A 114,158-nucleotide genomic window follows, 5' to 3' on the forward strand; every position below is an offset into this window, starting at 1 on the left:
ATCCAGTTCATCCTTGGCGAGGGTTCTGCCGCGCAACAGCAGCGGCTGCTGAGCGCGGTGGTGCAGGGCAAACGTCTGGGCAACGGCGGACCGGAGAAAAACACCAAACATACGCGAGACGTACAGGCACAGCTAGTGACAACGTCACAGGGCGTGCAGCTCACCGGCGAGAAGTTTTACTCTACCGGCGCGCTGTTCGCCGACATTCTGGTCACCACGGTGATGCACGATCAGCAGCCGAAAATGGCCTTTATTCCGCTGCCGACGCCGGGCGTGGAAATTGTGGATGACTGGTCCGGTATTGGCCAGCGCACTACCGCTAGCGGTACGGTGAAGTTGCATCAGGTTGTGGTTGATCCCGCGTTATTGATGTCGTTGCCTCCCGCTGAAAAGCCGACGCTGCGCGGCGCAGTTTCCCAGCTGATTCAGGCGGCGATTGATGCGGGCATTGCGCAAGGTGCGCTGGATGAGGCGCTGGAGTTTGTGCGCAGCAGCTCGCGACCCTGGGTGGATGCCAATGTCAGCCGCAATGCCGACGATCCCTACATCCTCGCCGATGTGGGTCGCATCAGCACCGAACTGAGCGCCGCCAACGCGCTGCTGACGCGTGCTGCCCGCGTACTCGACAGCATCGATCAACAGGCGCTGACCGCCGAAAACTGCGCACGCGCATCGATTGCGGTAGCGGAAGCCAAAGTGCTGACCACCGAAGTGGCGCTGCGGGCCAGCGAGAAACTGCTGGAATGGGGCGGCAGTCGCGGCACCTTGCTGCGCCACGGTCTCGATCGTCACTGGCGCAATGCGCGCACCCACACGCTGCACGATCCGGTGCGCTGGAAAACTCATGCCATCGGCAACTATTACCTCAATGATGCGCTGCCTGCGCGTCATGCGTGGATTTAAGGAGCGACCATGACGCAGGTATCGCCTAAACAGCGCGCGACGCGCATTGAGAATGCCCAGCAGGCGTTGCAGGTCGCGCAGGAGCTGGCGGAGCGTTTTCGTGCCGGTTCTGCCCAGCGCGACCGCGAACGTGAACTGCCGCACACCGAGTTACAGCAGCTGTTCCAATCCGGGCTCGGTGCCATCACCGTGCCGCGTGACTTTGGCGGCATTGAGATTTCTACCGCCGAACTGGCCGCGATTTTCGTGCTTTTGAGCGCCGCCGACGGTTCGATTGGTCAGGTGCCGCAGAACCATTTTTATGCGCTGGAAGTGTTGCGCATCAACGGCAGCGAGGCGCAGAAACAGCGGCTCTATGCTGAAGTGGTGGCAGGCGTGCATCACGGCAACGCGCTGGCGGAATTCACTTCGCCCGCCGCGCATCAGCGTTCTACGGCAGTTTCGCAGCAGGCGGAAGGATTGCGCCTCAACGGCAATAAATTTTACTGCACCGGCGCGCTGTATGCCGATCGCATTCCGACGCTGGCGATAGCCGATGATGGCAAGGAGCAGCTGGTGTTTGTGCCGCGTCATCAGCATGGCGTCAACGTGATTGATGACTGGAGCGGCTTCGGTCAGCGCACCACCGGCAGCGGCAGCGTGCAGTTCCGCGACGTAGCCATTGCGCCGGAAGATGTGGTGCCGTTCCAGACGGCGTTTGAGCGTCCGAGCACCGTTGGGCCCTTTGCGCAGATTATGCATGCGGCTATCGATCAGGGCATCGCGCGGGCGGCGTTTGACGACATGCTCGATTTCCTGCGTCAACGCGCGCGGCCGTGGCCGGACAGCGGCGTCGATCGTGCGAGCGACGATCCACTGACGCTTGATCGCACCGGTCGTCTGGCCGCACGTTTGAGCGCCGGCGATGCGCTGTTGGCGATTGCGGGTGATGCGGTTGACGTGGCGCAGCGCGATCCCAGCGCCGAAAACGTGGCGCTGGCATCGGTAGACGTCGCCAAAGCCCGCGCCTGGACCACGGACGTGTCGCTGGAGGCCAGCAATTTGCTGTTTGAACTTGGCGGATCGCGTTCCAGCCTGCGCGAGCATAACTTTGACCGTCACTGGCGCAATGCGCGTACCCATACTTTGCACGATCCGGTGCGCTGGAAATATCCGGCCATCGGCAACTACCTGCTGAATGGCGTGTTGCCGCCGCGTCGGGGGACGATATGAGTCAAAAACAGATTCTGCTCAACGCCTTCAATATGAACTGCGTTGGGCACATTCATCACGGTATGTGGACGCATCCACAGGATCGTTCGGTGGATTTCAACTCACTGGATTACTGGCTGGATCTGGCGCGCTTGCTGGAGCGCGGGCTGTTTGATGGGCTGTTTATCGCCGATATTCTCGGCGTGTATGACGTCTATCAGCAAGGCATTGGCCTGACCGCCAAAGAGTCGATTCAGCTGCCGGTGAACGATCCGCTGATGCTGATTTCCGGCATGGCCAGCGTTACGCAGCATCTGGGTTTTGGCGTCACCGCCAACCTGAGTTATGAAGCGCCGTATCCGTTCGCGCGCCGCCTTTCCACGCTCGACCACCTGACCAAAGGGCGCCTCGGCTGGAACATCGTCACTGGTTATCTTGATAGCGCCGCGCGTGCCATGGGCCAGCAACAGCTGCTGGCGCACGATCGCCGCTATGATCAGGCCGATGAGTTTCTCGATGTCACCTACAAGCTGTGGGAAGGCAGCTGGCAGGATGATGCGTTGGTGCAGGATAAAGCCAATCGTCGCTACGCCGATGCCAATAAAATCCACCAAATCAATCATCAGGGCGAGTTCTATCAGGTGCAGGGTTATCACCTGAGCAGCCCGTCGCCGCAGCGCACGCCGCTGCTGTTCCAGGCCGGTTCCTCGGCGCGCGGCGTGCAGTTTGCCGGACGTCACGCCGAGTGCAGCTTTGTGAATGCCGCGTCACCGGCAGCGATGCGCGAGCAATCGACGCGCTTGCGCCAGGCGGCGGTGGAGGCCGGACGCCATCCTAACGATCTGCGCATCTTTATGGGCGTCAGCGTGATTGTCGCGCCCACCGAACGTGAAGCGCAGGAGAAGCATCAAAGCTACCTCGCCTACGCCAGCCCAGAAGCCGGCATCGCGCACTTCTCCAGCTCGATTGGTCTGGATTTGGCGGCGTTCGAACTCGATGAGCCGATTCAGACCGGCGACACGCGCGCCATAGAATCGGTGAGCAAAGCCTTCAGCGGCTGGACGCGGCGTCGTTTGCTGGAGCAGCACGCGATGGGCAGCCGCTATCCGCTGATCGTTGGCAATCCGAGCCAGGTCGCGGATGCGCTGATTAAGTGGATCGACGAAGGCGATATCGACGGCTTTAACCTGACGCGCATCCTTAATCCGCAGAGCTACCGCGATTTTATCGATCTGGTGGTGCCGGAATTACAGCAGCGCGGCCGCTTCAAGACCGCGTATCAGCCCGGTTCATTGCGGCAGAAAATTTTTCAACAGCAGGACCGCTTGCCCGATCGCCATCCGGCGGCGCGCTGGCGCGACGGCGTTAACCTTCGTTAATTTAACCTCAGGGATCTGATATGAACATTGCACGTCATTTTGCGCTGGCTGCCAGCGTCGCACTGCTGGCGTTTAGCGCCGTCGCCGCCGAAAACTACAGCGGGCCGCTGAAAGTCGGTACTACAGCAGCCTTTGCGCCGCCGCTGGAAACCGCGGTGGCTGAGGCGAAAAAACAGGGTTTGAACGTTGAGCTGGTGGAGTTCACCGACTGGACCGCGCCGAACGTCAGCGTGGAAAACGGCGATATCAATGTGAACCTGTTCCAGCACAAACCGTTCCTGGAAAACGCCAACCAGCAGGGCGGATTCCATCTGGTGCCGTTCGCGCCGGCGATCATCAACAACATCGGGCTCTATTCGAAGAAACATACCGCGATTGACCAGATTCCCGATGGCGGCACGGTGGCGATTGCCAACGATCCGATTAACGGCGCGCGCGGCCTGCTGCTGCTGCAAAAAGCCAGGCTGATTAGCTTAAAACCGGGCGCGGGCCTCAAATCTACCGTGGATGACATTGTCAGTAATCCAAAGCATCTGAAGATTATCGAAGTGGAAGCGGTGCAGCTGTCGCGTTCGCTGGATGAAGTCGATTTAGCGCAGGGTTATCCGCACTATCTGCGCCTGTCGAAGACCATCGATCCGAACAATGCGCTGCTGTTCGATGGCCTGGAGCATCCGGAATATGTGATTCAGTTCGTGATCCGCGACGGTCATCAGAACGATCCGCGCCTGGCGAAGTTCGTTGATATCTACCAGCATTCGCCGGTGGTGCGCGCCAAACTCGATGACTTTTACGGCAAGCTGTATCAGCCGGGCTGGAGCCAGTAAGCATGGTGAGCCTGACGCTACCCGGCGAGCGCGATGCGTTGCTGTCACCGACGGCCGAGACGGCAGGGAAAATCCACGTGCAGATTCGTGGCTTGAGTAAACGCTATCCCGGCCAAACTCAGGATGCGCTGAAAGAGGTCGATCTGCAGGTTAAGCGCGGCGAGATTTTCGGCATCATTGGCCGTAGCGGGGCCGGTAAATCGACGCTGATCCGCTGCCTTAATCGGCTGGAAAAGCCTACTCGCGGTCAGGTGGTGATTGACGGGATTGACCTAAGCACGCTGAGCGATCGTCAACTGGTGGATTGGCGACGCGGTACCGGCATGATTTTCCAGCACTTCAATTTGCTGTCGGCGAAAACGGTGCGTGAAAACATCGAGCTGCCGATGAAAGTGGCGGGCGTGCCTGCGGCGCAGCGGCGGCGCAAAGTGGATGAACTGCTGGCGCTGGTGGGCCTTGAGCAGCGCCAGCACGCGTGGCCAGCGCAATTGTCCGGCGGGCAGAAGCAGCGCGTTGGCATTGCGCGCGCGCTGGTGCACGATCCCGAATTGCTGCTGTGTGATGAAGCCACCTCGGCACTCGATCCAGAAACCACGCGCTCGATTCTGGCGCTGCTGAAGAAGATCAATCAACAGCGTCACATCACCATTGTGCTGATTACCCATGAAATGGACGTGGTGCACGATCTCTGCCATCAGGTGGCGGTAATCGATCAGGGCGAAATCATCGAGCGCGGGCCGGTGTGGCAGGTGTACAGCGATCCGCAGCAAGAGACTACGCGACAGCTGCTCAATCCGCAGTTCAGCGCGCTGCCGGAAACGATTCAACCGCTGCTGACGCCGACGCGCGAGCGTGGCGATTCACGTCTGCTGGTGCGGTTGCGCTACACCGGACAGGGCGCACAGCCGGATTTGGCGGCGCTAAGCGCACGGGTTGGCGGGGAACTGACGTTAATGTATAGCGCGGTGGAGTGGGTGGACAGCAAACCGACCGGGCAAATGTTGCTGCTGCTTGATGCGCAGCATGACGCTGACACCGCGCGGACGCGTTTAACCCCGATTGCGGATCAACTGGAGATACCGGGCTATGTCACTGGCTATTGATCGTTTATGGATTGGGCTGCTGGATACGCTGCTGATGGTGGGCGTGTCGTCGCTGCTGGCGCTGGCGCTGGGTTTGCCGATGGCGGTGATTCTGGTGGTAACCGGACGCGGCGATCTGTTTCCCAGCCCGCTGCTGAATCGCGTGCTGGGCTGGGTGGTGAACCTGTTCCGCTCGATCCCGTTTTTGATTCTGATGGTGGCGCTGATTCCTTTTACCCGCTGGATCGTCGGCACCACCTACGGCGTGTGGGCGGCGGTGGTGCCGCTGACGCTGGCGGCGACGCCGTTCTTTGCGCGTATCGCCGAAGTGAGCCTGCGCGAAGTGGATAAAGGGCTGACCGAAGCGGCGCAGGCGATGGGTTTTCATCGCTGGCATATTATCTGGCATGTCTTATTGCCCGAAGCGCGGCCCGGCATTGTGAGCGGGTTTACCATTACGCTGGTGACGATGATTAACGCCTCGGCGATGGCCGGCGCGATTGGTGCGGGCGGCTTGGGCGATTTGGCGTATCGTTATGGTTATCAGCGTTTTGATATGCAGGTGATGCTGACGGTGATTGTGGTGCTGGTGGCGTTGGTGACGGTGCTGCAGTTCTTTGGCGACAGGTTGTCGCGCCGGTTGAATCACCGTTGATATCAAGAAAAGCGCAATAAATTGCGCCGCTACGCCAGGTGTGCAGAGGGATAGCGGCGCGATTCATCGCGCGCTTTTGACCTTATGTTTCTATCTGATCTGCAATCCCTCTAACGCCGCCAGCAACGCATCCACTTTGGGTAACAGCTGCTTGCGGCGCGGCCAAATCAGGGTTAAGGCCAAACCATCCGGCTGCTGCTCGGGCAGAATGATCTCCAGCTCGCCGCGCGCCAGCGGCTCCCGCACCAGCCATGATGGCATCTGTGCCACGCCTAATCCGGCACACAGCGCCTGCATCTGCGCATCCACATCACCCAGCGCCATGCGGTGCGGCAGGTTACGCCAGTGCGGATAGCCATCTTCCGTGGTGAACAGCCACGGCTTGGTGCTGCCATCGACGCGTTCATACATGATCGCCTGATGCTGCAACAATTCGGCTTCGCTGGTGGGCCGACCCACGCGCGCCAGATAATCGGGTGATGCGCAAAACACCATGCGTTCGCGGCCCATCTGGCGACAGCCCAGCGAGGCGGGCAGATCCGGCGATCCACCAATGCGCACCGCAACATCAATCCCTTCATCAAACAGATCGATAAAGCGATCGGAAAAAGTCAGATTGAGCTCCACATCCGGATGCTGGTGGCAAAACGGAATCAGCAGCGGCATCACGCCGAGGCGTCCATAGGTGTTCGGCACCGCTAATCGCAAGCGCCCGGAAGGAATGGTGCGCTGCGCCGCCAGCACCGCTTCGGCTTCTGCCAGCTCCTCCATGATGCGTAAACAGGTTTGGTAATAGGCGTTTCCGGCGTCGGTGAGTTTCAGGCTGCGGGTGGTGCGCTCCAGCAGGCGCGAACCCAGGCGGGTTTCCAGCCGCGTCACGCTTTTGCTCACCGCCGAACCCGTGAGATGCAGGCGCTCAGCGGCGGCGGCAAAGCTGCCGCCCTCGACGCTGGCAACAAAAGGAACGATATCTTTCAGGCGCTGATCGTGCATGGATTCGTGAACTCAGGTTGTGAATGCCGTGAATTAATGCCAATGATAGGAATTAAATTCTCTATTAAACTTATCATTACTGAAACCAAGGAGAATTGAAATGCAAAAGCAGGCATTGATTGTAGGCATTAGCGGTGTGATTGGACGTGCGCTGGCGGAAAAATTGCAGCGCGAAGGTTGGCAGGTCAGCGGTTTATCGCGCGGACGTGGCGCAGTGCCGGAAGGTTGCCGCAGCCTGACCGCCGATCTAACGGATGGTGATGCGGTGCGTGCTGCGCTGGCAGAAGAGCAGCCGGATGCGCTGTTCTTTAGCGTCTGGTCGCGCCAGGAAAATGAGAAAGAGAACATCCGCGTCAATGGCGGCATGGTGCGTAACGTCATTGAAGCACTGGGCGAGCGTCTGAAGGGATCGCATGTGGCGCTGGTGACCGGCCTGAAGCATTACCTCGGCCCGTTCGAAGCCTACGGTAAAGGCGCAGTGCCGGTGACGCCATTCCGCGAAGAGCAGGGCCGCCAGCCGGTCGATAACTTCTATTACGCGCAGGAAGACGAGGTGTTTGCCGGTGCGGACAAATATGGCTATCGCTGGAGCGTACATCGTCCGCACTCGATTGTGGGCTTTGCGCTGGGTAACGCGATGAATATGGGCCAGACGCTGGCGGTGTATGCCACGCTGTGCCGCGAGCAAGGTTTGCCGTTTATCTTCCCGGGTTCGCCAGAGCAGTGGAACGGTGTGTCCGACGTGACCGACGCGGGTTTGCTGGCAGAACAGCTGCTGTGGGCCGCAACTGCGGCAGAAGCGGCCAATCAGGATTTCAACGCGGTGAACGGCGATGTGTTCCGCTGGAACTGGTTGTGGCCACGTCTGGCGGCTTACTTTGGCGTGGAAGCGGCGGAGTATCCGGCGCAGATGATGCCACTAGAAGGACGCATGCAGGATGCGGCTGAAACGTGGCGCGAGGTGGCGGCACGTTATCAATTGCGTGAAGCGGACATCACTAAACTGGCATCATGGTGGCATACCGACGCGGATTTGGGACGCCCAATGGAAGCGTTTACCGACATGAGCAAGAGCCGCAAAGCGGGCTTCACCGGTTATCGTTCAACGCTGGATTCATTTACGCAGTTATTTGATCGACTGAAAGCGGAGAAAGTGATTCCGCAGTAAATTTTGATTGAAAAGGGCGGCTCATAGGGGCCGCTTTTGCATCATTAAAATATAGCGACACACCATCCGCTTTATTGTCAGGCAACCGGATCGATAATTTAATTTAATGAAAATAATGCCCCAGCATAAGCCAGGTTTTTAAGCTTATACTGAGGCAAAATGGAAACTTACTTTTTCTTATAAACGATGGCGGTACCATGTATTTTGTTATTGGTATTCGCGGAGGTTACGACAAAGATATCGCCGCCTTTTTCTTCAGCCAATTTAGACAGTTCCTCTCTGGCGCTGGCGGGATCCGTTTCACCTGAGGTGGAAATGTTCCCTACCTCTACATATTGATCTTTTACCTTTTCAAACTCAACTTTGCTCATCAGGTCTGCGGCGAGTGAGCTGAAAGATACCGAGCTTGCTAATAATACGAAAATTAACTTTTTCATACGTATCCTTGGATGAGGTAATTGATGGGAATGTAATTATATTGCTATTATTCTATAGTTTAGAAATAACGTATTTACAATATGGGTGAGCCGATTTTTAATCTTTTGCATGGAAATATCACACCAAAGAATTAACTTAACCATTGCACTCTTTCACTCGACTCACTTCAACGTCACCCAACGTTTCCCCACCAGCACCGTCATCGCCACAATCGTCGCTATCGCCGCCAGATGCATGGCAAAATCCAGCGGATGCAGATGCACCGGATGGCAAAATGCCAGCAGCGTGACCGCCATGCAGGAGACGCCCAAACCGGCCATCGCCAGGCTGCGCACCGGATGCAATGCGCGGGTGCGGCGTAGGCTGGCGATCATCAGCACCATCATCGGTGTGCTGACCACCAGCAGAAAGGTGAAGCAGCGCGCGCTGTCATTGTCATGTTCGATCGGCACTTCACCGGGAATCTGGCTGATGCTCATGCCGAGCCACAGCAGGCCAATCGGCAGCAGCGCTTTCCAGCTGATACTGCGGCGTCCGGCGATGCTCATGTTGAAGGCGCTGCGGATTGCCAGCGTGCCGAGTACAAAGGCCAGCACCAGCTGCAGGATGGCCTGCAGTGCGCCCGGCTGCGCCCAGTCGGTGAAACTGCGCTGCACCAGGAAGCTGGCGGCAATGCCGCAGGGCAATGCCATCAGTAGCCAGGTGATAACGCGCCAGCTAGTGGATCGCAGCGGTTTAACCGGTCGCATCTCGCGCCCGAGTTTTTCAATTAACAGGTCATGATCGGTCATGATTGGCTCCAAAGCGGCGCAGATTGGTCAGCGCGCGATGCAGCAGCGATTTCACCGCGGCCACACTCAGATTGTTATGCGCGGCCGCTTCCGTCAGGCTCATTTCGCGCAGATGCACATGTTCGACAATTTCGCGCTGACGCGAAGGGAGCTGGCGCAGATATCCGGCCAGCTCTTCCTGCGAGTCATGCTGTGGTGCGTCTGGCGCACTGGCGGCTTCCGGCACGATATCGTTGTTAACTTCCCACTGCTGATGGCGGCCACGTCGCCGCAGCGCATCAATCGCGCGCGCCGAGATAATCGCCATCAGCCAGGGTAAAAAAGGGTAGGCAGGATCATAGGTGTGACGCACCCGATGCACCGTTAGCAGCACATCCTGAATCACATCTTCTACCAGTGCATCATCGGCGATCTGTTTGCGTGTTTGCGAACGAATCACCGGCACCAGCGCTTTCAGCAGTCGGGTATAGGCGAGCTGATCGCCCGCCTGCGCCTGTTCCATTAGCGCGGGCCAACCTTCACGCGCGCTATCGCTTGTTTGCATAATCCGCCTTGTTGTTCTTACGCCTTCTTGCTCGCCTGGTTGAGTGCGTTCACCACAATACTCGGTGTCAGCACCTGCGGCAGCACTTTGGGCGGTCCGCCGTCGGCAGGATAGACCAGATACATCGGTAATCCGCCCTGACCAAACTCACTCATGGTGTCATCCACGTCCGGGTTAAATTTAGTGGAATCTGCCACCATGTACAGCGTACCGGTTTTGGCAATGGCCTCTTTAACCGCCAGGGTTGAGAGCGAGGTTTTCTCATTCACCTGACAGGTGATGCACCAGGATGCGGTGAAATCGACAAAGATCGCTTTCCCGTGACCGCGCTGCGCTTCAACCGCCTGCGGCGTCCATTTGGCTTTGGTCACTTCCGCCGTCAACTGATCGCCCGCCAGGCCTGCACCGGGTTTGATCAGCGTTGGCAGCGGGGCGATCACCGCGATAATCAGCAGCGCCGTAACGGCAAACAGCACCTTGTGACTTTTACCGGCAAAGTGGCGATGTTGCGCCATGCCGTACAACCAGCCGGCGAAGGCGACCACCACGGAAGCGGCCAGCAAGGTGGCCAGCGCCGCGCTTCCCGCTTGCTGCGCCAGCACCCACACCAGCCAGGCATACGCGCCAAACATCGGGAACGCCAGACCGCGTTTCAATACATCCATCCATGCGCCGGGACGCGGCAGGAATTTCGCCAGCGCCGGGAACAGTGAAACTAGCGTGAACGGTGCGGCGAAGCCGATGGCCAGCGCAAAGAAGATCACTAAGGCGACGGCAGGCGGCTGCACCAACGCATAACCAATGGCGCTCGCCATAAAGGGTGCGGCGCACGGCGTGGCGACGACGATTGCCAGCGCACCGGTTAATGCCGAACGCGTAAAGGCACCGCGACCAACATCAACCGAGCCGACGCGCTGCACGGATAAGCCCACTTCAAACACGCCGAGCAAGTTGAGCGCGGCGGCGAGGATCACCAGCGACAGCAAGGCGATCACCAGCGGCGATTGCAGCTGGAAACCCCAGCCAACCGCCGCACCACCGGCGCGTGCCGCCAGCAGGATGCCCGCCAGCGCCATCATGGTCACCACAACGCCGAGTAAAAAGCCCAAGCCTTCGCGACGCGCGCTGGCGGCGTTATCGGTATGGCGCAACAGGCCGAGCGCTTTCAGCGAGATCACCGGAAACACGCAGGGCATTAAGTTCAGAATGATGCCGCCGATGAAGGCGGCCAGCATGGCGGTTAACATCGCTGGCCTCTTTACTTAATGAGTTTGCGGGTGAGAAGCGTCGTACTGCTTAACGGCGGCAAGCGCTTTCTCGATATGTGTGTCCGGGTTTCTGTCAGTGTAACTCAGCAGAATGTCGCCATCGGGCGCAATCACGTAAGAGGTGCGATCGGAAAGGGTTTTGCCTTTCATCTGCATGGTGGTTTGATACTGCGCCGCCACTTTCGCACCGGGATCGGCGGCAACGGTGAATTTATCGCGGCACTCGAGTTTAGAGAAATCGCTGACCTGATCGGTATTGCCCGCGGTCACGCCAATTACCGTGGCACCCATTTTGCTGAAGCTGTCTGTAGCTTCAGCAAAATCGTGCGCTTCAATGGTACAGCCCGCGCTAAACGCCGCCGGGAAGAAATAGAGCACCACCGGACCTTTTTGCAGCGCCTTTTCCAGCGAGAAGGTCAACGGCTTACCGGCCAACGCGCCCTGCAGTTCGAAGTTCGGCGCTTCCGCGCCCACCGGCAATGCGGCACCGGCGTTAAAGGCGGAAAGACCCAGCGCTGCTGTCATGGTCAGGGTACAAACGAGGGATTTGATGCGTTTCATTTTCTGCTCCTGCGATGTATGGGAGTTCCGATTTGGATGTCTCACTAGTTCAGTTCGCTGGGGCAGGGAGGAAAGTTTCGGTGCTGGGAAGAATAATTTAAAAAGGTGCAGTAATGCATTTGCATTGCACAATGCAAATGCATTACTGTGGGTCATCTTGGCGGATAGGCGGCTTTATAAGCGATGTTGCTTTGTGAGCGGCTGAGGAGGAAGAAGTGTTTAAATTTGATCTAGTGGATGTATCACTCCGTGCAGAGTCGAGGCTGACAGAACGGAGTCAAACAACTATTCCAGCGGCAATTCGCGATGCTCTACAGCTTAAACCGGGTGAAATTATCGAATATTCCCTGTTATCGGGCGGCAAAGTCATCATTTCTAAGCAAAATGATGAGCAGGATGATCCTGCTGTACTGCATTTTCTGACTTTTCTCGAACGAGATATGGTGAATAACCCGCAGCATATTCACTCAGTTCCTGTCGAATTTTGGTCAGGTCTGGAAAATTTGGTCGCTGGAATTGATGTTGATTTAGATGCTCCGCTCACGGATGACTAAACTGCGGGAGAAAGGGTGTGGATTACATGGAAATCAACGGATGGAAATTTTATTTCCACGCTTGTTTTACTGCTCAGGTAACGTCTTTAGCGCAGGAAGTGTTGCAGCTTAAAGTTGAAAAACCGCATGAATACCATAAAAAGAAACAGACGAAATTACTGGCAGCAATTTATAAGGTCGTTACAGAAGTTATTGCGCGAGATCCGCTGAATCCCCAGTTTCGACAAGGGGGAACTTTAGGGGATGAAAATCGATATTGGTATCGCGCGAAATTTTTGCAGCAGTTTCGATTGTTTTTCCGCTGTAGCGAACAGAGTAAAACCATCATTCTTGGCTGGGTGAATGATTTTGGCACATTACGCGCTTACGAAAGTAAGAACGATGCATACAAAACATTTAAGAGGATGTTGGATGCCGGACATCCACCGAGTGATTGGGGACAGCTACTGCGTGAATCGACAGGCGAATCGGGTTTTCTTTTCCGGGCACCATTCTCATAATTTATCCCTTTAATGGAATAAATTTGCTTAACTCCAGGTCGCCATGAATGGCGACTCTACAGTGGTTTGACAAAGTTTTCGTAGGGTGCGCATTCATGCGCACCTGCATACATAGGCAATTTATTGTTTAAGTGAGCGGTATTACGCCATGATAAGCAACCCTACGAAGTTGGCTGGATCCCCTGACAAAACAGACTCAACGTGTGCTGGACAATGATTTCACGCGAGTACGCGGGATCGCTGGCAAAGCGGGTAAAAGGCACCAGCACCAGGCTGAGAATCGAAGTCATCAGCAGTTGTGGCTCCAGATGGGGGTTGAGTAATCCTTGCTGCTGCCAGCCTTCAATCAGTTTTTTCACTTCATCACGTTCACCGTGACCAAAGCGCTTTTTAATGTGCTGACCTAAACCGCCTTCACCTTGCATTACTTCCTGCATCCACAGCGGCGCGAACCAGTTGTGTGTGGTGACGATGTCCGCGACTTCACGGATAAAGGCGCTGAAGGTGGTGACAGGATCGCGCGGGTCATCCATAAAGTGCGCCACCAGGCGCTGGCGTAACGGCAAAAAACGCTCCTCAACCACAATATCCAGCAGCGATTCGCGCGACTGAAAATAGTAATTCAGCATCGCTGGACTCACGCCCGCTTTGCGCGCTATCGCATTGAGAGAGGTTTCGCCGATACCGTTTTCGGCATACAGCGCTAAGGTGATGTCGAGCAGATGTTCGCGCTGCTGCACGTTGATCGCGCCGCCGCGCGGACGGCCGGGACGGCGGGGTTTGACTGCGTTGGCCATATCGTCAGCAGGGACTTTTCGTGCGGTCATCTTTACTCGCTCACTTGATTCATGCCAGACTGCAGGCAATATTAATTGTATATTTAATTAATTTCAATTGGTGTCTGTTATGAAACCCCAAACACTCGCGCCGCAGTCGGGCAGCGGGCAGGAGAATCCTCCTTCTGTTCGCTTACTGATGAGCGCTTTATTACTGGTGATGCTGTTGGCGGCGCTGGATCAAACCATCGTCTCCACCGCGTTGCCGACTATCGTCGGCGAACTGGGTGGGCTCGATCGCCTGTCGTGGATCGTCACCGCTTATATGCTGGCTTCGACGATTGTGGTGCCGCTGTACGGCAAATTCGGCGACCTGTTTGGTCGTAAATCGGTACTGCAGATCTCGGTGGTGCTGTTTTTAATTGGCTCGGCACTGTGCGGTCTGGCGCAGAATATGGAGCAGCTGATTTTCACTCGTGCGCTGCAAGGCTTAGGCGGCGGTGGTTTGATGGTGGTGAGTATGGCGGCGGTCGCCGATGTGATTCCCCCGCAAGAGCGCGGTAAATATCAGGGCCTGTTTGGCGGCGTTTTCGGTCTGGCAACGGTGATTGGGCCGCTACTGGGCGGTTTTATCGTGCAGCACGCTTCATGGCGCTGGATTTTCTACATCAATTTGCCGCTAGGTTTGTTTGCGCTGGTGATCATCAACGCGGTGTTTAAGACCGACAACAAACGCAAGCCGCATGAGATTGACTATCCTGGCGCGGTGTTTCTCAGCCTGGCGTTGGTGGGTATCACGCTGTTTACCAGCGAAGGCGGCACGTTACGTGAATGGTCCGATCCGCTGCTGTGGTGCATTCTGGCGTTTGGTGTAATTGGTGTGCTCGGTTTTATTTATGAGGAGCGCCGCGCCTGGGAACCGATTATTCCGCTGTCACTGTTCCGCAATCGCAGCTTCTCGCTCGCCAGTTTGATGGCGTTTATCGTTGGCATGTCGCTGTTTGGCAGCGTGACGTTTTTACCGCTCTATCTGCAGGTGGTGAAGGGCTCGACGCCGACCGAAGCCGGTTTACAGCTGCTGCCGCTGATGGGCGGATTGCTGATCACTTCCATCGTCAGCGGACGCATTATTAGCCGTACCGGCAAATATCGCCTGTTCCCGATTGGCGGTACCTTGCTGGCGACTATCGGCATGGCGCTGCTGACCACGCTGACCATTGATGCGCCGCTGTGGCATATCTACCTGTTTGCCTGCGTGTTGGGGATGGGAATGGGCATGGTGATGCAGGTGCTGGTGCTGGCGGTACAGAACACCGTAACGCCCGATCGCATCGGTGTCGCTACCTCATCAGTCACGTTGTTCCGCTCGGTTGGCGGTTCGATTGGCGTGGCGCTGTTTGGCGCGGTGTTTAGCCAGGTGCTGAAATCGGGTTTGACCACGCTGGTGGAGCAGGGCAAAGCATTGCCGCGTACGCTCGATCCTGATGCGGTGCACCGTTTGCCGCATGATGTCCAGCAAGCCTATTTGCAGGTGTTTGGCGATGCGGTGCATTCAGCCTTTCAAATGGCGGCGGGTGTGATGCTGCTGGCCTTTGTGCTGTCGCTGTTTCTGCCAGAATCACCGCTGCGCAAGAAAGACGCAGCGGCGTAACGCGGTTAAACCGCCGCGCGTTGCTGCAAGGTTTTTACCGCTTGTGCAGCGTCGCGGCCCAGTTCCGCTAAATCCACTCCGGCCATCACATCATCCTGCACCAGCAGTTTTCCGGCACAAATCAGCGCCTTTAAACTGGCGCGTCCGCCGCTGGCCACCGGGCCAATGGCGGGATCGTGCAAACCAAAATAGCGCGGGTCGTCGAGCCGATAGATGGCGATATCGGCGGCCATGCCAGGTGCAAGGCGGCCGGTGTTTAAGCCCAAAACCTGCGCGCCACCGGATGTGCCCCAGCGCACCACATCTTCAATGCGGGCGGCGTCGCCACCGCCTTCAAAGGTTCCACCGGCATAACGCGGCTGCGCCAGCATGCCTTTGCGTGCGCGCTGGAGCTGCCAGGCGGCGTGGGCTTCGCTTTGCATATCCGCCGCTTCATTTGAGGCCGCGCCATCAACGCCAATTGAGATCTTCACGCCTGCGTGTTCCATTGCCACCAAATCGGCAATGCCGCTGCCGAGGCGCGCGTTACTTTGCGGGCAGTGCGCGATACCGCTGCCCGCCGCGCCCAGCATGGCGATCTCTTCCGGCAGCAGTTTCACCAGATGCGCAAACCACACGTCATTGCCAATCCAGTCGTGTTCGGCGCAAAACTGCAGCGGCGTCATACCGAACTTCGCGCGTGCGGCATCGAGATAATCAACGGTTTCCGACAGATGGCTGTGCAGGCGAATATCGAGCTGACGCGCCAGGCGCGCGCTCTCGCGCAGCTCCTGCGGCGTGGTGGAGTGCAGCGTGGTGGTCGGCGCCATCACGATGCGGCGCATCGCGCTATTCTGCGGTTGGTGATAGCGCGCCACCAGACGATCAACATCTGCCATCATGCTGTCAAAGCTTTCCGGGCGCAGCGCGGTGGGCAAGTCGCTCTCTAAGCCACGGCTTTGCGTCGCACCGCCGCGACACAGCACGAAGCGCACGCCTAGCTTGTCGGCTTCATCGAACAGGATTTCTGCGCCATCAAACGGCATATCAGGCCAATAAAGATAGTGATGGTCAGCGATGGTGGTGCAGCCGGAACGCACCAGCTCGACCAGACCCACCCGCGCGGCGATGCGAAATGTCTGTTCGTCGAAGGCACCACGAAAGCGATACGGCGTCGCCGCCAGCCAGCCGCCCAGACTTAGATTCAGACCTTGGGGTTCGCCTTTCAGCAGCGATTGAAACAGATGATGATGCGTATTAACCCAGCCGGGATAAACCACGCAATCGCGGGCGTCGATCACGGTTTCATCGGCGACAGCCTCAAGTTCGCCCATCTCCACAATCAGGCCATCGCGCAGTCGAATATCGCGCGCGCTGCTACGCGGTTGCTGTTTATCGCCGGTCAGGATCGCGGCGCAGTGTTGAATTAGCAGTTGGCTCATGAGCACCTCACTCCACTTTCGCCGCGACAAACTGCGTGCTAAACGCGCTCTGCCAGTCGGTGGACGCTTTGAGTAAACCGGCGTTGACCATAAAGTCACGCGTTGCCTGCCAGCGTTTATCCGTCATCACGCCTAAACCTTGCTGCGCGGCATCGCCGCCGTCAATCAGGTGCAGGGCTTTCATCTGCGATACGCCAAAGGCCAAAACCGCGTCGGTCATCTGCGGGTTCTCTTTTTTGATCAGCGCATTACCGGCAGCCGGATTGGCAAGGTAGGATTTCCAGCCTTCCATCGATGCCGCCACAAAACGCTTCATGACATCCGGCTCTTTTTGCAGCAAATCGTCGCGCGTCACCAGAATGCCGCCGTATGCCGGATAGCCATAATCGGCAAACAGATAGAATTTGCTGTCCGGCTGCACCTCTTTAATTTGCTGCACTTCGGAGGTGGCGTAGGCTTGCTGCGCAGTGTTTTTGTCGGCGAGAAACGGTTGCATGTTGAAGGTGTAAGGGCGCGCCTGACCATCCTGCAGCTGATATTTGCCTTTCAGCCACGGCCACCAGCTGGCTTGTCCGCTGGCAGAAACCAGCACGGTTTTACCTTTCAGCTGATCCAGCGACTTCACATCGCCATGGGTGACAATGCCTTGCGGGTCAAACTGAAACGGCGCGGCGATGGCTTTCAGTGGGAAGTTGCGCTCAACGCCCTGCAGCACTTGCAGATCGTAGCTGACGATGACATCAGCACGATTCGCCAGCAGCAGCGTCATGTTATTCAGCTGTGGCCCGCCGGAGCGCACCTCAACATCCAGCCCATATTTTTTATAGATGCCGGTGGCGAGCGCCTGGTAATAACCGCCTTGTTCAGCCTGCGCGACCCAGGTGGTTTGCAATATCAGTTTGTCGGCGGCGTGCGACAGTGCAGAGCTGCTCAGCAGAGCAGCGAATAAGGAGAAACGGAAACGCGACATTGTCATAAAACCCCCAATAAACGTTGAGTTTGTTGTCGTCATCAGGGGCGTAGCGGCGCATGGCGTGCTCACGATGCGTAATGCGCATCGTCCCCTGACGAGGTACAGCTAATGCTGTAGAGCAATGTCCTGCGTGCATCTGGTGTCACGCTGACCGCTTATACTCAGTGGGGATTTAGCAAAGCGCATGCCATTCGTGCAACCCACTGAAAGCAATAAAGTTGATATTGATGGTGCCGGGCTTTTGCTTCATTCACTGATCCGTGATGAGGCGGAACAGCGCGTTTTGCACCGCCATTGTGCAGACCGGATGTGGCAGATTCCCTAACGTATTGATTTTAAGCGGCGCAGCGTGCTGGCACAGCCTTTGCTTGGCTGAAACTGAGTAGAAGCTGTCAACCGTGGTTTCACCCGGTGGGTCATTGCTCGATCGCCTGCGGCATTCAGCAGGCGCGGGGATGACTGCCACGCTGCGGGCGGGTCATCCGTTATCGCTCAATAACGAGGTACACCAATGGAAAAGACCACTTATGACATGCATGAACTGGCGAAAGAATCGCGTATGGGCGCGCGCGGCGTAGAAGCTGCACGTGATGTGCGCATCATCGATCTCTCCGATTTCGACCAACGTAAAGCGGAAATAGCCGATCAGCTGTGGCAAGCCGCCACCGAGATTGGTTTTTTCCAGGTTTCCGGCCACGGTATTCCGCTCGACGACATCAATGCGGCTTTTGCTAACGCAGAGCGCTTTTTCTCGCTGCCGCAAAGTGACAAAGCGCGTCATCCACTTAGCCGCAATGCCGGCTGGGAATACCGCGCGCAAATCCGTCCATCTACTGGCAAACCGGACCAAAAAGAGTCGTATCAGGTGACGCGTCCGCGCATGGCAGGCTTGTGGCCGGATGAGGCCACCTTGCCGGGTTTTCAGCATGATGTACTGAAGTTCGAGCGTCAGTGCTGGGAAGTCGGCATGCGCTTGCTCTCCTGTTTTGCCCTGAAGCTGGGATTCCCCGACGATTTCTTTGCCAAAGCGCATGAGCCTTCGCGCGAAACCTACCAAAGCACGCTGCGGATGCTGCACTACTTTGCCATCAGCGGCGAGCCAGATGGTCCATGGCGCGCCGGGGCGCACACCGATTTCGATTGTCTGACCTTGCTGTTCCAGCGTGATGGGCAGGGCGGTTTGCAGGTGTGTCCGGGCAAAGAGATGGAAGAGCAAATCTGGACGCCGATCCCGCCGCTGGAAGGCTTAATTACCTGTAATATCGGCGATATGTTGATGCGCTGGAGTGATGACAAGTTACCGTCGAACTTCCATCGCGTCAGCAATCCGCTGCCGGGTGAATCGGTGCCGGCACGCTACAGCCTGGCGTTTTTCTGCCAGGCGAATGAAGATGTGATTATTGAAGGACCGGAGAAAAAATACCCGCCTATTTCCGCGAAGGATTATCTGGCGCAGCGTATTAGCGCCAATTTCTCCGGCAAGTATTAAACTTACAGCTGTAAGCCGAAATTGTTGTCGTTCTGTGCAGGAGCGCAAATATTCTCCTGCACAGAAAAAGCCCAGCGTGGAAAATAGATTTTTAACTCAAATACAAGATGTTACCGCTGCGTAAACTTAGGTAAAATCAACCGACAAATAAAAGATTTCACTGCACGCCTATTTATTTCTGCAACTTTTTTACGGTATAAATCTCAGACCACTGTCTCCCTCAGCGAAATCACCAACACATGATCAATTCTGCCGCCAGCAAAGTTATCGCCTGCCTGTTTGTTTTCACTCTGGCAGGTTGTTCTTCGAAGTCTTCGCATGCGCCTGCTGAGGAAAGCGTTGATACCTCGGCAGACAACGGCAAACAGCCCGATTTAATCCCGGTGATTGCCGCGCTGCACGATCAAATGCATTCGTGGGAAGGGACCAAATATCAGTGGGGCGGCACACAATTAACCGGCGTCGATTGCTCGGGATTTGTCTGGCGCACGCTGAAAGATCGTTTCAATATTCCGATGGATCGCGTCACCACCAAAGAGTTAATTGCCATGGGCAAACCGGTGGATCAGGCGCATTTGCAACCCGGTGATTTAGTGTTCTTCCGCATTAAGCGTGAGCTGCACGTCGGGTTTTATGACACCGATCATCAGTTCCTGCACGCATCGGTGAGTCAGGGCGTGATGCGCTCTTCGCTAAATAATCCGTACTGGAAATCGGTTTATTTAGAGGCGCGCCGCTTGCCGAAAGAACAGAATTCGCAGATTAGTTTCAATTATAAAAACAAGGTTTGATGAGAGGCGCGCATAAATGCGCACCTTTAGCCTTTATTTAAAATTGATACGAAACGCTCATCGAAACACTGCGCGGTGCGCCATAAACGTAGCTGTTCATGTAGCTGTAATATTCGCGATCAAACAGATTATCGACGTTCGCCTGCACCGCCACCTGCTTAGTCACCTGATAGCGCGCAAACAGCGAAACCAGCGGAATGCTGCCCTGATAAACACGCACGCTATCGCCGCTGGCATTGGTGGCATCTTCAAACACGCGGTTCTGCCAGTTGATGCCGCCGCCAACCGTGAGATCCGGCAACATCGGCAGCTGATAACGGGTAAACAGCTTAAAGGAAGTTTGCGGCTGATAGCTGTTGAAACGTCCCTCTTTATCCCGCGCCACGTAGCGTGTGGCACCGAACGTCAGCTGCAGATTATCCGTTAGCGCGCCATTCAGCTCAAACTCCGCACCTTTACTGACCGCACCTTTGGCGGGCGCATAAGCCTGTTCGTTGCCGCTCAGATAGACGCCATTAATCGCCTGACCGACGTTGTCCTGCTCAATACGGAATACCGCCACCGTCGCGGTTAATCGACCATCATACCAGGCGGACTTCAGACCGGTTTCATAGCTTTTGCCGGTTACCGGCGACAGGTATTTACCGTTGATGTCGCGATCGGTTTGCGGCAGGAAGATCGAGGTATAGCTGCCGTACGCCGACCAGGTATCGTTGATGTCGTACACCAAACCAGCGTACGGCGTGGTGTTATTGTTCGTCATATCACCGCTGCTGCCGTTGGTGCTCCACTGCGTGTAACGCGCACCAATAATCAGCGATAGCGGATCGGCCAGCGAGAAGCGCGCGGCGGTATAAGCCGATTTCTGGCGAATGGTATCGTCGGCATTCTGATACCAACCTTGCCACTGCGGCTCGGCAATGTTGCCGTTCCAACTGTTATTGAAAATGCCCATATCGTTTGAGGCGATGTTGTAGTTTTCCAGATCGGTAACGCCATCCTGGCTGTAAGTGGCGTTGTGCTGGCGGCTGTAGCTCACGCCCGCCATTAACTGATGCTGACGACCTAACAGCTCAAACGGACCGCTGGCGTAGCCGTCGAACGAATCCATCTGACGTTTACCGCGATCCATGCTGCCGAAGCCGGTGGTGCCTTCGCCGCTGTCCTGATCGGCGCTGCCCATCACATATAGCAGCTTATCGTTGAAGGTGTTCTCGGCGTGCGTGCCGTTGACGTGGATGTTCCAGCCGTTATCGAAGTTATGATCGATGTCGGCGAATATTTTGCGCGAATTGGTGTTGTAGCGCGCCCAGTTGGCGGCGGAGTTGAGGCTGCGATCGTAATGCGTGGTGGCGTTGTTGCTGTAGAACATCGGCAAGCCGCCCCACGTTGGATTGCCGGTGTTAGCATCTTCGTAGTCGTAGCCCAGCGAGAGCGTGGTGTGCTCAGTGATGTCGGCATCAATCACGCCGTAGAGGAATTTTTTGGTTTTGTGGTAACGATCGAGCCAGCTGTCTTCATCGCTGTAACCGGTTACCACGCGGCCGCGCAGGCTGCCATCCTGGTTTAGCGGTGCAGAGAGATCCGCAACATAACGCTGTTTGTTCCAGCTACCGTAGCTGGCGCTGACCGCACCGGTAAAGGTTTTGCTGTCGGCGTGTTTACGTACCATGTTGATCGATGCTGACGGGTTGCCCGCACCGGTCATCAATCCGGTGGCGCCGCGTACGATCTCAATACGATCGTAAATGGCGGTATCAGAAGCGGCATCACCGTAGTTCCAGTTGTCATTAACTGACGTTGGGATGCCGTCGAACGAGAAGTTGGTGACTTTAAAGCCGCGCGAATAGTATTCCGAGCGCTCGCTGTCGATCAGATTGGTCGAGATGCCGGTGGCGTTGGTCAGCACATCGTTCACCGATTGCAGGTTCTGATCCTGCATGCGCTGTTGCGTTACCACGCTCATCGACTGCGGTACATCGCGTGGCGTCAGCAACAGCTTAGTGCCCGCTCGCGTGGTTTTTACCGCGTAATCCTGCTTTTCATTGTTATCGCTCTCGCCGCTTGCAGATGCATCGACCACCAAATCCTGCGGCGAATCGCTAGCTGCCTGCGCCGGGCTTGGCGTAAGCAGGGCATGAATCGTCACCGCCAGCAGTGAGACGTTAAAGGTTTTCCTGATGCCAGACATAAAATTTCCTGTTGAAACGCGTGTTATAGGAAGCTGTTTTGCTTCGTTTTTTATCGTTTACGTCGTAACTCATTCGCCCAAATGGGCAGAAGAGCAGGCACGCAAACCGCTACTGCGTATTTATTGAGAAAGCCAATGATAATCATTTGCTTTAAAGAATCTGTGGAAGGTTGCAACTGTAATTGTAATAATGTGTAAGTGAGTTATGAATCAATGGCTTACGGGTTAAAATAACCTGTTAATTGCTCACGTTTTCCTATTTTTTCAGGCGATATTTGGACGTTTTTAGTAAAGAAAGGTGTGCGGCATGCTGGAATCGATCTACGGCAACGTAAGGAAGATCGTCGAGAAAGTTGCTAAGTTCATGCTAATGCGTATGATTCTCATTCTTCTTGAGTTTTCCGTATGCGTACGCGCGTAACGGAGCCGTTCATCCATTGATGGAGTTGAGCATGAAATCATTATTTAGCCCGCGCAAAGCCGCCGTAGCGGCAGCGATCGTCGCTGCATTCAGCCTGACCGCTTGCCAGGCTCCGGCGAAAAAAGCCGAAGCGCCAGCCGCCGTTGCCAAGCCAGTTGATACTTCTTTTACCCAGCGCACGCTGGGCGATGGCCTGTATGAAATGGCGTATTCGCCTGCTGCGAAAGCGTTATACGTTGCCAGCGCGCAGAGCTTTAAAGACGTTAACGGTGGTGTAATTTATCGTCTCGACCCAACCACACTGGAAACCAAAGGCGTTACGCATACCGATTTGAAAAACTTTGGTACGGCAATCGATGAAGCGGGCAACGTGTTCTACACCACCAACTCGCTGGATGGCGCTATCTCTAAAGTGGATGCGCAGAGCGGCAAAGTGCTGGAACGTTTAGTCTTCCCAGGTAAGAAAGATAAAGAAGGTTATCCGGCGGGCGCGCGTGAAGTGCTGTGGCACGGCAACGAACTGTATGTCGGTCGCGTAGCCGATCCGGGTTACATCTCGGTGGTTGATGAGAAAACCTTCAAGCTGAAAGCCACCATCAAGAATGCAGGCAAATGGGTAACCGGCATCATCTATTCCCCGCTGACTGAGCGCATTTACGCGACCAACGGCGCGGGCGAAATTCTGGTGATCAATCCACGCACCCACAAAATTGAGAAGCGCTGGACCGCCGGCGACGGTAAAGAGTATCTGTTCCTGAACATGGCGGAAGATCCGGCTACCGGCCGCCTGTTCGTAACCGATGATTCGAAAGGCAAAGCCACGCTGGTGTTTGATGAGCGCACTGGGAAAGTAATCAAGCGTATTGAAGGTGATGCGCTGGCGATTAAATTCAACGCTAAGCGTAATGAGATCTACATCAGCCAGCGCGAATCGAAGAAAGTACTGCAGCTGGATGCCACCACTTACGCGGTGAAAAACAGCTGGTCGTTTGATAACAATCCAAACAGCCTGCTGATTGGCCCGGACAACAACACGCTGTATGTCACGTTGAAAGCGGAGTTCAACAAAGACTCCTCAACCAAAGGCCAGGATCAGATTGCGCGCATCGCGCTGAAATAATCCCCGACCTGTAGCGATAATCCATGCCCTCGTAAGAGGGCATTTTTGTTTCTGATGTCTTTGCCGCAGCAGGCCTAACCGCCGGTTGTGAAGTGTGGTATTCCGTGTGCGGTGGACTGTTTCCGCGCACCGCTAAAGCGCTTATGGATGTGGCAAAAGTTAAAAAGGTCATCACCGAGCTCGAGCTGGCATAGTGATAATGAGTTGATTAACTGTGATCGCACTAATAGTTAATCTGATAATAGTTTCAATGGTTATTATTGTTTCTATCGAAGGCGCACAGCTTTCAAATCAAACAACCAAAGGAATACGACCATGAAAACTATCAAAACTCTGACTATCGCCGCTGCCGCCGCTCTTTCACTGATGTCTGCTGCCAGCTTCGCACAGACCGTTTCAGCAACCTCGCTGACTCTGGATGGTGCTGAAGCGAAAATCGCTGCGCAGGCAAAACAGAATGGTGAGCAGTACAAAATTTTAGAAGCGAGCAACGGCAACGTCGTACACATGACCGCAGAACTTTACAAATAACGGATGGTTGCATACGGATGTGCCAGAACAGGTCGCCTACGGGCGGCCTTTTTTGTCGATATAACGCAGCAACTGTATAGTTACGTAAGTTATCGTGATCGCACTAATGGTTAATTTTGAAACGATAACATAAGTTATTATTATTCCCATCGAAGGCACACAGCCTTCTCGTTAAACCACTAAGGATTATGACCATGAAAACTATCAAAACACTGTCTATCGCCGCTGTTGCTGCTCTTTCAATGATGTCTGCTGCTAGCTTTGCACAGAGTATATCTGTTGAGTCTTCTACTCTGGATGGTGCAGAAGCGAAAATCGCAGCGCAGGCGCAAGAGCAGGGCGCTCAGTATAAAATTACTGAAGCCAACACTAACAACCGCGTACACATGACTGCCGAGTTATACAAATAAGTTAATTGCACAAGCAGTTGTGTTAAGGCCGCCTTCAGGCGGCTTTGTTGTATCTGAATGTCCGTAAATGGCCTGCGCATGTCCCGCCGCACGCCCGGGCTGTGTGTATCATCAACGCAGTTCTCCCCCACACGGATATCGCATGAAAACCTACATCAGCAAAAACTTCTCTCCCGCAAAAGCCTGGGATGCGTTAGACATCGCCAACTTCGCCGGCACCAGCGTGCGTCTGCACTGGACCAATCAACCTTACAAGTGGCACATCAATGATGGCGAAGAAGTGTTTGCGGTGCTGGATGGTGCGGTAGAGATGCACTACCGCGAAGCGGGCGAGGTGAAGAGAGTGCTGCTGAATAGCGGCGACATTTTTTATGCCAGCATCGGCACCGAGCATGTGGCGCACCCGCAAGGCGAAGCGCGCGTATTAGTAATCGAAAAAGAAGATTCGGTCTAACGCCTGATACTGACTCACCCAAACACGCTAACGCATCAAGTGTGTTAGCGTGTTTGAGATGCACAATCGTGCGAAAAATAACCGCATGCGCGCATCGGGCGCTGTGTGGCGCGAGACGAGTTTTATCCACAGGATAACGTCGACTCTACGCACGGGGATTGTGGATAACCTTTTGCGAGGTGCCCAAAATGGACACCTCAAGAATTAACTAATAGCATTCACAAAGCGGCGCGTTATCTGCTGTGGACGCGTTATCGCGCCGCCCACCACCACCGCATGTGCGCCCAGCGCCAGACAGTGCGCCGCCATTTCCGGCGTTTCAACATTCCCTTCGGCAATCACCGGCACCTTTACCGCAGCCAATACGTCGCGCAGGAAGCGGCAATCATCGGCGGCCAAATAGCAGCCTTGCGTCTCGGCGGTGTAACCGTGCAGCGTGGTGCCGACACAATCGAAACCTAATTGCGACGCCTGACGCGCTTCTTCCACCGTGGCGATGTCGGCCATCAGCAGCAGTTGCGGATAGCGCTGGCGAATCGCCGCCACCAATGCCGACAGTTGCAAATCGCCGGGACGCGTGTGCAGCGTGGCATCCAGCGCAATCATCGCCGGATTCGCCACCATCAACTCATCCACTTCCCGCAACGTCGCGGTGATATACACATCGCTGCCGGGATAGTCGCGCTTAATAATGGCGATAATCGGCAAATCCACGGTTTGCATAATCTGCTGCACGTCGATCAGGCTGTTGGCGCGAATCGCCGCCGCTCCGCCTTCCATCGCCGCTAACGCCATGCGCGACATAATAAACGGGCTGTGTAACGGCTCATCTTCCAGAGCCTGACACGAGACCACCAGTTTTCCCTGAATCTGGGCCAGCATCGGTGCTTTCATAGCGCGAGTATCTCCTCTACTTCATTTTTGATAATGGTGACGTGCGGGCCGTAAATCACCTGCACGCCTTTGCCACGTTGGATCACGGCGCGTGCGCCGGTAGCTTTCAATGCGTTTTCATCGAGTTTGCTGCTGTCGATGAGCGTGATGCGCAGACGGGTGGCGCAGCAATCCAGTTCGGCGATGTTCTGCTTGCCGCCTAAAGCCGCGATCACCTGCAGTGGACGTTCTCCGGCGGTCATCGGCACAGTTTCAACGCTGACGTCTTCGCGCCCCGGCGTTTTGAAATTGAAGCGGGTGATCAGCAAGCGGAAAGTAAAGTAATAGAGCAGGAACCACGGCACGCCAACCAGCGGGACATACCACCAATGGGTTTTCGCTTCGCCCTGCAATACGCCGAACAGAATGAAATCAATCAGGCCGCCCGAGAAGGTTTGGCCGATGGTGATGTGCAGGATGTGGGCGATCATAAACGCCAGCCCATCAAACAGCGCGTGGATGACATACAGCACCGGCGCGACAAACAGGAACGAGAACTCAATCGGTTCGGTGATACCGGTAAGGAAAGAAGTCAGCGCCGCCGACAGCAGCAATCCGGCCACGCGTTGACGGTTTTCCGGCTTAGCGGTGTGGTACATCGCCAGACACGCGCCGATCAGGCCAAACATCATGGTGATGAAGCGCCCGGACATAAAGCGCGCGGTGCCAATGTAGAATTGTTGCGTGTGGGGATCGGCAAGCTGGGCGAAGAAGATGCGCTGCGTGCCTTCCACCAGATGTCCGTTGATCACTTCGCTGCCGCCGAGTGCGGTGGTCCAGAACGGCAAATAGAAGATGTGATGCAGGCCGAACGGGCCGAGCATGCGCAGTACGAAGCCGTAAATAAAGGTGCCGAAATAACCGGTGGCATCCACCAATCCGCCCATACCAAAAATCAGCTTCTGGAAAGGCGGCCAGACGATGGTCATCGCCGCACCCACCAGAATGGCGACGAAGGAGCTGATAATCGGCACGAAGCGCGAGCCACCAAAGAAGCCAAGGAACTGCGGCAGGGCGATTTTGTTGTAGCGATTATGCAGCATGGCCGTCACCAGCCCGATCACCACGCCACCAAATACGCCGGTTTCCAGCGTCTGAATGCCGAGCGCCATGCCTTGTCCCACCGCGCTAAGGTTGCCCTGCGCCAGCACGCCGGTCAGCGTCAGCAGCGCATTGATGGTGGCGTTCATTACCAGATAAGCCAGCAGCGAGGCCAATCCGGCGGTGCCTTTGTCGCTTTTGGCCAATCCTACCGCTACGCCAACCGCAAACAGCACCGCGAGGTTGGCGAACACCACCGATCCGGCGCTCGCCATGATGGTGAACACGCCTTGCAGCCAAGCGACATCGAGGAATGGATAGGCTTTGACGGTGTTGGGATTGGAGAGTGCACCGCCAATGCCCAGCAGCAAACCGGCCGCCGGTAGCACGGCGATCGGTAACATGAACGACTTACCAAACCGCTGGGCTTTTTCAAACCAACCCCCTGAAGAGGCACCGCTGAACAGTGATGACATAAATTTTTATCCCTGAAGTGATTTTGTGGTAAAAATTATTATCACAATCTCATTCATAAGATGAAAATTTCCATCATTATTGTGATAGCTTTCACTTATGCCCTAATCTGCTGCACACTGTGCGCCATAATGTCGTGAAGAAGAGGCCGCCATGACGGACAACGAAAACATCTTGCTGCACCTGCGCCAGGGCTTGCCGGGCTACAGTCCGACGCTGCAAAAGCTGGGCGATTTCATCCTCACCGACCCGCAGAAAGTGCTGTATCTCACCATCACTGAATTAGCGCGCGAGACCGACACCAGCGAAGCAAGCGTGACGCGGCTGTGTCGTCATCTCGGCTGCAAAGGCTATACCGAATTCAAAATGGCGCTGGCGCTGGATGTGCAACACAATCAGCCCGCCGCCGTCGCTAGCGGTGACAGCATCGACATGCTGGTGGAGGAAACGGTGCAGGCGCTGCGCGATACCGGGAAATTCATTAACCGCGAAGTGCTTCAGAGCGCGGTGGAAGCGCTGCATCAGGCTAAAACTATCCAGATCTACGGCGTGGCGGCCAGCGCGATTACCGGTGAGTATTTGCACTATCGCCTGTTGCGCTTAGGTAAATCGGCGCAGCTGTTTGGTGATATGCATCGCGCGGCGATGAATGCCTCGACGCTCAGAGAGGGCGATTTGGTGATCGCCATCTCCGCTTCCGGCTCGACCAAAGATGTAATGCACGTAGTGAAGGTGGCGAAGAAGCAAAACGCGCGCGTGCTGATGCTGAGTAACACGCTGCGCAGCCCGATGGGCAGCTTAGCCGATATGCTGCTGGTGGCTGCGCGGCCGGAAGGCCCGTTCAACGCTGGTGCGCTGAGCGGTAAAGTGGGCGCGATGATGCTGGTGGAAGTGTTGATAAATGAGTTGATGACGTATGATGCCCGTTATCAGTCGGCCAGCCAGCAGACGGCAACGGCGACCTTGCCGATGTTGATGTAAAACGGCAAATCCTTAGCGGCGCAATTTATTGCGTGTTTTTACACGTGTAAAAGGGTCAAAAGAGCGCGATAAATCGCGCCGCTACGGAACAGTGATAATAGGTTAAAGCGGTATTTCAGTTATTCGCTTGCCAATGCCGCCACCGGATCCATGCGCGCGGCTTTGCGCGCGGGCAGGTAACCAAAAATCATGCCGATAATGGTGGAGCAGGCAAAGGCCGCGCCTGCTGATTGCCATGAGAAGATCGCGGTAATCATGCCGCCCGCCAGCAGGCTGATAATCGGTCCAATCACCAGCGCCAGCGCGACGCCGAGCGATCCGCCCACCAGACAGACTAAAACTGCTTCGATCATAAACTGCTGCATGATGTCGCCGCGCCGTGCGCCCACCGCCATGCGCACGCCGATTTCATGGGTACGTTCCGTTACCGACACCAGCATGATATTCATCACGCCGATGCTGCCAATCATCAGCGCAATCGAGGCGACCAGCAGAATCAACAGCGTTAATGTCGCGGCGGCATCTTCAATCGCTTTGCGGTATTTGTCGCGGTTGAACACCAGGAAATCTTTGGTGCCGTGACGCGCGGTTAGCAGTTGCGTCAGCGATTCCACCGCCGGGCCGCTCACCACATCATCCTTCAGCTTAATGCTGATGCTGGTTAGCGCGGTTTGCCCGCTGATGCGATACATCACGGTGCTCCATGGCAGCCACACGCTGAGGCGATTAGGCGACATGCCATCGTTATCATCCGCCACGCCAATCACGCGCACCGGCACCGAACCCAGCACGATCATCTTGCCAATTGGGCTTTCCCCGTGTTCGCCAAACAGTTTGTTGCGCGTGTTGGTATCGATAATGATCTCCTGACGCGCGTGGCGTTCATCGCTGAAGTTGCTGCCTTCCAGCAATTTAATGCCCTGAATCTGGAAATACGCTTTGCCGACGCCGTACACCGAGGTTTTGGACGCATTAGAGAGATAGCGAATCGGCTGATTGGCGATCATCTCCGGGCTGACCGCCGCGACAAACTGCTGACGCCCAATCACGTCGACATCGGCCATCACCAGCGTCAGCACCGGATGCGCTTCATCCTCGACAAAATCACCACCGGCATAGATCGACACCACATTGGTGCCGAGCCCGGAAATACTCTCCAGCGTTTTTTGCCGCGCGCCCTGGCCGAGCGCCACCACCGTGACCACCGCTGCGATGCCAAAAATAATCCCGGTCATGGTCAGCGCGGTGCGCAGCCGATGCGCGTTCATGGCATTCAGCGCCATGCGCAATGATTCGCGAAAGCGATCGAGCAAGCCGCGCAGCTTGCTCTGGCTTTTAGGCGCGGCGGGGACATATTGCGCGCGGGTTGCATCCTGTTTGCGGCCGCTGTCGGCAAAAATCTCGCCGTCCTGAATCTCAATAATGCGATCGGCGTGCTGCGCCACTTTCATGTCGTGCGTGACGATGATCACCGTGTGACCTTCGCGATTGAGATCGTGTAGGATGCGCAGCACCTCTTCGCCGGAATGCGAATCCAGCGCGCCGGTCGGTTCATCGGCAAGAATAATTTCGGCACCGTTAATCAGCGCGCGCGCGATACTGACGCGCTGCTGCTGGCCGCCGGATAGCTCGCCCGGTTTGTGATGTTCGCGGCCCTGTAAACCTAAACGTGCCAGCAGATCCGCCGCGCGCTGCAGCCGTGCTTTGCCCTGCAGATTGGCGTAGATCGATGGAATCTCGACGTTGCTCAAGGCGCTGAGATCCGGCATCAGATGATAACGTTGGAAGATAAAGCCGATATGCTCGCGGCGGACTTTCGCCAGCGCATCCGGCGACAGCGTGGCGATGTTTTGGCCACTAATGAAATAGTCGCCGCTATCCGGCGCATCCAGGCAGCCAAGAATATTCAGCAGCGTCGATTTACCCGAACCGGACGGCCCGATAATCGCCACCAGCTCGCCGCTAGCGATACTCAGGTTAATGTTTTTCAGCACATGCAGAGATTGCGAACCGTTAACATAGCTGCGCTGGATGTTTTTCAGTTCGATGATATTCACATCAACACCTCGTCAGTGCCCGCCGTCTGCGTAGCAAGGATCACTTTCTCGCCGACTTTTAAACCGCTCAGCACCTGAATATCAACGCTGTCAGTGATGCCAGTGGTGATGATGCGTTTCACCGGCTGGTTATCCTGATCGGGGATTTCCACGTAGGTTTTGCCATCCGCGTCTTTCTTCGTCGCCTGCACCGGCACCAGCAAAGCGTCTTTGGCGAAATCACGCAGCAGGTTGACCTGCGCCGTCATGGAGATGCGCAGCGCGTTGTCGGGGTTTGGCACATCCAGCAGCGCGTTGTAATAGACTGCGGCGTTGGTGCTGCTGGCTGGCGTGCTTTCGCTGTTGCCCATCAGCGCGTCATCTTTCATCACCGATTCCGGCGCCAGTTCGAGGCTGCGCAGCGTGGCGTTGTAGCGCTTGTCTGGATTGGAGAAGGTGGTGAACCACGCTTGCTGGCCTGGCTGCACGTTGTTGATGTCGGCTTCGGAGATTTGCACTTTAATCGTCATGGTGTCGAGCTGCGCCAGCTTGGCGATGGTCGGCGCGGTTTGTACCGCGTTCACCGTTTGACCTTGCTTAGTGACGATGGCGATGACCGTGCCGTCCATTGGCGCCATGATGCGGGTATAACCGAGATCGAGCTGCTTCTTATCCACCTCAATCTGCGCCTGAATCACGCGCGCTTTTTGCGCGGTTAGCTCGGCGCGTGCACTGCGCCACTCTTGTTCGGCGGTATCAAAATCCTGACGCGAGATCGCATTGGTTTTAATCATTTGCTGCAAGCGCTGATATTGCGCTTGCTGTCGCACCAGCGCGGCTTCGCGGGTTTCCAGATCGGCCTGCGCCACGCTCAGCGCCGCCTGCGCGTTACGCAAATCGCTGCGCTGCGGTTGATCGTCAATTTCGGCGATTAGCTGGCCTTTGCTGACGCTATCGCCAGATTTGATATAGAGCTTTTTCACCTGACCAGAAACCTGCGCACCGACGTTGACGCGTTCAACCGCATCCATTTTGCCGGTGGCAGCAATCACGTTTTCGATATTTCCCTGACGCACTTCGGCGGTGACCACCGCGTTAGGTTTATGGCGTGAACCGGCGAAATGCCAGATCAACAGCAGGAGAATGACGGCAGCGAGCGTGGCGAATAGCCACTTTTTTGAGATATTGAGCATAAGCGTCCCTTATATGAAGTGAGAATCATAATCACTAAAGGGAACAAACTGGAGAAAATTCGCCGGATTTATCTGGGTAATGCGCGCTGGTTGAAAAATGATTAAAGTTTTCCGAATAGAAAGGGCGGCTAGGTTGTTTACAGCGTATCTGAGTCACTGTTTGGGCGTAGGGTCGCCATTTATGGCGTAATGTTTGTCAGTTAAACCACGAAACCTCTCATCACCCAGAGCACATATTGTAGCGGCGCAATTTATTGCGCGATAAATCGCGCCGCTACGGAAGGTGCGGTGATTTGATACGACGCTTAACTGAGCGGCATTACGTCATTTATGGCGACCGGTTCACTACCGATTTACAGATCGAGCTGGGTTTTCAGCTTCGCGATCTCCTCACGCCACTGCGCTTGCAACGCGGGTTTTTGATGCTTCGGCTTACGCGCCAGATCCTCATCCAGTTTGCTTTCCACCTCTAATAACGCCAGCAGCAAAGCATCTTCATCCAACGCGTTTTCCGTCGCCGCAGGTGCAACAACCTCAGACATGGCTATCACCTGTTCAGCACGCAGGCGCTCGGTCACCGCGTCAAAATCGTGCCACTGGCTGAGTTGCTGGTCCTCTATCAGCCAGAAACGATTGCAGCTGTTAGCGATTAACTGACGATCGTGCGACACCAGCAACACCGCGCCCTCGAACTGATTCAGCGCCTCCGCCAGCTCCTCTTTCCCTACCATATCCAGATGGTTAGTGGGTTCATCGAGCAGCAGCAGTGAATAGCGCGCCAGCGTCAGCCCCACAAACAGTAAACGCGAGCGCTCGCCGCCGCTCAGTGATCCAATCAGCTGCTGGTGACGCAGATACGGAAAACCCGCAGCGATCAACGCCATCTTGCGCTGCTCATCGCTGAGCGGCGCAAAATGCGCCAGCGCATCACTTAGCGTTTCCGCATCGTGCAATTGATGCAGACTTTGATCGTAATAACCGAGGCGCGCGCGGGGATGAAAAAGCGTGCTATCTGCTTGTTGAAATTCACGCCACAAATGGCGCAGCAGCGACGATTTACCGCAACCGTTGCGGCCAACGATCGCTACGCGATCGCCACTTTTCACCTGCAGCGTTGGTAGTGAAAACAGTGCAGGTGCGTCATCGGCCGGCCGAATCGACATCTGCGGCAACGCCAGCACGCGATCGGCGTCCAGCGCTTCACCTTGCAGCTGCAGCCGCCATAGCGATCCTTCGCTCAGCGTGGTTTGTGCTTCTTTCAACCAATTGGCGCGTTTCTCCATCTGCTGCGCTTTGCGCGACAAACCTTCGTTATCGTAAGTGCGGCCCCAGATCGCCAGACGTTTGGCGCTTTTCTCTACGCGTTCGATCTCTTTCTGCTCGGCCTGATAACGCTGCGTGTCAGCGTCATCCTGCTCGATCAGCGCCTGACGCGCCGCGCTGCAGGGCAGACGGAAGAATTGCAGACCGCGATCGCGCAGAATCCAGCTGCAGTTAGTCACCCGATCGAGCAGGGTGCTGTCATGGGAAACCAGCACGAAGCTGCCGCTCCAGCCGTTGAGGAAATTCTCCAGCCACAATAGCGTCGGCAAATCGAGGTGGTTGCTGGGTTCATCGAGCAGCAGCAGATCCGGTTGCAGGATCAGCGCGCGCGCCAGCAGCAGGCGCATATGCTGACCGCCACTTAGCGTTGCGGCAGTTTGCGTTTGTTGCTCAGCGGTGAAACCCAGGCTGCCCAGCAGCGCTTCGGCGCGCCAGCGATCGGCTTGTTCCGGCAAGCGCGCCATCACGCCATCCAGCAGCGACGCGTTGTGCAGTTCTGCTGGCAGATGTTGCTCGATGCGCGCCAGTAAACAGTGATTAGCCGGCGTAACGCTGCCGTGGCTGGCTTCCAGTTCACCACTGAGAATTTTCAATAAGGTGCTTTTACCTGTGCCGTTATCACCCAGCAAACCGATGCGATCGCCTTTTTTCAGGCTGAAATGGATATCGTGAAATAGCGTGCCGAAGGTGTTATCGAAACCGACAGCGTGGGCGGACAGTAAAGTGCTCATGTGCTTACTCATAAGTTGCAGGCGCAAAAAGGCCCGACGTCAGAAATCGCTGACGACAACCCGGTAAGCCGGAGGAAGGGATTAGATTTTCAGTTAACTTCGCTCAGGACGGATTATCGCAGCACGAGTGCGGAAATGCCTGAACGCGGCCAATTACTGTAGAAGTGTGAGTAAATAAACAATTCACACAGTGGCATAGTAATCCTCCTTAGTTATCAGTGGGTGAATAAGTGAGCTGATGATAGTGGTGAAAAGCGGCACTTTCCAGTGAAAAATGCCAGAAGTGTGGCGGCACTCGCTATGACGTACCGGGCAGGGCGCTGGCATCGCTAATGAGCCTGTTCGGTGAAAATCGCCTTCAGAGGTCTTCTGCAAAACTCCAGCAAAACTCTTCTGCAAAACTGGTTAAAAAATGAGCTACCTTTGAGCCTGGGGGTTCTTATTAGATGGCAGATCAAAATAAAGTGTGGGAGGACGTTTAGTGCCAGAAGCGGACGTTGCTAACTTCATGTTAAGTTGATGCGCAGGAATCTAGTCAAAAGCTAAGAAGAGGCTCATATGTCATCACAATCTATACAATTAGTGAAAGTCATAGCTGATATAGCTATCGCACTCGAATTTACCGAGGAAACTTTAATTAATCCTGATGTGGCCATTGAGATGCAAGAGAGTATTGCAGGAACTCTTCAGTCCCTTGATGAAGTTAGCCGAAAAGATATAGCGGATGTCTTTGAAAGTATCTCGGCTCTTTATAATGGAGAAGTTGCAGACTACGTCAGGTCTATACCTGCTAATTATGGCATCAAATAAGGAGATCATTAATTATTGCAAGGTCCGCAGATCGCTCATAGCGGACCTGACGCGCGCATCAACTTCGTGCCAAAATCGGACGCTGAGATATCCAAATTTATGAATCTAGTGTCATCAGAGAAAGACATATCCTCCGCCACCGCACCTCAAAATAAAACAATATAAAATGCTAAGTAATAATATAAAAGCGATCTATCAAGGCTTTATCTTAGAATACCTCCACTGATACTTGAATTATCATTAAAATAATCTTGACATTAACTTTCGCCACAAGGGTGTTTTTTTAGTGTCGGTTAATGTATTAGCCCAAGATGGATTTTTTAGATCACTTGGTAATAAATATTTCCGATCATCATCATCTACAACGACTGCACCTAATTTTTTTGCTATCTGTAACATCTTAGAATAAAGGGCTTCTTCGGGTTGCTTGCTATAAATTCGACCATCATCCCAATCAAGCCAGGATTCATCATGTGCCTGATGGTTACTCCATCTAGTAAAATAATCACCATTACTTTTATTTATTGATAATTCTTCATCATTATCAATAAGGTGAAGCCATTCTTCACTTGTAATTGGATTACTTGCGCTATCAAACCAATTTTCTGTTCTTACGATATGAAGTTCCCAGCCCATTAACATCTCCTTTTGTTGATGAACAATCCATAAGAAATGTTCAAACGAAAGTCTGAAGTTTAACCCCTAAACAACCCGAAATCATGCAACTTTAATGAGCTGGTATATTTACAGGCTAAAAAGTTGCCCATAAAAAGCGACAGTGTCCTTCTTCCCACTGGTAAACTCGTTGTGATTTTAGTCATTCTGCACCAGTGTTGAGAACTGCTGCTGACTTTCGCCCTCGCTAATGGCGGGCTTTCGCTGAATTATGCGCAACTGCATTGAATCAAAAGATCAGCTTCTTCCATTCACTGCTTCGCTCATCGTTATATTTGTCTGTCATTGCCTGATTTGAGTGCCCCAGAAGTGTTTGCGTATCGATGCCCTGAGCTCTGTAAAGCCGCTCAGACAGAGAGCGCTGCTCATGGAAAGAGGGGGCCTGGCCTTCCTCCCACATTAATCCTGATGCTTCTCTTGCCAGCCGAAAATTATCTCGCAAAGAGTGCGGTTTAACCTGTTCGCCTCTTTTAGAGGGGCCTTTGTCGTCGCGATGATGAAGCAGGTAGGGGCTCAGAATTCTGTCACGACATTGTCCGATGATTTCGCGCAAGCTGATACCCAGCGCATTACAGTGTAATGAAAGTGGCAGTGCTATGCGTGCGCCTGTTTTCTGCTGAACGATGTGCAGATGATCATCCCACACATCGGAAAACCGCATTTTCGAAATGTCACTGATGCGCTGCCCTGAAACTACAGCAAGCAACATGGCGCGTTGCATATACCGGGGTTTTTCGGCATGGGCATAAATCTTTTTCCACGTAGGTAAATCAAGTCTGGCTCTCATAACTTTTGCCCTGGGTGTACGGGTCGTTAACGCTGGGTTAAAGCCCGGGCTGACTTCACCTGCGCGTTGCGCCTCCTTAAAGAAATCAATACAAATCGTTCTTACAAGAAGCGCCATACTGTTTTTATTTCGTTCGAGGTAAGGCTCCATCAAGGCGTTGATGTCTTTCACTGTGACTTGATCAAGAGGCTTCATACCGATTTCTGGCACCAGAATGTCGAGCACCAGTTTCTTCTGCTGAATCGTCTTCGTTTTTAACTCGCCTGACTTAACGCGTCGTGTCTGCAACTGAAGATATTTTTCTGACCAGCCTGAAGTCGTTATTGACGTGTTCAGGCTTTCCGCCAGTTTATTCCTCGCTTTGATGAGATGACGCATCTGATTCTCAGATAATCTGGAGTTAGCTTCAATTGCGACGGCTTTTGCTTCCGCTTCATCGGTGCCTAAACCATGAAATTTACCTGTGACAGGATGCTTATATCGCCAGTAAACGCGTTTTGTTCTGGCATCAGTAAAACAGGACAGATTAGGGATGATGACATTATATTTACGTGGCCTGGCCATCCTCTAATATCCTTTTCAATCTCACGTTATCACTTTGCCTGATTTCAGGACTGGACTGTACACCGATGAATCGCGCAGAGCGTTCAACGCGCCAGATATTTCCAACTTTTACCGGAGGCGGAAATATCATTCCATTCCTGGCATATTTGCTGAGTGTAGCGGAGCCCGGAATCGGATTGCCGAATTCCTCTTCCGCCCAGGTAGATAACTTAATCATGCGAGACATTATATTCTCCGGTTAAAAATTCAATCGGTTACCACGAAGTGGAAGAGTCATTTCTTTAAAGTATCTATCAGGAAAAATATTCCGAAAAATGATGTCTGGTTTTAAGCGTTCATAAATGAAAATTCGCACGCAAGGCGCGATAATAAGTATCGATGTTAATTGACTACCCGGATGTCAGTGCTTCTTTCTCGGCTTTAGTGGCGAGGCGGGAGTAGCCCATACGACTGCGAATCAGTATCGGCTCCTTTTTCTTCCATTTTGCTACATCACGCTCCCGATATTTTCGGGGTGCATTCCCATTAACCGAAGCGATAACGTGTTCCTCATGTACCTCTTTCACGCTGACTCGCCAAACAGAGAGTGTGCTGATGGTTGTATTACCCATCTTATGCCGATACAGCTGGTAGGCCGTATCACCAGGTTTCAGGGAACTAATTTTCATTTGCTCTCCTGTGCTTAATTGCTCGAAGTTCCTTCTCATGATCGCTGCGGCATTCTGGGGCACAATAATGACCCTTGTCGATTGGCTCATCACACCAGAGGCATTTACCAGTGAACGGTGCCGTGACACGCGGCCGGTAAGCCAGCGCTAATTCAATCATCTGAAGTTCAAGCTCTGATGCTGCATCTATCGGATCTGGATGTGTCATTTCGATTTCCTGTAGGCAATAAAAAACCGCCTCATTGGGCGGTTTTTGCGGTTTTACTGGCTTCATACTTTCTTCGTATTTCAATCATCCTGATGTAAAAGTCATACAACTCTTTGCGCATGCTGTTTTTCATGTCATCAGGTAGCGGCTCTTGCAATTTCATCCATTCATCAAGTTCAGGTTTGCACTTTACGTAGGCATCATCCACAACTTTCTTAGCGGGTATGGTTGAATTAATGAAGGGAATTGTATGGTCATTCAAACAACGCGTTTCTGGCGTTCCGAATGCTTTGTCGTCCGCTGCCGCAGACATAGAGAGAAATGCTCCCGTAAATAAAATCCATTTCACAGCTTATTTTTCATCCTTCATATTTACCGGGTCCGATCCCCGTGGAAATTTCATCGACCCCTGTCGGTAAAACTTTAGCCTTCACTCATGAAAGCTAACCATTCTGCCCAGCAGTTTTCTGGGTCGATATCCCTGTAGCCACGACTCTCTGACATACTCAAAGCCGCTTCAGCGTCCACGGAAATCGAGGTGGCGTTATCCCTGATACCTAATACTTCCAATTCAGTTAGAGGCGAGCCTTTCTCATCCGCTTTAGATAGCAGCAAGGCAATAAGCGAAGGCACAAAGACGATCGTCATTTATCCGCATCCTTCTGATAAAACGGGTCACTGTCACGCGGAAACTGTAGCGCGACATTCCTGTAAGGCTGCAGGCGCTCTTTGAAGTACTCTCACAAATTTACAGGTTGCTGCATTTCTGCTTCATGTGGAACGACGGGCATGTTCATGCGCTCTTTATATGCAACGCCAGACGCGGCTAAATCAACGTTGATACGATCGCGTTCTTCTCTGCTGCGTGTTGCCAGGTTTTGAGACATGCAGTTGTCCTCCTCACTTGATTATACCGCGCTATCCTTAAAAAGGAGGTGCCTATGTGTGGTCGATTTGCGCAGTACAGCAGCAGAGATGAATACTTTGAATCGCTCGGCCTGAAGGCTGACGAAATCCAGTATGACCCGGAACCGATAGGGCGGTTTAACGTCGCTCCTGGCACGAAGGTGCTGTTGCTTAATGAACGTGACGAAGAGCTGCATCTCGATCCGATCTACTGGGGCTACGGGCCAGAGTGGTGGGATAAACAACCGCTCATCAATGCACGCGGCGAAACCGCAGCTACCGGCCGTATGTTTAAACCACTCTGGAATAACGGCCGGGCCATTGTGCCGGCTGACGGCTGGTACGAATGGAAAAAGGACGGCAGCAATAAGCAGCCATATTTCATCTACCACAAGAAGAAAACGCCGCTGTTTTTCGCTGCCATCGGTAAAGCGCCATATAGCAAAGATCACGATAAAGAGGGCTTCGTCATCGTCACGTCACCCAGCAACAGGGGCATGGTCGACATTCACGATCGGCGCCCGCTAGTGCTTACTACTGATGCTGTTCGTGAATGGCTCAGTCAAGAAACTACACCCGAGCGCGCGCAGGAGATTGCTGCCGATGCCGCAGTGCCGGAGAAGGATTTTTCCTGGCATCCGGTTAGCAAAAAAGTTGGCAATATCCATAATCAGGGAGATGAGCTGTTGGAAGAGATCGATGATCCCGTGGCATGATTGTGCGAATTATTAAAGCAGCATACAGCCTGTATTTAGAATCGAGCTCTGACGAATTTTGTCGAGCATCTCTCTGACTTGAGCCTGTTACTACCAACCAAAAGATATGCCTGCCGCGACGCCAATGCTTTTATTGCTGTCATAACTCATATATGCGCTGCTCCTGATTTGTTCACTCAGTCTGAATTGTGATCCGAATGATACTGCCCCCTGGCCACCATAAGAACCCGCCCCGAAACCAAAACTAAAACGTTTGCCCTCAACGAAAGGTATGGTCGACATTGACATAGCGGAACTTATACCAGCCATTGCTTTGTGATGGTAGTTACCGATGCGTTTATCCATAGCAGAAAATTTATGTTCGGTCTTAGTTTCTAACCGTTGTTGATTGAAGTCGAGTTGATTAATTTTCGTCGTATTTTCAGATATCAGGCTTTTTACACCCGATATTTTTCTGTTATTTTTGATAATGTCGGCTGTGTTAACGAGAATTCCCTTCTGGTTTTCTTTTGTTTTCATTTCATTAATGATTGTGTTTCTTTCGTTATTGTCGATCATCTCTTGATGTTTTTCAATATTTTCCTTATTAGTGTCAATGGTATTTGTGTTTTTCTTAATTTTTTCTTTGTATTCGTCGATTTGTTGCTTGTTGAAGTTTATTTTTACGTCCTGATCATTAACTTTCAATTCCAGAGAGTTAATCTTAATGCCATCAGTGAAAATTTGGTCACGGTTGTGTTCGATATCCTCTTTCATACTTCTGGCATCTGTCTTGTGTTTGCCGGGATGGAAAATTTTCACATCGGCGTGTGCTGTTGAAAAAATAAATATAGTTGTTGTTAAAATCAGCAATGATTTTTTTAGTTTCATAATGATTTTCTTCTGTTATTTAGGAGCGAGGAAAATAGTGGGTTAAAAATTCGCGATGTTTTTCGCTATCAGATTTCTGGCTGAACGGCTAATAATAAATTGTGTGATGGTGAATTGATTTGTTGTGGTGGTTTACTGAGAATTAATCATGGGGCTCGATTACAGCGTCGACGTTTTTTAGTAGGATTCAAAACATGGTTGTCAATTTTGGGATTTTTATTTTCACTCCCTTATATTTTTCAAGCCAAAGGCCTCATTACAGGATGAGGCCTTTGGCTTGAAAATGTCTCCGGGAAATGTGTTCCTGAAGGTTGCTGATTTATGTCTCCGTTTACCAGCCAATCGATATCCCGGCGGCAATGCCCAGATTCCTGTTACTGTCATAACTCAGATAGGTGCTGCTTCTCATAATCTCGGTCATTTGGAATTGAGAACCAATAGCCAGTGAACCCTGGCCACCATAAGAGCCAGATCCCACTCCAACGCTGACATCCTTGCCATTAACAAAAGGTATGGCATTCATTGCCATTGCAGCACTGATGCCAGCCATAGCCTTTTTATGATTTTTTGCGACAGTTTTATCAATTTTCTTAAATCTGTTGTTTGTCAGTTGCCTGAACTCATCAATCTCGCCAGTCAACTGATTAAGTGAATTTAAATTGTTTTGAGTTTCTCTATGAACTTCTTCAATTTTAACTTTGTTGTTCAATAACCCTTTCTTGTTGTTTAGGATTTCTTTTTTGTTTTGTTCGTTAGAGGCCTTGTTTTTGAATGTGTCATCTTTGATCGATTTTATATCTGAGCTATTTTTATTAATATCTTCCTTGTTCCCCTTGATATCTTTCTTTATAACAGGGAGTTGTTCATTGTGATTAAGTACATCTGAATGGGTCTTAATGATGGTTTTCTGTAAGCCTATAAACTGCTTTTTGAGGTCGGCGAGATCTTCAAAGCAACTGTCAGCAATGCAAAAGCTTGCGTAAGAAGGTGCAGGTAAATTTATAAAGGTAATAAGCGAGGTGATGAATATTCGGTTTTTCATTTTTATCTCTTTAGCGAGTTAATGCGTTAATCCATGGTTCTTATATGGAGATCATGAATAGAGGGGGCTAAATGTGAATGTTAAAAATCAGGTTAAAAGTAATGCCTTGGTTAATCAATCCTCTTTTTCCGATAGCGGTGTGAGCAGAAGGTGCCGGAACACCCCTTTACACATATCTACTCTGGCAGTTGCAAATAAAGGACTGATATAGTCGTTTCCATCACCGTGCATGTCGAGATGTTCTATCACAGCCTGATGCGTTGTAAAAAGAAAATCCTCTTCATTCCTTACGTGCCTGACCATCCAGGCATCGGGAGATGATGTTAAAGATAGCTTCGCAAGAACATATACAATTTGTTCTCCAGGTGGAGATGACGCATGACTGAGATGGTCATCAATATAACGAAGGAATTTTTTATTCATTTTTATTGCCTCAAAAATATTGTTACTCCACTGATTGTATTTCCAGTCAGAAATTTAAATATTTTTAGATATTATTAATCTTGTGCTTAATGTTGGGTGCGATGAACTTAACATTGATTTCATTATGGATGAAGTCAGAAAAGTGAATAAATTCTGAAGCTGTATTTTTTCCTGGTGTTGGCGAAATTAAATATAAAATTATTTTTGAGACCATCCATTACGTAAAACACTCTGGCAAAACTGGCTACGATGTTCTGACCATTCTGCATTAACTTGTCTCATGGCCAGTTTCATTGCCTTTAACCAGAGCTTCCCTGCTTTTTCATAGTGTCCAAAGTTCTCCGCAATCGCTGCTGCTTCAGCGGTATTATAATAACGGAGGTTACGTAAATTACCTTTCATGGGCTTACCTTGTCTCCTGGCCACACTTTTAAAGAATCATGATTTCTGACTTGTTCCGGCTTCATCCATTTCAGCTTTCCTCACCAGAAAGACATCGGTCGCTTTCTCAAGTACTGCTGGTGTAGAAGCCAGCACTCTGGAGGCATAGGCGTAGCATTTGGCCAGCGCGCTGACGGTTTTGGCGTTCATCGCAGCCTCACAGAAATCCGCCAGCAGCTTATCGGGCGTCCGTTGCTGAACATCCTGATCGTTGTCGAAAACTTTCGCTTTCCCGGCGGAACGCTGTGCTGATTTTTGCTCAGGCGCTGTCACTACGGAATGCTGTGTATCTGGGATAGGCGGTGGCGCTGTTGCTGGCGTATCCGATGCGCTTTGGTCAACATCTGATGCTTGATCTTCAGCATCACTGTGTTCAGTTAACGCCTCGGCTTGCTGCCTGGACTGATTGATCAGTGCGTTCAAGTCGGTCAAAGTGGATTTAGCGGGAGTAATATCTCGCTCAACGGTTGGAGCAGTGTCAATTTCATCGGGTGTATAAACGCCCAGAATGACATCGGGACAATGCAGTCGCGCCCACCGTTTGACGGCGAGATAAGCCAGTTGTTGTTTGGGGTCACTTGCCCACAGTGTGGAGTTGCGCACCTGCGCCTGTGATAAAAGGATTTCCAGCTCGCGTGGCTGTTCCTCATTCTTCATCGTTGCCCAGACACGAACGCCACAACCGGATTCATCGTCCAGTGTCCATCCGGGAGCCGTGTACTTATTTCCTTTTGATGACGTTTTTTCAGTAAATTTGCCGATGACCTTTTCCCACGGACCAAACCAGGCATACTGTATCCGATCGCGTGTAGGGGCCATTGTCGAGATGACGGCGTTAACCAGCTGAGCTTCATAACCCAGCACGCCGTTAACCATGAAGGTTTTCTGGGCCACAGCAAACGGGTTCATGCGCCACTGCACCGCCTGCATTGTGACGGCGAGGCAGTCTGAAGCTTTCCCGGCGAGGTGCGCAGGTACAGTCACCCGGCTGCCGGCCATAATCTCGGCGAAACGCACAAGCTTATCCAGTGCATCCGGGCTGAAAATGGTGGCTGCCGTGCTGGTGTTATCTGACGTGGGGTCCACTGGTTTATTCTGCATCACTGATACTCCTGTCTGCGTGCCCACACCGGGCGCTGGATTGTCTCAATGCCGCCCCAGTAATCATTGAGGCGGCAGTGGTGGAAGGTGTCGAGATTATGGCGAAAGAGTTTCAAACCTGTCTGAAAGTCATCTTCATGCAGTTCGAATACCCGAACGGGGTAGCGGCCACAATCGATGGTTTCGCTCACGGCAATAAAGACAAACTGTGGATTTTCCCGGAAGCAACGGTAGAAACCCTCGCAGTACATCGCGGCCTGTACGTGATACCGGAACTCTTCGATGTGACGGGAAAAACGAGACATGTCGGCGACCTTCTTTACATCAAGGATGACAGCGCGGTTGGCCAGATATTTGTCGGGACGGATTCGACATAGCTCATCGGTTTCACTGTCTCGCCAGTAGATTGAAGATTCGCAATACCCTGCGTCTTTCAAAAAGTAACTGGCTGCGGGGTGAGCCATTGCACTGTCTCGCATCAGCAGGAGCTTTCGTCCCTGTTCAGCATCCAGCACGGTCATATTCATCCTGCTGGCATCGTCCAGGAATGTCTGCTCTTCCGCCTTGCCCTGATTTGTGCGGCGGTTGAAAGCGGGGGCCACGATATAGCGCTTATCAAATTCACCGGGTTCCAGCAGCATGCAATGCAGGGCGCTACCCATATCCAGTGCGGCTGTTTTTTCAGGATCGACAGGGGCATCCTTACGCCATTTGTAGATGGCAGGGTTCAGCGCCACATCATCAAGCTGCGACTTACTGACCCCCGGGCCTGCGTGGTAGTCCTCATTACTGATGTTGTGATACACGCCGGGTTTTACTGGCATGGCTCCTCCCATTTCAGTAATACCTGCAGGTCATAGTTTTCATTAGCCTGGTGGTAAGCAAGGTTAAGAATGAAGTCCCGATACTCTTCATTCGCTTTACCGCCGAAACAGCATTTGCTGGCGAGTGGATGAAGCAGGGAAGCCCTGAATTCATCAAGCGTGTCAGGAAAGAAGGTCAGAAGGCGTGCGGCTTCGTCGTCTATCCACTGCTCTTTTCGAATAGCATCCTGTTCTTCCGCATCGAGCTGTTCTTTTCTGCGCTCGAGCTCAATGAATGGCATCATGATTTGCCCTCCAGAAGAATGATTTTGGTCAGTCTGTCAGTCAGAACCAGCAGTAGCGGTTTGGGAGGACGACGGCTAAAGCTGGCACTGCTCAGAATGTTCTTTCGGCTGAACTCGACAGAATGGATGGGGTGAAAAGGACGTGCGCAGGCGGCATCGCCCCAGATGTTTTTGTTCATCATGGTGAGGTTCCTGTCAGTGGTACTGGAGAGAGGTATTGCTGAGAAACGGCTAAGCGAGGCTAAAAGAGGCTAAAAGAGGTCAATTCTGGATTTCACTTAGCGCCTGATAACAAGGATTTCAATCACGACCCTTTTCTGACTGGCTTTCGTACTGCTGTCCGGTAACCGGGCTCCTCCGGTCATAGCACCCTGCAAATCAGCGCCTTCCAGCCTGGCTGTACGCATGTCCGCATCACGCAGATTGGCAGCCATTAACTTTGCATGGCTGAAGTCTGTGTTTAAGAAAGTATTTCCAGATAGGTCAGCGAACGGCATAAAAGCCCGGCAAAGCAGAGTGTTGTTCAGACTGGCTCCCTGTAAATTTGCGCCAATCATAATGGCGCGGGTCAGGTCAGCGTTATCGAGAGGCGCGCCTCTCAGGTCCATAAAACTCAGATCGGCACGCTTTCCCTTCTGACCCTCTGAGCGGACCCAGATTTTGTGGGCACGCAGTATGATTTCATGGTGTTACTCCATTGATTAACGGGTAATAAGTGATGGGCTGACCTGTTCCTCCTGAGTTGGAGGAGAACGGGCGAATGAGAATTTTTTTAACGGCGTTGCGTTCAGTTGTGTGTGTAGCGGAACTGACCAGCGCGCCTGAACGCAGTGTGTCCATGTAATGAAGACTCAGCAGGTTCGTCGGGTTGTTCAGGGTAAGTAAGACATAGATGCAAAACATTCATTTACACTCCTCCCGCCTTGCTGCCGCGCGGGCTTCATAGATGGATGATGTTTTGCCAGAAATAATTGTTTTCAGACAAAACACACCAGTTGTCGATACGTTTGCTTCGGATGCCGCGTTGAGGGCTGCATTAGCTACACGTGCATGCTTAAGCAAAGAAAAAATGCAGGATTTAATGACGAGCATGGATTGTTCGCCATTTGTGATGTACGTGATTTTCACAGGATAAACTCCGTATAATTACAGGGGGAAATAGATGGTGGAGGTTAAAGCCAGTCTGGTCTTTCACCTGTTCCCGTATAAAAGTCCAGAATATCCAAAAGCCTCGGATAGAATTTAATTGCGCGTTCGCCGTCCATCGATTCAATTTCTTTTTGTCTGAATCGTCGCCAGTCTTCGATTGTGTGCGTCTGACAGCCAGCACTTAATGTCACGCCATGCGTAATTTGAATACTGTATTCCTCACCCAGAATAAGCCATGTATTTGCAGGTAAGCGGGTACCGAATAAATGGGCTCCTTTCAGCTTTGTTCCCGTTACATCAGCGAGGCGTAAATTAGCATCATGAAAGTCTGTGCAAAATAAACTGGAATGGCTCAATGACGCGTAATCAAACTTTACGTGAGTAAAATCAGATCTCTCCAGATTGCATCCATTCATTGCAGCATGACGTAGTTTTGCGCGGCGGAAATTACAGTCGCTGAGATTGCATTTATTAAAGATACTCTTCTCAAGGTTGGTGTTATAAAAGTTGTGATCAGATAAGTCACTGTGGCTAAGTACTAACCTTTTTCCTTCTTCGCCTGCGGACTGAAGCCAGACGTTATGTTCCTGAAGTAGCGCCGATAATTCCTCTTCTGTCATTGAGTTCTTAGGCGTTTTTACTGGACGAGTTACAATTGACAGGTCATGCATGTTCTTTGATTCCTATTCAGATTTCTTTGTCATAATCGGCGTGACTTAGTAATAACCATTTTCTCCCTCCGTTTTTGGAGAGAAGACGCCAGGAAGGGGTCACGCAGATGGAAAGATAGCCATGCCGGATAGTGCGTCTTGGTTTAATTTGTCCCAGACGCCATTGCCTGAGGAGACAGCGTGCCCGGATGTTGACGCGTTCTGGTACCTTATGTTTATTCATAGTTGGCCACCCATTCATCAGCGCATGACGCCGCAAGTTTCTGAATGAACACCCAGCGAATGCCTTCTCTGAACCTGACGAAGACTCTTGTACGCTTGAGAGAACTGGCGGTGAAAATGTGCCAGCCATATAGGTATTGATAAATCATTTTTTACTCCGGATGGGCGAGATAAGTACTGGAAGGGGATAAATGCCTGCTTTTAACCACATCAGGCGAGGTGGTTCCCTGCTTTGCACAGTCGAAGGAAATTGATAAATTCATCCTGCACAGTTAATTAAGGAAGAGCATATGGCTGAATTTACAGTTCGCGTGGAGTTGCATGGCGCAACATCTGATGATTATGAAAAGCTACATGAATCAATGGGCGCTCGGGGTTATTCCAGAGAGGTTATCTCAGATGATGGACAATGGTTTAACCTGCCCACAGCAGAATACGTTGCGTCAAAATCATATACAGCCACACAGATAAGAGATGAAGTAAGGGTTGTGGCGAGTGCAATCAGTCAGAGCAACTGGGTATTGGTAACTGAATCAAAGGAGCGATCCTGGTATCTGTCCACTAAGTAGGTAAGTTGCCACCTTCACGGCAATTATCATTATTTGGCGGTGATACATAGCCGCCACTCTCAATATGGCTTATCAGTCGCATCACGTTCTCCGGACTGGCAACCTCGCACCAGATTTGCACAATTTGCATTCGTTTATTTAGCGGCATCTGTCCTGAACCAAGAGCGTCCTTGGCCAGCACATGCTTATCTTTTATTTTCATGATAATGCTTTCCATACTCTTTACCTTTTCCAGTTGTTATTGATGAGGTGATGCTTTTAAGAGCCTGCTTTTCACTACTTCAGGCGAGGTGATTCTCGCGTACCTGTTCAGGGAGAGTTGCTGGGCCAGCTATCTGATAAGATCACTGAATTACAGATGCTCAATGCAGAGTTGTCGGGTCTTTACCAGGCAAAGAGACAAATCACAATGGAACTTCGCGAAGAAAATAAAAAAATCGAGATGTTTGCTTTGCAGGCTGCCAGCTATGAACTTCACACCACGGACGGAGGAACGACGGTATATCGATCTAAGAAACCTGCCGACCAGGATGTTCAGCATCACTATCTTTGTGATCACTGCTACAGCAGCAGCAAGGTATCGATACTTCAGCCGAAGCCAGAGCGCAGCCAGCATGCCGGCTTTTTTATTCATTACTGCCCTCAATGTAAAAATGAATACAAAATGCAGAAAGTGCCCTTTCACAAGTTGTACCAGAATGTAAGACCGTTTCCCCATTAAGTACGAATGAAACATGTTCGGATACTCTTCCCAAAAAAAATCCCGCCGATGGCGGGATAAACGTGTTCAGGATTATTATTACCATACGATGAGGCTGGATGGTGTTTGTTATACTTTCTTATTGTGAGATGTCAGGCGAAATACATCGCACGTTATTTATGACGTGTAGAAGGAATCATTAACCTGAGTAAACGCAATACTCTTATTCAGGCTCAGGCGACTTTTCACACCCACAGCATTTGGGGCGTAAGTCCGGGTGTAATGCATAAACAGGTTCGAGAAATTCACTGATGATATAGTCAAGCGCGGCCTGCACTTTTTCCATGTACTCCTCCGAATCTTCCTTGGTCACTTTACCTTCTGCTTCATACTTATAAATATAACCCGCTGAGCTACTCATCTCACGTACAACCATTAAAACGGTTTGTTTAATGCTGACTGCTGCTTCACGATGTTTCATAGATACTCCTGATTAAGTGCTACATAGCGTTGATTAATTGAATAACATGGCGAGTGTAAGGCGCTGATTTATTGAGCCCCCGCTTAAGGATTCAACGTAGAGGATATATAAGTCACACCTGTCTTCTCATGATGGCATTTAGGATTATTTCATATTGAGGAAATGCACAGTCCGGGTAATATGTTCGACCTCTACAGAGAGAGGTCACTATGAAAAATGTCGTACTGAGCATGCTTGCCAAAATTTCGAAAATTGACGCGGCGACGAAGCAGCTGACTGCCCGCGTCGAAGCACAGTCACTTCTCATCAGCGCGTTGGTTTTGGCCGTCAGCAAGCAGGGTGGTGTCACTGAGATGATTGAGAGTGCGAATAAAGCGATTAATACAGTTATTGAGTCGGCAGAGTCCGATGATATGCTCAAGTCAGATGCTGCAATTTTGCTGAGTGAATTGCAGGATTTGCTCACTATTTCCCGAGCCGTAGATGGGGCTGATACTGAAATCAACCATGAAGGTCTGGCAGAGATTTCAGGAATGTCCTCTGGAAATGACAATTCAATTCAGGACAAGAGCTGACAATTTTTAGTGACGTATCGAAAGCCATTCGCTAATAAAAAAACCCGGCATTAAGCCGGGTGGTATAAACTGCACCTTTAAACGGAACCAGCAATGTTCCTTGGTTAAGCATAATGCCTAAGATTAAATCCGATACTAAGGAACATTTGTCGTTACGATAAGGTTATTTTTCAGTAAGCGAGTTACATGCATAACCACCTGAACCATAATGTTTATTCCAGCAGTGTGCTTTGATTTTGGTTAGTCTGGTTGGCTTTTGTAATTAAAAAAATCTTTCTTAGCGCTTAGCTCAAACCTGCTATCGAAATTAATGTGTGATGGCGGTCTGATTTTTTCCGGGCATCATGCGACTCTCACTTTATTCGCTCAGAGACGTTAAAAAAAAATCCCGCACAAGACGGGAAAGGGTCAAAGGAATGCAGGTATGCGGTCTGATAAATTACGCCCGGCAAGCCGGGCTAAGTCCCAACCGCGCATTGACTAGACGAGGAGTCAGAATTACTTCCTGACGAAGAGATTTATAATCTAATCGTTATTCGTTTTACTGAAAAACTTATCCATTCGTATATTTCATTTCACCTCTGTAATGATTTTTTTGATTAGCAAAATCAAGCCTTGCCAGTTTTCATCGCGTAAATTGATAGGCAGGGTGATTTTTGCTTGAGAGGTTTTAATTTCCCGAAACATTCGCGCCGCGCTTCACAAATCTTTCTTAACTCATATTCACTCGCTGAGGAATGATAATGCGTGATGTGAAGACGTGGCGTCCGCGGGTCAAAATTAAGACCGCATACGGGGCATTTTACGGATTGTTTCTTAAGACGATAAGACATTGATAACCCCCTTCAACAAAGGAGATGGCACTGATCAGTGCCATCTCGTTTGCTGCGAGGAAGCTGGGTTTTGCCACTTCGGGATATCGCACTCCTGTGCTCCTCCCGCCCGACTTTATTGTGCCGTCCAAACTAACTCGTAGTGCATTAGTTCGAGCGTTTCCGTTCCGCTACGGCAAAGATCACATGATGTGGCATTGCATGTCAACACGTATTGTGTGATTTAATTTGATGTTCACGTTTTGTTATTGAATTTTATGTGATCTTTTATGCTCATAAACCCGCAATTTGGGTTTTTATGAGCATGAGTTAAGAACTTCGAACGAGGTCAATTTCAGATGTAAGATAAGATCATTCGCAAGACTTAAAAAAATTCATCATCCCATTGTGCCTTTACAACCTTACCGAGAATGCGACAATTTTCATCAATTTCGATGCTTTGATATCTCGCTGTAGTATTCATAGGCTCTAGCCACTGCTTACCATCCTCAGTAACAAATTTTTTGAAAGTTACTTCCGTCTTGTTGTAAACGATACTTACACAGTAGTGGCCAGATTCGATGTTTGCCTCAGGATCAACTAAAACAAGGATGCCCTCTGGAAAACTGGGTTTTACCCCGTAGGGCGAAGTCATCGAATGCCCCGGAACCTGAAACCAAAAGGATTTTTTACTTGCCCGTGTTGTAGAGGAGTAAAACTTAGTATTACTGTCAAAAGTAATGGGATCTCCGCGCTCCTGACTTATTAATTGGTCTTTATTGAGCAGTGGATATTCGTGTTGTTTGTAAACTGTACTTGAATCATCACCAAATAAGATAAATGCAGGAGTTACCCCTAAAGCCAAAGCCAGTAAGGCCGCGTCGTCAGAATTTACTTTTCGCGAGCCGATCTCGTAATTGCCTAATCTTGAAGCTGTTACCCAGCCGCACTGTTTTGCTAACTGAGCCTGGCTCAACCTTTTTGCCTCTCTGAGCGCCCTTATTCTTTCCCCAATATCGTTAGACATTTCATTTCTCAATTAACGGAATTACACATGCCGTGAGTATAGCAGCCTCACGACGTGGTTGAAATTAGATCACAATTTGTGATAGTTAATATGTGATTACACTGGAGGCATTATGAACAATTTAGCTTTGATTCGAAAAAAAATAGGCATTTCTCAGGCTGTGCTGGCGAGGTCTATTGGCTGGGGGCCATCTCGGATCGCCAATTACGAGAGCAACATCCGAACCCCAAGCCTGGCCAGCTGTCGTCTGATCCTCAAGGGTCTGGAAACGCTCGGTCACACACTTACTATAGATGAGGTATTCCCTCCATAAAAATGATATTAAACATAAACTTACTAGAAGATTAATTATCACTAATCATCATCAGCGTCTCCGAAGTTCTTTGCCCGGAAACGCTGTTTCGATCATTTAGGAATTTATCCAATGGATAGAGCAAATGCACGCAAATCAGATGGACTGAGTGTGAATGGCCGTCATCTTCTCTCCTTAGCCCATAAAGCGTTATTGCATACGCGGCAAACTGAAGTTGCTAAACGACTTAACGTAGCCGATTCAACAGTGCTAAGGCGAACTGCAAAATACCCAGAAATCATGGAAACGCTGGCAGCAAGTGGGGTAGAGGATTTCGTGTTGAGGGGAGAGATGAAAGTGCCACTTGAACAGTATCGATGGCTTCTCACCGTGGCCATACAGTTTGCCGAGTGCGAACTGGAGCGCACAAAAGAGAAAACCCCGGACTGCGCTAACAGTACCGGGGTTTAATGCAGAACAGTTTCGTCAGAAACCATTCCAATTATGTCAGCAGCAGCCGTGCAAGTAAACGGCTGCGATTTGAGTTAAGGGTCAGGAAATGTTCGCCAAAAAAATGAAGTCGCCAGAAGTTCTCTCATCCCATCCCAAAGTGCATTTGATGGCACAGCATCTCCTGATTCCCCCTCGCTCAGTAAGTGAGGGCATTCACCGTTTAAAGCCGGAGGGCAGTATTCGTGATAAACGCGATATCACTGTGGCTGGTCTGCTTAAGTTCTGGTCTGTTGCGAAACATCATGCCCGAAACGGTGTGATACCTGATGCTGATCTCTCATACATCGATGCTGTCGTGAACCATCCCGGTTTCGGTCAGGCAATGCAGAAAGTAGGTTTGGTTAAGTATGACAAGCGGAGAAACTGCCTGGCGCTTCCGGAAATGAAAGGGGAGCAACAAAAGATTGAAGGCAAAAAATCTCAGGCTGCATTGAGGCAGCAGCGCTACCGTATGAGGCTTAAGGTCAGGAACTGGATAGTTGAGGGAAGGCGGGCTGCTGCTGAACTTGCTAATAGCTCACGTTTTAAAAATCAGACTGTCGTCATAAAGCATGATGAGGTTTATGACGAGGAGGGAAGGCTGCTGAAATTAGGTTCAATCACTGTCGATGGCAAAACAACGCACGTTGGTTACTGCTACCCCCAACATAAAACAACTGATACGCATGGCCGGCCATCCTGGGCATCAGACATATCGATCAGTGATTCATGTGATAAGCCGGGCGTCACCAGTAGCGTAACGCCCGGTGATTCAGGCGTAACGCAGAGCGTCCCCAACAGCGTAACGCCCGATGATTCAGGCGTAACGCAGAGCGTCACCGGCAGCGTAACGTCCGGTGATTCAGGCGTAACGCAGAGCGTCACCGGCAGCGTAACGCCCGATGATTCAGGCGTAACGCAGAGCGTCACCGGCAGCGTAACGCCCGGTGATTCAGGCGTAACGCAGAGCGTCACCGGCAGCGTAACGCCCGGTGATTCAGGCGTAACGCAGAGCGTCACCGGCAGCGTAACGTCCGGTGATTCAGGCGTAACGCAGAGCGTCACCGGCAGCGTAACGCCCGGTGATTCAGGCGTAACGCGAAACGTTCCTGGCGGGCTCACGCGTGTTATACCTTCGCGCGCGCACACCCGTTTTAGTTTTTTAAGATCTAAAACCTTAAAATCAAAACCTAAAACAACACACATCGCGCGCGAGAAAATTTCATGGCCTGTGGATAACTTCGACCCCAACAGCAAAATCATGTTGACCCCTGATTGGCTGACTAACTTTCCAGCCCCCTGGGTGAGCAAGTTCTCCCCACTTACAGCCCGGCCCAGCGGTTGTGCCTTCGACGCCATGCACAACGTGACCCAGAGCGTGACGATCCTGAGAACCGGATACTCCGCCACCTGTGTCACTCGCAAGCGTGCCGCATATGGCTCAACGGCTGGAGGCAATGAACAATCAACTGAGCAGGCTAAATTCAGGCTTGACCCACACTGGACAACCTCAAGCCAGTTTCTCAAACATGCCCGGCATATCGGTATCGAGCTGGATTCTGACGTATCGAAATATGAGTTGAGCGAGTTTGTAAATTACTGGATGGAAGAGGGCGCACAGCACACTCAGAAGCAATGGGAGACCAAGCTGGCGAGGTTTATTGAAAAGGGGCGTAGGCTTTCGGTTAAGACCCGAACTTCACGTCGGGATATCACTATCGTGTCCAGTGCCGATTATGCGATACCTGAAGGGTTCAGGGGATGATGAACATTAATTCATATAGACTTTTAAACTGAAGAGTGAAGTGCCGGATGTCTTTTGGTACCAGATATGAACCTGACCATACAGCCTGTTCCGTTTATCATTGAATAGCTGTGGCAACGTCAAACTACAAAAAATTTGGGCCTTGCATTTATCTCCTTGAATTTAATTCTGATTTATCAGACTGGCATTTCAACCTGAATTTTTTCGCTGTATTACAATGAATAGTATTTACTCATCTGTGAGGCATTCAGGGATGGATAAGCGTTCTGGCGGTCAACGACGCGCTTTTGATACGGCGATAGAATGGCAGGACCGTAATGATATGGTCAGGCAAGCGTTACACGTCAGTATTCCCTGGTTCACGTTTGTGAACGTCAGCTTTGCTTTGATAATTTTGTTTCGCAATGTCCTCATTAGCGGTTTTGACCGTTCAATCAGCAATCAGGCAGAAATACTTCCTCTCATCAATGGCATTGCGGTCGGCATCACTGCTTTATCCTGCTTACTGGCTTTGTTGATCTATCGTCTTCCCGCCAGATTTACATCTGTCGGCCTGGGTTTGCTGCTGGTTCTCAGTTTGATGTGGAGCTACTGTAGCTATCATTTCATCGTCTGGTGGCACCTGCCCTTTGCCTGGCCGCTCAGTGTGATCCTCATGCTTACCGCGCTGGCTGCGCTCTATTATCACCCAACGGCTCTTTTGCTCTTCCTCACCCCATTATGGTTAACCGCTCTGCTGGCAAGCATGCAACTTAATCAGGGCATTAGCGTGCGATTCTTGCTGGTCTGGCTCATCCTCACAACCATTCTCATATATGGCCGCTATATCCTGCAGCGCTGGTTTGATGAAGCCTGGCGGCGTTATCAGGAAAACCGGATGCTCATCGCGCGACTTGATGTAATGGCGCATCAGGATGCACTCACCGGAACGGCAAACCGGCGATCACTGGAGAACTATCTGGATGGCGCTGTCCAACACACTTTGCCTTTTGCACTGATCATGCTCGATGTTGACTATTTCAAACGCTACAACGACCATTACGGCCATCAGGCTGGTGATGATTGTCTTGCAAAAGTCGCCGACGTGTTAAAATCGTCGGTTCGTACGCCCGCAGATTTGGTTGCGCGTTACGGAGGGGAAGAGTTTGTGGTGGTGCTGCCAGCGGCCTCACTCAACGAAGCCGCTCTGGTTGCAGAACGTATCCAGGCAAGCCTGCAAGAAACAGCGCTGGCGCATCTCGCATCCGAGGTCAGCAAAACGGTAACCGTGAGCATGGGCATCGCGGTTTCCGGCAGTAGTGATAGCGCGGCCGGCATTATTGCCCGCGCTGATGAAGCACTCTACCGGGCAAAACAGCAGGGACGAAATCGGTGGGTAAAGCAAAAACCGGCTTAACCTTCATCGCGGACATCCTTGTTCGCAGGAGGCGAAAACCAGTTTGACTTTGTCACAATCACTGGCTGATCCGGCTGACTGATGAAGTTAGGCGACATGATCTGCACGCCGAATTCATTGAACACATCCTGTATATGTCCGTGAAGAATACTTCTTACCCCGGCCAGCGATTCTCCCGCCTGAAGCCGGACCTGAAGTTCATAAGCCACATACCAGTCCTGCAGCGCCAGCTGGCGGACCACTGGGGTAATGCTGCGGTTAACTCCTTGTGTGCGACTGGCGGCCAGCTCCAGCATCGCTTCAACCTGACGCCAGGGCGTGTCATAACCAATGGTGACGCTGGTCGTCATATTGACGCCGTCGCCTTTCAATGTGGCGCTCAGGTTTACGATTCTGCCGCTGACGACCACCGCGTTGGGAACCGTCACCTCGTAATTCTCGCGGGTCAGAATTTTCGTTGCCAGCATGCCCACCTCGCTGACGACGCCTTCATGCTCGGCAATCCTGATCACTTCGCCTTTTCGCAGCGCGCGGGAATAGGTCAGCACCAGGCCGCTCATGGCATGGTTCATTACGCCTGCCGAGCCCAGTGTCAGCATCAGTCCGAAGAAAACGCTAATACCTTTGAAGGCAAGCGAATTAGCGCCGGGTAAAAACGGATACGCCGCCGATAAGGCGAATAACCAGATGACAACGCTGATGAGTTTCCGGGTGACGCCAACGGTATCCGGATGCAGGCCCGGCAGGTGTAACTGCCCGGTCTCAACGCGTTTTAGCACCAGCCGGAGCAATCGCGTCACCAGCCCCGTAATCAGGAAGATGACAACAACAATCAGCATACCCGGCAGGGCGGAAAATATTGCCAGCCCGAGATGTTGCAGCAGCCCTACCGCATAACCTCCCAGCTCCATGCCCCAAATCCGCGTCCAGGGAAAGAGCCGCAACACCCAGCTGACCCAGATGTAAAATGCCACGAGGAGGGCAACGGTAAGCACAATGGCATACAGCCGTACCTCAATGGGACCAAGAAAAGTGCGCAGTGCACCCGGGAAACTTTTCCGCTGAGCACGTCTTGCGTCATATATCCGCTTCAGCCAGGCATAAGAGCGCAGGGTAAACAGGATAAACGCGATCAGCAGTAGCGCACCCACAAGGCTTTTACCCACTGAGAGCAATAGATATTGCGATGAGTACTGCTCAGACAATGATTGCCTCAGCGTGTCCAGCCGGAACCGGAGGCGCTCTGCGGCCTGTTCCAGCGTCAGATCATCCCCTTCATCCAGATCGCCCTGCGCCAGTAACATAAAAGGTTTGCCGTTGACGGAAAAAAGCACAGCTGACTGTTGGTAGCGCGTCAATGTGTGCATCTTTACCGGTTGAGCAAGGTCATTATCATCAAGCGTACGCAATATCGACACGATGCGCTGGACGCGCTCCTCTGGCGTGGTCAGGCCAAATTTCGCCTGCAGCATCACTACTGGCTGATTAAGCAGATACAACGTCCGTGCTTTTTCCTGTGCCGAAGGTGCCTGACGCGGCTCCGCGCCCAATGCGGTTTGGAAAGTGAAGAGCAGCAGGAAACAGCACAGACACATCACCGCTTTAATCATTTTTGCCTCCAGAAGCCGTACATTGCCTGGCGGTAAATCCATCCGTAAGGCAGTCATCAATACGCATTATTGAAATTGCCAGGTATACGAAATCAGAAAGCGTTTGTCGGGATCGTCCAGATAGGTGTTGTTGTCCATAATAAACGTCAGAAGGTTAACTGAATTGTGTTTATCAAATTTGTAACCTGCTCCAAGCCCGCCAAAATAACCCCGGTAATTCTCCCCCTCATCATTTTTTGAACCATAAGAGCCTGCCGCAAATCCCAAAATCGTGAGTTCAGGTGTCAGCGGCCGAAGTGCAAATGCTCCCAGATAGCCGCTGCTACCGGAAGTTGTGATGGTGCTGAACCCATATTCGGAGGGAATACCATCGGCGAACTGAGGCGCTTGACAGTCCGCAGGATTTCCGGTGCTGCAGCCGGTTACCTCACCGGTGTTGTAGGTATATCCGGCCATGGGGAATATCTGGAAACCGGCTGGCGCGAAGCCAAAATAACTGAGAGGGACAAAAGTTCCGACGGAATAATTAGTCTGGGTGGCGCCATTGGTATACTGGTTTTTACCAAAATTAAAGTTGACGATGCCTACCGGAAACAGCCATGACCCGCCCACACGCCACTCGCTGGCATCACTGTTAACGCGTGCATTCAGTTTTTTGGCCGGGTCCAGCGCGACCGAACCGGAGAAGGAGAGATTACTGTCGTCCATGTCATAGGTGTCCGACCACGAGACGCCTACTTTGGTCGTCACTTTAGTCGGATCATCATCAAGCTTATCGCGATTATCATTAGCTTCAGCACCACAGGCCCCATAACTTGATGCCAGCAGCCCTAAAGCTAAACTCCATTTATTCCCTAGATAGCGTGACATGATTGCTCTCCGGATACGTATTTGGGGGAGATAAACGATTTGATGTGATTAAAGACGATAGGGAAATGCCGCCGCAGCTTAGGGCGGCGGCATGTGGCATCATTTATAAACTGTGGCAGTACCCTGTACTTTACCTTCCACTCGGGCCGAGGTAATCACATAGTATTTTCCACCTTTTTCATCTGCCAGCTTTGATAATTCATCTTTGGCATCTTTTGGATCGGTGAACGTACCGGAAGTCGATACGGTTCCGACTTCAGTATAATTTTTGGCTTCATCCTTACTGATTTCCTGCGCAGCCATCGCGCCAGCTGAGATAAAAAAGGCGCTTGCCATAACGAGGGATTTCATCATCATATTTTTCATCATTAACACTCCAGTGGTTTATTATTTCCAGGGTGACAACATGTCTGAACGGCAGAGCCATTCAGTTATGAAGCAGGTACTTGCCAGTTTTAAATATCAAAACGTGTAGCTGTAATTCATGCTGAAAAAGTACAGTTCAGGATTTTTGTATGCGCCGCTGAGCAGAGGTGATGAGACCTGCGATGTTTCCATTTTCAGGTATTCAAATGCCGCACCAATATTGCCCGACTCAGTGAGCTGATATTGCGCGCCCACACCAAATCGCCATGCATCACCTGAAGGCATCGTCATCGCCGTATCATTCTGATCGCGGTAAAAACTGCTGTCATACGCCACACCGGTATTAAGCCGCCAGCGATCGTCTGGCCGGAACTGAACACCGAGTGCGGTATGCCATGTATCTTTTAACCGGTTCTGACGCTGTATGTTCTCCCCGGATAAAGAGATCTGATTGCCTCCATACATGCTCCAGTTCTGCCAGCCAAGATCCCCCAGGAGAGACCAGCGCTCATTTATGTCATGCACGGCACTCAGCATGAGCTGATCGGGTGTATTAATCTGAGCAGACAGCGGCAGCGTATATTCAGCATTAGGGAATGCGGGAAAGCGTGCTTTTCCATCAATGTTAAAATGATATTCCGTTTTACTGGCGTAACTGAGGCCTACGCGCGTGGCATCCGTGAGTTGAAAAAGTAAACCGGTTCTGAAATTCATTGCCCAGTCGTGATCGCTGGCTTTTTCATCCTGCCCATCCACATTACGTGTAAGAGATAAAAAGCCATAGTTAATGCCCAGTCCTGCTCCCCACGACAAGCGTTCATTTATCTTCCAGGCAAAAGCAGGGCTCAGCGTCAGTCCAATCAACGTACTTTTTTTAATTAACCTGTCGCCAGCCCATTCACCAAAATCCAGTCCCAGCCCGTAATTGCCATACAGGCCAATACCAGCAGAAATGTTTTCTGTCAGGCGCTGGTGATAAAACAGACTGGCGCCCGGAAACCATCCTATGGTGTTACCCGGGCTCTTACCCTGAAGAGCTGCATCATTGTTAAGACGGTATGGCGTGTCGCCATACAGTGCCTGAAGGCCGCCAGTAATCATGTGATCTGGCAAACGCGTCATGCCTGCGGGATTGGTCATTATGGTAGATGCGTCCTGCGCGCGGGCAGCCTGTCCTGCGCCCGCAAGCCCGGTGTCTTCCGTGGCGATTTCATACAAATAAAGCCCGCTGGCACTGGCTGAGCTGACGCAAAGACTGCCCAGTAATATCATCGCCAACCTGGAACTAACGGATGAGATCTGCAGCATTATTCATTTCCTGCAGGTTTGCTGAAATCCGGGCAACGTATGGTATTCAGCTGCTGCTCATACTGGGCTTTTTTTCCTTCCTGCAACGCGCTGGCAGCCGCACTCAAAGCATGATGATTCACTTTGCTGGCGATGAAAATTGCGCGCACCTTTTCATCGGGTATATCAGATCTGATATCACACTGAGTACGCAGATCGCTGACAATTTTCTGTTGAGTCAGGGCGGCGGCCAGGTTGTCGTAAGGTGCTGCGTTCGCACAAAAAACCATGAGTGGCAGAGCGCCTGTAACCAAGCGAAACATAGTGATTTCTCCCTACACTGATTCTGCTATTTAGTTGGGAAATTGCAGATTAAGACCGGCAAATATCTGCCAGCGCGGCTGGCCTGGACCTCTGTCCGCCACCGAACCCTGCGGTTCGATAAAGAAGTTGTAGACGGTATTTTTACTCTTTATCACCTGCCCAATACCCAGCCCGAGCGGTACGCCGTAGCCATCATTCTGGAAGTTGTAATTCCAGATAGGGGCTGAACGCAGATAGGTTCCTCCGCCAAGCTGGAGAAACAGGAAAGGCTGAAATGCGGCAACGTTCACATCGCTTCGGTTACTCTCTCCGGCAAAGCTGTGCTGCCATGAGGCGAGATATCCGTACTGGAACGTGGGGGAGCTGGCATCAAAAAGAACGTTGACCAGACCTGCTGACCATTTCTCTGAACCCAGCGCGTTTTTACTGGCGGTGGGAGCGGTGAGCTGCGGGCCAATACCGAAACTGACGGCAGGATTGCCGGTATCAATCAGCCAGGCTGTGAACAGGTTCATATCGCCCAGCCCAGTCTGGCGTCCGCCAGTCGGTGGCGATGGATAAGTATTCAGTGGTAGCGAAGCGCGCAATAACCACTGGCTTTCGCCCAGCGTGAAGGGTTGGGCATAGCGAAGCCAGAATTGATTAGCGGTTTTATCGCTGCCGCTCATATTTCCGATGTAATAATTCTGCATGTTAAATGCAGTCATATTCGCTAACGGGTTATTAGCCTGCGCGGAATCTGAAGCTGCATCAGCAAAAGAACTGAAAGCAGAGCCAAGAAATAAGACTGCCAGCGCAGAATGCTTAAGGTTCATGAGTTGCTCCAAAGCGGTTACAGGACACGAGACCTGTCATCAGAAAAAATACCCTGTGTCAGAGACGACACAGGGTGCCCGCTTATGGCGTGACGATGTTGAACCAGAACTCGAATTTGTCCATGTACCCGAGTAACTCATCGACTTTCCCGGCATCACCGGTAACTTTCACTTCGCCTTTATCTTCAGCCTGCTTCAGCGTTTCATCCTTCAGGATGATTTTGTTCAGCGTATCGCGGTTAAGCGTCAGAGTGGCATCGGCCTTGTCAGCCTGCTGGTTGGCAGAATGGTTGAGTACGCCGTTCTCCAGTTCCAGCTTGTATTTGCCGCCATCCTCACCGAGATCAACATTGATCACCGCTTTGGCATTACCGGCTTTTTCGCCATCAATATGTACCGCCAGGAAGTCAAAGAACATTTCCGGCGTCATCGCGCGCACGGTATCCGGGCTTGCAGTATTCGGTGTTGGCAGTTTCTGCACGCCGTTACGCAACTCCTGGGCGCCAGTGAGATAGAAGTTACGCCACGGACCGGATTCGGCCTGGTAGCCCATCTGCTCAAGCGCATCCGCCTCCAGCTCGCGAGCCGCTTTATTCTGCGGATCCGCAAACACCACTTTGCTGACTACCTGCGCTACCCAGCGGTAATTTCCCTGGTCATAGTCGGTTTTGGCTTTTTTGAGGATATTGTCAGCACCGCCCATATACTCCACAAATTTCTTCGCGGCTTCTTCCGGTGGCAGCTCATCCAGCGTAGCTGGATTGCCGTCAAACCAGCCGAGATACAGCACATAGGTTGCCTTAACGTCATGGCTTACTGAGCCATAATAACCGCGGTTGGCCCACGTTTTAGACAGACCATCCGGGAGTTTGAAGTTGGCAGCAATCTCGTCGCGCGTCAGCCCCTTATTCGCCATACGCAGCGTCTGATCGTTTATATAGCGATACAGGTCGCGCTGGGTACGCAGCAGCTTGTTGACGTTGTCATTGCCCCACGTCGGCCAGTGGTGCTGCGCAAGAATGATCTCGGCTTTATCGCCCCACAGGTTTATAGCGTCGTTGATGTATTTGGACCACGGCAGCGGTTGGCGGATTTTGGCGCCGCGCAGCGAGTAGGTGTTGTGGAGAGTGTGGGTTACATCTTCTGCGGTTTCGATGATTTTCTTCTCTTCGATATACCACAGCATTTCAGAGGGCGCTTCCGAACCCGGCGCCATCATGAAGTCATAGGTGAGGCCGTCAATGGTGCGCTTCTCACCGGTTTTAGTAATGTAATCTGTAGGCGCAATCAGCGTCACCGTTCCGGCTGACGTCGTAGTACCAAGACCTGCACCAACCTGACCCTTAGGATCGGCTTTCAGCAGGTTACCGTACATGTAGCTGGCACGGCGGCTCATGACGTTTCCGGCCATGATATTTTCTGATACGGCTTCCTCCATAAATCCGGCGGGAGCATAGATTTTTACTTTACCGGCTTTAACGTCAGCCTCATCGACTACGCCGCGCACGCCGCCATAATGGTCAACGTGGCTGTGGGTATAAATAACCGCGACTACCGGCTTCTTACCGCGATTTTTATAATACAGTTCCAGGCCAACCTTCGCCGTTTCAGCCGAAACAAGCGGATCAACTATGGTAATTCCTTGCGTGCCTTCAATGATGGTCATATTTGACAGATCAAGGTTACGTATCTGATATACGCCATCTGTGACTTCAAACAGGCCGCTGATATTAATTAACTGCGACTGGCGCCAGAGGCTGGGGTTAACGCTATCGGGCGATTTCTCGCCTTCCTTGATAAAGGCGTACTGCTGTGGATTCCAGATGACATTCCCTGCTTCACCTTTGATAACGTCCTGAGGTAAGGCCGCAATAAAGCCCTTGTGTGCGTTATCAAAGTCAGTTTTATCGGAAAACGGCAGCTGATTATAAAGCGCATCATTCGCGCTTTTGGTCGCGGAAGCAGCGTCTTTTCTGGCGTCATCAGCAGCATAAGAAACGGAGAGTGAACTTAGCGAAGCAGCTAGCGCCATGCATACTATTAGTGGCTTCAGTTTCATGATGGTCCTCAAATGTGTCACTTAAATTATTGAATCTAAACAAAACCGAGGTGCAATCGATCCTGCCAGAAGGCAATCCTTTCTGCTGGCAGGTGGTACATGGCGAAATGGGTGAGTTCTGAAACATTTCGATATAAAGCTAGTTGAAGTTTTACTATTAGCAAGCTTGCAAAGCTAAACATCAGATCTTAATACCATATAGTTACTTTAGTGAAGGATTTAACACTGATAGTAAAGCGGAGGTATGTTGTTGCTATTTTTTGAAAAAAACCTTATTTATCAGTTATTTGATATTATCAAGCAAAGTAACCGGTAAAATTGCGTTAATTTGCGCAGCCTAAATATAATTTTAAAGTGGTGCTTATTTTTCAAATGATTGTGGTGTTGGCTCACATAAAATATATAACCACTGGTATTTTTATATTTATCCGCTATGTAAGTGTGGCAGGCATGGCGTGGGTAACGTTGATTCCTTCCGGTCACATTGAAAGTAAGAAAAATGAGGTGATTAACTTATAGTTGTGTTGAATGCTTGGGGCTGAGTTGAGGAAAAAAGAATGAGAGCAACCGCAACGAAAAGTCCTTTCTGTTTATGTGTCTGCATACTGGTTTTTCCTTGTGCTGTACAGGCAGACACAATCTGGCTCATCAACGGAGATCGACTCAGTGGAACTGTTCAATCACTCAATGATGGGGTGCTTGAGTTAAAAACTAATTACGCCGGTCTTTTGAAGATTAACTGGACATCAGTGAGTACCATGGAAAGTGAATCCCAGATATCCATTGGTAACAATAAAACCAAAGAAAAGTATCCTGCTTCTGTTTCTCCTTACAATGCTGGATATGTTGTGATTAAACACGGAGATAAAAAGGAAATAGTGTCTGTCAGGCGCATAGATGAGTTTATGAAAGCAGAGGTAAGAACTGATGAATGGGACTGGTCTGGGAACATTGATGCTGGCGTTACCCTTAAAAATGCTTCTACCAGTACAGATGACTACACCTTTTCGATGAATACCAAATTTAAAAAAGAAAAGTGGAGACACGATGTCTCTGCAACTTACAATCGGGAGGTCGAAGATGAGAGTGTTAACACGGATAATTACAGTTTTCGCTATGCCTTCGACTACATGTTTGAAGAGAAATATTTCTGGCAGTCACGGTTGAGTTATAAACGTGACTGGGTAGAAGACTTGTCCAGGCAATTGCTGATTGGTACCGGCCCCGGATATCAGTTGTGGGATGATGATACAGGTGCTTTTTCTATTTCATTTTTGGCTGGAGCTTTCAGCTATGGCTACAGTGACGACGAACAGGATAGTCATTTGGGCGCAACCCTGCATTGGGACTACCAGCGGTTCCTGGTCGATAAAACTATTACTCTGTACAGCAATGGTGAACTTGGCCATTCTCTGGATAATGAAGGAGTAATGTCAGTGGATGCAGAACTTGGTGTGAGGTATGCGCTGACTACCTGGTCAACTTTCCATGTTGGTTATCACAGGAATATTGTCAGGGGGACACGAGATACACTGGATGAGCGTGTATTTTCAACGGGTTTAGGTATGACCTGGAAATGAACATGGTGTACAAATCCCTGCGTACATATGCACTGCCAGCCATAGCGACTGGCAGTGAACAAAATTATTTATAGACGGTAGCTGTCCCCTGAACTTTTCCCTCAACTCTTGCAGAGGTAATTACGTAATATTTACCACCTTTCTCATCTGCCAGTTTCGATATTTCGTCTTTAGCATCTTTTGGATCGGTGAAAGTGCCGGAAGTTGAAACCGTGGCAACCTCGGTGTAGTTTTTGGCCTCTTCTTTACTAATTTCCTGAGCCGCAAACACGCTGGTCGTTACGAAAGTTGCACCAGCCAGAATAATTGCCTTCATCATCACATTTTTCATATTACGCTCCGAATTGTTAAATTTAACAATGTTGCAACATAATCATAGTGTAAATACACAATGATTATTATGAGAGAACACCTTAATTGCCTGATAAGTATTTATTAACTTAAAAAAATATCAATAAAACTTTTTCTTAATTGCAGCAATCATCTGAAATTATTCAAAAAAATAAAATTATTGTGAGCTAATTGGCGCTAAGTTTCATTTTTTTTTGACTTAAGCTTGAATGTGTTCTAGCAGGGTGCTCAGGTCCATTCATTATTAACAGACTTAGCTAAAATCATGAAGAATTTTCCTGAGTTCATCCTGGGAGTGGGAAATTTACCTGCGGATGAATTCAATAATTTATTTATTCAATTTTCATTCTTTGTACTAATGTTGATTGTAAGTTTTTTATTATGAATTGGTACAATCTGTAACGGCGGTATATGTTCGAAAAAACAAAAGGTTAAAACATATAGGGCGGCGGCGTATATGAACTTTGTTTACAGGCTTATCTGGAGTGCATCACGACGTATTTTTGTTCCCGTGTCCGAAATCACAAAAAGTCATCATGGCTCGGGCCTAAAAGAACGCCGCTCACGAGGGCTGCCGGGACTGTTAATTCTGATTATTTCATTAGGATCCGCGCATGCGGAAGACATCCAATGGATTGACGCCTACCCGAGTTATAGTTTTCCAGATAATCAGGGCATTAATTATGACTCCCTATTAAGCACTGGCTCGGCTTTCACCATCGACAGTGCGCCACTAACCAATCATTTTGCTCCGGGTACAACACTCAATATTCTGGGGCCTCTTCCAAACTTTGCTGCGGGTAGCAATGGGACTTCAACCACTGTCAGTGTTTTCGACGCACTGGCGGGTGGAGGGGGAACGAATGCAGGCAGGATCACGTCTATTACGGCGACCGATTCCCAGGGCAACATCACGCCAATTACAGCCGAAAATATCAATCAGTTCACGTATTCTCCTTCGCCTGCTAATCCCCAGCAAAATCAGGAACTGAATGTCGAAATACCAGGCCTTGAGGGCAGCTATCAGGTCATTAATATCTATGATTCAACCACCTTTGTATCTGCAGGTGACACGCCGGTAAGCGAGCTGATGCTGTCGGTTAATGATCCCGACTCGTTCCGCATTTATAACAATTTTGGCATTGTTTCAGTTGCTTCTTCCGGAGGTACAGCAAATATCAATGTCGGGGATGATACGACGGGTATGACACCTGTTTCGGCGCCGACAAACACACTCGACTTGCTGGCTAAAAACAGCGTTCTCGCCAAGGTGGATGGAACGGGCACCGCACAGAGCCAGGTGTACTGGTTATCGGATAATCTTATCTATTTCCGCCCGGCAGCTGTCATTTCAAACGACAGCCAGAGTATCTCAGCACAGAGTGCGCAATATGATTACACGCTGACAATTCCAAATTATGTGCAGGTCGGGCAACGCGTGCTTCAGGCGGGTTCAAGAACGTTTAATATTACGTCTTCAGCTGATATAGCTGAGGTCAATGATTATCTGACAGGACAAAACGCCTATGCAGGAAAGCCACAAGTCCAGTACTGGCTAACCGCCGGGGCAACGGTGAATGGCGAAGTCATTGATTCCGCTCCTGAAGCTCAGTCGGTCTACAACGCCATCATCACAGGTCTGCTGGATCAGCAGCAGCAAACCTCAATCAACCTGACTTATCACGTCTGGGATGATCAGGCATCTCACACGAATAACGCTACGTTGCCTGTGGGTGATTTGAATGTCATTTATGCGACAGGAATCAATGCTGCTGGCTCAGTAAACAGTAGCGGCATACTAGCCGTAGATGGTGCAAGTGCAGTGTTGCGCGGCGATGCGGGCGCGCTACTCACCAATGATGGAACAATTAATCACTGGCGAAGTGACAGTGCCAGCCCGACGTCCATCGGGATGCAGGTGACCAACGCAACGGCGATTAACAATGGCACCCTTAATGCTGGATTGTTTTTAGAAAAAGAGGGTACCAACCAGGACGTCAGCAATGCCGGCAGTATCGCGATGCAGGGCCTGGAGCAAAGCACACTTACCAACAACGGCCATATCAATATTGCGATTACCGATAGCACAACCGCTAATGCCCGTGGCATGTCGGTATCAGGTACCAGCAGTGCTACCAACACCAGCGATGGGACCATAGTCCTCACAGGTAACAGCCGAAACAGTGCAGGGCGTGCTGCAGGCTATGGCATCTATGCCGAGCAAGGTGCCAGTGTGCTCAATCAGGGAGCAATCTATCTGGGTTATGCGCCGGCCACTGACGCCACCGTGCCTGCGTCTGTCCCTTTAACTGGCGGCAGTGCGCTGACCGCTGGTATCTATTCCACCAGCAGTGGCAACATTCTTAACGATGGAAATATTTTCATCGGGGACAGTACGCGTAATGCCGTTGGGATTTTCACCAATTCCGCTACGGGATCGCTGATAAATAATGGTTCCATCAACGTACTGGGCAGGCTGGTTAATGGATCGGCGGCAAGTAACTATGGCCTGTATGTGGTCGATAACCAGGGAAGCGTCACTAACAACGGTGATATTTTCGTTGATGGCGACAACAATGTGGCCATTTACCTGCAGGCGCAAAATGCAGCGGCGAATGTCACCTCCTCGGCAAGCAGTAGCATCACCGTGGGGAGCGCCGGCGACACCGGGGGTAGCGACGGAAATGTTTATACCTATCGAAACTATGCCGTCTATGCCGAAGGACTCAACAATCAGCCTGCTCAGGTCGATCTTCAGGCTACGATTCGATTGTTGTCAGCCGGTGCAATTGGGGTGCACGCACGCGGCGATGCGCAAATTAATATCGGCAATGCGGCATCGCTGACATTCGAAAACGACCATCAAATTGGGTATTACGCTTGGGGTAATCTGGCAAAAATTAACATCAGCAACGCCAATATCAATGACAACGGGCAGGCTAATTCCGTGCTGTTTGCTGTTGATAACGGTGCCGTGTTCAATGGCGATAATGGCAGCGGTAGCGGGTATCAGCTCACCATCAGTGGCGACAGCTCCATCGGTGTAATTGCTAATGGCGTGGATGATGGCGGTACAGCGGATGAGTCTGACGATATTGCCAGTTCGCTCATCACCGGGCCCGCAACCATTCATGTAAACGGTGACAATGCGGTTGGTGTGCTGGTTTCGGGCGGCGCCGCAGGCACTATCAGCGATGGCGGTATCGTGCTTGACCACGATAATACGACCGCTGTCCGTATTGATGGCCGCAATTACAATATTGATGGCACGCTGGACAGCGATCAACGATTCACTAGCGTTACCTCCACCGCCTCAACCACCAGCTCGTCCAGTCAAAGTGGTATTACCGGCTACGACATCTCCCATGCGGGTAATCTGGTTTTGAATGGTGTAAGCGGAATCAATTTAAATGGCAGTAGCGGGAAAGGCGTGTGGCTGCACGATGGCGGCAGTGCCACGGTTAATGCTCCTGTCAGCGTTCTGGGAAATGACAACATCGGCGTTGACATTCAGAACAGTGGCACACTGACCAACAACAATGCCATTAGCGTGGGTGGTGCTGCGAACAGTGGGAATGTCGGGATTCGGGTACAGGGCGCAGGCGCTGTTGTGGATCGGTTAGGCAGCGTAAGCGCCAATGGTGGACTGGCGGCCGTACAACTCACTGGCAGTGGGGCCGCTTTGACCGTGAACGGCAATGCGAATCAGATTACCGCATCTGGCGGCGCAGATGGCGTCCGCATGGACAACGGTGCCAGTAGCTTCACGGCCAGTAATACCACGATTGATATCGCTGACAGCGGTGCGGGCATTAATAACAACGCGAATACCGCCAACATTAACCTCAACAATGTGACGATTAATGCCTCTAATGGACCGGCAATCCGTACCGCCGTGACCTTTAATGCCCAGGGCAGCGGCAATGTTCTAAACGTCAGTGGCAATGGTCAGGGATTTGCTTTCGAGGACAGTAATGGTAATGCCACCACGGGTAATCTCACGATTAGCAATGGTTACACCATTAATGGTAGTGGTGCAGACAGTATCGGCATTCTGGGGAATACTGATGGTAGCGTGAGCTCAGGGGCTAACATCACCATGGGTAGTAGTGCTGGTGCGGCGATTGCCGCGACGAACGCCAGCAGCGTCAGTAACAGCGGGCAGATCGAAACCAGCAGTAATACTGGCAGCACTGTGCTGGCGGAAAATGCCAGTCAGTTCAGCAACAGTGGCACTATAAACAGCACGGGCAGCGCGAATACCAACCCAATCATTCTCATCAATGGCAGCTCCGCGAACCGAACGGTTACCAACACGGGCACCATCAGCTCAACCAGCAGTAACGCAACGGTCATTGATGCCTCAGGCAGTGGTAACACAACGCTCATCAACAGCGGAACACTGCTCGCTGCGAGCAGCAATGGTCAGGCGATCCTCACCGGCAGCGGTGCAGATGATGTCACGCTCAACGGCGGAAATACTCAGGGTGAAATTACCCTTGGCAGTGGCAGCGATCAGTTTAACTGGAACAGCGGAACGTTTGCAGGGGCGATCAATTTTAGCGGAGGTGACGGCGGCGACAGCGCCACCCTTGGTAACGTCTCTCTTGCAATGACCCGCCACATTCTGAGCGAGGGTGGCAACGACAGTGCGTTGTCCTTTAACGGCACCTCTGCTGCAACTGTCGGCTCATTTACAGCCGATGACCTTGGTAAAGGAACCAATATTGGTAGTGGCTGGAATAACCTGACACTCAACGCGGCAGATGTCCGGATACTCGACGATCTCGCATTATCAGGCACACCTGAAATTAACGTTAATAATGGCTCCATTCTGCGAAGTGGCAACAACCTCAACACATCAGGCATTTCTTCTTTACGCAACTACGATGTGGCGACCTCAGGAAGCGGCAGTCAGCTGATTTTTGACGGCAGCGAAGATCAGCAATACAGCGGCATTATCAGCGGCGACGGTGGTATGACCCGCATGGGTGGAGGTAGCACGGTGTTGCTGGGCAATAACAGTTACACCGGCACAACGCTGATTGACGGTAGCGAGGTGTCTCTGGGGGACGGTGGCACCGTGGGTGGGCTGTCAACCAGCACCAACATTATTGATAACGGATTGCTGACGATTAACCGCAGCGATGCGGTGACGCTGAACGGCGTGATTTCAGGAAGTGGCGATTTTCAACAGCTCGGCTCGGGACTTACGCGGCTCGGCGGCAATAACAGCTGGGCTGGAAGCACGACAGTCAATTTTGGCACGTTACTGATTAACGGCGATCAGACTGCTGCGACCGGCGTGACCAATGTTGCTGCTTTCTCTGCGTTAGGGGGAAACGGAACGATCGGCGGGGATGTCATCTTTGCTAATGATACCGTCCTGACCCCCGGCGATAACGGCACGGGTACATTGACTATTAATGGCAATCTCAATCTGAACGCCACGACAAATAGTCAGTTCTCATTGGGGGAAGCGTATACACCGGGCGGCAGCCTGAACGACTTCGTTAATGTGAAAGGCAATTTAGTGCTGGATGGCTTGCTGGATGTGGCGCTCACGCCTGGCGGAAGCTTCCTGCCTGGTGTCTATCGTCTGTTTAACTACGCTGGCTCGTTGGTCAATAACACACTGGAAATTAATAGCCTCCCCCCTAACGACGGCGGCACGTATGCGATTCAGACCAATATTGCAAACCAGGTTAACCTCGTACTGAATTTTGTTGATCCAGCCAGTGAACTGCAGTTCTGGGATGGCGAAGATGCAGCAAATCATGGTGATGGGACAACCGGCGATGGCCAGGTAGAAGGAGGGGACGGCGTCTGGAAAGCCAATATCGCCGGCGACACCAACAACTGGACGCAGCCCAACGGCGTGGGCAATGCACCCTGGTCCCAAACCGCCTTCGCGATTTTTCAGGGCACAGGCGGTCAGGTTCAAATCAGCAATATTAATGGTCGCGTAGTCAATTCAGGCATGCAGTTCACCGCCGATAATTACGTACTCAACCAGCTTAATCCCGCGTCAGCTCTCAACTATATCAGCACCGTAACCGAGTCTTTTCCCGACAGCTTACCCGTTCCGGCTAACAGCTATGAGGCGCAGGGCGAATCTGTCGCCGACACGTACTATGTGATTCGAGTGGGCGATGGCGCGAGCGGTGGGAACATTACCACCACTATTGATGCCAGTTTGCGTCAGGATGCGCTGGACACCAATCGCATACGTTTGCTGAAAACCGATGCGGGCAGATTGATCCTAAACGGCATCAATGATTTTTCGGCCGGGATTGAGATATGGGGGGGAACATTACAGGTTTCCAATAATGCCAGTCTGGGTGCACCCGCGACCACATTAACGTTGAAAAATGCAGGAGCACTGCAAGCCGGCGCTGACTTTTCGCTGAACCGGAATGTCTTCCTTGATACCACCGGTGGCGGAACATTAGATGCTTACGGGCATGCGCTGACGGTGGAATCTGTTGTTGGTGGAGACGGAGATTTAGCCGTTGTTGACACTTCCGCCGGGGTAACAACCGGCAATCTGGCATTGAATCAGGCCAATACGTATCAAGGCAACACCGTTATCCGTGGCAAAGCAGGTATTGGACAGTTGGTGGTGGATGCCAACGTGACTGGCGCGTTAGGCAGAGAGAACAGCACCATCAATGTCGCCGATCAGGCACAGCTCAATTTCAACAACGCATCGCTGGCCGAGTCACATCTTTTCAACCTCACCAGTGGCAGTAGCATGCAGCTGGCTGATAACAGCAGCGGGGGCAATGCCACCATCAACACGGATGCCGCTTCATTTCTGCTGCTGAGCAACAGTGCCAATGCGGGTAATGCCCTAATCAACAACAGTGGCCAGACAGCCATTACCGATGCCGCTCAGGCACAGAATGCTACCATCATTAACGCCAGTGGTGGCGTGGTCGATATCAGCGCAGTCAATGGACAAACCAGCGTTGGTTCTCTATCTGGTGCCGGTAATGTTGAATTGGGCTCGGCCACATTGCTTGAAGGTAATCTGGGGCGCAACGACACCATCAGTGGCGTCATTAGTGGCAATGGCGGCAGTCTGGTCAAGACCGGTGCCGGTGCTCTGACGCTGACAGGCAACAACACTTACACCGGCACAACGCAGGTATCGCAAGGCGCGCTGCTTATCAATGGCGTTCAATCGCCAGCCACCGGGCAAACCACGGTAAATAACGGCGCAACCCTTGGTGGCAATGGCATTATCGGCGGCAGCGTAACCGTAGAAAACGGAGGCAGGCTGGCGGCAGGGGCTGGAATTGGCAACGTCGGGACCTTAACCATGGGGGCGTTGACCCTCAATGAAGGGGCTCAACTGGATTACCAGTTTGGTGAGGCCTACACCACTGGCGGAACCTACAACGATTTAATCAATGTTAATGGCAATCTCGATCTTAATGGCCAGCTCAATATCACCCAAAGTAGTGGTGGTACTTTTGATGTCGGTGTGTACCGTGTTCTGAATTACAGCGGGACGCTAACCAACAACCAGCTGGTGATCGGAACTGCACCACAGTCTGCTGATGATCTGTATGTGCAGACATCTATAGCGGGTCAGGTCAACCTGGTCAACCACACCGGGGCAGAACTTCGTTTCTGGGATGGTACCGGCGGCAGTGCGGGCGAGATGAAAGACAACGGCATGATTGAAGGCGGCGATGGCGTCTGGCAAAACGACAGCGGAAACGACAACTGGACCACTGACACGACGTCGCCCGCAGGCCGTTACAACTCACCTTACAGTAATGCTTCTTTCGCAGTGTTTGGCGGTGAAGCCGGGAACGTCACTATCGACAACTCTCTGGGTGCTGTGGGCATAACAGGCGCACAGTTTACGACAGACGGTTACAACCTGGACGGGGAGCCCTTAACTCTTGCGGCAAGCGACACACAGATTAGGGTCGGTGACGGCACATCGTCTGGCGTGGATTATCTCGCCACGATAAATGCCTCGCTGGTCGGCAACGGTGCGCTGCACAAAACCGATCTCGGCACGTTACAGCTTAACGGCAATAACAGTTACAGCGGTGGCACCGTGATCAGCGCCGGAACCATACAGGTTTCTGCTGACACCAATTTAGGCGCCAGTGAAGGTGGCATCACTCTGGCTGATGGCACACTGCGTTACACCCAGGGCTTCAGCAGCGACCGGCGCGTTACTCTTATTGATGGTGGTGGCACGATTGATACCCAGGCATTCAATGCCAGCCTGACCAATATCATCGCGGGTGAGGGTGAGTTAACCAAGCGCGGAAGCGGCGCGCTGATCTTGTCGGGTGATAACGTTTTCCTGGGAACCACCCATATCCGTGAAGGGATTTTGCAACTGGGTAATGGCGGCGGCAGTGGCAATCTGGCGGGCAATATCGATAACCAGGGCACGTTGGTGCTGAATCGCAGTGATACATTCACGCTGTCAGGTGACATTTCTGGTTCAGGTCAGGTGTGGCAGCAGGGATCGGGCGTTGCCCGACTGGCGGGCATCAATAGCTGGAGTGGGCTGACGTTCGTGGAACAGGGAACGCTGCAGGGCGCGGCTGAAAATACCTTCAGCGCCGCATCGACTCATGTGGTGAGCCAGAGTGCCACCCTGGATACGGGCGGATATAACCAACGTGTCGCCAGCCTGCTTAATCAGGGCACTGTTAATTTGCGGGGTGGAGATGTGGGATCAACGCTCACCGTCACCGGCAATTACGTGGGCAGTGACGGCACGCTTAAAATCTCGGCACAGCAACACAGCCCGGGAATCGCAGACAGGCTTGTCATTGATGGCGGGACGGCAAGCGGACGCACACTGTTAGATATCGATGTCAGCCAGTTAGGCGAACCTACAGAAGGTGACGGCATCATGGTGGTGGAGGCCCTGAATGGTGGTACCACCACCGCCCAGACTACCAAAGATGCCTTTAGTATTGGTGCTGATGTTCTGTTGTCAGGTGCTTACCAATACCAGCTGTTTGCGGGTAATGCTGAGGGTGCAGGAGAGGACTGGTTCCTGCGTGCGGGTTATCGGCCAGACGTCCCCGGCTTCGATACGCTGGGTGCCATCATCCGACAGGCTGATTTAGCGGTACTAGGCACGCTGCATCAGCGCGTGGGAGATGAGCAACCCTGGCGTGCAGATGTTGCTGAGGATCAGCAGAGTCGATTCTGGATGCGATATCTGGTTAAGTCCGTTGAACAGCAAATCAACGATCCATTGCAAAGCCGCACTTCATCCAATTACAACGGTATGCAGGTCGGAGGAGACCTGTATCAGGATGCACAATGGCGAGCCGGTATATATGGCACGTTCCTCGATAACGACACGTCGATATCTGGCAGAAATGGCGACATAGACAACCTGGCTTATAATTCGACCTTCTCAACCTATATCGGTGGATACGCCACCTGGACCGATGAAAGCGGTCTCTATGTTGATAACGTGCTGCAGTATGGCTACCACGCTGTAGATCTCAAAAACGGACGTAGTCGGGAGACGGTGCATCCGGACGGTAGCACTTTCGCGGCGTCAGTGGAAATCGGCAGACCATGGCAACTGGGTAACAGCAACTGGAAGATAGAACCGCAAGCGCAGCTGATTTATCAGTACAGTGATTTTGATAGTGTCACTCTTGATGGTGCATCTCAAACGCGCGTGGATGTTAATCCGGATGGATCACTGATAAGTCGTATCGGCGCACGACTAACGTCTGAATACGATACCGAATATGGTCAGGTCAAACCCTATGCGCGCGTTAATTACTGGACGATGCTCAGCAACGGGGACGATAAGGTTAAATTTGCCAACACAGCGAATAATGCGGGGACTACTACCATTACTGCTAATCAACAGTACAGCATGACGGAAGCCGCTTTGGGTGCGACCTGGGCTGTAAGTCAAAAAGTTCAGGCGTATTCTGAAATAGGCAAAGCCTGGAACAGCGGCGGCGACACGCATGTTGAGGCAAATATTTCAGCAACTGTTGGGGTGAAAATGCGCTTTTAACCTTCAACATTTAACCAGTGAATGTCCAACAACCCCTGTCGAGGTATTGCTATGTTTGCTGACATCATTAAAAAAACAAAAATAAAGGCCTGGTCAAAACATCTCCCAGAACTCACTAATGAAAATAAAAAAACAGTTGATCCGTATGATTACTACTCTGTTTTTTTCAGAGATATTAACGATAATCGATACCGTCTTGATGGGGTCATTAAAAATGCTGAAGATGTGGCATGTTATGTATTGCTTCTGGACAGGAAAACCAACAAAACGCTAAAAGTAAATTTGATTACGTTAACTGAAATGAAGAGTGAAATTATTCACTATCGAAAAAAAAGCGCATCAACTTACACCAGTATTTTCCAGTTCTGTTTAGACTATTACACCAAAGTCTTATATATTAAATCACTACTCAGTAAATCAAAAGGATCATTGCTGTCACTGTTCATATCTGATACAACGAATTTTAGCCACGACAGGTATGCTATTTTAAAACTCTTATTAGAAGAACATATAAGGCTTAAACCCAGTCGGGATAGTAGAGGGTTTACTGAAGATGATATCTTATCTGTTATTTACGGAAGGTTGTGGCACAGGAATATACTTAAGGAAGAATATAGGGTCAAGCTAAGATTGTTGCTTGAGTCTTTGATCATAACAAATGATTTATGTCTTTCCGAAGGTTTTTATTACATCCAAAGTAAGTCAGTTAATACAGTAGTGGGTTATGAGACGGCATCATCATTACAAGAAAGACAATTAAAAATCCAAAAAAATTTATACAGATTTATTATTGTTCTCACTGCACTTCTGGTGATTGTTGTATTGGTTCTGCTTGCATTGGCTGGAATTGTTAACCTCCAGGTCCTCTGGACTAAAATATTAGAAGTTAAACCTATCCGTTTTTTACTGAAGTTCATCTAATCCATAAAAGACGAGAGGTTAATCATTGATAAAAAACCTCAAGAGAAAACTGTAAAAAACGAATTTATTATCTGAAGAATCAACTGATGAATAATGTGCAATCTAATTAAAAAATAATTCAATGAATATCACCAAATGCAGTATAGACCTTTTAAAATGACAATCATAATTACAGCATCGATAAAATATTCAATATGTCCCTTAGAGCTCATGTAGGCTTGTATATTAATTATTTATTTTATGACCCTAAGATTGCGATTTTCCAAGATAAATTCATAATATTGATTTAAATTTCCGGAAGATGTCTGACCGGAATCGGTCCACGCTTCGATGCTGCAACATTATACAATCTCCTTTTCAAAATGCATTTAGGGCACGGGGAAACTTTCTTAAAGTTATTTCTTGCAATACTTAATGCAACAACGAACTGCTCATGCCTACCTAATAATATCATGTCATCTTTATTGGAAAGATAAAACGGACATGTGCCATTGTGAATTACATGATGTGTATTTTCAATTTTGGATATGCTGATGTAGTAAGTGTATTTCATTATGATTTTTCTCATGGAAGTTAGTACTGGTAGGATGACTCATATAAGCAGATTTGTTAAGTGATTTTTTTCAATGCAGCTCATTTGTGTGTTAATGATTTTGTTGTCTTTTATAGGGCTATGATTTTATTTGTTTTTTGTGTTATTACAGGCCTAAACTCTGTAGATATTAAAAACTTATACTTGAGTCAGTACTGCGTTGGATTATTAATAATATGGCAAAAAAGACTTCACTAAGTGAGTTAGTCTAAAGTTTGTACTCAAGAAAGATCATTTATACTATGTTATAAAGAATTTTTGAGCGTGAACTGTTCTCGAATTTCGGCTGAATACTAAAAATAAACATCTAAAGTGTGTACCCACGCGGTATGAGGAACAGCCCGAGGCTAAGTTAAGTTTGCTATTGTCCGCTGCAGTAGTCTCAAGCGAGAACAGAAACCCGGAACCACGTAGTAATGTCTTAAGGATTGAGTTCACCCGGCGACAAATTTCTGGTGCCCAGGTTTTATTGCTCTAATGGCCCTTTACCGATATGTATCGCCAGTAGCTTACTGCAAGAGAAAAGAAGGAAAAGCACGCTCCTGTTATGAGGCTGCAGTTGATTGGATCATTCACATTGATGTTAAAAAACAGTGCAACCAGTGCCGAACCCACAATCTGACCCAGCAGCCTCGAGCTTCCTAACAGACCGCTGGCGACGCTGGTATTTTCATCGTTCACTGAAGTCATGATGAGATAGTTATTCGGTGACTGAAAAAGTCCGAAGCCTGCACCACATAGCGCGACTCGCCAGATAATATCAATATTTCCGGGTACCACCGGCAGGGCAGCGGTCAGCAGCATGCCGGCAAACAACAACCCAAGACCTGCGGCTCCAATGATATTACAGTCATATTTTTTTAGCAGATTGCCTGCCAGAACCGAAGTAAACATTGTTGCCAGTGGCCAGGCAGTCAGAAGTAACCCTGTTGACACGATATCGCGATGGAGCACATTGTGAAGGTAGAAGGGCAGCGATACATAGGCCAGCAGTTGTGTTGCATAGGAGAGCGCTGACATCAGAAGTGAGAGGCTTAATGTTTTACTGTGGAAGACGGCTACAGGTATAAGCGCCTTTTCGACCTTGTGCTTCTGGTTCAGGTAAAACGTTTCCAGCAACAGTACAAAAACAATCAGGCTCCCCATCGCAAAAAACATCTTTTGCCGCGTCAGGCCGAAAACAGTGCATGAGAAAAGGAGACCAAGCATAAATACGATGATGGCTCCTGTGCGATCAAACGATCCCTTTTCAGCCGGGCTCTTATTCAGAAAGACTACGCTAATCAGTAACGATACCGCCGCAACAGGTACATTGATGGTGAAAAGCCAGTTCCAGCTCGCCACAGCAAGGATGGCAGAGGCAATAGATGGCCCGGCCGCTGCGGCAACGGAGACCAGCATAACGTTCACGCCCAAACCTCTGCCCAGCAGGCTTGCGGGATAGATAGCTTTGATCAGTGCAGCATTCACGCTCAAAATCGCCGCTGCACTGAAACCCTGTACCACGCGAAATACCGTCAGCATTTCCAGACTTTCAGATAACGCGCAGCCCAGTGATGACAGCGCGAATAAGAGTACGCCTGTATTAAATACGCGCGTGATACCCACAGATTTTCCCAGTGCCGCCAGTGGAAGCAGTGATGCGACCACGGCGAACTGATAAGCATTGACGATCAGAATGGAGTTGGACTCACTAATTGAAAACTCTCGCGCAATCACAGGGAGCGCGACATTGGCAATTGTACTATCGAGCATCGCAATGACCGTGCTTAACGATACTGCAATGATGGCCATCAGATTCAGTGTGTTACCCGTGCTAACATCCTTATTCATGGGTTTTCCTTGGTCGTATCGGCTTAGTGAGAGAAGTATTAAAACCAGAATATTTCCCTTCCGGACACAGGTAGCCGGTTCTGGCACTGGCAAATGATGTCGGGACAATGCACATATTTGCGCACACGAGATGCGTAATCCTGAATTTATCCGGTTCTGCATGAAGGAATAGTTAACTCATGGAGCTGCTGGTTATTCTCGCCCGCGATTAGGGTATGAGAAAAGCATGACGTTGAGGGCGACATTGAGGCATATGCCAATAATACAAATCGTGAGTTGTTTATCAGGAAACATCTGGCATAGCTTTTCACTTACATTGAGGCAGGTATAGATTGTCGCTGCGATAGTCCAGCCTTTGATAAAGTAATCCATGTGTGATTCTCCTGCAGAGTGCCAGAAATTCTGCTTTCTGATATTGAAAACCTCCACCTGTTAAGCAAAGGCAGTGAAATTTCTCAGGGTTATGTTAATTAACTTTGTTATGAGCTAACTCACTTTTTGATGTTAATTTTTTCAGGATTTTATCGTAATTGTCTGAAAAGACTAGTGTGAGTTATTTCTAGTTAAGTTATCTGAATTTTCTTTGAGGGTAAATGTTTCGTGCTCGTGGCAGTGCTGATGTTTTGTTGTTGATTTTTGTTTATGCAGAATTAAATAACCTGAGTGTGTTACAGTTGCCTGGGGGATATTATGCCAGACCTGTAAAGCCTCATGATTTGAAGTCTTTAAGATAAACTTAAACGCATTTATTAGTGTGCCCGGCTTGATGCCGGGTGGATTGGACAGCGGTCTATGACGGCACAGGTCAGATGATGTCGGTTATCTGGCTGCAGATGTTTCTATGGGGGCGTACAGAGCATAACGGCATCAGGGCTCTTGCCGGGCAAGATAAATTGTTCATCCTCGGCAGCGCTACATGCTTAATCTAAAAAAATATTCCCCGAATGCACTTTCTTCACATCCGCGCTTTGTCATGAAGCGAAAAGCGCACTTATCCTCTGTAACTACTGCTTTTTTGATTTTGTCCCTTTTTTAAATCTTTAAGTTTTTGGTGCTTTCGGTTGGGATCCAGTCGATGGGATTTTGCCTCATCACCAGAGATGTTTTTATCGGGCACTGCAAAGATAAAATTTTCATACCCTTCTATGTAACCAGAATGGACCGAATGGACAGCGTCAGGATTTAGCCATAGATTATTATCAGGCTCGGCACTGCATTTTGTCAGTGAATATAATAAGAGAGCGAACGTGTAGACCATTTTTTTAAACATGATGATTCATCTGGTTACTATTAATGGGCGAAGGGATTTTATGTCAGAGTTATGCTGCTGGTCAATTCATCATCCGTTATGAATTATCTAAGAGTTACACCTGTAAGTTACTCTTAAAAAATTCATAGATAAAGTTTGATGTTTTCTGCAATAGCATGAATTCAATATCCTTAATTTGTTTTATAAAGGATGCGTCAGGATGTAACAATTGGTCAGGCAACCTCAAGATGTATTGATTGAGTGGAATTATCATGTTCTCATCATTATTCCGGGGCAGTATAAATAAGCTCTTCAACTCGACAGGTTAGGGAAGATATTATAGTGCTCAGCAAAAATGGTTACCTTCTTGTGCTCGGTGAGCGAAATATTGAAACATTGGGTTTTTTCAGTCTTATCGATGACCTGAGTTATCTGCATTCAACGCATGCCGTTTATGTCCGGGATGAGCGTGATTTTTTCAGAAGGCAGCCTTGTTTTCGTGAAGATGTTAGCTTCAGCGCGATCGTGTGCATTTCAGCGAACATATTCTTTCCTGGATGGTTTAATACTTTCCTCTTCCTTCAAAGAAAAACGCGTGGGCGGATTTTGATTTATATCAATGATGAACGTTATCTGTGCGACAAAAAAAAACGGCTTATCAGTAGAATAGCTAACACTGAATGTACGCTTTATTCATCTATGCCGGTAAACAGCCTCAGAGTTGCACTCGTGGATGCATTGAATGGCCGAATAAGAAACGATCACGCATGCCACCTGTCGTTGCGCGAACTCTCGATTATCGATGGTTACATCAAGGGTGTTAAAGCTCCTGCCCAGTCTGTCCTGTTAAACGTAAATGTCAAAACCATATACCAGCACAGAAAAAACTGCGCTAACAAACTCGGCCTGAAAAGCCTAAAGGACCTGACCAGGATGTAAGACAACGTGACCAATACATCCACGATTTCCGGTTAATGTTTTCATCAGAAATTATGCGTGTTCAGGAGAGCATCGTGCCTTTAGTCAACATTTATAAAACAGACTGGTTCAAAGTGCTTTGCGACATCAGCAGGGCCGGGTTCTCGCTTCAGACCATTGCTTACGAACTGGATGTCGCTACCTCAACACTCATCGGTTGGAAGCAGGGCGCAAGCCCTCGCCATCATACGGGTGAAGCACTGATAGATATCTGGATGAACGTGACTGGCAGGGACCGAAAAGAGTTACCCAGGGTTGTCTGCAAGCGGGCGTTTATCCACAAACCGCTTTGCATCGTTTCACCGAATTCAGAAAAGTGAACGTCTCCATCGCTACAGTCCGTTGCCTGTATCACTTTATTCCTGATGCAGTGCAACGGAGTCAACATGAATCTCGAACACCTGATCAAATTTCACAACTCAAAATCTGTAACGTATGGAAATGTGCCGTTGAAAGGCTCATGCTCATCGCTAACCACCAGTGATGTGATGGCTGCAGCAGGCATGCTGCAGCACCGTGCGGCGCTGGGCTATGCAGCCTTTGCAGGAAAAATGAATCTGAGCAAAACTGAATCGCAGCGTGCGGTGAGCCTTCTGAGTATTTATGCGCAGGAGCAGGCGCAACACATCCCTGCGCTCAAAAAGCTGATGCCGGCAGTCAGAACATCAGTTATCACCCACATGTCTGTGTGTGCATTTATAGAGTTTGCACGCAGTGCTGCCACTGAGAATCAATGTCCTGCCTGTAGCGGAAAAGGCATTCTTGATAATGGCCTGTGCCCGTGCTGCAAAGGTAAACGGAAAGTTCGCGCTGCCTGTCCATCCTGTAAGGGCCGTGGCGAAGCCGTCAACCGCCGCGAGTCAAAGTTCAGAGGTGTACCCGTTTACCAGCCCTGCAAGCGTTGTAGTGGGCGAGGGTTTAGCCGGATCCCTTCAACCCATATTTTTGGCATTATTAGTCGCATCACTACCGAAATATCGCTGGATTCATGGCATAAAAGCGTCAAATCATTCTATGAAAGTCTCGTAACCAAACTACTGACGGAAGAATCATGGGCGGAGAAGCAACTAAAACAAATCACTAAGTAGTAAGCGATATGTTTTTTGGCGATTATATAGCTCACTATTTACATTTCCATTTTATGTGGTATCTTGCGCCCAACCGTGGGGTATTGCCCTTCAGAAAACTACGCAGGATACGGTAGTGTGCCTGACAATCTTTTAATCACGCCTTCGTTTTCATCATAATACTCTGCACAACTACTCTCGATGCCAATTTCCTCATGGCATTCACGAACAGAGCCTCGCTTGAAAGCGGGGCTTTTTGCTTTCTGCATCCAGTAAATGATATGGCCTGAGGCGATATTCATTTTCCTGGTGTATCTGCGCCTCACCTTAACGAGTTAGGGCTCATGACTTTCACAATGGACAGGCTTACCTCTGGCGCTGCTTACAGTACTTCGGCAGGGCTGGTATCCAATGGCATTCTGACCTGGCTCAGCCCGGATGAATGGAGTGCCTTTGGCGTGCTGACCGGGATCGCACTTGCACTCCTCACACTAATGATTAACTGGTTTTATAAGCGAAAAGTTGCCCTCGCACAGATTGAGGCCTTACATCATAAATCTTGCGATAAAGATCCGCGCGAGGAATAAACCTTGGCCATACCACAAGCACTGCGTCGAAAACTGATTGCTGCTGCTGGCGGCGGGGCGCTGATGATTGCCACCGTATTGCTCAGTGGCAGAACAGGTATTGAGGGGCGGGTTTACGAGCCTTATCTTGATGTAACTGGCGTCCTTACGGTTTGCGACGGGCATACAGGTGCCGATATTATCAGAGGTAAAAGGTACACCGATCGCGAATGCGAACGCCTGACGTGGAATGACATGCAGCCAGTCAGGCGAACGGTTGATGACCTGGTAAGCGTGCCGCTAAACGAGTACCAACGGGCAGCACTGTACAGTTTCACCTATAACGTTGGTACTGAAGCCTTCTCAAAATCCACCCTTCTGAAAAAGCTCAATGCAGGCGATCACAGTGGAGCGTGCGATGAATTACGCCGCTGGGTATACGCCGGAGGCATGAAGTGGAAAGGCCTGATGAACCGACGCGATATGGAGCGTTCTCTCTGCCTGGCGGGTGGTGCAGATGACTTTTAATTCCGGTGTATTTATCACATCGATTGCCTTAAGCAGCGTACTGGCGGCAGGCTCAATAGCCATTTATTACCGCAGCAATGCCATCATCTACCAGGGCGAGCGCGATAAAGCGATAGATGCACTTCAGTCAGCAAATGCAAAGATAGATGACATGCAGGTTCGCCAGCGCGATGTAGCAGCGCTTGACGCTAAATACACGAAGGAACTTGCTGATGCTCAGGCGACTATTGACCAGCTGCACGATGATGTTGCTATTGGCAAGCGCCGGTTGCAGCTCAACGTCAAACGTTACAGGGCAAAAGCCACCGGCACCTCCTGCGTGGATGATGCAGCCAGCCCCCGATCTGATGACGCCCTTGAACGCAATTATTTCACTCTCAGACGTCGAATCGAAGTTGCCGGAAAGCAAATAGCCGGCTTGCAGCAGTACATTAGGGAACAATGCCTTAAGTAGATTTCATTGTGAACTGATGATAGGTGTTAAGCTGATAGAAACCTAAAGTTTCCCCGGTTGTACGGCGTATCAGGGACGATATCAGAATCATTAGTTTGACGCGGTTTGGAGTTTCAGAATCTTTTAAATGATAGGTGGCTCTTTTACTGCCATCCTCATTGAAGAACTCAGCGGCTTCTTCAGCTAAGGAAACCTTGTCTTCTCCGCCTATTGATTTGACATGCGAAGACAAAGATTCAATGACGCTATTTTCTATGAAATCATTTTGGATTTTATGTGCAAGGTTGTTCCTTAATAGGTTTAGCTTGTCCAATGCCTTAAAGGTAGGCAAGGGAAGGCCAAGCTTGGCTGCCAACTCTAACTTTTTAAAATAATTTAATTTGAATGCCCTGCCTTCCTTCGGTTCGGTGTCGAATAAATCTTCTCTTCGGATTGCTGAACAAATAAAAGCTTCAAGAAAACTTTCGGTAACGAGATGAAGCCTCAGCACAACACCCAAATCGTCAGTGCTGTCAGTAGACGCAATGAAGGCATTCCTTACAGCGTCTGTATCAAACAGCTTGCGAAATATAAAAAGATTCATAGCGAAATAATCCCAAAGGTTAAATATGGCACTCACGGACAAACAAGAGATGTTCTGTCGCGAGTACCTCATCGATTTAAACGCCTCACAGGCCGCCATTCGGGCTGGTTACAGTCAGAAAACAGCAAGCCGCATGGGATCTGAGAACCTCTCTAAACCTGATATTGCGAAGCGCATCATTGAACTTAAATCAGCGCGAAATGAAAGGGTAGAGATTAATGCAGATTACGTTCTGCAGCGGTTGGTTCAGATCGATGAAATGGACGTACTCGACATTCTGAAAGACGACGGTGGCCTTAAACTTGTTCATGAGTGGCCAAAAGTCTGGCGCACGACACTGAGTGGCCTGGATGTGCTGACGACCGTCACAAACTTCGACGAAACCACCACTGAAAACATACTCAAAAAAATTAAGTGGCCGGATAAAGTGAAGAACCTTGAACTGCTGGGTAAGCACATCTCAGTGCAGGCCTTCAGAGAGCAGGCCACGCATGCGCTAACGGGCAAGGATGGTGGTCCGGTTGAAGTTAAGCTGCTCTCCCGCGAGGAATACCGGCAGGCACGCCGGGAAATATTAGAGGATGACGACTGCTGACTTTAAGACCGCTGCACGCCGTATAGAGTGTGAAGAGGACGGGATGTACTTCGCCCGCTACTTCTTCAGGCAGCGCACCGGCAGCAGAATGATTGTGGCGCCACATCATCAGGTCATACAGCAGACGCTGGACCGCGTGATTGATGGTGACATCCAGCGACTAATCATCAACGTTCCACCGGGCTACACCAAGACCGAACTGGCCACCATCAACATGATGGGCCGGGGGCTGGCGCTGAACCGGCGTGCCCGCTTTATGCACCTATCGTATTCCCACAATCTGGCGTTACTGAACTCTTCGACCACGCGCAGCATTGTTAAATCGTCTGCCTATCAGGCCATGTGGCCTATGGCACTTCGTGATGATGCAGACAGTAAAGCCATGTGGTGGACCGAATATGGCGGCGGGGTGTATGCCTCGTCAGCTGCGGGTCAGGTTACCGGCTTTCGTGCCGGACACATGGAGCCAGGCTGGCAGGGCGCGCTCATTATTGATGACGCAGTAAAGCCTGACGATGCCTACAGCGAAATCATCCGCGACGGGGTGAATACCCGCTTCAACGAAACCATCCGCTCTCGTCTGGCCATTGAGACCACGCCTATCGTGGTCATCATGCAGCGTATCCACTATCACGACCTGAGCGGTTATCTGCTGCGGGGTGGCAGCGGTGAAGAGTGGCATCACCTGAATCTGCCGGTGATTATCGATAACAGTCAGTCTTACAGCGCGCTTTACCCAGAGAACACCCACGCGATACCGATTGACCACGGGCTCCCTGACGGATGGCTATGGCCGTATAAGCATAACGAGTCGCACCGGGTTTCCCTGTTTTCACACCGCCGCACTGCCGAAGCGCAGTACATGCAGCGTCCGCGCCGGTTTAATGCAGAAGGCGCACTGTGGACAGAAACCATGGTGTCGGGTGCCCGAGCGCTGGAGATTGCCCTTCAGCCGTCCCGTACCGTTGTGGCTATCGACCCACAGGCCACCAACAGCGAAGAGAGTGACGAAACGGGCATTGTCGTGGCGAGCAGTTACGGGCGCGGTAATGACCGGCTGTTCTCCGCTGATGCTGATTATTCGGGCAAATACTCACCTAACGGCTGGGCGAAGCGTGCCATCCGGGCTTATGAGGAGCACCGGGCTGAAGCCATCGTTATCGAAACCAATCAGGGCGGTGACATGGCGGAAGATACGCTGCGTAATGCGGGCTATCGCGGGCGCATGATTCGCGTCCATGCCAGTAAGGGCAAATTTGCCCGCGCTGAACCTATCTCGGCGCTATATGAACAGGGGCGGGTGGCGCACCGTGGCAATCTCTATCAGCTGGAGAATCAGCTGCTGGAGTACGTACCTGCCACAGCTAAAAAATCACCGGATCGTCTTGATGCGCTGGTCTGGGCCATTACTGAGCTGTTCCAGCCAAAAGGCACAACAGTCCGTCCATTCACTGCATAACTGAATATCATCATGAACAACGACGTCCGGAAGCGATCGCCCAGAATTGAGTCGATGGCCGGATGCTGGCCGATGATCAGCGCACTGCTGGGTGGCACGGCAACAATGCGTAAGGCAGGAAAAACGTATCTGCCACGGTGGCCCAACGAAGAAGATGCGTTCTATCAGAACCGCCTGAGTACGGCCACGCTGTTTCCGGCGTTCAGCCGAACCGTTGAAGTGCTCAGCGGCAAACCCTTCTCCCGCCCGGTGACATGGGATGAGAAGGTTGTGCCTGCCCGCATCCGCGAAATGTTCGCCGATATCGACCTGCAGGGCACTAATCTGCACTCGTTTCTGGCTGACATCTGTGAAGAGGCGATGGCGTATGGTCTGTGTGGCATTCTGGTTGAGCACCCGCCCTCAAATAAGCGCATTTCTCTGGCTGAGGAGCGTTACCGGGGGCTGCGTCCTTACTTCGTGAAGGTGACCGCCAACAGCCTGCTGGACTTCGACTCCGAACGAGTCAATGGTCAGGAGACGTTCACCATGCTGCGCTTTGTCGAGACGGTGAGCGAGCGCGATCCGGACAATGAATTTGTTGTTAAAAGCATTGAACAGGTCAGGGTGCTGAACCCCGGCCGCTGGCGTGTTTACCGTGAAAAACCCAATACCACAACCAGTACTCTGGAGTGGCAGCTGCACGATGAGGGTAAAACCAGCCTGCAAAAAATCACCTTTGTCCCGGTTTATGGCGATAAGCGTGGTTTCATGCACGGCAGGCCGCCGCTGACTGAGCTTGCATGGCTCAATGTCGAGCACTGGCAGTCCCGCAGTGACCAGCAGACCATTTTGCACGTGGCGCGGGTGCCGGTCCTGTTTGGTAAAAAACTCGGCGATGGGCCGATATCTGTTGGGGCTGCGTCTGCCATCATGGCTGAAGAAGACGATGCAGACCTGCGCTATGTCGAGCACAGCGGTAAAGCCATCGAAGCCGGGCGCACGGACATCCTCGACCTTGAGGAGAAGATGCGTCAGATAGGGGCGGAACTGCTGGTGATTAAACCCGGCCACCGAACCGTGGTGCAGACGCTGGCAGATAACGAGGCGGGTACCAGCGCTCTGCAGCGTATGGTCTGTGACCTGACCGATGCATCTCGTCTGGCGCTGCAGTATCTGGCGGAGTGGATGGGTGAGAAAGACGGTGGCCATGTCACCATCTTCAGCGACTTCGGTGCCACCACACTCGCCGAAGCCTCAGCAGACTTCCTGGTGGGCATGCATAAAGCCCGGGCTTTGTCAGATGAAACGCTGTTCAACGAAATTCAGCGCCGTGGCCTCATCAACAGCGAACTCCGCTGGACTGAAGAACAGGTGCGTATCCGATCAATGCCACCTCCCATTAATGACAAGCCGGTACCAGACCCTGTTTAACCCTCTCAGGCCTGTGCAATCGCATGTACCTTTTTTATTGCCGACCGCTGCGGATGCAGCTCGGCGCCACGAGCCGGATGGCTCTTACCCGGTTGGATGACCTGTATGAAACTTAAATTCGATGAGAACGGCAATGTTGTCGTGAACGATGGTAAACCTGTGTACACGCAGGATGATGGCAAAGAAATCGTATTTGATGCGCCGGGCACTCTGCAGACCATCTCGCGCCTGAATGGTGAGGCGAAGTCGCACCGCGAACGTGCGGAGACGGCGGAGACCGCGCTTAAGACGTTCGACGGCATCACTGATCCGGCCGCTGCTCTGGCGGCGCTGGAGACCGTAAAAAACCTGGAAGACAAAACGCTGGTGGATGCTGGTGAAGTCGAAAAGGTGCGTACAGAAGCAGTTCGTGCAGTAGAAGAGAAATACGCCCCGATCGTCAAAGAGCGCGACGACCTGAGCGAAAAGCTCACTGCGGAAAAAATCGGTGGGAGTTTTGCCCGTTCTAAATTCATCGCCGAGAAGATGAGTATCCCGGCTGACCTCGTGGAAGCCCGTTTTGGCAGTAACTTCCAGTTAGACGGTGACGCTGTCACGGCATTTGATCGTGAAGGCAACAAAATCTTCAGTGCAATCAAGCCAGGCGAAGCAGCCGGCTTCGATGAAGCGTTGGGCATTCTCGTCGAGCACTATCCCTACAAAGACCAGATCCTTAAAGGTACCGGCGCATCAGGCGGCGGCTCCAGTGGAGGGAATGGGAACACCAACCCAAATACGCTTACCCGTGAACAGTTCGAAACACTCAGCCCTCAGGAGCAGAGCGAACGAGCGTGCGCGGGTGTGCAGATTACTGATTAACAGGGCACTCTGAATGTCTAATACCCTAACGCAACTTATTCCCGACTTGTATCAGTCGCTCGATATAGTGTCGCGCGAACTGGCAGGGTTTATCCCCTCCGTCACGCTTGATGCATCGGCGGAACGTGCGGCTCTTAACCAGCCGATCCGTATTCCGCTGACGCCTGCAGCCAAAGCAGATGATGTGACGCCCGGCCAGTTACCACCCGATAACGGCGATCAGATTATTGATAATGTGCCGCTGACCATCACCAAATCCCGCATGGTGCCGTTCCGCTGGGAAGGCGAGCAACAGAAAGGCATCAAATCGGGACCAGGCTACTACGGCATTCGTCGCGACCAGGTGACGCAGGCTATGCGTACGCTGGTCAATGAAATCGAAGTCGACCTGGGACAGCTCTTCCGCCGTGCATCCCGTGCTGCTGGTGTAGCCGGTAAAACACCGTTTGAGGACACCCTGACCGACACGGCACAGGTGCGTAAAATTCTCACCGATAACGGTGCACCGCTCAGTGACCTGCAATGTGTTATCGACACGACTGCAGGTGCAGCACTGCGCACCATGGCGCAGCTGACCAAAGCCAACGAAGCGGGCACCACATCGCTGCGTGCGCAGGGCACACTGCTCGAATTGCATGGTTTCACGTTGCGCGAGTCTGCAGGTGTGGCGCAGAACACAGGCGTAAAATCAGAGACGTTGACTGTCGGTAACGACCTTGTTGCCGGGCAAACACTTATCAAACTCGCTAAGGTTGAGGGGAAGACGCCAAATCTTGATGCTGTTAAGTCGGGTTCTCTCATACCTCTTGGGAAGCATAAATATGTGGTGGCGGAGGTTTCAACTGATGGCATCCATATTCATGCCCCCGGACTGCGAGAAAATGTGAAGGCTGGAGCGAAATTTGACGTAGTGAGTGAGTTCATTGCCAATTTTGCCTTCAGCCGTTCTGCGATCATCCTGGCCACTCGTGCCCCAGCTCTTCCTGAAGAGGGGGATATGGCTGACGACCGCATCATGATTACTGACCCGCGCACCAACATGTCATTCGAAGTCTCCATGTACAAACAGTACCGCCGTGTTCGTTATGAAATCGCCGCGGCATGGGGCTGTCAGAACATCAAACCAGAACACACCGCACTGCTCTTAAGCTAGTTCTTCACTGCTATATTCGATAGCTATTCACTTAATGAGGTATCTCATGCTGACTCCACAACAGCAGGCTGATGCGCGCCGGTACATGGGTTATCCAATGTTGGGTGATACCTCTCCGGACGATCGCTCAGATGTGGCGTATGCGCAGGTGACGTCCGGACGCTTTCAGACTCTGGCGCATCGACTGAACACTCTCCTGGATGAGGAGGAAAAAATTGTGGCGAACTACCTCATTACGCTGGCGGGGCTGGAGAGCGGTATTGCCCGCGCGGCCGACAATCTGGATACGGATAAGGCTGCCGTCTGGCAGCGCAACCGCTCAGAGGTGTCAGACCGCACGCGTTTATACAACCAGTGGCGACGTCAGCTGTGCGGATTGCTGGGTATCACACCGGGCCCGTCTCTGGGTGATGGCACTACACGACTGGTCAGGAGCTGATATGGATGCGTTACAGCTTTCAGTCAGGGTAAGCATGGGCAATGGCAAGGCAGCAAAGCGCCTTGGCAGCATCGCACGTCATTACCGGGCAGTGAACCCGTTCAGCCCGCTCAAAACGGAACCATTGCAGGTGCTTGCGGCGTCCTTCACGACTGATTACGGCTACATGCGCGCTGCGCGTTTTGGTCAGGCCGCCCGCATTGGTATTTTTGATGCAACCGGATTTAAAACGGGTGATATCCTGGCCTCAGATGAAGAGGCCACATTTTATGTGGCTGCCATGCCTCTGTTGCAGCCCATCCTATGTGTGAAAGCAGAACGGCTGATTACCTTACGACGAACCGCTGCGGCAAGGGCGAGTAGAGGGTTACAGGATTACGGAGGGATGTCTGCAGCGGATGAAAAAATTATCATGACTGACTGGCCTGCGAGTATTCTGCACAATCGAAATGGTGAGCACAGCCCGTTAAAATTGCCCGGTGAAACACGCAGTGCGTGGTACAACATTCTGATGCCGGCCTTCGCTGATCTGCATATTCATCCTGGAGATTTTGTGACAGATGATACTGGCCTTCGCTATGTCATTAGCGGTACCGAACTGACAGAGATGGGCTGGCGCCTGACGGCAATGCGGTTGACTGCTTAAGATGGCCAGTATTGATGAGGTCTCAAATTACCTCGCAAAACGGATAGCTGAGGTGCTGTATCCCGCAGGTGTCAATGCATCAAGCATCGTGACAGCCCCCATCAAAATATACCCCGGCTGGCCTGTGCCTGGTGCATTGCAGCCTGATATGGACGCGGGCGTTGTGCATGTTTCCGTCTGGCCATTACCCACTGAACGGAAAGTGACTACGCCGCTGGGCAGGCCATTCCGACGGATGGCGTTATCTGGATACGTTGCCGGACAAGCGGTCAGGGAGCTGAAACGTCAGATCAAAGACTTTCAGATTACAGTCTGGGCACCGACGCCTCCGCTAAGAAACACCGTCGGTACAGTCATCGATACTGCGCTGACAGAACAGTGCCACATTGACCTTAGAGACGGTGCACCGGCGCAGATGTTTTATGCCCGACAGTTTGATTCGGATGCTGCTGAGAACTGGCACGTTTACCGTCGAGACCTGATTTTTAGTGTTAATTACGCCACAACTCAGGCCATCAGTGCGCCGGAGGTGACTGAGATTGCTGTCACCGTAAATAGCCACAACCTCAGGCATTGATGCCTGCCTTTCTCGCATCAGCTTCAACCCGCTACCCGCATTACTGATTTATTACGGAGTAATCCTCATGCCGATTTATCCTTCCGGTAGCCTTAACACGTCTGCACTGACGGCACCCGATCTGTACGTGCAGGTCGTGCCGCCCCGCACACGGTATATAAATGGCGTACCCACAGATGGACTGGGGCTGGTGGGCGTGGCCAGCTGGGGACCGGTAAACAGCGCATTCCGCATCAGTTCCGATACTGACATGGCTTTTTTTCTGGGATCACCCAGGAATCGCCAGTACGATTTATCCACCGCTGCGGCGATCTCACTGCAGCTCGGCGCCTCGAATCTGAACTGTGTCCGCGTTACCAACGGACGGGATACGTCTGCCAGCGCCATGCTCTTTAATAACGGGAGCAAGGCTTCACTGTTGCTCACGGCACTGTACAGCGGCACGCGCGGCAATCAGATCAGCGCAGGCATCAGTAACGGGACCGCCGTCGGTTCACGAAAGCTCACCATCAGCCTGCCGGGTGTCAGTGCTGAGGTCTTCGATAACCTGAAAGGTGAAGGGGATGCGATGTGGAAAGCCATGGCAGAGGCGGTGAACCACGGGCAGATGAATATTCGCGGTCCCAGCCAGCTAGTCAGGGCAAAAGTCACCGAGTCAGAGGCGACGACGCCGTCACCGGCTACTGAGGTCACCCTGAGTGGCGGTACCGATGGCGTAACAGGAATTAATGACACAATTCTCCTTGGTCAGGACGGTATTGATACCCCTCGTAAAGGCATGTTTGCCTTGCGAGGTACGAACTCGCAGGTCATCAACCTGATTGATGTGACGGATAAAAATTGCTGGCCTTCGATGGCTGCGTTTGCGGAGTCAGAAGGGGCATATATCATCACCCAGGGCGGTGTTTCCACCGACTACAAAACCCTGTCTGAAGCGCTTAACGGTTCTGGTGTGGATGACTGGCACCTGAAACTTATTGTTGGTGACTGGCCGTTCTGGAAGGATAGCGCCAACGGTATAAACCGCATGATTGCGCCAGCCACCTTCGAAGCGGCGAATATTGCATCCCGATCACCGCATATCTCCACCCTGAACAAACGTATCCCTGGCATTATTGCCACGGAGCGCCAGCAGGCGGGGCGTCCCTATTCAGTACCGGAAATCGGCGCGATTAACTCAGCGCGTCTTGATGTCATCACCAATCCCTGTCCGGGCGGCCATTACTTTGGCATGCGCTCGGGGCGGAATACCTCATCCAACCCGACCCAGAATGATGACACTTACACCCGCATGACCAACTTCCTGTCGCTGACGATTGCGGCAAGCTTTGGTGGCGTGGTGGGTGACAACCAGACGGTGGATTTGCGCCGGGAAACGAAAAGCACGCTGGAGTCATTCCTGTCAAACCTGGAAGGGCTGAAGATGATCGGCGATCCGAACGGCGGGCCGGCTTTCTCAGTGCGCCTCGATGCGACCAACAACCCGGATTCCCGCGTTGCGCTGGGCTATATGACGGCCGATGTGCAGGTCAAGTATCTGAATGTGGTGCGCTATTTCCTGGTGAATATGGAAGGGGGCGGCAGCGTGTCCATCTCCGTCTCAAACGACTCACACCGCTAATGCCGCTGCGCTATTAATCCGGAGATAAACCATGCCAACCCTTGGCTATACCGTGGGCCGCGATATCGCTGTTGATATCAATACGCACACGGGCAAGCTGCGCATTCCCAAAATAATGAGCTTTGACTCAAAGCCGCAGGTTTCGACACAGAAGATTACCCCGCTCAACGGCATTACTGATGAATTACAAATCCCTGTTGGCTGGCATGGGACCATTACGGCTGAACGTATGGATGCCACGCTGGATGACTTCTGGGCGAAGTGGGAAGAGAACTACTACAACGGTATTGATCAGCCGCGCGGCACCATTACTGAAACCATCACTGAAGCGAATGGCACGGTCAGCGTGTTCCGCTATGAAGGGGTGTCATTTCACCTCACCGATGCCGGCAACAAGCAGGGTGAGAAAACCGTCAACCAGACGCTGACGTTCACAGCCAGCCGTCGTAAAAAAGTTAACTGAGGTTACTGAGTGAAAGTCACAGTCCATGAAAAACCGAGATCTGATGAACTCTCCGTTGCTGTACTAAATCAGGTAACTGACACTCGCGGTCGCGTTATCCGCTATCGCGAGCTTGACCCGTTACAGGAATCACGTCTGATTCTGGCAATTGGCGCGCAGGCCGCAATGAACCCGGTTTATGTGAATGTGTATGCCATTCCTGCAGCGCGGGTCTCAGACATTGATGGGGATGAGTACCCCATTCCTCAGACGCAGGCTCAGGTAGATGCCATGATCAGCATTCTGGGGCGCGAGGGCATGGACGCGCTGGCCACCCAATTTTTCCCGACCGGAGACTGCAATCAAGGTGATGACATTCACAGGACCGCCACAAAAAACTCGCCCTGAACCCTGATTTTCGCAGTCGTTGCTGGCTGCTGAAGAACGGGGTTCCATTCTCAATGGTATTTGATGTGACAGAGATGGTGACGCACGAACGGCACGCGATGGCGATCGTCTTTTCAGAGCTGGAAGGCGCGCAGTTCAACTGGCAGACATGGGCCTGGGAGAAACAGACGTGAAAGAGTTAGATGGATTCCTCGCTGCGGCACTGCAATTTGCGGCGCTGGAAGTCACGCTGCACAAGCGACTGGCTGACGGACTCGAAAACGTCGCAGAATCTATCGCACAGACCGCGAAAGATGAAATCGGTTTTTATCAGCCGGCGGTGGGTCCTTTTCAGGACTGGGCTCCGCTGGCTGAGAGTACCGAAGCGGACAAGGCGAGAAAAGGCTTTCCACTGGAAGCCCCGCTTCTGCGTACCGGTGAGTTCCGCGATACGTGGGAGCATGAGATCAGTGGTTTCGAGGCGGTGGTGGGTTCAAAAGATAAAAGAGCTCCCTGGTTTGAATTCGGTACCGTCAATATGCCTCCTCGTCCGGTGCTTGGCCCGGCAGTCATCCACAATGAGCGCACCATCCGCCGGATACTGGGGCGTGCTGCAGTAACGGGTATCACTGAAGGCACAGCCATTCACAGTGTTCTGGGATATGACCGCCAGATATAAATCCCGCCACGAAACTTCATCGCCAAACTTAAGTCAAATTATCGCCTCAATGTCATTACGGCCAATAGTTGACCTTCTCACGGGGCCGGCCGATGAACTGTTTCGGGAGTCATTATGCTGAAAGCCCTGATTGTCCCAATGATGTTACTGCCTGCATTACCTGCACCTGCGCAGGTTGTTTCCATCGCACCAGGTCACATCCATCGCGTGCCTGCTCCGGAGCTGGTGGCATATACGCCCGAAAGGGTTCCGGAGACGGAGGCATTAATTCGCAGCAACCTGCTTGATGATCCTCATTCACCGCGAGTCGGGGCGCTGCAACCGGCGCTGACGCTGGTATGTTTTACCGATTACAGTTGCAAAGCCTGTAAATGCCTGGATGAAAAACTGCATCGGCTGCTGGCGCTGCATCCTCAGCTGGCTGTGACTTACAAATTCAGTCCATCCATGTTTCAGCCACTTAACCCTTCGCGTATGGCTCTGACTTTATGGGAACAACAGCCCTCAACATTTGAGGCCTTTCATCGCTATCTGATGCGTTATCAGGGCTTACTGGATGATTACAGTATCCGGAATGCAGTCCGCTCTGCAGGCTCAACAATTTATCAACTCAGCCCGGAGGTCACGCATACCCTGGCGCTGAATAAAGCATTGATGAAAAAACTCAATATCTCTCATACGCCCGCGACCCTTATCGGCGACACCGTTTTGACGGGTGATGTGCCTTTCAGTGAAATTGAAGAGGCGGTGAAGCGCACACAGACGGAAACGTAATGTGTGAAAACGAACGGAAAGCATTTTTGCGGAAAACTTAACGCTGTCAGTGTCAGCTTATAGTCTCGGCATTTTTCGGGGCGAAAGGGTATGAACTCATTATCAGTATTAACTTTACTGGCGCTGACGATGGTTGGCGCTGGCATGGATGCGAATGACAGTGAAACCTACTACGGAGACAGCTGGGACAACACCATGGCTAAAATTCATGGAACATGCACACGTGTAACATGCCCGCCAGGTACACGCGTCGAAGTGGATGTGGTGCCAGGCGATACCGGTATCGCAGAAACCTGGGACAGAAAGGTCGTCGAACTGCTTAACCTGGTCGGAGTGACGTTCGTGGTGATGGGCACAGATGGACACTCTTCGTCTTCGTGGGTACTGGCGCCCGGCGGTGTGGCCTACAGCATTCAGTGGATGTTCCTGAAAAAAGTGGCCGATAAGAAAACACAAGGCTGAAAACAAAAAGCCCGGGAGTGGTGGCAACCGGGCTGGGCACAATCCTGTGCCAAAGATTTCCAATAAGAGCATGGCCTCATCACAGGGAAGTAAGAGACGATATTAGCTTAGTTGGTGTGGTGGGTATTGCATGCGAAGCGGTAGAGTGTGAGGGCAGTATGTGATCAGGGTCCACAAATTGGACCCTAATGTTTAGACCTGTCGACGATGATATTAGAGGCAAATTCTATTGCTGAGCGATGATCACTTGCGGGAATATGCGCAATTTTATGCTTGTCCAAATTAAGTTTTATTGAATCAAGCACTCTGATTTGGGCTGAGCTAGGTGAGGTTGGTTCCTCAATAGTAAACAAAACATCTTTCACTTCGAGTAACTTTTCTTCAGCAGCCCGAGTCACTCTCATTACCCATGTGTCACCATGCTCCATCATTTTACCAGGCTCAGACTGTTCAAAAGCCAGCGGCTTAATTGCACGTGAGATTATGTCGTTCCTTTTGGCTACAAGAGGCATAGAAAACTTAGAAAGTGTCCCATTAATTGTTTGGTTTCTATACATATTTTTCAGTCCATCAATTCTATCAATACTTAGTTTTAGCTCTTTGGCTAAAACCTCTTCCCTGCGCGCTTTAGTGTAATCACTATGATTTACATATCGATCATATATTTTTTTCATTTCTTCTTTAGGGTTGTTTGTAAGCACAACTCTAGCTTGACTGAAATGAAAGATTGATTCGCGTTTGGCAGTAAAGTAATGAAAGAATTGAGAAAGAGATTGAGCACCGCTAATTTCAATTGCAGTGTTTTTAGCAAACCCTAATTCTCTGAAGAACGTATCTTTAGCTAAAGGGAAGATGCAATCGTCGTGGAAAAACCTCCTAACGCGAGAGTCGTTACGATTTGCCATCATGAAGTCGAAGTAATTCTCCTTTGGAGCGCATATGACAACACCTACGTTCGCAAACTCTTCAGTTTCCGGGTACGGTGAATATCTAACGATGCTGTATAAGCAAGGCGTTGTCATGTGATACTGCTCCAAAAATCATCGGTTTCGGCTCTAATGAGCGTTGTCTCAATGCTGCTGATGAAATCCTGATCAACACACCATTCATCCGGTACATCTTCCCAGAAGTGAGGCATACGGCAATAGGTATTTAAAAGTTTTTCTTTATGCACAACACGATCTACCAAGTCAAAAGCCCACTCCCTCGATTTATGGGAGTATACGTGGTAGTCGAAATCACCCACATCTGCATTTTGATCAAAGGCAAGATTGTGGTCAATCAGGTAATACCTATCATGCTGAACGTCGTACAGCATGTTTACATTGCCTCCTTTTGCAGTGAGGCTCCTGTCGCCATTCATGATCCATCGGTCAAACAGATAGATACTCTTTTGATCATCTTCAGGAACAACTTGCTCATTTCTTGATTGAGCAAACGTCAAAGAAACAGCATTTTCAATGTAAAGAGTAGCGAATGCATACCCTGACTTTATGTCAGCTTTAAGTTCTGGAGAAAACTCAAGGAGCTCGTCGGGTATATAAACGACGTTAAAATCTGGTAATGGAAGACCAAGATCGTTAGCTAAGCAAGCAGAGATAAATTCAGCCAGAAGGTGTTTTGGTGGCATTAATGGCATTGATTTAACTATATATTTTTTGCCATCATCGCATCGGCATAGAATTGGCTTGGTGCTGCCTTCGTTAATGCGCCGGATAAATTCGACGACGCTGATTTTAGGAGAATCCAACGTGATGTTCATCCATGCGTTGATTAATTAGGCAACGATACACGGATAGTTCTGATTGCCATATCCTGACATATGATCAGTGCTTACCTATAGGGGGCAGTTGGCCACTTCTTATAAGCGAAGACGTAAAGCATGATGAAGTGAATGCCTGGACATGACAGCAGGAGCGCCATCTTCCATCCGAAGCCAGCTTTTTGTGCCATGCGGAAACAGGGGATAAACATCAGAAACCAGATGACTAAGGACAAGGTTGCAAGAGGGTTAGGCTGTTCCATTGATAGAGCTCCATGAGTAATTAGCCTTTGGTTATCGGCGCCCAACGGAGATCATTTAGCCAAAATAACCTCTGAGCAACTATTCCACATTAAACCGTTTGAAAGTTACAGCCCACCTTCGTGGGCCATTAGTTTAGTTGCCGCCCGGGCGGGCGTCCGCAGAGCGGTTACCGCAACGTGAACCGTCTGCAGCAGTATCGTTGTTATGCTGACAGTTACCCGCAAATGCGCTTATCGAAGCACCCATTGACAGAATGAGGCAAAAAATAGCCATTACCTTTTTCATCATGTTTCTCTCTGTGTGATTGTGTTGCCAAATGGCGAAATCACATTAAGGCTGAGGCACAAAATTATCAATAAAATTTATAAGAATATTCCTGGTCGGCATCGGGTTTCTCAAGTCCTCATCAAAATTTATAAAAAGGTGGCTGATTGAAAAAGTCACTTCCGACTTAGTGGCAGAAGAGTTGGCTGATTTTTGCCTTTAGTCATTGATTAAAATTAAGCAATATATTGGTTCTTTATCACACGATTACTGTGTGTCAGTTTGATCTAATTTGTCCCTCTAATCATAAGGAGGGATTCATGAAAACACGCAGTATCGCTTTTTCAATGGCCATGGCAATTAGTTTACTTTTTGTAGGCGCAGCAGAAGCGAAATCATCAAAACAAACCGACGATCAGATACGACAGCTCATCATCGAAGATTCAATCGCATCTTATCCTGGCGTCTGTGCTTGTCCGTTCAACTCCGCCCGTAATGGCAGTAGCTGTGGCAGAAGAAGTGCGTGGAGCAAGCAGGGCGGGTATGCCCCTATTTGCTACAAAAAAGAAGTTTCACGAGAGATGGTCGATGAATGGCGTAAAAGCCATGCAGCCTGACTAAACCCGCGAAAGCGGGTTTTTTATTGCCTGAAAACGGAGTGTAGATGGATTTAGAGGCCTATAAAGTCGCCGTCAGGCTTAGTCTGACTGAAAACATCTCCGCTGGTTTACTGGCTGTCTCACGCAGGTTTGCAGACACCCACCATCAGGCTGCATTGTTTCAGGCGCAGATGAAACAGATCGGGAGAATGACGATTGCTGGTGGAGGTCTGACAGCTGTTGGCCTGGGTATTACAAAGGGACTGGACGCAACCCTTAAGGCTGCACGAGACCTGGTGCGTGCTCAGACTGATTTCCGCACGCTTAATCTTTCCGCTCAGGATAATGCCGCTGTAACGGGGCAGGCGCAGTTGCTGGCACACCAGACGCTGGGTACCACGATTGCAGGTAATATTCGCCTGATTCAGGACCTGCATACAGCCTTTGGTGACCTGCACCATGCCGTTGAGACCGCGCCAGAATTTGCCCGCTATGAAGCGACAGTACGTATGGCGCTTGGTAAAGGCGCAACTGACGGACTGGTCAATGCCGCAGCGAAGGCTTTAGAGCACCGTGGCGGTGCAGTGATTAATGATCCCGCCCGATTCCTGAATGAGCTGTCAATGATGTCTCAGGTACAGCTTGCGTCACGCGGGCGTGTCAGCCCGAAAGACTTTCTTGCCGCCTCGCAGACGGGCAAAGCCGCTTATATGATGCTCGATCCGCAATATCTGTATGGTCAGTTTGCTGGCCTGATGAGCATGGACAAAGGGGGTAACAAATCCGGTACCGCGCTTATGACAGCATTCAGTTCACTGATTGGTGGGCACATGGACCGGAAGGCAAAGGGTTTGCTCGCTGAAATAGGCATGCTGGAAGAGGGTGTCAGTCCTGTACGACTTAAGATGATGCGCGAAGCTATGCGCAACATGTCGGCTGAAGAGAGGGATTTATACCGGCAGAGTCTTGGCAGTGAGTCCGTTACCAGTGGCGGTCTGAAACCGGAGTATGCGCGGTTGTTTTCCCGCCCCGATAAACTTGCTGCCGTGATGGCGGATAAAATCCGACAGCGTTACGGCAGCGGGCTTACCGACGATGATGTCGGAAACATGCTCGGTGAATACCTGAACCGCAACGCCGGACAGTTTTATGGCCAGCACATTAAGAATGCCGCCAAGCTGAGCAAAGACGCCACGGTATTCCACCGTGCGCAGAGTTACAGCGCTGCTTACGACACTTATCTGAATTCACCTGACGGTGCCGCTGTTGGGCTCACGGCTGCCTGGACCAACCTGAAAGCCATCCTGGGCCTCCAACTGCTGCCCACGGTAACCAGCCTGACGTTGGGACTTACACGATTTATAGACAAGCTCAGCCAGTTCGCCGAAGACAATCCATGGGCCACCCGGATTGCGGCGTACTCTTCGACTGCGCTCGCGGGTCTGACACTGCTGTCCGGTGGCATTTTGTTGTTAAGTGCCACCATTGCCGGAGCAAGGCTGGTGGGCAGTCTCGGCGTTATAACTTCTGTTGCCGCCATGCTGGGTGGTCCGGTGACGCTGGCCATCGCAGCAGTTGCAGGTGCCAGCGTACTGATTTACAGCAATTGGGCACGCGTCCGTCCCGCGCTGAAGGGGATGTGGAGAGAGTTCAGTGAGGTGGCCAGCACAACCTGGGCTGCGATAAAGGGGATGGGGCAGCACTTCATCAGCTGGTGGGAAGGCATTGAGAGCAGGGCGGATAAGTTCGGAGAAAGTATGCAGTCAGGCTTTAACCGGTTGTTTGACTACATCATAGGCCTGCTCAACAACCTGCCTGGCGTCAACATTCCGACAACGGCTCAACGCCAGCTGAAAAAGAGCGCTTCCACACTGTTCGGTGATATTGAGGCCATAACCCGTAGTGCACGCGTATCCGGAACTCATTCAGCAATGGCGATCGCAATGGCAACGCAGGGAAGAAATAAGGTTGGGGTAGATTATGCTAAAGGTATGCAGAGCCTGTATCGCGGTGATGACATACCGCCAATGCCACACAGATTTCAGCAGATGGTACAGGTTCACAGCAGGGTGTATCTGGATAAAAAGGCAGTGGGCGAAGCCGTAACACAACATCAGGTGCGTGAGGCGACCCGTGCACCCACAGGGATCAGTCGCTTCGACCCATCTATGCTATTGACCCATCCAGGGCAGGTCAGTAATGTATTTATGCCTTGACTGTAGTTAATTAAACTATCCTGGCACCGTACGGAACATAAGGAGAATGGCCCTTTGATACTTATTTAATGCCGAATCGTATTCAACATTAAAAGGTAATAAAAGAAGTTCATTGCCAAAATTGGTGATGAAATTATCAACAATAAAGAAGATCTCTAATTCCTTGATTGTATATGACTGTAGAACTAAAAGGCCCTAATAATAGGGAGTAGGACAGGTATTTATACCAATCCATGGCACATATCTTATTAATGCGTCATGTAGATGGGTTTGGAGGGCGACGGCTTATACGTCCTCATTTACGTCCAGCTTCGATTGCTCGTTCCGGGTTGTTTCTGAAGTTACCACCGCTGACACGTCCTCCTCGCTTACCGGCCTCACTCGCTCTATTGGGATCGTTAGCAAAATTACCTGCACCGCCTCTGAGTTTTACTTCTGCCATAGTCAGTCCTCAATTAATCTTGGATAAAGGTTAGTTTTAGGCCACTCATAAAAAACATTAGGCAGCTTGTGTGTTTTTTTCCACCCCCATGCAGGGGAATAGAATGATGCAGATCAAATAAGTAACCAAAATTTGACTTAAGGGGCGGGGTCAGGCTGAGTTTTGTATGCATTTTTAAATCCATCGTCATCATTATGCCCAGCCATACTATTCCTAATCATTTTTATGCATCAATTGTAGCGATCGACGACTCATGCGGCCGACAAGCTAAAGCGGCAGTTAAGTGAATTAAAACTTCAGTTAACTGATAGCCGTCAATTGCTAATAATCTTGTGAGAAGTAAAGCATCAGATTAAAGACAATGTGAGGGATGATAAGGGGTGATAAAAATAAAAGCCCGGTAGTGGTGGCAACCGGGCTGGGCACAATCCTGTGCCAAATTTCCAACAAGAGCGGGTCTCATCACAGGGGGTGATAAGGACAATTATGATTGTAGATTATGTTGAGAGAAGTACATGTAAAGCGGCAAATTTTTATCTTTTATCAGACCCGGGGCCGTGATCATCTCAGGGTGGATGAACCATGAGACGAGGTGTGAATCCTTCTACATGGGATTCGAAAGGGCAGCGCACTGAAACTCCACAACATTTCCTTTTTTCTTATTGGAATTAATATCATATTCATCCACTCTTAGTTAAGACTAACAACCAGAAATTAAGAGCCAATCGTGTCTAAATTAAGTAAACAACTCGAACAGAATTTTGATGATGCGTGTCAGATTATAGGGCAGGTAGCTATACAAAAAGCTGCCCGGGGAGAAGAGACCACCCGTTTGTTGTTAGTTGAAGAGATTAAAAAGCTTGCAGCACGTTACAAAATTCTTACCGGAGAGGAGCATCAGGCTATGCGGATGGCAATTGAATCTCTGGAGGGCAACTTATGATCACAAACTTATTCAGACATTGATTCAGGAACAGTAGAATGCGTACGCACTACATTAATCACCTCACAATGTTCTCTGTGGACATTTGTGTTAAGTATATTGGGGGCCTGACTCACTGAACCTTCATGCATCGTGCACAGTATTGCATTCTCAATAATTTTCAGCAGTTAACCCACCAGTTAGTTATCGAACCTTCAAGCGTCGCCCGGGACTCAGAATCAGCAAGGCCATAATTTACGGCGCTCTCAGCATCAATAAATGAAGCGCTTTCCATTTTCGCATACCAGTCCGTACCAGAATTTTTCGTCTCTGCAGTCAGGATATCAATGAAACGATTCATATCATTATCGAGACTTCTCACCCACTCTGCTATTCGGGCGTGATCCGCAGCATGATTAGTGAAGCCCCACTGAAGAGGGTGGATCAAGAATCGCGAGCCTGGGTTGACCCGGCGGTCGCTACCAGCCAGATAAATCACCGTTGCAATGGACTCTACGTTACTGAGATTGTGGGTATGGAGCGGCACAGGCAGGGATTTTAAAAAGTGATAAGCCGTAAAACCGGCCAACAGCTCACCGCCCGGACTGGAGATATGCAGGTTAATTTGCGTTGCACCACTCCCCAAAGCTTTCAGACATGCGTCCTGAAGGCCTGACACCGTGGACATGTTAACCGGACACAAAAAATGGACAGTGTGACGCATGCAATCCCCTTAGCCCTCATTAGGCGTAAATCCCTGAACACCAATTTTTAATGCCTCTTACCGGAAAAGTCCAGTCATCATCGTATGAGTATTCAATATGAAAATTTATCTTTCACCGGTGGTGGACATCCGACCGCCACACGTCTGATGTTAGGCGAATTCGAATTTATGGAATTCGAAGTGCCGGAACGTGTGGTTATTCCCGGTCGGCAGAAGACAGTCCAGCACCAACTAATTGGAGGGGGGCGCATCATTGATGTGCTGGGTACCGAATACGATCCGTTGACCTGGTCTGGCGTCATCACTGGCTTGCAGGCCAGTGAACGCGTTAGTGCTCTTGAACGGATGCGGGATGAAGGGCGTCCGACAGTGCTCACTTTCGACGATTACCGCTTTACGGTAATTATTACCCGATTCACATCAGTGTATGAGTTTATCTGGCGCCGACCTTATTCAATTGAAGTGGCCGTTGTGAGCAATGACGGTGCACCGACAAAAGTTGATGCGCTAACTGGAGCGTTGCAAGGACTGATTGACAGTGACCTTGGACGTGCGCTGGGTCTGTCCAGTATGATCAGCATCGATGCTGTCACCAGGGCAGTAAAAGATTTCCATCAGGCGGTAAAACAGATTACGGACTTTGCCCATGCTACCGTCGCGCAGATTCAGTCTGTAATCAGACCCCTCATTGCCGCCCGTAATATTATCCAGCATGAGCTGGCATTACTTGAAGCCGCTGCCAGCGATATCACCTCACTCGGTGGCCTGGTTCCTGGTAATCCGGTATCAAAAACTGTGAATAACCTGCTTATGCATCTGGACTGCAGCACGCGTATTTTAGCGTTGTATCGATTACAGGAAGTGCTGGGAAGACTGAATAAAAACGTCAGAACAGGTCAGTCTGCTGAGGGGTTTAAAGCCGTTACCCTTGCTGGAGGCAATCTGTATCAGGTGGCATCAGAACAGTACGGGGACGCATCTATGTGGACCAGAATTGCCGAAGCTAACGACCTGACCGATCCGCAACTGAGCGGTATCAACACTCTACAAATACCCTCAGGAACGATGAACTAGCCATGGACGTCAACGATCCTCTTGTTTTATCCAGCGCCCGCCAAATCAGCGGGCGTTGTCTTTTGAATGGTACTGACGTGCCTTTCATATCGTTTAGTGTTGAAGCGCATGCCTTTCGCGGCGCCGGGACGTTTGATCTGACGCTGGCCATCACAGCTCTGCCAGCCGCCATGCAGATGCTGAACTGGTGGGCAGTGCAGACGACTATCCGGGTTGAACTGTTCATCTCGGTCAGCACGCGAGCAGGCATTGATGAGAAGAAGCACATCACCGGCAACATTGATACCTGGCACTTCGAACCCGCGCGCTTTGTGATATTGGCTGAAGGACGTGACTTTGCCGCGAAGCTTATTGATGCGAAGACCACAGGGGAAAGCTTTAAAAACATGACCAGCTCAAAGATAGCGACCATGCTGGCCAAACGGCACAGCCTCACGCCGGTTGTTACCGCAACCAGCAGGCGTGTTGGCGAATTTTACCAGATTGATACTGCACACCTGACAGGTGAGCAGACGGAGTGGGACCTCATCACAACGCTTGCGGCCATTGAGAATTTCTTGGTTTACGTGGATGGCGACAACCTGCACTTTGAGCCGAAACGGGATCCGGCTGAAGCTGAGAACTATGTCATTCGATGGCAGCCTCCCGGATTGCTGGCGTATCCACAGTGCAATACCTCCGACGACCTGTCGTTTTCACGAGCGCTGACCATTTCCCGGGGGATTACGGTTGAGGTGCTGAGCTGGAATGCAAAACTGAAAAATAAGCAGTTTGTCGTGTCCTTTCCGGCTTCGGCTAAAAGTATCGCACCAGGAAAAGCCACATCCCAAAAGCAGGTCTATCGGGTCATCCGCAACGGGTTGTCAGAAAAGGGTGCTCACGCGCTGGCGCAATCCATTTACCGGCAGGTGGTACAGCATGAGATGAAGTTCAGTGGATCAACGGCAGGAGACAATCTGCTTATGCCGGGTAGACATATACGTATTGAGGGCACACAGAGTCCTTTCGACCAGATTTACCACTGCGATCGGATACGCCGGACGCTGAGCTGGGAAACGGGGTACACCATGGACATATCAGGGAAAAACCACAGCCCAGCGCTGGGAGTCTGGCTTTGAGAGCATTACTGAATATCATGGCGGCGACAGCACAACAGAGTGCCGCCGGTGAAAGTGGCACACGCCAGGGCATCATCACTGCCTATGATCCTGACAATTATGCCGTGAAGGTTCAGTTGCAACCTACGGGTGAAGAAACAGGCTGGATATCACTGAGTTCTCCCTGGGTAGGCAATGGCTGGGGCATGGCCGCTGGACCGATGATCGGTGCAGTGGTGGAGATTGAGTTTGATAGTGGTCTGACAGGCGTCGGCATGGCAGCAGGGCAATTTTATAACGATGAAGACCGTTGTCCTGGGCCGCCATCAGGCGAGTTCTGGCTGATGCATAAGAGTGGCTCCCTCCTGAAGTTCCTGAACAGCGGTGAAGTTCTGCTAAGTGCGAAAATTAAGCTCACCTTTAACGCACCGGCGCATCACTTTACCGGCGGTGATGTGACGGTCGATAAAAACCTCAGGGTCGTTAAAGACATCTTCGACAAAAACGGCAGGTTTGGATCGTTACATCGCATCCGCACTGTTTATGGCGGTCATACCCACCTTGAAAAAGGTCGGGGTAACCGTACTGACCCTCCCGAGCAGCAGATTAAATCAACGCGGGCGCCTTAGTGCATGTACGACATCTATCACTTCACAGGCGGCGACCTCGAGGAGGCGCCTACTGGAGACCTGCGAACAGTAAAAGGAAGCGAGCGCACTAATCAACGAATTTTACGTCGCCTACTGACTAATCCGGGCGACTACGTTTTTCACCCCCAATATGGCGCCGGACTGGCAAAAAAAATTGGTGAAACGGTGAACCCTGGAGAGTGGAAAGTGCTCATCACCGGGCAGATGCTACTGGAGGAATCGGTGGCCAGTAATCCACCGCCGGTAATCAGGCTGACAATTATTGAAGGTGGGGTCAGTGTCTCAATTGCTTACACCGACGCCACGACCAGGGTCAATGAATCTCTCCATTTCGACGTAACGAGGTAAAGCGATGGCTTCCCTTAACACCAGGTCATTCTCTGAACTCGTCAGTGAACAGGTCACGGCTATTCAGGCCCGAGCGGAAAAATTGCTGGATTTTTCGATCGGTAGCATCCTGCGATCGCTTGCGGAATCTAACGCTGGGGTGGCCATGTGGATACAGCAGATGATAGTGAAGTTGCTGGTCACGACACGTGCAGCTACCTGCTCTGGCGAAGACCTGGACAGCTGGATGGCGGACTTCAGTTTTTTCCGCCTTCAGGCCGTTCAGGCCAGTGGGATAGTGACGTTTAGCCGGTTTACTCCAGGCAGCGAGGCATTGATTAAGGAAGGCGCGCAGGTGACTACATTTGACTGCTCTCAGACCTATTCAGTCATACCCAACACTTTGATTAAAGAGTGGGATGTAGCACGGGCTGCGTATGTCATCGCCCCCGGTGTGAGTTCACTAGCCGTCCCGGTGCGTGCGAATATTGCCGGGACTGCAGCTAACGCGCAGGCGAAGACAGTTACTGTCATTACTGGCTCGGTAATGTCGGTTGATGCCGTAACTAATAACGATGCTTTTACAAACGGTAAGGATGCAGAATCCGATGACAGCTTCCGCGCGCGCTTTGTGCTGTGGATTGCTTCACTGTCCAGAGCCACGAAAGCGGCTATTGGTTTTGCGATCAGTAATCTGCAGAGCGGTATCAGTTATACGCTGACTGAAAATGTCACGCCGGAAGGAGAGTATAAGCCCGGCTATTTTTATGCTGTGGTGGATGATGGCACAGGGCTGCCCGCACCTGCATTACTGAAAAAAGCCTATCAGGCTATCGAAAATACCCGGGGATTCACGGTGTCGTTCGGCGTGTTCCCCCCAGAAACCATCGAAGTCGATGTCGTCTTAATGGTAACTACCGAGGCCACTGCTAATCACGCGGAGATCGTCAATCAGGTGCGCGCTTCTCTTAATCAATACCTGTCGAGCCTGTCACTGGGCAAATTGCTTGCCTACACCCAGCTGGTAAGAGTGGCCTATGCCGCCAGCCCATGTGTAATCAACGTTACTTCTCTGATGGTAAACGGTGGCATGGCGGATTTTGCGGTTTCTGCCAGACAGATTATTCGTGCCGGGAAAATCGTGGTGAGCTGAATGGCCAAAGGTGATCAGAACGACTTTTACACCAGACTCAGGGTGTTGCTTCCTCCCGCATGGTTTGCAGAGGAAAGCACCATTCTGAATGGACCGCTATCAGCATGCGCTGCGGCGTTATCCTGGTGCTACACCCTGTATCTTTACGCCAAAACACAGATCCGTATCTCTTCCGCCAGTGATGGCTGGCTGGATATGGCGGCGTATGATTTTTTCGGGAACTCTCTTACGCGGCCTGTGGATATGACTGATGACGTCTTTCGCACGGTGATTAAACGGGCACTCTTACGTGAGCGGGGAACACGACAGGCTATCAACGATGTTCTTGCAGAACTGACGGGCAATTCACCGACGATATTTGAGCCGCAGCGGGTGCAGGACACGGGAGCATATAGTCGGCCGACAATGGGTTATGGCGCGGCTGGTGGTTATGGTTCATCCCTTTTACCTTACCAGGCATTTGTTACTGTCCAGCGTTCAAAGAAGGCGGGCATTCCGTGGGTAGCGGGCTACCGGACTTCTACAGCGGCATACGGGCAATCATCTCAGGGGGAGTATGTTTCTCGTGAGATGGTTGCCGGCAGTATCACGGATGCACAGATTTACGCTGCCATTGAAGCAGTGAAGATGGAAGGCACGCTCGTATGGGTGCGACTGCAGTAAATAGTCAATTCAGATAAATGGCGTCATTAAGGACACTTAAGCAAATGCCATTTCTATGGAGAAATAATGGATCGTCTTATTGTTTATCCGGGCGCTATTCCGCTCGAAACTGACCTACTTAACACCAACAAATTCGCCATGACAGGGATGGCCAAACTGGCATCAGTCATTATGGGAGATAATACCTATCTTTATGGACTCGTCTGTACACCAGCTGTTGCCGAATCATTAGCAGTGAACATAGGAGAAGGGCAGATTTACAGTCTGCACAACACAGACGGTACGCCGTATTCATCGCTTGCAGCTGACACGACACACACACTGCTGAAGCAGGGACTTAATCCTGATCCAGTTACATTCCACCTGTCTGCACCAGCGACGCCCGGCTACAGCATCAACTATCTGATTCAGGTTGCCTATAACGATGTGGATGGCGTCCAAACCGTTCTACCTTATTACAATGCTGCAGATCCTGCTATGGCATTTAGCGGTCCTGATAATACCGGCAATGCTCAGAGTACGGTGCGTTCAGGTGCCTGCATTGTTCGTCTCAAAGCTGGCGTAGCTGCTGTAGCCGGCTCTCAGATTACGCCTCCTCCAGATGCAGGCTATACATCTGCTTGGGTCATCACGATTAACTATGGCGATCGCCATGTTAGTGCGGAGGATATCCGTCCCGCTGATGGCGCTCCCTTTCTACCCGTCAATGGTCTCATCGGTGCGATTCAGCAGGGCAGGCTAACTTACGGAATCGATTCGGGAACCGTAAATCACTACCAGGTCTCTTTTCAGCCAACAATTGGCCATATCAGCGACGGTATGCGATTACATTTTCGTGCGAAAAATACAAATTCGGGTCCGTCGGCACTGGCGGTAAGTCATTTTCCAGCGGCCAGTATCCTCACTGCTGAACACCAGGAATTGCCGCCTGGTCAGATTTCTCAGGGACATACTGCGGAAGTTGAATGGAATAGCGCGATCGGCGCCTGGATTCTCAGTTCACCTAAAAGCAGCTACACCAAAGATGAATCGGATCAAAAGTATTATTCCCGCGATGGAGGACATATTGGCGGCGATGTCGTTGTACAGGGCAATCTGACAATCGAAAAAAGTTTGAAGGTAGGGGAGGCCGAGCTGACTGAGGAAGGTGATGTAAGAGGTAAACTTTGGGACGGAAGTCTGGAAAAATGGCTTAAACGGCTGTTGCCTGGAACTGCAGGCGTTAAGAAAGCCTGGTACTATAAATCACCCAATATGCGACTCATTATTCAGGGTGGGAGTTTTGAACGCTCCAGCAACAGCACCAGCGTTAGCTTTCCCATCGCATTTCCATCTGGCTGCCTGAACGTTCAGTTTTCATTGAACAGAACACATAAAAAGAGTGTCGTGAACCCGTATATCAGTGTGATTGATGGCACACACTTTGAGCTGAACGCCGGGTCTGGTGAAACCGGATTCTACTGGGTTGCGTTTGGTCACTGAAAGCACGGGGTAATAGTATGAATATTGGATTCAGTGCAACAACAAAAGCCTTTTATGACCTGGATGAAAAAGCGGTATACATTCAGAATGGTTCATGGAGTGATGATGTCATAAACATATCAGAAGCGCTCTGGCTAAATTATCATGGGCAGCCTCCACAGGGAAAAATTCGTGGTGCCGATAACCATGGTATGCCATGCTGGATTGATGCTCCAGAACCTGCGGAACAGGAGCGTATAGCGGAAGCCGTCAACAAAAGAAATGCGATGTTAATGACGGCTGACACCGAAATTCGCCAGCTTAAAATTGTTGAAGAATTTCATGCATTAACGGATGAAGAAACTCAAAAACTGTTGTTATGGAAGAAGCATTTTGTTGATGTATACCGCATCGAGCCGGTTAATGTTTGTTCCATTCGCTGGCCAGACGTCCCGGCATAAAAGAAGATACCAGTCCGGTAATTCCTGCTGAAAGAGCTGATGTAATCAGCTCGATGCTTAGAGATATAAATTCGTTAAAAATGATATCCCATACTCAGTGATGCAGCATTCAGGCTGTGGTAATCCTGATTCTTTTCTGCTGGCGCCCCTTCATATCCTGCTGCAAGCGTGAGCGTATCCGTCACATTCAGGATAACACCGGCACCAAAGGCAACATTATTGAAAGAGCGGGAACCATTTCTTGCCATCTTATTCGTGACCGGGTCATGTATAAGAGGCTTATCCATTCTCAAATGATACAACCCAAAAGTGCCATAAACAGTCAAAAGATCGTTTATGCGGAAGGATGGACCGAACATGGCAGAATAATACTCCGTATCCTGTGTGGCTTTTTTATCAGTCTTGACCCTGATACGTCTGCCATTGATGTCCTTCTCATTGTGAAACTCATCCGTGTTATCCCATATATTTCTGAGAGCCGTCAAAGAGCCGACAATACCAAACACGCTCTCAGGCTCGTAAATCATCTTAAAGTTGGGTCCGTGGAGGCTGCCATAACCCTCGATTGATCCGTACTCATAACCAAATAACATCGTGGCGCGGTCTGGAATATACACTGCTTTTGCTGTCATGCAAAAAACACAGGCCAATGCGGCGATCATTTTAATCAAATTATTTTTCATTTCTGGTTCCGTAGAAATCCAACATGATATGAATGATAAACGCCCCATTACGTGTATTGAGGGGGGCGTAATGTAATCAGAAGCGATAGCCGGCACTCAGCATGACGGTATTAATGGGATGTAATTTTTCATAAAACCTGACACTGGAACCTTCATCTCCCATACTGAGATTTAGATGGTCTGTTACGTTAGCAGTCATGCCGATGCCGTAAGCGAATCTGTTACTGTTTGAGCTAGTGGAGGAAGTTTTGCCACTAATTGAGTTAGCAACTGAGGCTTTATCGACTTTACCATGCGATATACCAGTCAGTGCATAAATGCTAATGGATTTATTTAACCTAAGAGTTGGACCAAACATCGCCGAGTAATACTCAGCACTGTTGCTAGGTTTTGTTGATGATGATCCTTTATGTTTTCTAATGCCGCTAGTAATTACGTCCAGGTCTGACCGCAATACTGTCACTGAACCCATGATTCCTACTGGTAGATCGGGTTCATACTGTACCGTTAGATTTCCCCCATAGAGAGAACCGAAGTCACGAAGTTCCCCTTGTGAATAGCCCATGGAGATGGTCATTCTGTTTGCATTAACATTGTAATCAACAGGTGAAGCAATAGCTGCCCCACTTGTAATTGAGGCCAAGATTAAAAAGGCGCATATTATTTTACTGTGCATCTCAATTGCCCTGCGTTAGGTATTAGATTAAAGATGTCGCATTAATCAGTAGAGAGGTTACAGATATTTTTAGTCATAAAAATGAATTTTATGGTTTGCGAGAGTTTAAATACAACCTATATAGTAAGATGTTGTCATCAGATTAATGTATATACATGACTTAATTTCTGATTTTGTATTCGTTACTCGTGATGTCGTGTTTTTCATGGGGGGGTTCAGACATCTCTCATGTTGGTAGACACGGATTTAATGGCCCATTTCGTCGTCACAATAACGTCCATTTTATTGAGATATAATCCTGATGTTGTTCAGTCAATTGCCAAACATAATATTCTGAAATGCCACATGTAATCTAAAGCTGAGAGGATATGGAGATAAATATGAAAAGAGCTATAGCTTATCTACGTTTTTCATCTTTACAGCAGGTCCAGGGAGATTCAGTCAGAAGACAGAAGAAATTAATTGATGAATGGCTTAAACATAACGCTGACTACTACCTTGATCCGGTAACATTCGAGGACCTTGGGCTGAGCGCATACAGGGGACAGCATGCTATTTCAGGCGCATTTTCTGAATTTATGGAAGCAGTGCAACGGGAGTTAATTGAAGCGGGTAGTGTACTCCTTGTAGAAAGTCTGGATCGTCTATCAAGAGAAAAAATAGGTGATGCGTCCGACAGACTCCGTACAATCCTCAAAGCGGGGATCGATGTGGTCACACTCACTGATGGCACGCATTATACCCGCGATTCACTTGACGACCCCTATTCAATCATCAAAGCAATTCTGATAGCTCAGCGCGCTAATGAAGAAAGCGAAATCAAATCTAAACGGCAGCGAGCAGTCTGGGCCGAAAAGCGTAAACAGGCCGCTGAAAAGGGGGAAATAATGACCCGCCATTGCCCCTCCTGGTTGAAAGTAAACGCTGCTGGTAATGGTTTTGAGGTAATTGAAGACAAAGCAGACATTATCAGAACCATTTTCGAAATGAGACTCGATGGCCGCTCCTTTGAGAAAATCAGTCAGGCACTGAATGTTCAGGGTAAGAAAAATCTTCGGGGAAAAGTTTCACAATGGAATTCAGCTTCAATTGAAAGACTGGTTAAATCTAAAGCTGTGATTGGCGTTCTTTCTCCGTCATATCGCATAACAGTTCCCGATGTTGAGGACATTTCTAATTATTATCCTGCAATCATTAGTATCGAAGATTTTGAGCGGGTAAGACGTATAAGTTACGAACCTGAAAGCAGAAGGAACACCAATTTTAATCCCCATCTAATAAATATTTTTAAAGGGCTGATGCACTGTAAAGAGTGTGGGCATGCCATTATACTGACGGGGATCAACACAAAGGGGTATGGCTACTATGTTTGCTCAATGCGGCGTCAGCACAGATGTAAAACTGAAGCGGTCAGAAGAGATTTAACCGATCGCTACCTGATTACTGGAGTAATAAAAGGTGCTTCAGGTATGGACCTGCATTTATCAAGCGAAACTGCATTAACTTCAATGACAGCCAGGCAGCTGGAATTAACTGGTAAGCTTCAGAACGTGATTAAGGCCATAGAGCTTGCGCCAGATGTCAGAGAGCTGACAGTAAGAGCTGCTGAAATTTCTACTGAGATAATCAAGTTAAAGAGTGACATGGCTGAAATACAGGATGAGCGCGACATGAAGGCTGCTTCTGCATTAAATGTACTCAACGTAGCCGACCGCAAGGAATTTCAATTAATAGCTCGCAGAATAATACTGGATATCAAAATTGATGGTAAATCAAAAACCTGTGATATCTATCTGCATAACGGGATGAAAGTTCTGAATTATCCCCTCACAAAGTCTACAGGCTGGTCATCTATACTTGATGCAATGGCATATTTAGAACAGACAGAAATTATTCTCTGATAAGCCACACCATTAGAGATTTATTTAAAAAATAATATCGAGAAAATTTAAGTGTCTTAATAAAAATAAACGGCTAAATCATTCTTAATCTGTGAGTCATTAAATATGTCAAGTTTAGGTTCTAGGTTAAGTCACCATGAGAGTGGGGAAGGTTGCATAGTAACTTTTTTGGTTTCTGCAAAATGATAAGTAACGTCTTGATGTTTTAGCAAAAAAAATTCAACAAAAAGCATCCATAATTTAAGTTTTAGATGATTTATTATCCTTTAAATACAGTGAGTTATATTAATACTTAAATCCTTTAGAAGTGTGAGTAAATAAACAATTCACACAGTGGCATAGTAATCCTCCTTAGTTATCAGTGGGTGAATAAGTGAGCTGATGATAGTGGCGGAAAGGTCTGTTTTCCAGTTAAGAATGCCCGAAATGTTGGGAGGGCAGGTTATCCGTATGAGCAATGTGAACAATACCCATACAGAAAACGGTTAATTTCTTTATTTGTCTGGCTCAAAACCCCCTGTATATCGCACTCAGGTAATTTCTGAACTCCACAGGATCGTGTTCATTACGTATGCGAGCGACTGACTGTATAGCGCGCACTTTGACAATTTTTCTGTCGCTTAAGATATGTAAAATATGGGCTTTTAACTGAGAAACGATGGTGCTTCTCAGTGCGGCTTTATCGTTGAGCGATCCAACCGTCAGCTCCAACATCGGATTCAGGGGGCAGCGAATCAGCCAGCCGGCATTTTCCGGATTGATTTCCGGCAAGGCTCTGACATTCGTCGTTATTACCGGGCAGCCGCAGGCCTGCATTTCCAGAACGGAAAAGCCGTATGTCTCCTGCCATGTGGGCAGCAGCCCGACATCAGAGGTCTTAATCAACGCCAGTACCGCGTCGTTGGTCAGCGACGTATGGTGCTGGAATAGAGGGCATTCACGAAGTGTGTCCTCCACGCTTCTTCTAAATGCGTCATCATCCTGGAACGCCTGGTGAGCCACGTTATGCATTTTGCCAGGATCACCAACCAGATTTACGCGTACGTCGTTCACACTTATCAGGTTTTCCCTTAATAACTGGCTAAAGGCTAGCACAACTTCTGCCCCTCCTTTGCGATAGAACTCCTTGCCCACGAAGGTAAAATTCAGCGGACCTCTTTCAACCAGAGCATTTTTTTCCTGCAGTACCGGCTGCGGGGGATGCAGTACGTGCAGTTTGGGCCCGATGATAGCCTGCTCCCTGGGGAAATGTTCCAGCAGCCGCAGTTGGATCTGACGTGTGGCTTCTGAGATAGCGATGATACCTTTGCAGCGCGGAGAGCAGACGTACCGGAGTTCCCGCGCCAGCTCGGGGTTGGCAAATTTGGGTATTCCCTCAACGGGAAGAACACGGGGCAGTTCGGTTTCAAAGGTCGCTACCCAGTCGCCTGGCCCCGAAGAAACTTCGTTAAAAAGGTGGATAATGTCCGCATCACCTGAAGACATCAGGGGCAGTGGTCGAAAAATAAACAGTTTATTTTTATGCAATAAGCGCCGCCTTATAACGTTGATCCAGGTCCAGATATTTCTGGGACGGTAATCCAGATAGCGATTTGAAGGGTCTGTAATGATGTTTCTCTTTTCTGGGTAGCCGTTTCCACCGACGATAATCTTCATTCTTCCCCCTGCTGGCGAGTGCAAAAAATTAACAGAATTAATTTAAATGTCCTCGTTATTAAGAGGATAAAAAAGTATTTGGGTTATGTAGGCTATGGTTTTTCAGATAAGATCTGAATTCATCATGGTTATTCAGACTGTTGATACCAGAGCAAAATCTGCTTTTTGCGCCGCTTCCCAACATGTCAAATTATGCACGGCCAAACAGCAAAAATACGTGTATTTGCTGGTGTTTAATCGATTTCCAGAAAACGTCGGGAGGGAGAGTGCCAATGCTGATTAAAGTTTCAGGTTGCTAAGAAGCCTTTATTTACTTCAGGATTAATTAACAGTGGGCGAATGAGAGAGATGATGATATTGGCAGGTATACATATTTTCCATTGAAAACCTTTTAAATTCTCAATGTATCAATAACCGCGCGCAAAGCGGGTGACACATTGCGATGCGGATAATAGAGAAATGAAGCTTCCAGACGTTGGCTGTGCCGTTGCAGAACCCTGATCAGCTTTCCTTGTTCCAGATCCTCAGAAACCAGCTCTTCCGGGACATAAGCCAGCCCGAGCCCGAGAGTAGCGGCTTTCGCTTCCATATAGCTGTCAGCAAAAACCCATTGCCCTTGCGGCCTATGGGTGATTTTTTTGCCATCCTGATGAAGTTCCCAGGCATAAAGGCTGCCATCGCCTAACTGATAAGCGATGCAGGGATGAACGGCCAAATCTGCGGGGATCTGCGGAAAGCCGTAGCGACGAAAGTGTTCTGGCGTACCGACAACGGCCATCTCCATGTCGGGCGAAATGCGTACAGCGATCATGCCGCTGCCAACCTCCGGCCCCAGACGTACACCCGCATCGAATCTCTCCGCAATGATATCCACAAACCGGCTTTCGCTGATGAGCTCCAGTCTGATATCGGGATAGCGTTGTTTGAATACCGCAAGTTTTGGCAGGAGTACTTTATCTATCGCGTGCTGGCTGGCATTGATACGCACCGTACCGGATGGGGTCTGGCGATAGTGGGCCAGCTTAGCGAGCCCCATATCTAAAGCATCGAATCCTGACTCAACGGTTAGATAAAGCTGCTCACCGGCATGGGTGAGCGATAATCTGCGCGTGGTGCGAACAATGAGTTGAACGCCCAGTCTTTCTTCAAGTTCACGCACTGAACGACTGATACCTGATTGTGCCAGGCCAAGGCGTTTCGCCGCAGCGGTAAAACTCCCCTCGCGCACCACCAGCATGAACAGGTAGAGATCGTTGTAGTTTTCCCGTTTTGCCATCATCCCGCCCTTATGACTACATCGTTATTTGGAACAATTTGATATCAATCTT

116 protein-coding genes and 2 pseudogenes (1 of these 118 only partly in view) are annotated in these 114,158 nt (G+C 50.6%); 61 read left to right on the forward strand and 57 right to left on the reverse strand.

All coding sequences use genetic code 11. From position 1 onward, the window contains the following. The 6 genes in view from ACFQW4_RS00250 to ACFQW4_RS00275 are tightly spaced (at most 20 nt apart) and all read left to right on the forward strand, a layout consistent with a single transcriptional unit that may run on beyond the window. Positions 1-903, forward strand: partial view of an SfnB family sulfur acquisition oxidoreductase gene (locus tag ACFQW4_RS00250; protein ID WP_377723028.1) — the 3' portion only. Its footprint begins 303 nt before the window's first position; the window shows 903 of its 1,206 coding nt (coding positions 304-1,206); the start codon falls outside the window, past its left edge; it ends in the stop codon at positions 901-903. A gap of 9 nt (positions 904-912) precedes the next feature. Then, complete coding sequence (locus ACFQW4_RS00255; RefSeq protein ID WP_377723030.1) at positions 913-2,115, forward strand: SfnB family sulfur acquisition oxidoreductase; 1,203 nt, start codon at positions 913-915, stop codon at positions 2,113-2,115. Further along, on the forward strand, positions 2,112-3,473 hold the full coding sequence (locus ACFQW4_RS00260) for an LLM class flavin-dependent oxidoreductase (RefSeq protein WP_377723032.1): 1,362 nt from the start codon (positions 2,112-2,114) through the stop codon (positions 3,471-3,473). The genes ACFQW4_RS00255 and ACFQW4_RS00260 overlap by 4 nt, the downstream gene beginning before the upstream one ends. 20 nt (positions 3,474-3,493) lie before the next feature. Beyond that, positions 3,494-4,300 (forward strand): MetQ/NlpA family ABC transporter substrate-binding protein, encoded by an 807-nt coding sequence (locus ACFQW4_RS00265; protein ID WP_377723034.1) that lies wholly within the window; start codon positions 3,494-3,496, stop codon positions 4,298-4,300. Positions 4,301-4,302: 2 nt separating this feature from the next. After that, positions 4,303-5,403: a methionine ABC transporter ATP-binding protein gene (locus tag ACFQW4_RS00270; RefSeq protein ID WP_377723036.1), complete on the forward strand. Its 1,101-nt coding sequence runs from the start codon at positions 4,303-4,305 to the stop codon at positions 5,401-5,403. After that, positions 5,387-6,037: a methionine ABC transporter permease gene (locus ACFQW4_RS00275; protein WP_061719142.1), complete on the forward strand. Its 651-nt coding sequence runs from the start codon at positions 5,387-5,389 to the stop codon at positions 6,035-6,037. The genes ACFQW4_RS00270 and ACFQW4_RS00275 overlap by 17 nt, the downstream gene beginning before the upstream one ends. Before the next feature lie 90 nt (positions 6,038-6,127). On the opposite strand, the gene ACFQW4_RS00280 is transcribed toward ACFQW4_RS00275, so the two are convergent. Then, positions 6,128-7,030, reverse strand: coding sequence for a LysR family transcriptional regulator (locus ACFQW4_RS00280; RefSeq protein WP_101761700.1), 903 nt, complete (start codon positions 7,028-7,030; stop codon positions 6,128-6,130). A gap of 100 nt (positions 7,031-7,130) precedes the next feature. Between ACFQW4_RS00280 and ACFQW4_RS00285 the strand changes: the two genes are divergently transcribed. Beyond that, entirely contained in the window at positions 7,131-8,198 is a 1,068-nt protein-coding gene (locus ACFQW4_RS00285; protein WP_101761699.1) for an SDR family oxidoreductase, read from the forward strand. Positions 8,199-8,365: 167 nt separating this feature from the next. On the opposite strand, the gene yahO is transcribed toward ACFQW4_RS00285, so the two are convergent. The 5 genes from yahO to ACFQW4_RS00310 all read right to left on the reverse strand — a co-directional run bounded on the left by yahO (position 8,366) and on the right by ACFQW4_RS00310 (position 11,800). After that, complete coding sequence (yahO, locus tag ACFQW4_RS00290; protein WP_101761698.1) at positions 8,366-8,635, reverse strand: DUF1471 family periplasmic protein YahO; 270 nt, start codon at positions 8,633-8,635, stop codon at positions 8,366-8,368. A 162-nt stretch (positions 8,636-8,797) separates the two neighbouring features. Further along, positions 8,798-9,427, reverse strand: coding sequence for an NrsF family protein (locus ACFQW4_RS00295; protein WP_377723040.1), 630 nt, complete (start codon positions 9,425-9,427; stop codon positions 8,798-8,800). Then, positions 9,414-9,971, reverse strand: a complete 558-nt coding sequence (locus tag ACFQW4_RS00300; protein ID WP_101761696.1) for a sigma-70 family RNA polymerase sigma factor — start codon at positions 9,969-9,971, stop codon at positions 9,414-9,416. The genes ACFQW4_RS00295 and ACFQW4_RS00300 overlap by 14 nt, the downstream gene beginning before the upstream one ends. Positions 9,972-9,988: 17 nt before the next feature. Then, on the reverse strand, positions 9,989-11,218 hold the full coding sequence (locus ACFQW4_RS00305; protein WP_377723043.1) for a protein-disulfide reductase DsbD family protein: 1,230 nt from the start codon (positions 11,216-11,218) through the stop codon (positions 9,989-9,991). 15 nt (positions 11,219-11,233) lie between these two features. Continuing rightward, positions 11,234-11,800: a peroxiredoxin gene (locus tag ACFQW4_RS00310; RefSeq protein WP_377723045.1), complete on the reverse strand. Its 567-nt coding sequence runs from the start codon at positions 11,798-11,800 to the stop codon at positions 11,234-11,236. A gap of 215 nt (positions 11,801-12,015) precedes the next feature. Here ACFQW4_RS00310 and ACFQW4_RS00315 point away from each other — a divergent pair, with 215 nt between their 5' ends. Continuing rightward, positions 12,016-12,354, forward strand: coding sequence for a type II toxin-antitoxin system PrlF family antitoxin (locus ACFQW4_RS00315; RefSeq protein WP_101761693.1), 339 nt, complete (start codon positions 12,016-12,018; stop codon positions 12,352-12,354). 17 nt (positions 12,355-12,371) lie between these two features. Next, positions 12,372-12,854 carry a type II toxin-antitoxin system YhaV family toxin gene (locus tag ACFQW4_RS00320; RefSeq protein WP_206098199.1) on the forward strand — a complete coding sequence of 161 codons (483 nt, stop codon included), beginning with the start codon at positions 12,372-12,374 and terminating at the stop codon, positions 12,852-12,854. 161 nt (positions 12,855-13,015) lie between these two features. Here ACFQW4_RS00320 and ACFQW4_RS00325 read toward each other — a convergent pair whose 3' ends face one another. Further along, entirely contained in the window at positions 13,016-13,681 is a 666-nt protein-coding gene (locus ACFQW4_RS00325; protein WP_101761692.1) for a TetR/AcrR family transcriptional regulator, read from the reverse strand. 79 nt (positions 13,682-13,760) lie between these two features. Here ACFQW4_RS00325 and ACFQW4_RS00330 point away from each other — a divergent pair, with 79 nt between their 5' ends. Next, the gene (locus tag ACFQW4_RS00330) at positions 13,761-15,281 is read left to right on the forward strand and encodes an MDR family MFS transporter (protein WP_377723049.1); all 1,521 of its coding nucleotides are present in this window, start codon (positions 13,761-13,763) and stop codon (positions 15,279-15,281) included. Between the two features lie 5 nt (positions 15,282-15,286). On the opposite strand, the gene ACFQW4_RS00335 is transcribed toward ACFQW4_RS00330, so the two are convergent. Continuing rightward, positions 15,287-16,702 carry an amidohydrolase family protein gene (locus tag ACFQW4_RS00335; protein WP_101761690.1) on the reverse strand — a complete coding sequence of 472 codons (1,416 nt, stop codon included), beginning with the start codon at positions 16,700-16,702 and terminating at the stop codon, positions 15,287-15,289. A gap of 7 nt (positions 16,703-16,709) precedes the next feature. Continuing rightward, a complete protein-coding gene (locus tag ACFQW4_RS00340) occupies positions 16,710-17,678 on the reverse strand; it encodes an ABC transporter substrate-binding protein (RefSeq protein WP_377723051.1) in 969 nt (322 codons plus the stop codon). Positions 17,679-18,186: 508 nt separating this feature from the next. On the opposite strand from ACFQW4_RS00340, the gene ACFQW4_RS00345 reads away from it, so the two are divergent. Both ACFQW4_RS00345 and ACFQW4_RS00350 read left to right on the forward strand, forming a co-directional pair. Further along, positions 18,187-19,164: an isopenicillin N synthase family oxygenase gene (locus tag ACFQW4_RS00345; RefSeq protein ID WP_271460494.1), complete on the forward strand. Its 978-nt coding sequence runs from the start codon at positions 18,187-18,189 to the stop codon at positions 19,162-19,164. A gap of 239 nt (positions 19,165-19,403) precedes the next feature. Continuing rightward, positions 19,404-19,955: a C40 family peptidase gene (locus tag ACFQW4_RS00350; protein ID WP_101761687.1), complete on the forward strand. Its 552-nt coding sequence runs from the start codon at positions 19,404-19,406 to the stop codon at positions 19,953-19,955. 37 nt (positions 19,956-19,992) lie between these two features. Here the strand turns inward: ACFQW4_RS00350 and fhuE are convergent, their stop codons facing one another. Further along, entirely contained in the window at positions 19,993-22,146 is a 2,154-nt protein-coding gene (gene fhuE, locus ACFQW4_RS00355) for a ferric-rhodotorulic acid/ferric-coprogen receptor FhuE (RefSeq protein ID WP_377723054.1), read from the reverse strand. 452 nt (positions 22,147-22,598) lie between these two features. Here fhuE and ACFQW4_RS00360 point away from each other — a divergent pair, with 452 nt between their 5' ends. The 5 genes and pseudogenes from ACFQW4_RS00360 to ACFQW4_RS00380 all read left to right on the forward strand — a co-directional run bounded on the left by ACFQW4_RS00360 (position 22,599) and on the right by ACFQW4_RS00380 (position 25,082). Then, complete coding sequence (locus ACFQW4_RS00360; RefSeq protein ID WP_377723056.1) at positions 22,599-23,687, forward strand: YncE family protein; 1,089 nt, start codon at positions 22,599-22,601, stop codon at positions 23,685-23,687. Positions 23,688-23,740: 53 nt separating this feature from the next. After that, positions 23,741-23,848 (forward strand): annotated as a pseudogene (locus ACFQW4_RS00365) (dihydrodipicolinate synthase family protein); the annotation flags it as partial. A 154-nt stretch (positions 23,849-24,002) separates the two neighbouring features. After that, positions 24,003-24,218, forward strand: a complete 216-nt coding sequence (locus ACFQW4_RS00370; RefSeq protein WP_007890154.1) for a YdgH/BhsA/McbA-like domain containing protein — start codon at positions 24,003-24,005, stop codon at positions 24,216-24,218. Positions 24,219-24,412: 194 nt separating this feature from the next. Continuing rightward, positions 24,413-24,628, forward strand: a complete 216-nt coding sequence (locus ACFQW4_RS00375) for a YdgH/BhsA/McbA-like domain containing protein (protein WP_110866788.1) — start codon at positions 24,413-24,415, stop codon at positions 24,626-24,628. Between the two features lie 142 nt (positions 24,629-24,770). Continuing rightward, the gene (locus tag ACFQW4_RS00380) at positions 24,771-25,082 is read left to right on the forward strand and encodes a cupin domain-containing protein (protein ID WP_377723058.1); all 312 of its coding nucleotides are present in this window, start codon (positions 24,771-24,773) and stop codon (positions 25,080-25,082) included. Between the two features lie 204 nt (positions 25,083-25,286). Here the strand turns inward: ACFQW4_RS00380 and ACFQW4_RS00385 are convergent, their stop codons facing one another. Both ACFQW4_RS00385 and ACFQW4_RS00390 read right to left on the reverse strand, forming a co-directional pair. Beyond that, the gene (locus ACFQW4_RS00385) at positions 25,287-25,976 is read right to left on the reverse strand and encodes an N-acetylmannosamine-6-phosphate 2-epimerase (RefSeq protein ID WP_377723059.1); all 690 of its coding nucleotides are present in this window, start codon (positions 25,974-25,976) and stop codon (positions 25,287-25,289) included. Next, entirely contained in the window at positions 25,973-27,532 is a 1,560-nt protein-coding gene (locus tag ACFQW4_RS00390; protein WP_377723061.1) for a PTS transporter subunit EIIC, read from the reverse strand. Before ACFQW4_RS00390 ends, ACFQW4_RS00385 begins: the two co-directional genes overlap by 4 nt. Positions 27,533-27,683: 151 nt before the next feature. Here ACFQW4_RS00390 and ACFQW4_RS00395 point away from each other — a divergent pair, with 151 nt between their 5' ends. After that, positions 27,684-28,511 carry a MurR/RpiR family transcriptional regulator gene (locus tag ACFQW4_RS00395; protein WP_377723062.1) on the forward strand — a complete coding sequence of 276 codons (828 nt, stop codon included), beginning with the start codon at positions 27,684-27,686 and terminating at the stop codon, positions 28,509-28,511. 119 nt (positions 28,512-28,630) lie between these two features. Here the strand turns inward: ACFQW4_RS00395 and ACFQW4_RS00400 are convergent, their stop codons facing one another. From ACFQW4_RS00400 to ACFQW4_RS00410, 3 genes are all read right to left on the reverse strand, one after another. Next, positions 28,631-30,568 carry a MacB family efflux pump subunit gene (locus tag ACFQW4_RS00400; RefSeq protein WP_377723064.1) on the reverse strand — a complete coding sequence of 646 codons (1,938 nt, stop codon included), beginning with the start codon at positions 30,566-30,568 and terminating at the stop codon, positions 28,631-28,633. After that, complete coding sequence (locus tag ACFQW4_RS00405) at positions 30,565-31,740, reverse strand: efflux RND transporter periplasmic adaptor subunit (RefSeq protein ID WP_377723066.1); 1,176 nt, start codon at positions 31,738-31,740, stop codon at positions 30,565-30,567. The genes ACFQW4_RS00400 and ACFQW4_RS00405 overlap by 4 nt, the downstream gene beginning before the upstream one ends. Positions 31,741-32,093: 353 nt before the next feature. Next, a complete protein-coding gene (locus ACFQW4_RS00410; RefSeq protein WP_377723068.1) occupies positions 32,094-33,794 on the reverse strand; it encodes an ABC-F family ATP-binding cassette domain-containing protein in 1,701 nt (566 codons plus the stop codon). 558 nt (positions 33,795-34,352) lie between these two features. Here ACFQW4_RS00410 and ACFQW4_RS00415 point away from each other — a divergent pair. Continuing rightward, entirely contained in the window at positions 34,353-34,604 is a 252-nt protein-coding gene (locus ACFQW4_RS00415) for a hypothetical protein (RefSeq protein ID WP_350262206.1), read from the forward strand. A gap of 240 nt (positions 34,605-34,844) precedes the next feature. On the opposite strand, the gene ACFQW4_RS00420 is transcribed toward ACFQW4_RS00415, so the two are convergent. The 8 genes and pseudogenes from ACFQW4_RS00420 to ACFQW4_RS00455 all read right to left on the reverse strand — a co-directional run bounded on the left by ACFQW4_RS00420 (position 34,845) and on the right by ACFQW4_RS00455 (position 38,393). Further along, positions 34,845-35,240, reverse strand: a complete 396-nt coding sequence (locus ACFQW4_RS00420) for a hypothetical protein (protein WP_377723070.1) — start codon at positions 35,238-35,240, stop codon at positions 34,845-34,847. 268 nt (positions 35,241-35,508) lie between these two features. After that, complete coding sequence (locus tag ACFQW4_RS00425; protein WP_377723072.1) at positions 35,509-36,630, reverse strand: phage integrase Arm DNA-binding domain-containing protein; 1,122 nt, start codon at positions 36,628-36,630, stop codon at positions 35,509-35,511. After that, positions 36,614-36,856, reverse strand: coding sequence for an excisionase (locus ACFQW4_RS00430; RefSeq protein ID WP_377723074.1), 243 nt, complete (start codon positions 36,854-36,856; stop codon positions 36,614-36,616). The genes ACFQW4_RS00425 and ACFQW4_RS00430 overlap by 17 nt, the downstream gene beginning before the upstream one ends. Positions 36,857-37,019: 163 nt before the next feature. Beyond that, positions 37,020-37,298: a hypothetical protein gene (locus tag ACFQW4_RS00435; protein WP_377723076.1), complete on the reverse strand. Its 279-nt coding sequence runs from the start codon at positions 37,296-37,298 to the stop codon at positions 37,020-37,022. After that, positions 37,288-37,506, reverse strand: coding sequence for a hypothetical protein (locus ACFQW4_RS00440; RefSeq protein WP_377723078.1), 219 nt, complete (start codon positions 37,504-37,506; stop codon positions 37,288-37,290). Before ACFQW4_RS00440 ends, ACFQW4_RS00435 begins: the two co-directional genes overlap by 11 nt. Before the next feature lie 31 nt (positions 37,507-37,537). Next, complete coding sequence (locus tag ACFQW4_RS00445; protein WP_377723080.1) at positions 37,538-37,855, reverse strand: hypothetical protein; 318 nt, start codon at positions 37,853-37,855, stop codon at positions 37,538-37,540. Between the two features lie 74 nt (positions 37,856-37,929). Next, positions 37,930-38,154, reverse strand: coding sequence for a hypothetical protein (locus ACFQW4_RS00450; protein ID WP_377723081.1), 225 nt, complete (start codon positions 38,152-38,154; stop codon positions 37,930-37,932). Further along, positions 38,151-38,393 (reverse strand): annotated as a pseudogene (locus ACFQW4_RS00455) (DNA polymerase III subunit theta). Before ACFQW4_RS00455 ends, ACFQW4_RS00450 begins: the two are co-directional and overlap by 4 nt. Positions 38,394-38,447: 54 nt before the next feature. On the opposite strand from ACFQW4_RS00455, the gene ACFQW4_RS00460 reads away from it, so the two are divergent. After that, positions 38,448-39,128 carry an SOS response-associated peptidase family protein gene (locus ACFQW4_RS00460; RefSeq protein ID WP_377723084.1) on the forward strand — a complete coding sequence of 227 codons (681 nt, stop codon included), beginning with the start codon at positions 38,448-38,450 and terminating at the stop codon, positions 39,126-39,128. Between the two features lie 90 nt (positions 39,129-39,218). Here ACFQW4_RS00460 and ACFQW4_RS00465 read toward each other — a convergent pair whose 3' ends face one another. From ACFQW4_RS00465 to ACFQW4_RS00515, 11 genes are all read right to left on the reverse strand, one after another. Continuing rightward, positions 39,219-39,998: a YadA-like family protein gene (locus ACFQW4_RS00465; protein ID WP_377723086.1), complete on the reverse strand. Its 780-nt coding sequence runs from the start codon at positions 39,996-39,998 to the stop codon at positions 39,219-39,221. Positions 39,999-40,329: 331 nt separating this feature from the next. Further along, the gene (locus tag ACFQW4_RS00470) at positions 40,330-41,040 is read right to left on the reverse strand and encodes a YadA-like family protein (protein WP_377723088.1); all 711 of its coding nucleotides are present in this window, start codon (positions 41,038-41,040) and stop codon (positions 40,330-40,332) included. Between the two features lie 114 nt (positions 41,041-41,154). Then, positions 41,155-41,463 (reverse strand): hypothetical protein, encoded by a 309-nt coding sequence (locus tag ACFQW4_RS00475; RefSeq protein WP_377723090.1) that lies wholly within the window; start codon positions 41,461-41,463, stop codon positions 41,155-41,157. A 198-nt stretch (positions 41,464-41,661) separates the two neighbouring features. Next, entirely contained in the window at positions 41,662-41,865 is a 204-nt protein-coding gene (locus ACFQW4_RS00480; RefSeq protein ID WP_154183923.1) for an ANR family transcriptional regulator, read from the reverse strand. A gap of 36 nt (positions 41,866-41,901) precedes the next feature. Continuing rightward, complete coding sequence (locus ACFQW4_RS00485; protein ID WP_154183921.1) at positions 41,902-43,005, reverse strand: RecT family recombinase; 1,104 nt, start codon at positions 43,003-43,005, stop codon at positions 41,902-41,904. Continuing rightward, positions 43,005-43,829, reverse strand: coding sequence for a PD-(D/E)XK nuclease-like domain-containing protein (locus ACFQW4_RS00490; RefSeq protein ID WP_377723094.1), 825 nt, complete (start codon positions 43,827-43,829; stop codon positions 43,005-43,007). Before ACFQW4_RS00490 ends, ACFQW4_RS00485 begins: the two co-directional genes overlap by 1 nt. Then, positions 43,820-44,113 (reverse strand): host nuclease inhibitor GamL, encoded by a 294-nt coding sequence (gene gamL, locus ACFQW4_RS00495; RefSeq protein ID WP_091003946.1) that lies wholly within the window; start codon positions 44,111-44,113, stop codon positions 43,820-43,822. The genes ACFQW4_RS00490 and gamL overlap by 10 nt, the downstream gene beginning before the upstream one ends. Next, positions 44,110-44,295, reverse strand: coding sequence for a hypothetical protein (locus tag ACFQW4_RS00500; RefSeq protein ID WP_377723098.1), 186 nt, complete (start codon positions 44,293-44,295; stop codon positions 44,110-44,112). The genes gamL and ACFQW4_RS00500 overlap by 4 nt, the downstream gene beginning before the upstream one ends. Before the next feature lie 96 nt (positions 44,296-44,391). After that, a complete protein-coding gene (locus tag ACFQW4_RS00505) occupies positions 44,392-44,793 on the reverse strand; it encodes a pentapeptide repeat-containing protein (RefSeq protein WP_377723971.1) in 402 nt (133 codons plus the stop codon). Between the two features lie 223 nt (positions 44,794-45,016). After that, positions 45,017-45,241 carry a hypothetical protein gene (locus ACFQW4_RS00510; RefSeq protein ID WP_377723101.1) on the reverse strand — a complete coding sequence of 75 codons (225 nt, stop codon included), beginning with the start codon at positions 45,239-45,241 and terminating at the stop codon, positions 45,017-45,019. Between the two features lie 44 nt (positions 45,242-45,285). Then, complete coding sequence (locus ACFQW4_RS00515) at positions 45,286-45,933, reverse strand: pentapeptide repeat-containing protein (RefSeq protein WP_377723103.1); 648 nt, start codon at positions 45,931-45,933, stop codon at positions 45,286-45,288. 512 nt (positions 45,934-46,445) lie between these two features. On the opposite strand from ACFQW4_RS00515, the gene ACFQW4_RS00520 reads away from it, so the two are divergent. Beyond that, positions 46,446-46,724: a hypothetical protein gene (locus ACFQW4_RS00520; protein WP_036649777.1), complete on the forward strand. Its 279-nt coding sequence runs from the start codon at positions 46,446-46,448 to the stop codon at positions 46,722-46,724. On the opposite strand, the gene ACFQW4_RS00525 is transcribed toward ACFQW4_RS00520, so the two are convergent. From ACFQW4_RS00525 to ACFQW4_RS00535, 3 genes are all read right to left on the reverse strand, one after another. Beyond that, the gene (locus tag ACFQW4_RS00525) at positions 46,717-46,941 is read right to left on the reverse strand and encodes a hypothetical protein (protein WP_008109339.1); all 225 of its coding nucleotides are present in this window, start codon (positions 46,939-46,941) and stop codon (positions 46,717-46,719) included. The two genes, ACFQW4_RS00520 and ACFQW4_RS00525, sit on opposite strands and share 8 nt — an antisense overlap. Positions 46,942-47,076: 135 nt before the next feature. Further along, complete coding sequence (locus tag ACFQW4_RS00530) at positions 47,077-47,358, reverse strand: hypothetical protein (RefSeq protein WP_377723106.1); 282 nt, start codon at positions 47,356-47,358, stop codon at positions 47,077-47,079. Positions 47,359-47,647: 289 nt separating this feature from the next. Continuing rightward, complete coding sequence (locus ACFQW4_RS00535) at positions 47,648-47,905, reverse strand: hypothetical protein (protein WP_377723108.1); 258 nt, start codon at positions 47,903-47,905, stop codon at positions 47,648-47,650. A 209-nt stretch (positions 47,906-48,114) separates the two neighbouring features. On the opposite strand from ACFQW4_RS00535, the gene iraP reads away from it, so the two are divergent. Further along, positions 48,115-48,480 (forward strand): anti-adapter protein IraP, encoded by a 366-nt coding sequence (gene iraP, locus ACFQW4_RS00540; protein ID WP_154183910.1) that lies wholly within the window; start codon positions 48,115-48,117, stop codon positions 48,478-48,480. 1,197 nt (positions 48,481-49,677) lie between these two features. Here iraP and ACFQW4_RS00545 read toward each other — a convergent pair. Continuing rightward, on the reverse strand, positions 49,678-50,319 hold the full coding sequence (locus ACFQW4_RS00545) for an XRE family transcriptional regulator (protein WP_091003930.1): 642 nt from the start codon (positions 50,317-50,319) through the stop codon (positions 49,678-49,680). A gap of 112 nt (positions 50,320-50,431) precedes the next feature. On the opposite strand from ACFQW4_RS00545, the gene ACFQW4_RS00550 reads away from it, so the two are divergent. The 4 genes from ACFQW4_RS00550 to ACFQW4_RS00565 all read left to right on the forward strand — a co-directional run bounded on the left by ACFQW4_RS00550 (position 50,432) and on the right by ACFQW4_RS00565 (position 54,264). Continuing rightward, on the forward strand, positions 50,432-50,632 hold the full coding sequence (locus ACFQW4_RS00550; protein ID WP_377723111.1) for a helix-turn-helix transcriptional regulator: 201 nt from the start codon (positions 50,432-50,434) through the stop codon (positions 50,630-50,632). Between the two features lie 111 nt (positions 50,633-50,743). Further along, the gene (locus ACFQW4_RS00555) at positions 50,744-51,082 is read left to right on the forward strand and encodes a hypothetical protein (protein ID WP_377723113.1); all 339 of its coding nucleotides are present in this window, start codon (positions 50,744-50,746) and stop codon (positions 51,080-51,082) included. A gap of 88 nt (positions 51,083-51,170) precedes the next feature. Then, a complete protein-coding gene (locus ACFQW4_RS00560; RefSeq protein WP_377723115.1) occupies positions 51,171-52,868 on the forward strand; it encodes a DnaT-like ssDNA-binding domain-containing protein in 1,698 nt (565 codons plus the stop codon). A 322-nt stretch (positions 52,869-53,190) separates the two neighbouring features. After that, positions 53,191-54,264: a membrane-associated sensor domain-containing protein gene (locus ACFQW4_RS00565; RefSeq protein ID WP_377723973.1), complete on the forward strand. Its 1,074-nt coding sequence runs from the start codon at positions 53,191-53,193 to the stop codon at positions 54,262-54,264. On the opposite strand, the gene ACFQW4_RS00570 is transcribed toward ACFQW4_RS00565, so the two are convergent. From ACFQW4_RS00570 to ACFQW4_RS00600, 7 genes are all read right to left on the reverse strand, one after another. Then, positions 54,261-55,874, reverse strand: a complete 1,614-nt coding sequence (locus tag ACFQW4_RS00570; RefSeq protein ID WP_377723116.1) for a mechanosensitive ion channel family protein — start codon at positions 55,872-55,874, stop codon at positions 54,261-54,263. The two genes, ACFQW4_RS00565 and ACFQW4_RS00570, sit on opposite strands and share 4 nt — an antisense overlap. A 66-nt stretch (positions 55,875-55,940) precedes the next feature. Further along, the gene (locus ACFQW4_RS00575; protein WP_377723118.1) at positions 55,941-56,744 is read right to left on the reverse strand and encodes a hypothetical protein; all 804 of its coding nucleotides are present in this window, start codon (positions 56,742-56,744) and stop codon (positions 55,941-55,943) included. A 99-nt stretch (positions 56,745-56,843) separates the two neighbouring features. Continuing rightward, positions 56,844-57,119, reverse strand: coding sequence for a YdgH/BhsA/McbA-like domain containing protein (locus tag ACFQW4_RS00580; RefSeq protein WP_377723120.1), 276 nt, complete (start codon positions 57,117-57,119; stop codon positions 56,844-56,846). A gap of 87 nt (positions 57,120-57,206) precedes the next feature. Continuing rightward, the gene (locus ACFQW4_RS00585; RefSeq protein ID WP_377723122.1) at positions 57,207-58,418 is read right to left on the reverse strand and encodes an OmpP1/FadL family transporter; all 1,212 of its coding nucleotides are present in this window, start codon (positions 58,416-58,418) and stop codon (positions 57,207-57,209) included. After that, the gene (locus tag ACFQW4_RS00590; protein ID WP_377723124.1) at positions 58,418-58,720 is read right to left on the reverse strand and encodes a YicS family protein; all 303 of its coding nucleotides are present in this window, start codon (positions 58,718-58,720) and stop codon (positions 58,418-58,420) included. The genes ACFQW4_RS00585 and ACFQW4_RS00590 overlap by 1 nt, the downstream gene beginning before the upstream one ends. A 30-nt stretch (positions 58,721-58,750) precedes the next feature. Beyond that, complete coding sequence (locus ACFQW4_RS00595; RefSeq protein ID WP_377723126.1) at positions 58,751-59,413, reverse strand: hypothetical protein; 663 nt, start codon at positions 59,411-59,413, stop codon at positions 58,751-58,753. Between the two features lie 205 nt (positions 59,414-59,618). Further along, complete coding sequence (locus ACFQW4_RS00600; protein WP_377723128.1) at positions 59,619-61,595, reverse strand: alkyl/aryl-sulfatase; 1,977 nt, start codon at positions 61,593-61,595, stop codon at positions 59,619-59,621. Positions 61,596-62,152: 557 nt separating this feature from the next. Between ACFQW4_RS00600 and ACFQW4_RS00605 the strand changes: the two genes are divergently transcribed. After that, positions 62,153-63,175, forward strand: coding sequence for a DUF481 domain-containing protein (locus ACFQW4_RS00605; protein ID WP_377723130.1), 1,023 nt, complete (start codon positions 62,153-62,155; stop codon positions 63,173-63,175). Positions 63,176-63,239: 64 nt separating this feature from the next. On the opposite strand, the gene ACFQW4_RS00610 is transcribed toward ACFQW4_RS00605, so the two are convergent. Further along, the gene (locus ACFQW4_RS00610) at positions 63,240-63,506 is read right to left on the reverse strand and encodes a YdgH/BhsA/McbA-like domain containing protein (RefSeq protein ID WP_377723131.1); all 267 of its coding nucleotides are present in this window, start codon (positions 63,504-63,506) and stop codon (positions 63,240-63,242) included. Positions 63,507-63,983: 477 nt separating this feature from the next. Between ACFQW4_RS00610 and ACFQW4_RS00615 the strand changes: the two genes are divergently transcribed. Both ACFQW4_RS00615 and ACFQW4_RS00620 read left to right on the forward strand, forming a co-directional pair. Continuing rightward, positions 63,984-73,559, forward strand: coding sequence for an autotransporter-associated beta strand repeat-containing protein (locus ACFQW4_RS00615; protein ID WP_377723133.1), 9,576 nt, complete (start codon positions 63,984-63,986; stop codon positions 73,557-73,559). A 51-nt stretch (positions 73,560-73,610) separates the two neighbouring features. Further along, on the forward strand, positions 73,611-74,480 hold the full coding sequence (locus tag ACFQW4_RS00620; protein ID WP_377723134.1) for a hypothetical protein: 870 nt from the start codon (positions 73,611-73,613) through the stop codon (positions 74,478-74,480). Between the two features lie 1,066 nt (positions 74,481-75,546). On the opposite strand, the gene ACFQW4_RS00625 is transcribed toward ACFQW4_RS00620, so the two are convergent. Further along, positions 75,547-76,905, reverse strand: coding sequence for an MFS transporter (locus tag ACFQW4_RS00625; protein WP_377723136.1), 1,359 nt, complete (start codon positions 76,903-76,905; stop codon positions 75,547-75,549). Positions 76,906-77,097: 192 nt separating this feature from the next. Then, positions 77,098-77,277 carry a hypothetical protein gene (locus ACFQW4_RS00630; protein ID WP_008101727.1) on the reverse strand — a complete coding sequence of 60 codons (180 nt, stop codon included), beginning with the start codon at positions 77,275-77,277 and terminating at the stop codon, positions 77,098-77,100. 1,219 nt (positions 77,278-78,496) lie between these two features. Between ACFQW4_RS00630 and ACFQW4_RS00635 the strand changes: the two genes are divergently transcribed. The 6 genes from ACFQW4_RS00635 (at position 78,497) to ACFQW4_RS00660 (ending at position 81,747) form a co-directional block, all read left to right on the forward strand. Next, positions 78,497-79,093: a hypothetical protein gene (locus ACFQW4_RS00635; protein ID WP_377723138.1), complete on the forward strand. Its 597-nt coding sequence runs from the start codon at positions 78,497-78,499 to the stop codon at positions 79,091-79,093. Between the two features lie 35 nt (positions 79,094-79,128). Continuing rightward, positions 79,129-79,452, forward strand: a complete 324-nt coding sequence (locus tag ACFQW4_RS00640; RefSeq protein WP_377723140.1) for a hypothetical protein — start codon at positions 79,129-79,131, stop codon at positions 79,450-79,452. 66 nt (positions 79,453-79,518) lie between these two features. Further along, positions 79,519-80,220 (forward strand): antitermination protein, encoded by a 702-nt coding sequence (locus ACFQW4_RS00645; protein WP_377723142.1) that lies wholly within the window; start codon positions 79,519-79,521, stop codon positions 80,218-80,220. Positions 80,221-80,543: 323 nt separating this feature from the next. Beyond that, the gene (locus tag ACFQW4_RS00650; RefSeq protein ID WP_101761628.1) at positions 80,544-80,786 is read left to right on the forward strand and encodes a phage holin; all 243 of its coding nucleotides are present in this window, start codon (positions 80,544-80,546) and stop codon (positions 80,784-80,786) included. A 3-nt stretch (positions 80,787-80,789) separates the two neighbouring features. After that, the gene (locus ACFQW4_RS00655) at positions 80,790-81,293 is read left to right on the forward strand and encodes a lysozyme (protein ID WP_323271621.1); all 504 of its coding nucleotides are present in this window, start codon (positions 80,790-80,792) and stop codon (positions 81,291-81,293) included. Continuing rightward, the gene (locus ACFQW4_RS00660; RefSeq protein WP_377723145.1) at positions 81,283-81,747 is read left to right on the forward strand and encodes a lysis protein; all 465 of its coding nucleotides are present in this window, start codon (positions 81,283-81,285) and stop codon (positions 81,745-81,747) included. Before ACFQW4_RS00655 ends, ACFQW4_RS00660 begins: the two co-directional genes overlap by 11 nt. Here the strand turns inward: ACFQW4_RS00660 and ACFQW4_RS00665 are convergent. Continuing rightward, positions 81,740-82,330, reverse strand: a complete 591-nt coding sequence (locus tag ACFQW4_RS00665; RefSeq protein ID WP_377723147.1) for a hypothetical protein — start codon at positions 82,328-82,330, stop codon at positions 81,740-81,742. The genes ACFQW4_RS00660 and ACFQW4_RS00665 overlap by 8 nt on opposite strands. A gap of 25 nt (positions 82,331-82,355) precedes the next feature. Here ACFQW4_RS00665 and ACFQW4_RS00670 point away from each other — a divergent pair, with 25 nt between their 5' ends. The 14 genes from ACFQW4_RS00670 (at position 82,356) to ACFQW4_RS00735 (ending at position 93,835) form a co-directional block, all read left to right on the forward strand. Continuing rightward, entirely contained in the window at positions 82,356-82,925 is a 570-nt protein-coding gene (locus ACFQW4_RS00670; protein ID WP_377723149.1) for a terminase small subunit, read from the forward strand. Continuing rightward, positions 82,912-84,384, forward strand: coding sequence for a DNA-packaging protein (locus ACFQW4_RS00675; protein ID WP_377723150.1), 1,473 nt, complete (start codon positions 82,912-82,914; stop codon positions 84,382-84,384). Before ACFQW4_RS00670 ends, ACFQW4_RS00675 begins: the two co-directional genes overlap by 14 nt. 12 nt (positions 84,385-84,396) lie before the next feature. After that, on the forward strand, positions 84,397-85,797 hold the full coding sequence (locus ACFQW4_RS00680) for a DUF4055 domain-containing protein (RefSeq protein WP_377723152.1): 1,401 nt from the start codon (positions 84,397-84,399) through the stop codon (positions 85,795-85,797). Positions 85,798-85,902: 105 nt separating this feature from the next. Next, on the forward strand, positions 85,903-86,655 hold the full coding sequence (locus ACFQW4_RS00685) for a DUF6651 domain-containing protein (protein WP_377723154.1): 753 nt from the start codon (positions 85,903-85,905) through the stop codon (positions 86,653-86,655). A gap of 13 nt (positions 86,656-86,668) precedes the next feature. Then, positions 86,669-87,808, forward strand: a complete 1,140-nt coding sequence (locus tag ACFQW4_RS00690; RefSeq protein ID WP_377723156.1) for a P22 coat - protein 5 family protein — start codon at positions 86,669-86,671, stop codon at positions 87,806-87,808. A gap of 46 nt (positions 87,809-87,854) precedes the next feature. Further along, the gene (locus tag ACFQW4_RS00695) at positions 87,855-88,247 is read left to right on the forward strand and encodes a hypothetical protein (RefSeq protein ID WP_377723158.1); all 393 of its coding nucleotides are present in this window, start codon (positions 87,855-87,857) and stop codon (positions 88,245-88,247) included. A gap of 1 nt (position 88,248) precedes the next feature. Continuing rightward, positions 88,249-88,893, forward strand: coding sequence for a hypothetical protein (locus tag ACFQW4_RS00700; RefSeq protein WP_377723160.1), 645 nt, complete (start codon positions 88,249-88,251; stop codon positions 88,891-88,893). Position 88,894: 1 nt separating this feature from the next. Continuing rightward, positions 88,895-89,470 (forward strand): hypothetical protein, encoded by a 576-nt coding sequence (locus tag ACFQW4_RS00705; RefSeq protein ID WP_377723161.1) that lies wholly within the window; start codon positions 88,895-88,897, stop codon positions 89,468-89,470. A 67-nt stretch (positions 89,471-89,537) separates the two neighbouring features. Next, the gene (locus ACFQW4_RS00710; protein ID WP_277976395.1) at positions 89,538-91,091 is read left to right on the forward strand and encodes a phage tail protein; all 1,554 of its coding nucleotides are present in this window, start codon (positions 89,538-89,540) and stop codon (positions 91,089-91,091) included. Between the two features lie 31 nt (positions 91,092-91,122). After that, on the forward strand, positions 91,123-91,554 hold the full coding sequence (locus ACFQW4_RS00715) for a hypothetical protein (RefSeq protein ID WP_091003855.1): 432 nt from the start codon (positions 91,123-91,125) through the stop codon (positions 91,552-91,554). A 9-nt stretch (positions 91,555-91,563) separates the two neighbouring features. Continuing rightward, positions 91,564-91,941, forward strand: a complete 378-nt coding sequence (locus ACFQW4_RS00720) for a hypothetical protein (protein ID WP_377723163.1) — start codon at positions 91,564-91,566, stop codon at positions 91,939-91,941. Positions 91,942-92,110: 169 nt separating this feature from the next. Then, positions 92,111-92,599 carry a hypothetical protein gene (locus ACFQW4_RS00725; RefSeq protein ID WP_377723164.1) on the forward strand — a complete coding sequence of 163 codons (489 nt, stop codon included), beginning with the start codon at positions 92,111-92,113 and terminating at the stop codon, positions 92,597-92,599. 114 nt (positions 92,600-92,713) lie between these two features. Then, positions 92,714-93,373 (forward strand): DsbA family protein, encoded by a 660-nt coding sequence (locus ACFQW4_RS00730; protein ID WP_377723166.1) that lies wholly within the window; start codon positions 92,714-92,716, stop codon positions 93,371-93,373. A gap of 90 nt (positions 93,374-93,463) precedes the next feature. Beyond that, on the forward strand, positions 93,464-93,835 hold the full coding sequence (locus ACFQW4_RS00735) for a hypothetical protein (protein WP_377723168.1): 372 nt from the start codon (positions 93,464-93,466) through the stop codon (positions 93,833-93,835). A gap of 185 nt (positions 93,836-94,020) precedes the next feature. On the opposite strand, the gene ACFQW4_RS00740 is transcribed toward ACFQW4_RS00735, so the two are convergent. Continuing rightward, positions 94,021-94,857, reverse strand: a complete 837-nt coding sequence (locus ACFQW4_RS00740) for a DUF3037 domain-containing protein (RefSeq protein ID WP_377723170.1) — start codon at positions 94,855-94,857, stop codon at positions 94,021-94,023. Beyond that, positions 94,854-95,597: a HipA family kinase gene (locus tag ACFQW4_RS00745; protein ID WP_277976391.1), complete on the reverse strand. Its 744-nt coding sequence runs from the start codon at positions 95,595-95,597 to the stop codon at positions 94,854-94,856. Before ACFQW4_RS00745 ends, ACFQW4_RS00740 begins: the two co-directional genes overlap by 4 nt. An 875-nt stretch (positions 95,598-96,472) precedes the next feature. Here ACFQW4_RS00745 and ACFQW4_RS00750 point away from each other — a divergent pair. Together ACFQW4_RS00750 and ACFQW4_RS00755 are read left to right on the forward strand one after the other, a co-directional pair. Then, positions 96,473-96,742 (forward strand): hypothetical protein, encoded by a 270-nt coding sequence (locus ACFQW4_RS00750; RefSeq protein WP_254773270.1) that lies wholly within the window; start codon positions 96,473-96,475, stop codon positions 96,740-96,742. A gap of 47 nt (positions 96,743-96,789) precedes the next feature. Further along, positions 96,790-98,940, forward strand: coding sequence for a hypothetical protein (locus ACFQW4_RS00755; RefSeq protein WP_377723172.1), 2,151 nt, complete (start codon positions 96,790-96,792; stop codon positions 98,938-98,940). Positions 98,941-99,235: 295 nt separating this feature from the next. Here the strand turns inward: ACFQW4_RS00755 and ACFQW4_RS00760 are convergent, their stop codons facing one another. After that, positions 99,236-99,382 carry a general stress protein gene (locus ACFQW4_RS00760; RefSeq protein ID WP_377723174.1) on the reverse strand — a complete coding sequence of 49 codons (147 nt, stop codon included), beginning with the start codon at positions 99,380-99,382 and terminating at the stop codon, positions 99,236-99,238. A gap of 727 nt (positions 99,383-100,109) precedes the next feature. Between ACFQW4_RS00760 and ACFQW4_RS00765 the strand changes: the two genes are divergently transcribed. Further along, positions 100,110-100,325, forward strand: coding sequence for a DUF2767 family protein (locus ACFQW4_RS00765; RefSeq protein WP_277976387.1), 216 nt, complete (start codon positions 100,110-100,112; stop codon positions 100,323-100,325). A gap of 160 nt (positions 100,326-100,485) precedes the next feature. Here ACFQW4_RS00765 and ACFQW4_RS00770 read toward each other — a convergent pair whose 3' ends face one another. Further along, positions 100,486-101,028: an ATP-dependent Clp protease proteolytic subunit gene (locus tag ACFQW4_RS00770; protein ID WP_377723178.1), complete on the reverse strand. Its 543-nt coding sequence runs from the start codon at positions 101,026-101,028 to the stop codon at positions 100,486-100,488. Positions 101,029-101,112: 84 nt separating this feature from the next. On the opposite strand from ACFQW4_RS00770, the gene ACFQW4_RS00775 reads away from it, so the two are divergent. The 8 genes from ACFQW4_RS00775 to ACFQW4_RS00810 all read left to right on the forward strand — a co-directional run bounded on the left by ACFQW4_RS00775 (position 101,113) and on the right by ACFQW4_RS00810 (position 107,914). Continuing rightward, positions 101,113-102,102 carry a hypothetical protein gene (locus ACFQW4_RS00775; RefSeq protein ID WP_377723180.1) on the forward strand — a complete coding sequence of 330 codons (990 nt, stop codon included), beginning with the start codon at positions 101,113-101,115 and terminating at the stop codon, positions 102,100-102,102. A 2-nt stretch (positions 102,103-102,104) separates the two neighbouring features. Continuing rightward, entirely contained in the window at positions 102,105-103,220 is a 1,116-nt protein-coding gene (locus tag ACFQW4_RS00780; protein ID WP_293797537.1) for a phage late control D family protein, read from the forward strand. Continuing rightward, entirely contained in the window at positions 103,217-103,828 is a 612-nt protein-coding gene (locus tag ACFQW4_RS00785; RefSeq protein ID WP_377723182.1) for a phage baseplate assembly protein V, read from the forward strand. Before ACFQW4_RS00780 ends, ACFQW4_RS00785 begins: the two co-directional genes overlap by 4 nt. Positions 103,829-103,831: 3 nt before the next feature. Further along, positions 103,832-104,197, forward strand: a complete 366-nt coding sequence (locus ACFQW4_RS00790; RefSeq protein WP_377723184.1) for a phage tail protein — start codon at positions 103,832-103,834, stop codon at positions 104,195-104,197. 4 nt (positions 104,198-104,201) lie between these two features. Beyond that, entirely contained in the window at positions 104,202-105,329 is a 1,128-nt protein-coding gene (locus tag ACFQW4_RS00795; protein WP_377723186.1) for a baseplate J/gp47 family protein, read from the forward strand. Further along, positions 105,330-105,992, forward strand: coding sequence for a hypothetical protein (locus ACFQW4_RS00800; RefSeq protein WP_091003807.1), 663 nt, complete (start codon positions 105,330-105,332; stop codon positions 105,990-105,992). It begins immediately after the preceding gene. Positions 105,993-106,058: 66 nt separating this feature from the next. Further along, positions 106,059-107,474: a hypothetical protein gene (locus ACFQW4_RS00805; protein WP_377723188.1), complete on the forward strand. Its 1,416-nt coding sequence runs from the start codon at positions 106,059-106,061 to the stop codon at positions 107,472-107,474. 17 nt (positions 107,475-107,491) lie between these two features. After that, entirely contained in the window at positions 107,492-107,914 is a 423-nt protein-coding gene (locus ACFQW4_RS00810) for a tail fiber assembly protein (RefSeq protein ID WP_377723190.1), read from the forward strand. Between the two features lie 74 nt (positions 107,915-107,988). Here ACFQW4_RS00810 and ACFQW4_RS00815 read toward each other — a convergent pair whose 3' ends face one another. Together ACFQW4_RS00815 and ACFQW4_RS00820 are read right to left on the reverse strand one after the other, a co-directional pair. Further along, positions 107,989-108,597, reverse strand: coding sequence for an Ail/Lom family outer membrane beta-barrel protein (locus ACFQW4_RS00815; protein WP_377723191.1), 609 nt, complete (start codon positions 108,595-108,597; stop codon positions 107,989-107,991). Between the two features lie 76 nt (positions 108,598-108,673). Beyond that, entirely contained in the window at positions 108,674-109,273 is a 600-nt protein-coding gene (locus tag ACFQW4_RS00820; RefSeq protein ID WP_377723193.1) for an Ail/Lom family outer membrane beta-barrel protein, read from the reverse strand. Positions 109,274-109,653: 380 nt separating this feature from the next. Here ACFQW4_RS00820 and ACFQW4_RS00825 point away from each other — a divergent pair, with 380 nt between their 5' ends. Continuing rightward, positions 109,654-111,174: a recombinase family protein gene (locus tag ACFQW4_RS00825; protein ID WP_377723195.1), complete on the forward strand. Its 1,521-nt coding sequence runs from the start codon at positions 109,654-109,656 to the stop codon at positions 111,172-111,174. A 507-nt stretch (positions 111,175-111,681) separates the two neighbouring features. Here the strand turns inward: ACFQW4_RS00825 and ACFQW4_RS00830 are convergent. Then, complete coding sequence (locus ACFQW4_RS00830) at positions 111,682-112,830, reverse strand: glycosyltransferase family 4 protein (protein ID WP_377723197.1); 1,149 nt, start codon at positions 112,828-112,830, stop codon at positions 111,682-111,684. A 391-nt stretch (positions 112,831-113,221) separates the two neighbouring features. Next, positions 113,222-114,106, reverse strand: coding sequence for a LysR family transcriptional regulator (locus ACFQW4_RS00835; RefSeq protein ID WP_110866803.1), 885 nt, complete (start codon positions 114,104-114,106; stop codon positions 113,222-113,224). Positions 114,107-114,158 lie beyond the last annotated feature (52 nt).

Source organism: Pantoea sp. GCM10028869, assembly GCF_042666835.1.
GTDB lineage: Bacteria > Pseudomonadota > Gammaproteobacteria > Enterobacterales > Enterobacteriaceae > Pantoea > Pantoea leporis.

Coding starts and splice junctions, on each gene's coding strand:
- ACFQW4_RS00255 (WP_377723030.1), top strand. CDS start 913: ATGACGCAGGTATCGCCTAAACAGCGCGCGACGCGCATTGAGAATGCC.
- ACFQW4_RS00260 (WP_377723032.1), top strand. CDS start 2,112: ATGAGTCAAAAACAGATTCTGCTCAACGCCTTCAATATGAACTGCGTT.
- ACFQW4_RS00265 (WP_377723034.1), top strand. CDS start 3,494: ATGAACATTGCACGTCATTTTGCGCTGGCTGCCAGCGTCGCACTGCTG.
- ACFQW4_RS00270 (WP_377723036.1), top strand. CDS start 4,303: ATGGTGAGCCTGACGCTACCCGGCGAGCGCGATGCGTTGCTGTCACCG.
- ACFQW4_RS00275 (WP_061719142.1), top strand. CDS start 5,387: ATGTCACTGGCTATTGATCGTTTATGGATTGGGCTGCTGGATACGCTG.
- ACFQW4_RS00280 (WP_101761700.1), bottom strand. CDS start 7,030: ATGCACGATCAGCGCCTGAAAGATATCGTTCCTTTTGTTGCCAGCGTC.
- ACFQW4_RS00285 (WP_101761699.1), top strand. CDS start 7,131: ATGCAAAAGCAGGCATTGATTGTAGGCATTAGCGGTGTGATTGGACGT.
- yahO (WP_101761698.1), bottom strand. CDS start 8,635: ATGAAAAAGTTAATTTTCGTATTATTAGCAAGCTCGGTATCTTTCAGC.
- ACFQW4_RS00295 (WP_377723040.1), bottom strand. CDS start 9,427: ATGACCGATCATGACCTGTTAATTGAAAAACTCGGGCGCGAGATGCGA.
- ACFQW4_RS00300 (WP_101761696.1), bottom strand. CDS start 9,971: ATGCAAACAAGCGATAGCGCGCGTGAAGGTTGGCCCGCGCTAATGGAA.
- ACFQW4_RS00305 (WP_377723043.1), bottom strand. CDS start 11,218: ATGTTAACCGCCATGCTGGCCGCCTTCATCGGCGGCATCATTCTGAAC.
- ACFQW4_RS00310 (WP_377723045.1), bottom strand. CDS start 11,800: ATGAAACGCATCAAATCCCTCGTTTGTACCCTGACCATGACAGCAGCG.
- ACFQW4_RS00325 (WP_101761692.1), bottom strand. CDS start 13,681: ATGACCGCACGAAAAGTCCCTGCTGACGATATGGCCAACGCAGTCAAA.
- ACFQW4_RS00330 (WP_377723049.1), top strand. CDS start 13,761: ATGAAACCCCAAACACTCGCGCCGCAGTCGGGCAGCGGGCAGGAGAAT.
- ACFQW4_RS00335 (WP_101761690.1), bottom strand. CDS start 16,702: ATGAGCCAACTGCTAATTCAACACTGCGCCGCGATCCTGACCGGCGAT.
- ACFQW4_RS00340 (WP_377723051.1), bottom strand. CDS start 17,678: ATGACAATGTCGCGTTTCCGTTTCTCCTTATTCGCTGCTCTGCTGAGC.
- ACFQW4_RS00345 (WP_271460494.1), top strand. CDS start 18,187: ATGGAAAAGACCACTTATGACATGCATGAACTGGCGAAAGAATCGCGT.
- ACFQW4_RS00350 (WP_101761687.1), top strand. CDS start 19,404: ATGATCAATTCTGCCGCCAGCAAAGTTATCGCCTGCCTGTTTGTTTTC.
- fhuE (WP_377723054.1), bottom strand. CDS start 22,146: ATGTCTGGCATCAGGAAAACCTTTAACGTCTCACTGCTGGCGGTGACG.
- ACFQW4_RS00360 (WP_377723056.1), top strand. CDS start 22,599: ATGAAATCATTATTTAGCCCGCGCAAAGCCGCCGTAGCGGCAGCGATC.
- ACFQW4_RS00370 (WP_007890154.1), top strand. CDS start 24,003: ATGAAAACTATCAAAACTCTGACTATCGCCGCTGCCGCCGCTCTTTCA.
- ACFQW4_RS00375 (WP_110866788.1), top strand. CDS start 24,413: ATGAAAACTATCAAAACACTGTCTATCGCCGCTGTTGCTGCTCTTTCA.
- ACFQW4_RS00380 (WP_377723058.1), top strand. CDS start 24,771: ATGAAAACCTACATCAGCAAAAACTTCTCTCCCGCAAAAGCCTGGGAT.
- ACFQW4_RS00385 (WP_377723059.1), bottom strand. CDS start 25,976: ATGAAAGCACCGATGCTGGCCCAGATTCAGGGAAAACTGGTGGTCTCG.
- ACFQW4_RS00390 (WP_377723061.1), bottom strand. CDS start 27,532: ATGTCATCACTGTTCAGCGGTGCCTCTTCAGGGGGTTGGTTTGAAAAA.
- ACFQW4_RS00395 (WP_377723062.1), top strand. CDS start 27,684: ATGACGGACAACGAAAACATCTTGCTGCACCTGCGCCAGGGCTTGCCG.
- ACFQW4_RS00405 (WP_377723066.1), bottom strand. CDS start 31,740: ATGCTCAATATCTCAAAAAAGTGGCTATTCGCCACGCTCGCTGCCGTC.
- ACFQW4_RS00410 (WP_377723068.1), bottom strand. CDS start 33,794: ATGAGCACTTTACTGTCCGCCCACGCTGTCGGTTTCGATAACACCTTC.
- ACFQW4_RS00415 (WP_350262206.1), top strand. CDS start 34,353: ATGTCATCACAATCTATACAATTAGTGAAAGTCATAGCTGATATAGCT.
- ACFQW4_RS00420 (WP_377723070.1), bottom strand. CDS start 35,240: ATGGGCTGGGAACTTCATATCGTAAGAACAGAAAATTGGTTTGATAGC.
- ACFQW4_RS00425 (WP_377723072.1), bottom strand. CDS start 36,630: ATGGCCAGGCCACGTAAATATAATGTCATCATCCCTAATCTGTCCTGT.
- ACFQW4_RS00430 (WP_377723074.1), bottom strand. CDS start 36,856: ATGTCTCGCATGATTAAGTTATCTACCTGGGCGGAAGAGGAATTCGGC.
- ACFQW4_RS00435 (WP_377723076.1), bottom strand. CDS start 37,298: ATGAAAATTAGTTCCCTGAAACCTGGTGATACGGCCTACCAGCTGTAT.
- ACFQW4_RS00440 (WP_377723078.1), bottom strand. CDS start 37,506: ATGACACATCCAGATCCGATAGATGCAGCATCAGAGCTTGAACTTCAG.
- ACFQW4_RS00450 (WP_377723081.1), bottom strand. CDS start 38,154: ATGACGATCGTCTTTGTGCCTTCGCTTATTGCCTTGCTGCTATCTAAA.
- ACFQW4_RS00460 (WP_377723084.1), top strand. CDS start 38,448: ATGTGTGGTCGATTTGCGCAGTACAGCAGCAGAGATGAATACTTTGAA.
- ACFQW4_RS00465 (WP_377723086.1), bottom strand. CDS start 39,998: ATGAAACTAAAAAAATCATTGCTGATTTTAACAACAACTATATTTATT.
- ACFQW4_RS00470 (WP_377723088.1), bottom strand. CDS start 41,040: ATGAAAAACCGAATATTCATCACCTCGCTTATTACCTTTATAAATTTA.
- ACFQW4_RS00475 (WP_377723090.1), bottom strand. CDS start 41,463: ATGAATAAAAAATTCCTTCGTTATATTGATGACCATCTCAGTCATGCG.
- ACFQW4_RS00480 (WP_154183923.1), bottom strand. CDS start 41,865: ATGAAAGGTAATTTACGTAACCTCCGTTATTATAATACCGCTGAAGCA.
- ACFQW4_RS00485 (WP_154183921.1), bottom strand. CDS start 43,005: ATGCAGAATAAACCAGTGGACCCCACGTCAGATAACACCAGCACGGCA.
- ACFQW4_RS00490 (WP_377723094.1), bottom strand. CDS start 43,829: ATGCCAGTAAAACCCGGCGTGTATCACAACATCAGTAATGAGGACTAC.
- gamL (WP_091003946.1), bottom strand. CDS start 44,113: ATGATGCCATTCATTGAGCTCGAGCGCAGAAAAGAACAGCTCGATGCG.
- ACFQW4_RS00500 (WP_377723098.1), bottom strand. CDS start 44,295: ATGATGAACAAAAACATCTGGGGCGATGCCGCCTGCGCACGTCCTTTT.
- ACFQW4_RS00515 (WP_377723103.1), bottom strand. CDS start 45,933: ATGCATGACCTGTCAATTGTAACTCGTCCAGTAAAAACGCCTAAGAAC.
- ACFQW4_RS00520 (WP_036649777.1), top strand. CDS start 46,446: ATGGCTGAATTTACAGTTCGCGTGGAGTTGCATGGCGCAACATCTGAT.
- ACFQW4_RS00525 (WP_008109339.1), bottom strand. CDS start 46,941: ATGGAAAGCATTATCATGAAAATAAAAGATAAGCATGTGCTGGCCAAG.
- ACFQW4_RS00530 (WP_377723106.1), bottom strand. CDS start 47,358: ATGAATAAAAAAGCCGGCATGCTGGCTGCGCTCTGGCTTCGGCTGAAG.
- ACFQW4_RS00535 (WP_377723108.1), bottom strand. CDS start 47,905: ATGAAACATCGTGAAGCAGCAGTCAGCATTAAACAAACCGTTTTAATG.
- iraP (WP_154183910.1), top strand. CDS start 48,115: ATGAAAAATGTCGTACTGAGCATGCTTGCCAAAATTTCGAAAATTGAC.
- ACFQW4_RS00545 (WP_091003930.1), bottom strand. CDS start 50,319: ATGTCTAACGATATTGGGGAAAGAATAAGGGCGCTCAGAGAGGCAAAA.
- ACFQW4_RS00550 (WP_377723111.1), top strand. CDS start 50,432: ATGAACAATTTAGCTTTGATTCGAAAAAAAATAGGCATTTCTCAGGCT.
- ACFQW4_RS00555 (WP_377723113.1), top strand. CDS start 50,744: ATGGATAGAGCAAATGCACGCAAATCAGATGGACTGAGTGTGAATGGC.
- ACFQW4_RS00560 (WP_377723115.1), top strand. CDS start 51,171: ATGTTCGCCAAAAAAATGAAGTCGCCAGAAGTTCTCTCATCCCATCCC.
- ACFQW4_RS00565 (WP_377723973.1), top strand. CDS start 53,191: ATGGTCAGGCAAGCGTTACACGTCAGTATTCCCTGGTTCACGTTTGTG.
- ACFQW4_RS00570 (WP_377723116.1), bottom strand. CDS start 55,874: ATGATTAAAGCGGTGATGTGTCTGTGCTGTTTCCTGCTGCTCTTCACT.
- ACFQW4_RS00575 (WP_377723118.1), bottom strand. CDS start 56,744: ATGTCACGCTATCTAGGGAATAAATGGAGTTTAGCTTTAGGGCTGCTG.
- ACFQW4_RS00585 (WP_377723122.1), bottom strand. CDS start 58,418: ATGCTGCAGATCTCATCCGTTAGTTCCAGGTTGGCGATGATATTACTG.
- ACFQW4_RS00590 (WP_377723124.1), bottom strand. CDS start 58,720: ATGTTTCGCTTGGTTACAGGCGCTCTGCCACTCATGGTTTTTTGTGCG.
- ACFQW4_RS00595 (WP_377723126.1), bottom strand. CDS start 59,413: ATGCAGAATTATTACATCGGAAATATGAGCGGCAGCGATAAAACCGCT.
- ACFQW4_RS00600 (WP_377723128.1), bottom strand. CDS start 61,595: ATGAAACTGAAGCCACTAATAGTATGCATGGCGCTAGCTGCTTCGCTA.
- ACFQW4_RS00605 (WP_377723130.1), top strand. CDS start 62,153: ATGAGAGCAACCGCAACGAAAAGTCCTTTCTGTTTATGTGTCTGCATA.
- ACFQW4_RS00610 (WP_377723131.1), bottom strand. CDS start 63,506: ATGAAAAATGTGATGATGAAGGCAATTATTCTGGCTGGTGCAACTTTC.
- ACFQW4_RS00615 (WP_377723133.1), top strand. CDS start 63,984: ATGAACTTTGTTTACAGGCTTATCTGGAGTGCATCACGACGTATTTTT.
- ACFQW4_RS00620 (WP_377723134.1), top strand. CDS start 73,611: ATGTTTGCTGACATCATTAAAAAAACAAAAATAAAGGCCTGGTCAAAA.
- ACFQW4_RS00625 (WP_377723136.1), bottom strand. CDS start 76,905: ATGAATAAGGATGTTAGCACGGGTAACACACTGAATCTGATGGCCATC.
- ACFQW4_RS00630 (WP_008101727.1), bottom strand. CDS start 77,277: ATGGATTACTTTATCAAAGGCTGGACTATCGCAGCGACAATCTATACC.
- ACFQW4_RS00640 (WP_377723140.1), top strand. CDS start 79,129: ATGTTTTCATCAGAAATTATGCGTGTTCAGGAGAGCATCGTGCCTTTA.
- ACFQW4_RS00645 (WP_377723142.1), top strand. CDS start 79,519: ATGAATCTCGAACACCTGATCAAATTTCACAACTCAAAATCTGTAACG.
- ACFQW4_RS00650 (WP_101761628.1), top strand. CDS start 80,544: ATGACTTTCACAATGGACAGGCTTACCTCTGGCGCTGCTTACAGTACT.
- ACFQW4_RS00660 (WP_377723145.1), top strand. CDS start 81,283: ATGACTTTTAATTCCGGTGTATTTATCACATCGATTGCCTTAAGCAGC.
- ACFQW4_RS00665 (WP_377723147.1), bottom strand. CDS start 82,330: ATGAATCTTTTTATATTTCGCAAGCTGTTTGATACAGACGCTGTAAGG.
- ACFQW4_RS00670 (WP_377723149.1), top strand. CDS start 82,356: ATGGCACTCACGGACAAACAAGAGATGTTCTGTCGCGAGTACCTCATC.
- ACFQW4_RS00675 (WP_377723150.1), top strand. CDS start 82,912: ATGACGACTGCTGACTTTAAGACCGCTGCACGCCGTATAGAGTGTGAA.
- ACFQW4_RS00680 (WP_377723152.1), top strand. CDS start 84,397: ATGAACAACGACGTCCGGAAGCGATCGCCCAGAATTGAGTCGATGGCC.
- ACFQW4_RS00685 (WP_377723154.1), top strand. CDS start 85,903: ATGAAACTTAAATTCGATGAGAACGGCAATGTTGTCGTGAACGATGGT.
- ACFQW4_RS00690 (WP_377723156.1), top strand. CDS start 86,669: ATGTCTAATACCCTAACGCAACTTATTCCCGACTTGTATCAGTCGCTC.
- ACFQW4_RS00695 (WP_377723158.1), top strand. CDS start 87,855: ATGCTGACTCCACAACAGCAGGCTGATGCGCGCCGGTACATGGGTTAT.
- ACFQW4_RS00700 (WP_377723160.1), top strand. CDS start 88,249: ATGGATGCGTTACAGCTTTCAGTCAGGGTAAGCATGGGCAATGGCAAG.
- ACFQW4_RS00705 (WP_377723161.1), top strand. CDS start 88,895: ATGGCCAGTATTGATGAGGTCTCAAATTACCTCGCAAAACGGATAGCT.
- ACFQW4_RS00710 (WP_277976395.1), top strand. CDS start 89,538: ATGCCGATTTATCCTTCCGGTAGCCTTAACACGTCTGCACTGACGGCA.
- ACFQW4_RS00715 (WP_091003855.1), top strand. CDS start 91,123: ATGCCAACCCTTGGCTATACCGTGGGCCGCGATATCGCTGTTGATATC.
- ACFQW4_RS00730 (WP_377723166.1), top strand. CDS start 92,714: ATGCTGAAAGCCCTGATTGTCCCAATGATGTTACTGCCTGCATTACCT.
- ACFQW4_RS00735 (WP_377723168.1), top strand. CDS start 93,464: ATGAACTCATTATCAGTATTAACTTTACTGGCGCTGACGATGGTTGGC.
- ACFQW4_RS00740 (WP_377723170.1), bottom strand. CDS start 94,857: ATGACAACGCCTTGCTTATACAGCATCGTTAGATATTCACCGTACCCG.
- ACFQW4_RS00745 (WP_277976391.1), bottom strand. CDS start 95,597: ATGAACATCACGTTGGATTCTCCTAAAATCAGCGTCGTCGAATTTATC.
- ACFQW4_RS00750 (WP_254773270.1), top strand. CDS start 96,473: ATGGCCATGGCAATTAGTTTACTTTTTGTAGGCGCAGCAGAAGCGAAA.
- ACFQW4_RS00755 (WP_377723172.1), top strand. CDS start 96,790: ATGGATTTAGAGGCCTATAAAGTCGCCGTCAGGCTTAGTCTGACTGAA.
- ACFQW4_RS00760 (WP_377723174.1), bottom strand. CDS start 99,382: ATGGCAGAAGTAAAACTCAGAGGCGGTGCAGGTAATTTTGCTAACGAT.
- ACFQW4_RS00770 (WP_377723178.1), bottom strand. CDS start 101,028: ATGCGTCACACTGTCCATTTTTTGTGTCCGGTTAACATGTCCACGGTG.
- ACFQW4_RS00775 (WP_377723180.1), top strand. CDS start 101,113: ATGAGTATTCAATATGAAAATTTATCTTTCACCGGTGGTGGACATCCG.
- ACFQW4_RS00780 (WP_293797537.1), top strand. CDS start 102,105: ATGGACGTCAACGATCCTCTTGTTTTATCCAGCGCCCGCCAAATCAGC.
- ACFQW4_RS00790 (WP_377723184.1), top strand. CDS start 103,832: ATGTACGACATCTATCACTTCACAGGCGGCGACCTCGAGGAGGCGCCT.
- ACFQW4_RS00795 (WP_377723186.1), top strand. CDS start 104,202: ATGGCTTCCCTTAACACCAGGTCATTCTCTGAACTCGTCAGTGAACAG.
- ACFQW4_RS00800 (WP_091003807.1), top strand. CDS start 105,330: ATGGCCAAAGGTGATCAGAACGACTTTTACACCAGACTCAGGGTGTTG.
- ACFQW4_RS00805 (WP_377723188.1), top strand. CDS start 106,059: ATGGATCGTCTTATTGTTTATCCGGGCGCTATTCCGCTCGAAACTGAC.
- ACFQW4_RS00810 (WP_377723190.1), top strand. CDS start 107,492: ATGAATATTGGATTCAGTGCAACAACAAAAGCCTTTTATGACCTGGAT.
- ACFQW4_RS00815 (WP_377723191.1), bottom strand. CDS start 108,597: ATGAAAAATAATTTGATTAAAATGATCGCCGCATTGGCCTGTGTTTTT.
- ACFQW4_RS00820 (WP_377723193.1), bottom strand. CDS start 109,273: ATGCACAGTAAAATAATATGCGCCTTTTTAATCTTGGCCTCAATTACA.
- ACFQW4_RS00825 (WP_377723195.1), top strand. CDS start 109,654: ATGAAAAGAGCTATAGCTTATCTACGTTTTTCATCTTTACAGCAGGTC.
- ACFQW4_RS00830 (WP_377723197.1), bottom strand. CDS start 112,830: ATGAAGATTATCGTCGGTGGAAACGGCTACCCAGAAAAGAGAAACATC.
- ACFQW4_RS00835 (WP_110866803.1), bottom strand. CDS start 114,106: ATGGCAAAACGGGAAAACTACAACGATCTCTACCTGTTCATGCTGGTG.